104 protein-coding genes, 3 tRNA genes and 1 pseudogene (2 of these 108 only partly in view) are annotated in these 115,343 nt (G+C 57.3%); 33 read left to right on the top strand and 75 right to left on the bottom strand.

Annotated elements, in window-relative coordinates; genetic code table 11:
- On the bottom strand, positions 1-18 hold the 5' portion of the coding sequence (locus tag FYJ74_RS10325; protein ID WP_154529489.1) for a phosphatidate cytidylyltransferase. The gene continues 810 nt to the left of window position 1, outside the view; the window shows 18 of its 828 coding nt (coding positions 1-18); its start codon is at positions 16-18; its stop codon lies off the left edge, out of view.
- Positions 1-697 carry the 5' portion of a polyprenyl diphosphate synthase gene (gene uppS, locus FYJ74_RS10320; RefSeq protein ID WP_154529488.1) on the bottom strand. 5 nt of this gene lie to the left of the window's left edge, so the window shows 697 of its 702 coding nt (coding positions 1-697); its start codon is at positions 695-697; its stop codon lies off the left edge, out of view. Before uppS ends, FYJ74_RS10325 begins: the two co-directional genes overlap by 23 nt.
- A gap of 3 nt (positions 698-700) precedes the next feature.
- Positions 701-1,318 (bottom strand): uracil-DNA glycosylase, encoded by a 618-nt coding sequence (locus FYJ74_RS10315; protein ID WP_154529487.1) that lies wholly within the window; start codon positions 1,316-1,318, stop codon positions 701-703.
- Positions 1,311-2,156 (bottom strand): Asp23/Gls24 family envelope stress response protein, encoded by an 846-nt coding sequence (locus FYJ74_RS10310; RefSeq protein ID WP_320633504.1) that lies wholly within the window; start codon positions 2,154-2,156, stop codon positions 1,311-1,313. The genes FYJ74_RS10315 and FYJ74_RS10310 overlap by 8 nt, the downstream gene beginning before the upstream one ends.
- A 31-nt stretch (positions 2,157-2,187) precedes the next feature.
- Complete coding sequence (murA, locus tag FYJ74_RS10305; protein WP_154529486.1) at positions 2,188-3,480, bottom strand: UDP-N-acetylglucosamine 1-carboxyvinyltransferase; 1,293 nt, start codon at positions 3,478-3,480, stop codon at positions 2,188-2,190.
- A gap of 430 nt (positions 3,481-3,910) precedes the next feature.
- Between murA and FYJ74_RS10300 the strand changes: the two genes are divergently transcribed.
- Positions 3,911-6,235, top strand: coding sequence for a transglycosylase domain-containing protein (locus tag FYJ74_RS10300; protein ID WP_326830930.1), 2,325 nt, complete (start codon positions 3,911-3,913; stop codon positions 6,233-6,235).
- A 150-nt stretch (positions 6,236-6,385) separates the two neighbouring features.
- On the opposite strand, the gene groL is transcribed toward FYJ74_RS10300, so the two are convergent.
- The 12 genes from groL to FYJ74_RS10240 form a co-directional block, all read right to left on the bottom strand.
- Positions 6,386-8,023: a chaperonin GroEL gene (gene groL / locus FYJ74_RS10295; RefSeq protein WP_154529485.1), complete on the bottom strand. Its 1,638-nt coding sequence runs from the start codon at positions 8,021-8,023 to the stop codon at positions 6,386-6,388.
- 50 nt (positions 8,024-8,073) lie between these two features.
- A complete protein-coding gene (gene groES, locus FYJ74_RS10290; RefSeq protein ID WP_009164021.1) occupies positions 8,074-8,361 on the bottom strand; it encodes a co-chaperone GroES in 288 nt (95 codons plus the stop codon).
- 272 nt (positions 8,362-8,633) lie between these two features.
- Positions 8,634-10,382, bottom strand: coding sequence for a phosphoenolpyruvate--protein phosphotransferase (gene ptsP, locus FYJ74_RS10285; protein WP_326830929.1), 1,749 nt, complete (start codon positions 10,380-10,382; stop codon positions 8,634-8,636).
- 63 nt (positions 10,383-10,445) lie between these two features.
- On the bottom strand, positions 10,446-10,967 hold the full coding sequence (locus FYJ74_RS10280) for a cob(I)yrinic acid a,c-diamide adenosyltransferase (RefSeq protein WP_154529484.1): 522 nt from the start codon (positions 10,965-10,967) through the stop codon (positions 10,446-10,448).
- A 31-nt stretch (positions 10,968-10,998) separates the two neighbouring features.
- The gene (locus FYJ74_RS10275) at positions 10,999-11,694 is read right to left on the bottom strand and encodes a metal-dependent hydrolase (protein ID WP_154529483.1); all 696 of its coding nucleotides are present in this window, start codon (positions 11,692-11,694) and stop codon (positions 10,999-11,001) included.
- A 257-nt stretch (positions 11,695-11,951) separates the two neighbouring features.
- Positions 11,952-14,084, bottom strand: coding sequence for a glutamine synthetase III (locus FYJ74_RS10270; RefSeq protein ID WP_154529482.1), 2,133 nt, complete (start codon positions 14,082-14,084; stop codon positions 11,952-11,954).
- Positions 14,085-14,390: 306 nt separating this feature from the next.
- Positions 14,391-15,218 (bottom strand): AmmeMemoRadiSam system radical SAM enzyme, encoded by an 828-nt coding sequence (gene amrS / locus FYJ74_RS10265; RefSeq protein WP_154529481.1) that lies wholly within the window; start codon positions 15,216-15,218, stop codon positions 14,391-14,393.
- Positions 15,215-16,597 carry an AmmeMemoRadiSam system protein A gene (gene amrA / locus FYJ74_RS10260; protein ID WP_320634759.1) on the bottom strand — a complete coding sequence of 461 codons (1,383 nt, stop codon included), beginning with the start codon at positions 16,595-16,597 and terminating at the stop codon, positions 15,215-15,217. The genes amrS and amrA overlap by 4 nt, the downstream gene beginning before the upstream one ends.
- 41 nt (positions 16,598-16,638) lie before the next feature.
- A complete protein-coding gene (gene citG, locus FYJ74_RS10255) occupies positions 16,639-18,033 on the bottom strand; it encodes a triphosphoribosyl-dephospho-CoA synthase CitG (protein ID WP_195838889.1) in 1,395 nt (464 codons plus the stop codon).
- A 181-nt stretch (positions 18,034-18,214) separates the two neighbouring features.
- Positions 18,215-18,291: transfer RNA gene (locus FYJ74_RS10250), tRNA-Met, on the bottom strand.
- A gap of 7 nt (positions 18,292-18,298) precedes the next feature.
- Positions 18,299-18,375: transfer RNA gene (locus FYJ74_RS10245), tRNA-Met, on the bottom strand.
- 78 nt (positions 18,376-18,453) lie between these two features.
- The gene (locus FYJ74_RS10240) at positions 18,454-19,251 is read right to left on the bottom strand and encodes a L,D-transpeptidase (RefSeq protein ID WP_229769461.1); all 798 of its coding nucleotides are present in this window, start codon (positions 19,249-19,251) and stop codon (positions 18,454-18,456) included.
- Between the two features lie 118 nt (positions 19,252-19,369).
- On the opposite strand from FYJ74_RS10240, the gene deoC reads away from it, so the two are divergent.
- Positions 19,370-20,014, top strand: a complete 645-nt coding sequence (deoC, locus tag FYJ74_RS10235; protein WP_154529478.1) for a deoxyribose-phosphate aldolase — start codon at positions 19,370-19,372, stop codon at positions 20,012-20,014.
- Between the two features lie 55 nt (positions 20,015-20,069).
- Here the strand turns inward: deoC and FYJ74_RS10230 are convergent, their stop codons facing one another.
- The 3 genes from FYJ74_RS10230 to FYJ74_RS10220 all read right to left on the bottom strand — a co-directional run bounded on the left by FYJ74_RS10230 (position 20,070) and on the right by FYJ74_RS10220 (position 22,947).
- Entirely contained in the window at positions 20,070-21,101 is a 1,032-nt protein-coding gene (locus tag FYJ74_RS10230) for an asparaginase (RefSeq protein ID WP_154529477.1), read from the bottom strand.
- Between the two features lie 172 nt (positions 21,102-21,273).
- Positions 21,274-21,819 (bottom strand): phosphoribosyltransferase family protein, encoded by a 546-nt coding sequence (locus tag FYJ74_RS10225; protein WP_154529476.1) that lies wholly within the window; start codon positions 21,817-21,819, stop codon positions 21,274-21,276.
- 21 nt (positions 21,820-21,840) lie between these two features.
- Positions 21,841-22,947: an NCS2 family permease gene (locus FYJ74_RS10220; protein ID WP_326830928.1), complete on the bottom strand. Its 1,107-nt coding sequence runs from the start codon at positions 22,945-22,947 to the stop codon at positions 21,841-21,843.
- A 345-nt stretch (positions 22,948-23,292) separates the two neighbouring features.
- On the opposite strand from FYJ74_RS10220, the gene cls reads away from it, so the two are divergent.
- Together cls and FYJ74_RS10210 are read left to right on the top strand one after the other, a co-directional pair.
- Entirely contained in the window at positions 23,293-24,750 is a 1,458-nt protein-coding gene (cls, locus tag FYJ74_RS10215; RefSeq protein ID WP_154529475.1) for a cardiolipin synthase, read from the top strand.
- Positions 24,751-24,864: 114 nt separating this feature from the next.
- Complete coding sequence (locus tag FYJ74_RS10210; RefSeq protein ID WP_154529474.1) at positions 24,865-25,074, top strand: DUF1858 domain-containing protein; 210 nt, start codon at positions 24,865-24,867, stop codon at positions 25,072-25,074.
- A 64-nt stretch (positions 25,075-25,138) separates the two neighbouring features.
- Here FYJ74_RS10210 and wecB read toward each other — a convergent pair whose 3' ends face one another.
- The 5 genes from wecB to FYJ74_RS10185 form a co-directional block, all read right to left on the bottom strand.
- Positions 25,139-26,233, bottom strand: coding sequence for a non-hydrolyzing UDP-N-acetylglucosamine 2-epimerase (wecB, locus tag FYJ74_RS10205; RefSeq protein WP_154529473.1), 1,095 nt, complete (start codon positions 26,231-26,233; stop codon positions 25,139-25,141).
- A gap of 74 nt (positions 26,234-26,307) precedes the next feature.
- Positions 26,308-27,972 carry a dihydroxy-acid dehydratase gene (ilvD, locus tag FYJ74_RS10200; protein ID WP_154529472.1) on the bottom strand — a complete coding sequence of 555 codons (1,665 nt, stop codon included), beginning with the start codon at positions 27,970-27,972 and terminating at the stop codon, positions 26,308-26,310.
- 25 nt (positions 27,973-27,997) lie between these two features.
- Entirely contained in the window at positions 27,998-29,278 is a 1,281-nt protein-coding gene (locus tag FYJ74_RS10195; RefSeq protein ID WP_154529471.1) for a TRAP transporter large permease, read from the bottom strand.
- Entirely contained in the window at positions 29,278-29,796 is a 519-nt protein-coding gene (locus tag FYJ74_RS10190) for a TRAP transporter small permease (RefSeq protein WP_229769460.1), read from the bottom strand. Before FYJ74_RS10190 ends, FYJ74_RS10195 begins: the two co-directional genes overlap by 1 nt.
- 3 nt (positions 29,797-29,799) lie before the next feature.
- On the bottom strand, positions 29,800-30,774 hold the full coding sequence (locus FYJ74_RS10185; RefSeq protein WP_154529470.1) for a TRAP transporter substrate-binding protein: 975 nt from the start codon (positions 30,772-30,774) through the stop codon (positions 29,800-29,802).
- Positions 30,775-30,886: 112 nt separating this feature from the next.
- On the opposite strand from FYJ74_RS10185, the gene FYJ74_RS10180 reads away from it, so the two are divergent.
- Together FYJ74_RS10180 and FYJ74_RS10175 are read left to right on the top strand one after the other, a co-directional pair.
- Positions 30,887-31,618, top strand: coding sequence for a FadR/GntR family transcriptional regulator (locus FYJ74_RS10180; RefSeq protein ID WP_154529469.1), 732 nt, complete (start codon positions 30,887-30,889; stop codon positions 31,616-31,618).
- Positions 31,619-31,675: 57 nt separating this feature from the next.
- Positions 31,676-31,942, top strand: coding sequence for a hypothetical protein (locus FYJ74_RS10175; protein WP_229769459.1), 267 nt, complete (start codon positions 31,676-31,678; stop codon positions 31,940-31,942).
- 117 nt (positions 31,943-32,059) lie between these two features.
- Here FYJ74_RS10175 and FYJ74_RS10170 read toward each other — a convergent pair whose 3' ends face one another.
- The 17 genes from FYJ74_RS10170 to FYJ74_RS10090 all read right to left on the bottom strand — a co-directional run bounded on the left by FYJ74_RS10170 (position 32,060) and on the right by FYJ74_RS10090 (position 47,618).
- Positions 32,060-32,683, bottom strand: coding sequence for a V-type ATP synthase subunit D (locus FYJ74_RS10170; protein ID WP_154529468.1), 624 nt, complete (start codon positions 32,681-32,683; stop codon positions 32,060-32,062).
- Between the two features lie 15 nt (positions 32,684-32,698).
- Entirely contained in the window at positions 32,699-34,111 is a 1,413-nt protein-coding gene (locus FYJ74_RS10165; protein WP_154529467.1) for a V-type ATP synthase subunit B, read from the bottom strand.
- On the bottom strand, positions 34,112-35,896 hold the full coding sequence (locus FYJ74_RS10160; RefSeq protein WP_154529466.1) for a V-type ATP synthase subunit A: 1,785 nt from the start codon (positions 35,894-35,896) through the stop codon (positions 34,112-34,114).
- A gap of 24 nt (positions 35,897-35,920) precedes the next feature.
- On the bottom strand, positions 35,921-36,256 hold the full coding sequence (locus FYJ74_RS10155; RefSeq protein ID WP_154529465.1) for a V-type ATP synthase subunit F: 336 nt from the start codon (positions 36,254-36,256) through the stop codon (positions 35,921-35,923).
- Positions 36,246-37,259 (bottom strand): V-type ATPase subunit, encoded by a 1,014-nt coding sequence (locus FYJ74_RS10150; protein WP_154529464.1) that lies wholly within the window; start codon positions 37,257-37,259, stop codon positions 36,246-36,248. The genes FYJ74_RS10155 and FYJ74_RS10150 overlap by 11 nt, the downstream gene beginning before the upstream one ends.
- Before the next feature lie 12 nt (positions 37,260-37,271).
- Entirely contained in the window at positions 37,272-37,856 is a 585-nt protein-coding gene (locus FYJ74_RS10145; RefSeq protein WP_154529463.1) for a V-type ATP synthase subunit E, read from the bottom strand.
- Positions 37,857-37,870: 14 nt separating this feature from the next.
- Positions 37,871-38,347: a V-type ATP synthase subunit K gene (locus tag FYJ74_RS10140; protein ID WP_009165698.1), complete on the bottom strand. Its 477-nt coding sequence runs from the start codon at positions 38,345-38,347 to the stop codon at positions 37,871-37,873.
- Between the two features lie 50 nt (positions 38,348-38,397).
- Entirely contained in the window at positions 38,398-40,407 is a 2,010-nt protein-coding gene (locus tag FYJ74_RS10135; protein WP_154529462.1) for a V-type ATP synthase subunit I, read from the bottom strand.
- Positions 40,388-40,720 (bottom strand): cell envelope biogenesis protein TolA, encoded by a 333-nt coding sequence (locus tag FYJ74_RS10130; RefSeq protein WP_154529461.1) that lies wholly within the window; start codon positions 40,718-40,720, stop codon positions 40,388-40,390. Before FYJ74_RS10130 ends, FYJ74_RS10135 begins: the two co-directional genes overlap by 20 nt.
- 752 nt (positions 40,721-41,472) lie before the next feature.
- A tRNA-Gly gene (locus FYJ74_RS10125) sits at positions 41,473-41,548 on the bottom strand.
- An 87-nt stretch (positions 41,549-41,635) separates the two neighbouring features.
- Positions 41,636-42,760, bottom strand: coding sequence for an aldo/keto reductase (locus FYJ74_RS10120; protein WP_154529460.1), 1,125 nt, complete (start codon positions 42,758-42,760; stop codon positions 41,636-41,638).
- 182 nt (positions 42,761-42,942) lie between these two features.
- Entirely contained in the window at positions 42,943-43,089 is a 147-nt protein-coding gene (locus tag FYJ74_RS10115) for a hypothetical protein (protein ID WP_154529459.1), read from the bottom strand.
- A 42-nt stretch (positions 43,090-43,131) separates the two neighbouring features.
- A complete protein-coding gene (gene hcp / locus FYJ74_RS10110) occupies positions 43,132-44,766 on the bottom strand; it encodes a hydroxylamine reductase (protein WP_154529458.1) in 1,635 nt (544 codons plus the stop codon).
- Between the two features lie 2 nt (positions 44,767-44,768).
- Entirely contained in the window at positions 44,769-44,954 is a 186-nt protein-coding gene (locus FYJ74_RS11970; RefSeq protein ID WP_195838888.1) for a ferredoxin, read from the bottom strand.
- Positions 44,955-45,003: 49 nt separating this feature from the next.
- Complete coding sequence (locus tag FYJ74_RS10100; protein ID WP_326830927.1) at positions 45,004-46,209, bottom strand: oxygen-binding di-iron domain-containing protein; 1,206 nt, start codon at positions 46,207-46,209, stop codon at positions 45,004-45,006.
- A gap of 46 nt (positions 46,210-46,255) precedes the next feature.
- The gene (locus FYJ74_RS10095) at positions 46,256-46,939 is read right to left on the bottom strand and encodes a DUF2249 domain-containing protein (protein ID WP_154529456.1); all 684 of its coding nucleotides are present in this window, start codon (positions 46,937-46,939) and stop codon (positions 46,256-46,258) included.
- 25 nt (positions 46,940-46,964) lie between these two features.
- Positions 46,965-47,618 (bottom strand): cupin domain-containing protein, encoded by a 654-nt coding sequence (locus FYJ74_RS10090; protein WP_154529455.1) that lies wholly within the window; start codon positions 47,616-47,618, stop codon positions 46,965-46,967.
- Positions 47,619-47,903: 285 nt separating this feature from the next.
- Between FYJ74_RS10090 and FYJ74_RS10085 the strand changes: the two genes are divergently transcribed.
- A complete protein-coding gene (locus tag FYJ74_RS10085) occupies positions 47,904-48,416 on the top strand; it encodes a ferritin (protein ID WP_120371807.1) in 513 nt (170 codons plus the stop codon).
- A gap of 24 nt (positions 48,417-48,440) precedes the next feature.
- Positions 48,441-48,989, top strand: a complete 549-nt coding sequence (locus FYJ74_RS10080) for an NADPH-dependent FMN reductase (protein ID WP_154529454.1) — start codon at positions 48,441-48,443, stop codon at positions 48,987-48,989.
- A gap of 272 nt (positions 48,990-49,261) precedes the next feature.
- On the opposite strand, the gene FYJ74_RS10075 is transcribed toward FYJ74_RS10080, so the two are convergent.
- Positions 49,262-49,861, bottom strand: coding sequence for a DUF3298 domain-containing protein (locus FYJ74_RS10075; RefSeq protein WP_154529453.1), 600 nt, complete (start codon positions 49,859-49,861; stop codon positions 49,262-49,264).
- Positions 49,862-50,121: 260 nt separating this feature from the next.
- Between FYJ74_RS10075 and FYJ74_RS10070 the strand changes: the two genes are divergently transcribed.
- Together FYJ74_RS10070 and FYJ74_RS10065 are read left to right on the top strand one after the other, a co-directional pair.
- The gene (locus FYJ74_RS10070) at positions 50,122-50,382 is read left to right on the top strand and encodes a hypothetical protein (RefSeq protein ID WP_154529452.1); all 261 of its coding nucleotides are present in this window, start codon (positions 50,122-50,124) and stop codon (positions 50,380-50,382) included.
- 82 nt (positions 50,383-50,464) lie between these two features.
- On the top strand, positions 50,465-51,220 hold the full coding sequence (locus FYJ74_RS10065) for a glycosyltransferase family 2 protein (RefSeq protein ID WP_154529451.1): 756 nt from the start codon (positions 50,465-50,467) through the stop codon (positions 51,218-51,220).
- Between the two features lie 217 nt (positions 51,221-51,437).
- Here the strand turns inward: FYJ74_RS10065 and FYJ74_RS10060 are convergent, their stop codons facing one another.
- Together FYJ74_RS10060 and FYJ74_RS10055 are read right to left on the bottom strand one after the other, a co-directional pair.
- Positions 51,438-51,653, bottom strand: coding sequence for a DUF2922 domain-containing protein (locus tag FYJ74_RS10060; protein WP_154529450.1), 216 nt, complete (start codon positions 51,651-51,653; stop codon positions 51,438-51,440).
- A 39-nt stretch (positions 51,654-51,692) separates the two neighbouring features.
- Positions 51,693-51,917, bottom strand: coding sequence for a DUF1659 domain-containing protein (locus FYJ74_RS10055; protein WP_154529449.1), 225 nt, complete (start codon positions 51,915-51,917; stop codon positions 51,693-51,695).
- A gap of 439 nt (positions 51,918-52,356) precedes the next feature.
- On the opposite strand from FYJ74_RS10055, the gene FYJ74_RS10050 reads away from it, so the two are divergent.
- The 7 genes from FYJ74_RS10050 (at position 52,357) to FYJ74_RS10020 (ending at position 61,179) form a co-directional block, all read left to right on the top strand.
- Positions 52,357-53,124, top strand: coding sequence for an ABC transporter permease (locus FYJ74_RS10050; protein ID WP_154529448.1), 768 nt, complete (start codon positions 52,357-52,359; stop codon positions 53,122-53,124).
- A 120-nt stretch (positions 53,125-53,244) separates the two neighbouring features.
- On the top strand, positions 53,245-53,877 hold the full coding sequence (locus tag FYJ74_RS10045; RefSeq protein WP_326830926.1) for an ABC transporter ATP-binding protein: 633 nt from the start codon (positions 53,245-53,247) through the stop codon (positions 53,875-53,877).
- 41 nt (positions 53,878-53,918) lie between these two features.
- Entirely contained in the window at positions 53,919-55,130 is a 1,212-nt protein-coding gene (locus FYJ74_RS10040) for a CDP-glycerol glycerophosphotransferase family protein (RefSeq protein ID WP_154529446.1), read from the top strand.
- Positions 55,131-55,239: 109 nt separating this feature from the next.
- Positions 55,240-55,629: a glycerol-3-phosphate cytidylyltransferase gene (gene tagD / locus FYJ74_RS10035; protein WP_154529445.1), complete on the top strand. Its 390-nt coding sequence runs from the start codon at positions 55,240-55,242 to the stop codon at positions 55,627-55,629.
- 187 nt (positions 55,630-55,816) lie between these two features.
- Entirely contained in the window at positions 55,817-57,688 is a 1,872-nt protein-coding gene (locus FYJ74_RS10030; protein ID WP_154529444.1) for a DUF6020 family protein, read from the top strand.
- A gap of 12 nt (positions 57,689-57,700) precedes the next feature.
- Positions 57,701-58,627 (top strand): glycosyltransferase family 2 protein, encoded by a 927-nt coding sequence (locus FYJ74_RS10025; protein WP_154529443.1) that lies wholly within the window; start codon positions 57,701-57,703, stop codon positions 58,625-58,627.
- A 152-nt stretch (positions 58,628-58,779) separates the two neighbouring features.
- The gene (locus FYJ74_RS10020) at positions 58,780-61,179 is read left to right on the top strand and encodes a CDP-glycerol glycerophosphotransferase family protein (protein ID WP_154529442.1); all 2,400 of its coding nucleotides are present in this window, start codon (positions 58,780-58,782) and stop codon (positions 61,177-61,179) included.
- 75 nt (positions 61,180-61,254) lie between these two features.
- Here FYJ74_RS10020 and FYJ74_RS10015 read toward each other — a convergent pair whose 3' ends face one another.
- The 8 genes from FYJ74_RS10015 to FYJ74_RS09980 form a co-directional block, all read right to left on the bottom strand.
- Positions 61,255-62,388 (bottom strand): acyltransferase family protein, encoded by a 1,134-nt coding sequence (locus tag FYJ74_RS10015; protein WP_154529441.1) that lies wholly within the window; start codon positions 62,386-62,388, stop codon positions 61,255-61,257.
- A gap of 57 nt (positions 62,389-62,445) precedes the next feature.
- Positions 62,446-64,632 carry a glycosyltransferase family 2 protein gene (locus FYJ74_RS10010; RefSeq protein WP_154529440.1) on the bottom strand — a complete coding sequence of 729 codons (2,187 nt, stop codon included), beginning with the start codon at positions 64,630-64,632 and terminating at the stop codon, positions 62,446-62,448.
- Between the two features lie 471 nt (positions 64,633-65,103).
- Entirely contained in the window at positions 65,104-67,239 is a 2,136-nt protein-coding gene (locus tag FYJ74_RS10005) for a glycosyltransferase (protein WP_154529439.1), read from the bottom strand.
- 117 nt (positions 67,240-67,356) lie between these two features.
- Entirely contained in the window at positions 67,357-68,523 is a 1,167-nt protein-coding gene (locus FYJ74_RS10000; RefSeq protein WP_154529438.1) for a hypothetical protein, read from the bottom strand.
- A 28-nt stretch (positions 68,524-68,551) separates the two neighbouring features.
- Complete coding sequence (locus tag FYJ74_RS09995; RefSeq protein ID WP_154529437.1) at positions 68,552-69,802, bottom strand: nucleotide sugar dehydrogenase; 1,251 nt, start codon at positions 69,800-69,802, stop codon at positions 68,552-68,554.
- Between the two features lie 460 nt (positions 69,803-70,262).
- Entirely contained in the window at positions 70,263-70,538 is a 276-nt protein-coding gene (locus FYJ74_RS09990; protein WP_154529436.1) for a type II toxin-antitoxin system YafQ family toxin, read from the bottom strand.
- Positions 70,531-70,797: a type II toxin-antitoxin system RelB/DinJ family antitoxin gene (locus FYJ74_RS09985; RefSeq protein WP_154527881.1), complete on the bottom strand. Its 267-nt coding sequence runs from the start codon at positions 70,795-70,797 to the stop codon at positions 70,531-70,533. Before FYJ74_RS09985 ends, FYJ74_RS09990 begins: the two co-directional genes overlap by 8 nt.
- 63 nt (positions 70,798-70,860) lie before the next feature.
- On the bottom strand, positions 70,861-71,259 hold the full coding sequence (locus FYJ74_RS09980) for an AAA family ATPase (protein ID WP_154529435.1): 399 nt from the start codon (positions 71,257-71,259) through the stop codon (positions 70,861-70,863).
- A 182-nt stretch (positions 71,260-71,441) separates the two neighbouring features.
- Between FYJ74_RS09980 and galE the strand changes: the two genes are divergently transcribed.
- From galE to FYJ74_RS09965, 3 genes are all read left to right on the top strand, one after another.
- The gene (gene galE, locus FYJ74_RS09975) at positions 71,442-72,446 is read left to right on the top strand and encodes a UDP-glucose 4-epimerase GalE (protein ID WP_154529434.1); all 1,005 of its coding nucleotides are present in this window, start codon (positions 71,442-71,444) and stop codon (positions 72,444-72,446) included.
- 254 nt (positions 72,447-72,700) lie between these two features.
- Positions 72,701-73,459, top strand: a complete 759-nt coding sequence (locus tag FYJ74_RS09970) for a cyclase family protein (RefSeq protein ID WP_154529433.1) — start codon at positions 72,701-72,703, stop codon at positions 73,457-73,459.
- Between the two features lie 243 nt (positions 73,460-73,702).
- Positions 73,703-77,110 carry a hypothetical protein gene (locus tag FYJ74_RS09965; protein WP_154529432.1) on the top strand — a complete coding sequence of 1,136 codons (3,408 nt, stop codon included), beginning with the start codon at positions 73,703-73,705 and terminating at the stop codon, positions 77,108-77,110.
- Positions 77,111-77,190: 80 nt separating this feature from the next.
- Here FYJ74_RS09965 and FYJ74_RS09960 read toward each other — a convergent pair whose 3' ends face one another.
- The 4 genes from FYJ74_RS09960 to FYJ74_RS09945 form a co-directional block, all read right to left on the bottom strand.
- Positions 77,191-77,526, bottom strand: coding sequence for a type II toxin-antitoxin system PemK/MazF family toxin (locus tag FYJ74_RS09960; RefSeq protein ID WP_154529431.1), 336 nt, complete (start codon positions 77,524-77,526; stop codon positions 77,191-77,193).
- Between the two features lie 3 nt (positions 77,527-77,529).
- A complete protein-coding gene (locus FYJ74_RS09955) occupies positions 77,530-77,766 on the bottom strand; it encodes an antitoxin MazE-like protein (RefSeq protein ID WP_229769458.1) in 237 nt (78 codons plus the stop codon).
- 210 nt (positions 77,767-77,976) lie between these two features.
- Positions 77,977-78,483 carry a sigma-70 family RNA polymerase sigma factor gene (locus FYJ74_RS09950; RefSeq protein ID WP_154529430.1) on the bottom strand — a complete coding sequence of 169 codons (507 nt, stop codon included), beginning with the start codon at positions 78,481-78,483 and terminating at the stop codon, positions 77,977-77,979.
- Positions 78,484-78,734: 251 nt separating this feature from the next.
- A complete protein-coding gene (locus tag FYJ74_RS09945; RefSeq protein WP_154529429.1) occupies positions 78,735-79,508 on the bottom strand; it encodes a 4Fe-4S binding protein in 774 nt (257 codons plus the stop codon).
- Positions 79,509-79,637: 129 nt separating this feature from the next.
- Here FYJ74_RS09945 and FYJ74_RS09940 point away from each other — a divergent pair, with 129 nt between their 5' ends.
- On the top strand, positions 79,638-80,312 hold the full coding sequence (locus tag FYJ74_RS09940) for a Crp/Fnr family transcriptional regulator (RefSeq protein WP_154529428.1): 675 nt from the start codon (positions 79,638-79,640) through the stop codon (positions 80,310-80,312).
- A gap of 238 nt (positions 80,313-80,550) precedes the next feature.
- On the opposite strand, the gene FYJ74_RS09935 is transcribed toward FYJ74_RS09940, so the two are convergent.
- The 4 genes from FYJ74_RS09935 to ybaK form a co-directional block, all read right to left on the bottom strand.
- The gene (locus tag FYJ74_RS09935) at positions 80,551-81,279 is read right to left on the bottom strand and encodes a gamma-glutamyl-gamma-aminobutyrate hydrolase family protein (protein ID WP_154529427.1); all 729 of its coding nucleotides are present in this window, start codon (positions 81,277-81,279) and stop codon (positions 80,551-80,553) included.
- Positions 81,280-81,346: 67 nt separating this feature from the next.
- Positions 81,347-81,769: an acyl-CoA thioesterase gene (locus FYJ74_RS09930; protein WP_154529426.1), complete on the bottom strand. Its 423-nt coding sequence runs from the start codon at positions 81,767-81,769 to the stop codon at positions 81,347-81,349.
- Positions 81,770-81,778: 9 nt separating this feature from the next.
- The gene (locus FYJ74_RS09925) at positions 81,779-82,075 is read right to left on the bottom strand and encodes a DUF1294 domain-containing protein (RefSeq protein ID WP_154529425.1); all 297 of its coding nucleotides are present in this window, start codon (positions 82,073-82,075) and stop codon (positions 81,779-81,781) included.
- Positions 82,069-82,584 (bottom strand): Cys-tRNA(Pro) deacylase, encoded by a 516-nt coding sequence (ybaK, locus tag FYJ74_RS09920; RefSeq protein ID WP_154529424.1) that lies wholly within the window; start codon positions 82,582-82,584, stop codon positions 82,069-82,071. The genes FYJ74_RS09925 and ybaK overlap by 7 nt, the downstream gene beginning before the upstream one ends.
- A 395-nt stretch (positions 82,585-82,979) precedes the next feature.
- Here ybaK and FYJ74_RS09915 point away from each other — a divergent pair, with 395 nt between their 5' ends.
- The 9 genes from FYJ74_RS09915 (at position 82,980) to FYJ74_RS09880 (ending at position 94,533) form a co-directional block, all read left to right on the top strand.
- The gene (locus tag FYJ74_RS09915; protein ID WP_154529423.1) at positions 82,980-84,104 is read left to right on the top strand and encodes an efflux RND transporter periplasmic adaptor subunit; all 1,125 of its coding nucleotides are present in this window, start codon (positions 82,980-82,982) and stop codon (positions 84,102-84,104) included.
- Positions 84,105-84,285: 181 nt separating this feature from the next.
- On the top strand, positions 84,286-85,410 hold the full coding sequence (locus tag FYJ74_RS09910) for an NAD(P)H-dependent flavin oxidoreductase (RefSeq protein WP_154529422.1): 1,125 nt from the start codon (positions 84,286-84,288) through the stop codon (positions 85,408-85,410).
- 577 nt (positions 85,411-85,987) lie between these two features.
- Positions 85,988-87,646 carry a dipeptidase gene (locus FYJ74_RS09905; protein WP_154529421.1) on the top strand — a complete coding sequence of 553 codons (1,659 nt, stop codon included), beginning with the start codon at positions 85,988-85,990 and terminating at the stop codon, positions 87,644-87,646.
- Between the two features lie 133 nt (positions 87,647-87,779).
- The gene (locus FYJ74_RS09900; RefSeq protein ID WP_154529420.1) at positions 87,780-89,381 is read left to right on the top strand and encodes a dipeptidase; all 1,602 of its coding nucleotides are present in this window, start codon (positions 87,780-87,782) and stop codon (positions 89,379-89,381) included.
- Between the two features lie 99 nt (positions 89,382-89,480).
- Positions 89,481-90,041 carry a DUF6305 family protein gene (locus tag FYJ74_RS09895; RefSeq protein ID WP_154529419.1) on the top strand — a complete coding sequence of 187 codons (561 nt, stop codon included), beginning with the start codon at positions 89,481-89,483 and terminating at the stop codon, positions 90,039-90,041.
- A 97-nt stretch (positions 90,042-90,138) separates the two neighbouring features.
- Entirely contained in the window at positions 90,139-91,473 is a 1,335-nt protein-coding gene (locus tag FYJ74_RS09890; protein WP_154529418.1) for a C4-dicarboxylate ABC transporter, read from the top strand.
- Positions 91,474-91,480: 7 nt separating this feature from the next.
- Positions 91,481-91,645, top strand: coding sequence for a hypothetical protein (locus FYJ74_RS11655; RefSeq protein ID WP_009165844.1), 165 nt, complete (start codon positions 91,481-91,483; stop codon positions 91,643-91,645).
- A gap of 16 nt (positions 91,646-91,661) precedes the next feature.
- Positions 91,662-92,831: a succinylglutamate desuccinylase gene (locus tag FYJ74_RS09885; protein ID WP_154529417.1), complete on the top strand. Its 1,170-nt coding sequence runs from the start codon at positions 91,662-91,664 to the stop codon at positions 92,829-92,831.
- Between the two features lie 34 nt (positions 92,832-92,865).
- Positions 92,866-94,533: a dipeptidase gene (locus FYJ74_RS09880; protein WP_154529416.1), complete on the top strand. Its 1,668-nt coding sequence runs from the start codon at positions 92,866-92,868 to the stop codon at positions 94,531-94,533.
- 137 nt (positions 94,534-94,670) lie between these two features.
- Here the strand turns inward: FYJ74_RS09880 and FYJ74_RS09875 are convergent, their stop codons facing one another.
- From FYJ74_RS09875 to sufC, 7 genes are all read right to left on the bottom strand, one after another.
- Complete coding sequence (locus FYJ74_RS09875) at positions 94,671-96,083, bottom strand: aminopeptidase (protein WP_154529415.1); 1,413 nt, start codon at positions 96,081-96,083, stop codon at positions 94,671-94,673.
- 161 nt (positions 96,084-96,244) lie between these two features.
- Positions 96,245-97,330, bottom strand: coding sequence for a nucleoside hydrolase (locus FYJ74_RS09870; protein WP_154529414.1), 1,086 nt, complete (start codon positions 97,328-97,330; stop codon positions 96,245-96,247).
- Positions 97,331-97,508: 178 nt separating this feature from the next.
- Entirely contained in the window at positions 97,509-97,955 is a 447-nt protein-coding gene (gene sufU, locus FYJ74_RS09865; RefSeq protein WP_154529413.1) for a Fe-S cluster assembly sulfur transfer protein SufU, read from the bottom strand.
- Positions 97,945-99,186 (bottom strand): aminotransferase class V-fold PLP-dependent enzyme, encoded by a 1,242-nt coding sequence (locus tag FYJ74_RS09860; protein WP_154529412.1) that lies wholly within the window; start codon positions 99,184-99,186, stop codon positions 97,945-97,947. Before FYJ74_RS09860 ends, sufU begins: the two co-directional genes overlap by 11 nt.
- Positions 99,179-100,234, bottom strand: coding sequence for a SufB/SufD family protein (locus tag FYJ74_RS09855; RefSeq protein WP_154529411.1), 1,056 nt, complete (start codon positions 100,232-100,234; stop codon positions 99,179-99,181). The genes FYJ74_RS09860 and FYJ74_RS09855 overlap by 8 nt, the downstream gene beginning before the upstream one ends.
- Before the next feature lie 15 nt (positions 100,235-100,249).
- Positions 100,250-101,659, bottom strand: coding sequence for a Fe-S cluster assembly protein SufB (gene sufB, locus FYJ74_RS09850; RefSeq protein ID WP_154529410.1), 1,410 nt, complete (start codon positions 101,657-101,659; stop codon positions 100,250-100,252).
- Between the two features lie 5 nt (positions 101,660-101,664).
- Positions 101,665-102,411, bottom strand: a complete 747-nt coding sequence (gene sufC / locus FYJ74_RS09845; protein WP_154529409.1) for a Fe-S cluster assembly ATPase SufC — start codon at positions 102,409-102,411, stop codon at positions 101,665-101,667.
- 481 nt (positions 102,412-102,892) lie between these two features.
- Between sufC and FYJ74_RS09840 the strand changes: the two genes are divergently transcribed.
- From FYJ74_RS09840 to FYJ74_RS09830, 3 genes are read left to right on the top strand one after another with little or no spacing between them, the layout of a single operon-like run.
- On the top strand, positions 102,893-103,693 hold the full coding sequence (locus FYJ74_RS09840; RefSeq protein ID WP_154529408.1) for an amino acid ABC transporter ATP-binding protein: 801 nt from the start codon (positions 102,893-102,895) through the stop codon (positions 103,691-103,693).
- Positions 103,693-105,258, top strand: a complete 1,566-nt coding sequence (locus tag FYJ74_RS09835) for an ABC transporter substrate-binding protein/permease (RefSeq protein WP_154529407.1) — start codon at positions 103,693-103,695, stop codon at positions 105,256-105,258. Before FYJ74_RS09840 ends, FYJ74_RS09835 begins: the two co-directional genes overlap by 1 nt.
- Positions 105,259-105,307: 49 nt before the next feature.
- Positions 105,308-106,867 carry an ABC transporter substrate-binding protein/permease gene (locus tag FYJ74_RS09830; protein ID WP_154529406.1) on the top strand — a complete coding sequence of 520 codons (1,560 nt, stop codon included), beginning with the start codon at positions 105,308-105,310 and terminating at the stop codon, positions 106,865-106,867.
- Between the two features lie 218 nt (positions 106,868-107,085).
- Here FYJ74_RS09830 and FYJ74_RS09825 read toward each other — a convergent pair whose 3' ends face one another.
- From FYJ74_RS09825 to tnpA, 7 genes and pseudogenes are all read right to left on the bottom strand, one after another.
- Positions 107,086-108,384: a M20 metallopeptidase family protein gene (locus FYJ74_RS09825; protein WP_154529405.1), complete on the bottom strand. Its 1,299-nt coding sequence runs from the start codon at positions 108,382-108,384 to the stop codon at positions 107,086-107,088.
- Between the two features lie 27 nt (positions 108,385-108,411).
- Complete coding sequence (locus tag FYJ74_RS09820) at positions 108,412-109,788, bottom strand: YfcC family protein (RefSeq protein ID WP_154529404.1); 1,377 nt, start codon at positions 109,786-109,788, stop codon at positions 108,412-108,414.
- 78 nt (positions 109,789-109,866) lie between these two features.
- Complete coding sequence (locus tag FYJ74_RS09815) at positions 109,867-111,033, bottom strand: MalY/PatB family protein (protein ID WP_154529403.1); 1,167 nt, start codon at positions 111,031-111,033, stop codon at positions 109,867-109,869.
- A 261-nt stretch (positions 111,034-111,294) separates the two neighbouring features.
- Positions 111,295-111,891 carry a FumA C-terminus/TtdB family hydratase beta subunit gene (locus FYJ74_RS09810; protein ID WP_195838887.1) on the bottom strand — a complete coding sequence of 199 codons (597 nt, stop codon included), beginning with the start codon at positions 111,889-111,891 and terminating at the stop codon, positions 111,295-111,297.
- A 23-nt stretch (positions 111,892-111,914) separates the two neighbouring features.
- A complete protein-coding gene (locus tag FYJ74_RS09805) occupies positions 111,915-112,799 on the bottom strand; it encodes a fumarate hydratase (RefSeq protein ID WP_154529402.1) in 885 nt (294 codons plus the stop codon).
- On the bottom strand, positions 112,796-114,202 hold the full coding sequence (locus FYJ74_RS09800; protein WP_154529401.1) for an MmgE/PrpD family protein: 1,407 nt from the start codon (positions 114,200-114,202) through the stop codon (positions 112,796-112,798). Before FYJ74_RS09800 ends, FYJ74_RS09805 begins: the two co-directional genes overlap by 4 nt.
- A 513-nt stretch (positions 114,203-114,715) precedes the next feature.
- Positions 114,716-115,138: pseudogene (gene tnpA / locus FYJ74_RS09795) on the bottom strand (IS200/IS605 family transposase); the annotation flags it as partial.
- Positions 115,139-115,343 lie beyond the last annotated feature (205 nt).

Below are 115,343 nucleotides of genomic sequence, written 5' to 3'. Positions count from 1 at the left end.
ACTCTTCGACTCGTCCATAGCGGCGTTCCCTTCTGGCATAGGACTGCAATGCCTTTTTCAGTTCCGCGGTGCCGAAATCGGGCCAGAGCGTGTCCGTAAAATAATATTCGCTGTACGATCCCTGCCACAGCCAGAAATTGCTGACGCGAAGCTCTCCGCTGGTACGGATGATCAGATCGGGATCGGGGATGTCGGGAAGATAAAGATGTTTTCTTAAGTCTTCTTCGCCGGCGATCGTTTCGCCCTTGGACTGGGCGTCGGCGATGGCGTCCAGAATTTCCTGCCGTCCGCCGTAATTGAAACAGACGACCAGCGTCATGCGGCCGCATCGGGCCGTCTCCGTTTCGCTCCAGTCGATGATTCGCAGCACTTCGTCGGGCACGCCCCGGCGCGCCCCGCAAAAACGGACTCTGACGCCGTTTTTCACAAGGTCGGGAACTTTCTTGCGCGCGTAGTGCCGAAGCAGTTCCATCAATCCCGCCACTTCGAGCCGAGGACGATTCCAATTTTCCGTTGAAAAAGCGTAAACCGACAGGCAGCCAATGCCCATCTCGCCGGCCGCCCGCACCGTCCGCTCCAAAGCGGCGATCCCGGCCCGGTGTCCCAGCAGACGGGGCAGACCGCGTTTTTTGGCCCAGCGGCCGTTGCCGTCCATGATCAGGGCGACGTGTTTCGGTAAGTTCGCGCAACGCTCCATGCTTTATCCTCTCAGGCTTTCATAGCGCTGACGTATCTCTTGAATATCGCGCCACGTCAAATCCTTGGGGCCGCCGCGCTCACGGCTCTGGTTCCGCAGCAGATAGCTGGGATGGAACATCGGCATCAGCGCCGCGCCGCGCCACGTGAACCAGCGCCCGCGCATTTTGGTGATCCCCTCCGTGCCGTGCAGAAACCACTTCAGAGGCGTGTTCCCCAGACAGACGATGATCTGCGGCTGAAGCAGGGCGATCTGAGCCTCCAGCCAGCGCTGACAGTTCAGGACCTCTTCGATTTCGGGAACGCGGTTGTTAGGAGGACGGCATTTGACGATGTTGGTGATGTACACGTCGTCGCGTTTGAACCCGGCCGCTTCGAGGATGCGGGTCAGCAACTGCCCGGCCGGACCGACGAAGGGACGTCCCGAATTGTCCTCCACCTCGCCGGGGCCTTCGCCGACGAACATGATGCGCGAGGTCAGGCTGCCTTCGCCGACCACGACGTTCTTTCTGGAGCGGCAGAGCCCGCACTGTTCGCATCTGTTCGCCGCGTCCCGCAGCAATTGGTAGAGCGCCGTGCGCTCTTGCGGAGAGCGCTGCGCTTGATAGAGCATTTCAGTCATCAAAGGTTACCTCTGCTATGGTCACGTCGACTCTCGCGACTTCCATTCCCGTCAGCTGTTCGACGGCAACCCGGACGCGCAGCGCCGCCTGACCGGTCAGTTCCTTGAAGCTGAGCGCGCCGGTTCTCACCGTCAGGGAAAGAGAAATGACCAGACGGTCGTTCTCTTCTTTCACTTTGGGCTCCTTGACGGAAACCACCTGTACGGTGCCGCGAGCCACGTGTTCAGCGATCTGTTCGACGACGGCGGATTCGATCTTGAGCGCCCCGTAATAGCTGAACGGAGGACGCACAATGGTCTTTTCCGCCTCGTCCCGACTCGAGAAAAGATTTTTCAGACGGCCCACCAGTCGTCCCGTATAGTTTTTCTGGATCTGCGTCTGAGCGACGGGAATGACGTGACGCTTGTTCTGTTTCCGCTCGTAAAGCGCCTTTTCGATCTCGTCGTCGGAGGCGACCTGATCGATGCGCACGTATTCCGAAGGCGGCGGCAGTCCCAGCACTTCGCAGATCTCGTCACTCATGCCCCGCGACGTGGCGAGAATCATGATGCGGCTTCCCGGGTGGCGCGCCAGACAGCGCCGCACCTCGTCGCGGTGTTCGGGAAAATGGAACATGGCGCGCCGAATGGCCCGTACCATGTTGGGTTCCGTTTTGGCGCTTTTTCCGGCCAGAATTCGCCCGCGGGAAATCAGCAGTCCGTCGTCGATGATGATGTCGACGCTGCGTTTCGACGCGACCATCTGCGAGCGCATGCTTTTTCCCGTTCCCGCCGGCCCGTAAAAGGCCAGGACTTCATATTTCCCCGGAAGGAGGTCAGAAACCGTCTTCGTCTTCACGACCGCTCCCCCTTCTGGAAGGATAAACGCTTTAAAACGAGCCTTCGTCGTCTTCCGCGATAGAAACCTCGGCCCCCAGCCCCTGCAGGGCGCGATCGAAATTTTCGTATCCTCTCAGGATATGATGGAGACCGTAAACGCGAGTCTCGCCTTCAGCCGCCAGCCCAGCCAGCACCAAGGCGGCCCCGGCGCGAAGATCGGTTCCCTGCACGCTGGCGCCGTACAGAGCGGGCACGCCGTTGATGACCGCCGTGTTGCCCTGAATCTCGATCGCCGCGCCCATCTTGCGAAGTTCCGCCACGTGCTGGAAACGGGATTCGAAGATGCTTTCCTTGATCACGCTCGTGCCTTTGGCAAGGCACAGCGCGGCCATCAGCTGCGGCTGCACGTCGGTGGGAAAGCCGGGATAGGGCATGGTCTTGACCGACAGCTTCTTGAGCCTGCCGCGCGAGGGATAAACGGTGACGCTGTTTTCCTGTCGTTCATAAGACACGTCGGCCTCTTCCAGTTTGGCCAGGAGCGAATCGAAATGCTGAGGCTGCACGTCGGTCACGGTCACTTCGCCGTTCGTGATCACGCCGGCCAAAAGGTACGTGCATGAAGCGATACGGTCCGGAATAATCTGCACGCGGCCGGAAACCAACTCGGCCCGACCGTTGACCTGGATCACGCCGGCGTTGTCCTTTTTATAACAGACCTCAGCGCCCATCGCTTGAAGCGCCTGAACCAGATTCGTGATCTCCGGTTCGCGGGCGGCGTTTTCGATCGTCGTCTCGCCGTCCGCCAGCACCGCCGCCATGACAAGGTTCTCCGTCGCGCCCACCGAAGGGAAATCCAGATATATTCTGCAGCCGCGCAGTTTCCTGGCGCTGGCATAGACGGCCCCGTGGCTGAGTTCGATCGAAGCGCCCATTTTCGCCAGCCCCTTGAGATGCAGATCGATCGGCCGGGCGCCGATCGCACAGCCTCCCGGCAAAGGCATAACCGCTCTTCCCGTCTGGGCAAGCAGCGGTCCCAAAAGGATGGAAGAAGCGCGCATCTTTTGCACCAGCGAGGCGGGCATTTCACAGACAAGATCGCCCCGACGGGCCACCGTGGCCGTGCCGTCCTCGAACCGCACGTCCATTCCCAGCGCGCACAAAAGAGCGACCAGCGTCTCGGTATCGCGCAGAAGCGGCACATTGGTGCATGTCAGTTTTTCGCCGTCGCCGAGCAGAAGAGCCGCCGCCATCACTGGCAGCGCGGCGTTCTTGGATCCCTGGGTACGAACCTTCCCCTTGAGAGCCGCTCCGCCGGAAATCTTTAAAAACTGAGCATTACTCATAACTCCCACTCCTAAGGCACGTTTTATGATAGCCAAGATACAAATACTTTTACATTATACAACAACTACAAGAAAGCCGTCACCCTCAATCAGGGCGACGGCAGGGCAATCGCTTGCGAAACAAGCAAGCCCGCGGGCGCCAGACCCAAGACCTGCAGAGCCGCAGGGATGCCAAGCCCGCAGAGCTTGCGCTTGCGCCTCATGGGCCTCCTGGCAATTTTCTCGAGAGATTTTTCGTAAGCGATCGCTCTGCTGTCATCCCGATTCAATTGCAAAACATCGCTCCGATCCGCTCGAACACTGCTGTGCTTCGATTTTATCCTCGACTTTTCTCTCCCGCATTTCGCCCAGAGATTTGACTGACTTGTTTTTTCCGCTAGAATAGACGATGTCATGTTCATTGTTACTCTGAATTACTGAGGTGAATCCCGTGAACAGCAGCAATAACGTTAAAGGGGGGCGCGCCGCACCGCAGAGGCCGAAGACCTCAGCGAACGTACCCCAAAAGAGAAAAAAATCGTTTCTGAACAAACTTCTGATGTGGTTGGGGATGACGGTCCTCGCCTGCATCGCAGCGATTTCAGTAGGTCTGGCTTTATACATCAATAAGATTTCGGATACACTGCCAACTGACGACGAGATTCTTGCTTACCGAGCAAATGAAGCCAGTATCGTTTACGATCGCAAAGGCCGCGTGATCACGGAGCTGTACGTTGAGAACCGGAAACCCATGAAACTGGAACAGTTCTCAAAGTGGATGGTGATGTCGATTCTTGCGGCGGAAGATTCTCAGTTTTACTCTCATAAAGGGATTCGTCCGCTGGCAATTCTGCGTTCGCTTTTTAGCGGCGAAGGCGGACAGGGGGCCAGCACGATCACGCAGCAGCTGTCGAGGAATCTTTTTTTGTCGAGTGAAAAGAGTCTGGACCGCAAAGCCAAAGAAGCCATCATTTCTCTTCACATGGAAAGGCTCTATTCCAAAGATAAGCTGCTTGAGACGTATCTCAACGCCATCTATTTTGGTCATGGCGCCTGGGGCATCGACGCAGCGGCCCATAGTTACTTCAACAAAAGCGCCAGCGATCTGACGCTCGGCGAGGCTTCGATTTTGGCAGGTCTGGTTGCCGCTCCCGAAAAATATTCTCCGATCCGGAACATGAATCTGGCCAAAGCTCGCCAGAATTACGTGCTGAACCGTCTGGTCCATCTGGACTGGATCACCCGGGAAGAAGCGGACGCTGCCGCTCAAGAACAGCTGAAATTCAACGAACGGACCGAGAAAAACAAACTTGTTTTTAATAAAGCGCCCTATTTTGTGAGTCATATTCTCTTCAAAGAACTGATTCCGGTTTACGGCAGCGACAAGATCTACAAAGGCGGCATGAAGATCTACACGACCCTGGATCTCGACGTGCAGCAGGCAGCCGAGGAGTCCATGGCAAAGTTGAAAAGCGAAGGCGGGCTTGTCGCGCTCGATCCGGCAGACGGCTCCATTCTCGCGCTGGTCGGCGGCAAAGACTTCGAACAAAGCAAATTCAACCGGGTGACGCAGGCGTTCCGGCAGAGCGGCTCGGCTTTCAAGCCGATTGTTTATACGGCAGCGCTTGAAGCTGACTATCGCCCGATTGACCACATTATGGACGCGCCGATTTCACTGCGCGTTCCCAATTCATCGGGACCTGCCTGGACGCCGCACAATTTCAGCGAGACGTATGCAGGAGAAGAGACTCTGCTCAACGCTCTGGCTCATTCACACAACACTCCGGCCGTGCGCCTGACCTATATGCTGGGGCCAACGGCTGTCGTCGAGACAGCCCGGCGTATGGGAATCACCTCGCCGTATTTGACCCCCACGCTTTCTGTTGGTCTGGGAGTTGCCAGCGTCACGCCGCTGGAAATGGCGGTTGTTTATTCAGTGTTCGCCAATAACGGCAACCGCGTCGAGCCCTACTTCATTCGAGAGATCCGCAGCCGCGAAGGCAAAGTTCTTCAGCTGAATTCCCCGAAGATAACAGAAGCTCTTCAGCCTGGGACGGCAATGATAGCCCGTTCGATGCTCCAGGAAGTTATTCGCGCCGGCACCGGCAGCAAAGCGCGTCTCGCCGGATTCGAAATGTTCGGCAAGACCGGCACGACGAACGATTACACCGACGCATGGTTTGCCGGCGGCGTTCCCGGGCTGGTCGCCGTCGTTTATGCGGGAAACGATGACCTGAAGCCGCTCGGCGGCAAAAACGCCACGGGCAGTCAAATTGCCCTTCCCGTATGGTCCTCGTTCATCAGAAGCGCCGTTAAAATCCTCGAGGCGCCCCAAGTCTTTCCCAGAGAGCTTTCCGACGAGGAAAGCGGCGTCAGGGTCATGCGCGTATGCGTCGAAAGCGGCTTTCCAGCTTCGCCGGAATGTAAAAAAGTCACCAATATCTACATGCCTGCGGACAGGATCCCCACCGCCACTTGTCCGCTTCACGCCGAGAGCGCGGCAGAGGCGGAAGACCCCAACGCGCCGCAATTGCTGCTTTTGGATCAAGACAAGACAGATCTCGAAGCCGTCAAGAAGGATGAAGAACTCCTGGTCTCCCAAGATCAGCTTCCAATTTTCGGTCCCTCCCAGATTCCGCCGCCCATTCCTCCCGCCCCCGACCTCCCGCCGGCAGAGGGGAATAGTACTGGCAGTTGGCGCGATTACATCAAAAAGGACGATCGTTCCGTCGAAGAACGGTATCAGGAATTGCTCAAGAAATACAATATTCAATAACGAAAAGTCCGAAGGCCGGCTTCGCGCCATGCCTTCGGACTTTTTCGATCCATTGCGGTCGGTCATACGAGTTTTCGGTAAAGAGAAAGAAGAAGCCCGCAGCTGCGGGCTTCTTCTTTCTCTCGATTTGACTTTTAACAGCGCAACAGTCTAGTACATTCCGCCCATGCCGGGGCCCATGCCGCCGGCCGGATCGGCCTTCTTCTCCTCGGGCTTGTCAGCCACGAGGACTTCGGTGGTCAGGATCATCTTGGCAATGGAAGCGGCGTTCTCGAGAGCGCTGCGGGTAACCTTGACAGGGTCGATGATGCCCGCTTTGATCAGGTCAACATACTCGCCGTTGGAAGCGTCAAGGCCATGCCCTTCCTCAAGGGAAAGGACTTTCGCGACAACCACGTCGCCCTGCAGGCCGGCGTTGGTCGCGATCAGATGCAGAGGCGAGGACAGAGAGTTGAGCACGATGTTGGCGCCCGTGCGGACGTCGCCCTTCAGGCCCTGCTTCTCGATCTCCTTCTCAAGGTAATTGACGCAGTTGACGAGGGCTACGCCGCCGCCGGCCACGATGCCTTCTTCAACGGCCGCGCGGGTGGCGGAAAGCGCGTCGTCGATGCGCAGCTTCAGTTCCTTCTGCTCGGTCTCCGTAGCGGAACCGACCTGGATGACGGCCACTCCGCCGACCAGCTTGGCAAGGCGCTCCTTGAGCTTTTCCTTGTCGTAGTCGGACGTGGAGTTCTCGATCTCGGTACGGATCTGGGCGGCGCGGTTGCGGATGTCGTCCTTGTTGCCGCTGCCGTCGACGAGGGTGGTGTCTTCTTTGGTGATGCGGATCTTCTTGGCGCGGCCGAGCTTGGACAGCTCGACGTTCTCGAGCTTTTCGCCGAGATCGGAGGTGACCACTTCGCCGCCCGTGACCACGGCGATGTCCTGCAGCATGGCCTTGCGTCTCTCGCCGAAGCCGGGGGCCTTCACGGCCACGGCGGTCATCGTGCCGCGCAGTTTGTTGACGACAAGCGTCGCCAGGGCTTCGCCTTCCACGTCCTCGGCGATGATCAGCAGAGGCTTGCCGGTCTGCAGGACTTTTTCGAGGATCGGCAGCAGATCTTTGACGTTGCTGATCTTTCCGTCGTGAATCAGCACGTAGGCGTCTTCGAGCGAAGCTTCCATGCGCTCGGGGTCGGTGACCATGTAGGGGCTGATGTAGCCTTTGTCGAACTGAAGTCCGTCGACGGTCTCCAGCGTCGTGCCGGTGGTCTGGCTGTCCTCGACGGTGATGACGCCGTCGCGGCCGACCTTCTCCATGGCTTCGGCGATGATGGCGCCAATGGCCTTGTCGTTCGCGGAGATCGAAGCGACCTGGGTAATGTCGTCCTTGCCGTTGACCTGGTGAGCCATCGCTTTCAAATGCTCGGTCACGGCGTCTACGGCCACGGAAATGCCGTTGCGAAGATAAATGCCGTTGGCGCCGGCGGCCACGTTCTTCATGCCCTCGCTGATCATCTCGCGAGCCAGAACGGTCGCGGTGGTCGTACCGTCGCCGGCCACGTCGTTGGTCTTGGAGGCGACTTCTTTCAGAAGCTGAGCGCCCATGTTCTCGAAGGGATCTTCAAGCTCGATCTCCTTGGCGATGGTCACGCCGTCGTTGGTGATAGCGGGAGAGCCGAATTTCTTGTCCAGCACCACGTTGCGTCCCTTGGGGCCGAGGGTCACGCCGACAGTATCGGCAACTTTGTTGATGCCGCGCTCAAGCGCGCGGCGGGATTCTTCGCCAAAAGCAAGAATTTTAGCCATTTATGAATTCCTCCTGAAAATAATAATGTCTGTCGAAAACTAATCAATAACTAATCAATCACGGCAAGAACGTCGCGCTCGCTGAAAATCACGAGTTTTTCGCCGTCAAGCTTGATCTCCGTGCCGGAATACTTGCTGAAAACGATGTGGTCGCCGACTTTCACTTCAAGGGGAAGCTTCTGACCATTGTCGAGAATGCGCCCCGTTCCGACGGCGATGACTTCGCCCTCCTGGGGTTTTTCCTGCGCGGTATCCGGCAGATAAAGACCGCTCTTGGTCTTTTCTTCTCCGCTGACGACTTTGACGACGATACGATCCGCAAGGGGTTTCAACTGCATTATTTATTCCTCCTATAAAAATCTCCGAAGTGATTTTTATTAGCACTTAACCACTTCGAGTGCTAACAATGGCTATAATACAATTTTGGCGGTCAAATTCAAGAGCGATTACAGATAAATATTTTATTTTTTCCGATTTTCCTCGACGAAATTTCGTTTATTCGCTGTTTCCTACCGTATACTGCTCTTTCGCTTAGTCATGTAAAAACAATTGCGATGCGTCCTTGCCTACAAACAAAGAGAGCAACCACAGCGGATTGCTCTCTTAAAAATCATTGCTCCGGCAGGATATGATCCCCGGATACGAAGCGCGAGAAATGCTCCCGGCAGTAACGATGGATCTCCCCCGCTGTCGCCAAATTCAGCACTTCATCGGCGCAGGCGCGCATTTCCTCGGTTTTCAACAGCGAAAGAATCCACTGGGTGCGCAGCATCTCGGAAGGGTTGACGCTGAAAGAACGCAGCCCCATGCCGAAAAGGATTGGGCTCAGCAGAGGGTCTCCCGCCATTTCACCACACAAACTGACGGGCTTGCCCGCAGCCGCGCCATTTTTGATGGTGGTCTGCACAAGACGCAGGACCGAGGGCGAGAACGGCGAGTAAAGATAAGACAACGCCGCGGCCAGGCGGTCGACGGCCATGGTGTATTGGATCAGGTCGTTGCTGCCGATGCTGAGAAAGTCGCATTCGCACGCGATCAGATCGGAAATGACGGCGGCCGAAGGGGTCTCCACCACGACGCCGACTTTAGTGCGGGGATTGAAGGCCGTTCCTTCCCTGCGGAGTTCTTCCTTAACGTCATCGATCACGGCCTTTGCCGAACGCACCTCGTCAATGGCCGAAATCAGCGGCAGCAGAATGGAAACGTCCCCGTAGGCGCTGGCGCGCAGGATAGCTTTGATCTGACTGCGGAAAATGTCCACGCGCGACAATGAATAACGAATCGCTCGATGGCCGAGCGCCGGGTTTTTCTCCTCCGGCATGCTCAGATAAGAAGGGATCTTGTCGCCGCCGATGTCAAGCGTGCGGAAGACTACCGGACGCCCCTTCATGGCCAGCAGGGCTTTTTTGTATTCCCAGAATTGTTCGCCTTCCGCCGGCAGGTGCGCGCGGGTCAAATAAATGTATTCCGTCCGATAAAGTCCGACACCATGCCCGTCAACTTCCACGATCGACTTGATATCCGCATCGGAAGCCGCGTTGCCGTAAACTTTCAACAGCACCCCGTCGGCGCTGCAAGCCGGCCGTCCCGCAAAACTGCGCAACCGCGACAGAAACAGGCTCTCCCGTTTCTGTCGCGCGCGACATTCCTGAATCGTCTTCTCGTCCGGGTTGATAAAGACGTCGCCATTATTGCCGTCGACAATGATAAAGTCGCCGTGGTATACGTCGTCGGCAACTCCGCTCAGCCCCACCACGGCAGGCTTGTGCTGATTGCGGGCCATGATGGTGGCATGAGACCCGATCGTCCCCTCTTCACAGACCAGACCGACGATGTTATTCTTTTGGATCAGCGAGATCTCCGCCGTGCCCATGCTTTTGCAGACAAGGATCAGACCTTCCCGCTCATCCTTGAGCAGGTCACCGCCTTCGATATGCAGAAGCAGACGGCACACGCGCGCAGAAACGTCTTTGACGTCGTCAGCCCGTGCCTTCAGGCAGTCGTTGTCCATATTCTCGAAGACCTGAGCGAACTTTTCCGCCACGGTCTTCACAGCCCATTCGGCGTTGACGTTCTGAGCGACGATCATGTCTCGAATCTCACCGAGAAATTCCGGATCTCCGAGCATCACGCCATGAACGCGGTACAAATCGGGTCCCGCTTCGTCTTTGTCAACAACGGCGGTCTCGCCGGCATAAAGCTGCCGGATCTCTTCGCTGGCCGTAGCCACGGCCAGGTTCAGACGCTCCACTTCCCCTTCAGCGTCGTCGACATAGTCTTTTTCTATCTCGAATTGTTCCTTCCAGTCGACGTAAACGTGCCCCATGACAATTCCCGGAGATACGCCCAGCCCCTTCACGCAATTTCCTCCCTCGCCTCTGGACAGAATTTAAAGACAAGATGCCATAGACAAGCGCCAAGCTCAACGCTCAATTCCATCGCGAGCCATCACCCCGCTGTCGTAGTAGTGCTTGATCGGCTTCATTTCGGTCACGAGGTCGGCGCGTTCAATGAGCCATTGAGGCGCATAGCGCCCCGTCAAAAGCAGCTCCGTTTCTCCGGGACGTTCATCCAAAAAAGTTTTTACCGCTTCGTCGGAGAGTAACCCGAACCACAGCGTCACGTTGATCTCATCGAGCACAACCAGATCGTACCGCCCGGAGAGCATGGCCTGCCGGGAGATTTCCAATCCCCGCCGCGCCATTTCCCGGTCTTTCTCGGTGACTTCTTCACGGCGAAGGCAGCGGGGACCGCCGAACGTCTGCACGTCGATCTGCGGCAGCGCCGAGAGGGCGCGATGCTCGCCATAAAGCCGCCCTTTCATGAACTGCCCGAAGAAAACGCGCCCGCCGTTCCCGGCCATGCGGAGGGCGAGCCCCAGCGCCGCCGTGGTTTTGCCCTTGCCGTTGCCCGTATAGACTTGCACGAAGCCGCGTTCGAGCATGTTCAGGCTCCCATTTCCCAATCGCAGTCCGTTACAGCGTTTCCTTTTCGCTGGACTGGAGGACGACCACGGCCACGTCGGCGGTAACTTTTTTGGCAAAAGCCTGCGGATCCGCCGTAATGTTGGGAAACGTGTTGTAATGCATGGGGATGACTTCACGGGGATGGATCATTTCCGCCGCTCGAGCCGCTTCGTCGGCGTTCATCGTGCAGGTCCCGCCGATCGGCAGCAGCGCGATGTCGATCGCCATGGGACGCAGCTCTTTCATGCCCTCGAAGAGCATGGTGTCGCCCGCGTGATAAACCTTGTGCTTGTCGACCTCGATCACGTAGCCGCAGGGGTCGCCGTCAGGCAGCTCCTGCCCGTCGGCCTGAATCGACGATGTGTGGACTGCCGGCACAACGGTGACCTTCCCGAACAGAAAGTTTCGGCTCTCGCCGTTTTTCATCACCGTGATCGTTTCCGGATTCACGCCCTGTGATTTCAGATATTCGGCAACCTTATCGTTGCAAATCACGGCACATTCGGTTTGCCTGGCAATAGCCACCGCGTCCCGCAGATGATCGAAATGTCCGTGCGTCAGCAGCATCGCGTCAAGCGCGATAAAATCATCTACCGTGCAGCAGGCATAGGGGTTGCCCGTGAAAAACGGATCGATCACGAGCGAGCTGTAATCGCTCTGGATCTTAAAGCTGGCATGACCTAAAAACTGAAGCTGTGTCGCCATAGTGCACACCCTCCCTCAAAATTTAACGCAGATTCGCGATTTTTATTACAAATAAATATATTAGCATAAAAAGAGTCCACGTGCTCCTATTATACGATTAAATTTCATGCCGGCTCTCGCCTTGTTTTTTATACAAAGCTCATCCCGCCATTCGGCGATAAATTTCAAACCGACACGCTCCTCCATGCACAATGCGCCGTCCCTCGAAAGAGGGACGGCGCATTGTGCATGGAGAAAAACAGCGCCGATGTCCCGGCTCAGAGCTCGAAGTCTTCGATGCGGAACATATCCATGTACGTCGGATAAGGCCAAAGATCCTTGCCGATCAGCTGTTCGGCTTCGTCACTGTCAGCTCGGATCGACTCCATGAGCGACGCGCCTTCGCCAACAAGAACTTTCGCAGCGGCATGAGCGTCTCTGCTCTTGACCGAGCCCACCATTGCGTCTAATTTTTCCAGTTTCTCAAGAATGCCGCACTTGATTTCAACCAAGCGTTCTAGATTTTTTTCCCATGCCGAGAGTCGATCGAGCAGTTGCGACGGCACGCCGGACAGCGCTTGCGCTTCCCGCCCCAGCTGTTTGGAAATGGCCGGCAGCACGCCCTCGAACATCATCGCGCGCAGCACTCCGATCTCCGTCAGCATTGTTTCATTGTACTGTTCCAGGCGCACCTCATGATAAGCGACGATCTCGCGATCCGTCATGACCCCCAGATTCGCCAGCAGATCGCGGTGTTCCCTGATCAGATACTGGTCCAGCGCTTCGACCGTATTCCGGCAGACCGGCAGTCCGCGGCGCTTCGCCTCTTCGACCCAGGCCGCGTCGTAACCGTTGCCTTCGAAGCGCACGTTCGCCGATTCTTCCCAGGCGTCTTTGATCACGGCCAGCGCCGCGTCAGCCACGTCCGCCCCGCCGATGAGACGCGACTCCAGCGCCGTACAGAAGCGCTCGATTCCCTCGCTCCAGATGGCCAGCATCACCGTCAGCGGGCCGCCAAGCGCCTGCGGGGCGCCGACGCCGCGGAATTCCCATTTGTTGCCCGTGAAGGCGATCGGCGAGGTACGGTTACGGTCGCTGACGTCGCTGTTCAGCGTCGGCAGGCGGTCCATGCCGAGGTCGATGGAGCCCTTCGCCGTTATGTCTTCGTTGAGGCCTTGGGCCAGACCGTTCAAAGCCCGGTCGATCTGCGAGCCGACGTAAACGCTCATGATCGCGGGGGGCGCCTCATGCCCGCCGAGACGGTGACTGTTGCCCGCCGAAGCGATGGAAGCGCGCAGCAGCCCGCCGTGCCGGGCGACACCGAGCAGAAACGAGGCGATGAAAGAAAGGAACTGGATATTGCGCCGCGGGTTGCTGGTCGGTTTGAGCAAGTTGCGCCCTTCGCTGTCGCGCAGCGAAACGTTCAGGTGTTTGCCGCTGCCGTTGACGCTGGCGAACGGTTTTTCATGCAGCAGCAGCTGAAAGTGATGGCGGCGCGCCATCTTGCGCATCACTTCCATGAGCATCTGATTCTGATCGCAGCCCTGGTTGGCTTCCGACAGGACGGGCGCGAACTCAAACTGCCCGGGGGCCGCTTCGTTATGGCGGGTCATCAGCACTTGCCCGAGACGGTACATGTCGCGCTCGACGTCTTCCATAAAAGCCAGGACGCGGGGGTGGATCGCGCCCAGATAATGGGCTTCGACGGCTTGAGCCTTGGGCGACGGCGCGCCGATCAAGGTGCGGCGGCACAGTTCGATGTCCGGGCGGCGGCGCGCCTTTTCTTCGTCGACGAGAAAATATTCCTGCTCCGCGCCGATGGTCACGTCGACGGAACGCACGGTGCGGTTGCCGAAGAGCTTGAGCAGACGCATGGCCCGTTCCTGAATGGCGCCGATGCTCTTCAGCAGCGGCGTTTTCATGTCCAGCGGCGTGCCGTCGTAGGAAATAAACACCGAAGGGATGCAGAGCGTGCCGCCCTTATGGCTGAGGACGATGAAGGCCGGGCTGGAAGGATCCCAGGTGCAGTATCCACGGGCCTCAAAGGTGTTTCTCATGCCGCCGGAAGGAAAGGACGAGGCGTCGGGTTCGCTCTGGATCAGTTCCTTGCCGCTGAAGGTGTGGATCGGATGGCCCTCTGCGTCGAGATTGAGAAAGGCCATGTGCCGCTCCGCCGTGACTTCCGTCCGCGGCTGAAACCAGTGGGTATAATGCGTTGCGCCTTTGGAAAGGGCCCATTCCTTCATGGCTGCCGCCACGTAGTCGGCAATCGAACTGTCGAGTTTGCCGTCTCCCTCGACCGCCGTCATCAGACGCCGGTATACGTCCTCCGGCAAACGTTCCTTCATGGCCGATTTGTCGAAAACATGCATTCCAAAAATCTCCGCAGGACGGGCTACACCTTCATCCATTTGCTTCAACCTCCCCCAAATGTGTTTGCCGTGCTAAATTTTTTCAAGAAAAGACAAGGTCGAATTTTTTCGATTCATCTTTTCATGATGCAAGAGTATATCACATCCATCAGGATAAGAGCATGTAGATACACATAAAATACAAACTTTATGCAGATAGAAATTCATTTACATGCATGTCTTTTTGAAAAAAGACATGCACAGATAGAATTTTGACAACGCCTTTATTCCCGTCGTCGGTCTTTATGATGCCAAGGTCAAAAAAATGAGCCCGATACGGTTATTCAACCATACCAGGCTCTCTTTTCAGCAATTTCCTTCATAAACGTACGTCAGGTGCCGGCGGGCAAGTTCCGCCAGGCGGTAAATCCGTGCGACCGGCGTCGGCAGTCTATCCTGAACCTTATAACGCGGAAAAAATCGCGAGAGATGCAACGGCAGATTGCGATCCAGCGACGCCAGCCAGGCCGCCAGCCGCTCGATTTCATCGTCGCCGTCGTTCTTTCCGGGCACGACCAGCGTCGTCACCTCGACGTGACAGCCGAATTCAACGGCACGGCGGATGAAATTCTTCACCGTTTCCAGATCGCCGCCCAGCCAGCGGTAATATGCCTCGGTAAATCCCTTCAGATCCACGTTCATGGCGTCGATCAGCGGCAAAAGCCGCCGCAGCGGCTCGGAAAGCAGCGAACCGTTCGTGACCAGGACGTTTTTCATCTGCCGTTCATGGATCAGGCGCGCGCAATCGACGACAAAATCATAGCTGACCGTGGGCTCGTTGTAGGTATATGCCAAGCCGATGTTTCCGCGGACTCGCAGTTCCCCGGCCAATTCCGCCAGCCGAACGGGTTCGGCGCGCCGCGCGGTAAGGCCGCTTCCATCGGACATGGCAATGGAATCGTTCTGGCAAAAGGGACAGCGCAAGTTACAGCCGTAGCTTCCGACCGACAAGATAAAACTGCCGGGGTAAAAGCGCCGCAAAGGCTTTTTCTCGATCGGGTCCAGGGCCAGCGAGGTGATCCGACCGTAATTCTCCTCGACGATGCGCCCGCCGCGGCACACTCTGGCGCGGCAGATGCCCCGCTGGCCTTCCTCCAGCGCGCAGCGATGGAAACACAGCTGGCAGCGTTTCATCGATGACGCACGACCTCGAAGCGCTGAAGCGAATAACTTTCGCCGCGCTCGATGCCGGCCTTGCGAAGCGCGATGTCCAGCTGACGTTCAACGGTATCGACGCCGTCGAGGTCAGGCAGCAGCACACCTTTGCGGCCTCCGCTGCTGACGATCACGCCGTAGCGCCTGACGTCAAGATCATCCCTTGTCGCCGGCTCGGCCGGCGAAAGCACGTCCACGTCGTACACGAGCCGCGGCAGCTCCGCTTCGGTTACGGGCGCGAAGCGCGGGTCGCGCGTTCCCGCGGAGACCGCGTTGTGAAGGATCTCCTCGGCGACGGAACCTCTGACCGGTTCGATCGTCCCGATGCAGCCGCGCAGTTCGCCGGCGATCGTGACGGAGACGAAGACGCCGGCGCGGCGCTCCGTCAGCTCTTCCGGCAGACCGTCAGGGAGTTCGGCCACGCGGCCGCTCTTCACATAATGTTCCAGACTCAGCCGCGCCAGCTTTACATAGGCGTCTTCACGCGCGGCGGTCTGCCGCAGTTTTTCCCGTTCCCGCCGCAGGAACAATTGGCCGAAACGCCGCCTTTCATCGACGGCACAGGGAACGAAGCAGGCCACGCCATAGCCGACGCCAAACGGCCCCTCGTAACTCAGGACTTCGCTCTCGACGTCGCAGCCGTCGAAAGCGCCCGCCATGATGACAAAAGAACGCAGCCCACATTCCGCCGCTTTTTCGCAGAAGGCGGAATCGAACTCGAACATGGCGCCGAAGTCGGCCGACGAGAAAATCTCCATGATCCGCCGATCGAACTCGGGTCCTTCCGGCGCAAAGCCATAGGGGCCGTCGGCCTTCAGTTTGTGCGACAGGTCGCCGCTGGCAACGACGACGGCCCTGCGTCCCAAACGCTCCGCCGCGCGGGCGATCGCCTTGCCGAAGTTGTAATGTTCGAGCAACGGCAGTCCCGAAAGACCGATTCTGACCACGGGAATCGCGCCGCACGACTGACAAAAGAACCGCAATGGAATCATTGTGCCATGATCGAGTTCGGGACGGCGTTCGCCGTTTTTCCCGGCGGGGATCCCGGAGGCCGCCGCTTCAGACCCGATCGCTTCCGCCAGTGCGCCGTCGTAAGAAACGGCACAGGTCGCGTCGGGCCGGCCGAACGCCGCGAAGCTTCCGCGCGCCTGTTGCCCGGGAGAGATGTGAAAATAATCCCGATACATGACGGAATGAGGCGACAGGACGATCAGAACGTCGGGCTTCAGCGCCGCGGCCCGACGGGCCGCTTCACGATAGGCGTCGATGGTTGCCTGGATTCCCCTTTCCTCTCCGCGTCCGATTTCCGGAAGGATCAACGGCGGATGAGGCACTACAAAAGCTCCAAGAATTGACACGTGGATCGCTCCTTTCACACACAGACGTTGACCTGAGCAGCTTAGCTCTCACTCCGCCACGGCGCTTTTTCACTCTCGAAATCCCGCATGAAATGCAACAGCAGCGTCAGCGCCAGCAGATCGGCGCTGCCGCCGGGACTGAGGTTCTCCGTGATGAACTGACGGTCGAGCCGGGCGATGTCCGCAGTGGCCGGCACAGTTTCTTCATCGAGCAGACGGCCGATCTCGCTCTGCACCTCGCGAAAGCGGGACAGGCTGGAGCGTCGGATCATGTTCGTGTCGTCCGCGGCGCCGATCAGATGCAGCAGGGTCACCGCCGCGGCGTCGTTCAGCGGCAGTTTTTCCTCCAGCAGCCGCTCGAAAACGGGCAGCCCCCGTTCAAGCACCGTGGGGAAACCGGCCGCCGCCTCGCCGCGAATTCCCGTGACGCCGCTTTCGCGGAAAATCCTCTCGCCCGCGGACTGTCCCTGCGGAGAAAATTCATCTTTCAAGCCCACAAGCATCTTCCGCGCCACGCCGGCCAACCGCTCCGCCGCGGCGTTTTCCCCGCGCCCCCACAGCCGGCCGCGAGCCGCGCAGATCACGCCGACGGAGAAGATCGCGCCCTTATGGACATTGACGCCGCCGGTCGCTTCCAGCATGGCCCTTTCGGCCTCCATTCCCGGCAGCCGCAGCGCCTGAAAAAGCCGCTCCGGCTCCTGTTCGGCCGCTTCGGCCCCCAGCGCGGCGCAGCGGCGGAAATACGGCGCCAGCGCGCCGGCGCTGTCCATAAACGTGAAAAGGTCCATGTCGCGATGCGATCCCGAGTTGAAGCGGTCCACCAGCCCCGGCTTAGGCGAAACGCAGACCTCGTACAGCAGCGCCCGCTGAGCGGCGCTCGCGACCGTATCGGCAAAACGGCCGACGGCGTCGTCGTACATCAGCTTCACGGCGGCGCAGGCCAGCTCCCGAGCCGGATGGATTCGGCGCGGCGCGCAGTCCACCACGGCGCGCCCGCAGATCACGCATCGGCGCGGCGGCAAGCCCAAAGCTTCGCGGGAAATTTTCGTTCCGTCGGAGGCTAGCACGTCCATGTCGTAGAGCCGAGATGCAGGCGAACTGATCTCAAGCGCGACAGCCAGCCTTTTGACGTCTGCCGGCGCGCCGTCGGTCAAAAGCATGGCCTCGCTGCCCGCCGGCCCGAGGCGGCATTCCTTTTTGACGATCGAGATCCCGTTTCGCGCCAGATGCCGTTCCAACCGCTCCAGCCCGTGCCGAAAAAACGACCGCGCCAGAGGGAACTGCTTGATCTCGCCCGGCATGTTCAGCGTATAACTGATCAGACTTTTTCCGCCGCCGCGCAGCATCTCCCGCTGACGCGCCGCCCGCCGCTCGCGCGCCGCCAGCATTTGCGCAAGAGAAACGCCGTTTTCTCCAAGAATCCGCTCAACGTCCATGAAATCCTCTTCCATAAAATGCCCGCAGGCAGATTTATTTTCATTATCATACTGGTTCTCATTAAAAAGAGCAAAGCCTCTCTGCCTTTTTTGACGAAAACGAGCATAACCTAAGGCCGAGAGAACGCAGAACGCAAGAACAAAAATCCCCCTCGGTGATCCGAGGGGGAACATTTTTGGTTGGTGGCGGTAACTAGATTCGAACTAGTGACACTGCGGGTATGAACCGCATGCTCTAGCCAACTGAGCTATACCGCCGTTGAATTGGTTGCGGGGAGAGGATTCGAACCTCTGACCTTCGGGTTATGAGCCCGACGAGCTACCGGACTGCTCCACCCCGCGATAAAGCGCCGTTTCATGGCGACATCGGGTATATTAACAGACTCCCGGGAAAAATGCAAGGGCTTTCAGGCGGGAACTTTATTTCTTCTTCCCGTTCCCGCTTTTCGGGCTGCTTTTTTCCTTCACGGCTTTTTCGGGCGCGCTTTTTGTTTCTTCTTTCTTCTCTTGGGCGGCGTTGGAACCGATGACGACTTTCATCCCTTTCACGACCAGCGGCTTGAGTTCTTGCAGATCCTCGTTTTTCATGCGGATGCAGCCTTCGCTGGTCAGCGTACCGATCGATTCGGGATCGTGCGTACCGTGGATGCCGATGCCGCTCCATCCGGTCTTAAGGCGGATGAACCACGGGCCGTAAGCGTTTTTGATAACGCCCTTGCCGTCTTTGAAATCATGAGTCCAGCTGCGGGCGTCCTGGATTTGCTGCACGGAGAAACTTCCCTCGGGCGTGCGCATGTCGCCGGCTTTCTGCTTGTTGCCGGGCACCTTGCCCAGGGCGACGCCCCATGAGTCGATCACTTTGTTGCCCTCGGCAAGATACAGTCTGAAACCGGCCTTATCGATATAGATCCAGCGTCCTTTTTCACCGCTGCGGGCGATGGCGGCCGGTGCCGGCTCGTCCGCCGGACGGGGCGGTTCGCCATCATCTCTGAGGCCTTTATTGGCGCCGACGTTCTTCGCCATGACGCCGGTCACTTTTTCGCTTGCGAGGTCAGGCCCGACGATGGCCGGCTTCAACGCGCTGCCGACGATCTGCGGCTTGGGAGGTTCTTCCGAGCCGCCGCGCAGTTCCCACGCGCCGAGAGAAACCAGCCCTACAAAAAACGCTACCGCCAGACCGGACAGGACGAGAAAATTTCCTTGCGCTCTTCCGTACATCATCATACCTCCTTCTGTCTTTCGTTCTTTTTATTTTACACAATGGGACTTTTTTATGCCATAATGAATGCGGTGATTCGTCATTTTTCTAAAGATTTTTCTTGTCGGAGGTTTTTTCATGAACGATCTCGCGTCCTATATCGATCACACGCTTTTGAAGCCCGACGCCACAGAATCCCAGATCCGCGCGCTCTGCGCCGAAGCGCGGCGGTGGCGCTTCGCTTCGGTCTGCGTCAATCCCCGCTGGACGGCGACAGCGGCCGCAGAACTGCGCGGCAGCGATGTCAAAGTCTGCACGGTGATCGGGTTCCCGCTCGGCGCTTCGGTCAGCGCCGTCAAAGAGTTCGAAGCCCGCCAAGCCGTAGCGGACGGCGCCGACGAACTGGACATGGTCGTCTCCGTCGGCGACCTCAAAGCCGGCGGCGACGAATACGTGCGTTCGGATATCGCCGCGGTCGTCAGAGGCGCGCTGGGGCGCGCCGTCAAAGTCATCATCGAAGCCTGCCTGCTCACCGACGAGGAAAAGGCCCGCGCCTGCCGTCTGGCTGCCGCAGCGGGAGCGGATTTCGTCAAGACCTCGACGGGATTTTCCAAAGGCGGCGCGACCGCGCGCGACGTAGCGCTGATGCGCGCCGCGGCGGGGCCGGACGTCGGCGTCAAAGCCGCCGGCGGCATCCGTACGCGCAAAGAGGCGGAAGAAATGATCGCCGCCGGAGCGACGCGGATCGGAGCTTCGGCCGGCGTAGCGATCTGCCGGGAATAACGGTTCTCCGGCGCGTAACAAAAAACGGACAGCTTTCGCAGCTGTCCGTTTTTTGTTATGGCCGGCATTCCCGCAGATAGCGGTTCAACACCTTTTCCGGCGCGTCAAAAGACGCCGCCAGCGCGTAGCAGCACAGGCTGTGCACGAACTCGACGGAGCGGTCCATCTGGTTCCAGACGCGGAACCCCGCCTTCGCCAGACGGGCCATGCCGACGCGGTCGTAGCCGTCGGGGTGTTTGACGCCGCCTTCGGCCTGGCTGCACGCGATCACGTACGGCGTCGTTCCGTTATGCCGTTCGATGCCGTCCAGCACGGACGGAATCATGTTGCCGGCGCCGTAGCCGAGCAGGCACAGGAAGCGCTCGTCGCCCTGCCATTCAAAACGCGCTCCCGGCTGGGCGAAAAACCAGCGGATAGCAGCGCACCGTTCGCGCAGTTCGCCGGGCTCGAGACCTCTCATCTCCCGCGTTTCCTCCGGCAGCTGCCCCGCCGTAGCCGTGCGGAGAGCCGCCGGCGACGGATCCAGTCCCCAGTCGGGATTGAAGAACAGCGGCTGGCCGTTGACGGCGTTAAAGGCGTCCGGATGCATGGCGTGCGCCTTGTGCGCCCGGTCGCCGGGGATCAGCTTCCAGTTGAAATAAACCCATACGCCGCGCAGATCGGAGCAGCAGGCCATGGCCGCTCCGCGCAAGTTCGAGGTGACGTCCTCCGGCATGTAATCCAGCGTCAGCTGGCTGCCGGTAAGGATGACGGGAATGGGCAGACTGCCGAAACACAGGTTCATCCACGCGGCCGTGCTCGCCATGGTGTCGGTGCCGTGAAGGATCAGCACGCCCGAAAGCCCCCGCTCCAGCTCCGCGGCGATGCAGCGCGAGATCAGCAGCCAGTGCCCCGGATCCATCTCCGAACTGTCGATGCCGGGACTCCCGAGCGGCTCGCGAAAGAGCGCCTCCACGCCGCGCTCGGCAAAAAGCTCGGCAAGAGAATCTTTCAGACGCCGCGACGCGCCCGAAACCGGAGCCTTGCCCTGCCCCTCGAAACCGCTGGCGATCGTGCCGCCTGTAAAGACCACCAAAAGTCGTCCCATGGATAATCTCCTTCGCCATCATGAATTTCACGTCGAAAATCAGCGTCAATCACCGCCCCTATTCTAACCGAAGAGCGCCAAAATAAAAGCGCCGCGGCGAATTTTTTCTTCCGCCGCGGCGCGCGCCTCTATAAAAGAACGGCAAAAACAACGCCGCCACGATGCGATCGACTCAATCCGTGAAAACGGGATGACGCTGGATATATATCAGGTCCCTGCCGTCGTAGCCGCCTTCTTCGAGCAGCGGCGCCGCCTTGGCCACGACCGTGCAGGCCGTCTTGGCGAGGATGTTCTCCACGGCGCGCAGCGAGCCGCCCGTGGACACGACGTCGTCGATGATCGCCACCTTCTTGTGATAGATCTTCTGCACGTCAGCACTGTCCATGACAAGATGCTGCGGCGCCGCCGTCGTGATCGACATGACGTCGGCGATGAGAGGATTGTCCATGTAGGCCTTGACGGTCTTGCGGATGACGATGTAGTCGATGCCCAGACGCCGCGCGATGGCGTGCGTCAGCGGAATGGCCTTCGCCTCTGGGCAGACCAGGTAATCGATGCCCTCGGGCAGCCGCTTCGCCAGTTCTTCGGCGCAGGTTTCGACCAGCTCGGTGTCGCCCAGCATGACGAACGAGGCCACCGTCACATGATCGGCCACGCGGCGCAGCGGCAGCTGGCGGGTCAGTCCCAAAAGGCGCAGTTCGTACGTTTTTTCAGTCATCGCTCAGTTCTCCTTTTGCTCTTATAGATGGAAGATCATGCGGATCACCGTGCCGGCGACCAGCCCGACGAAGGGATTCCAACGCGCCGAGGCGAAGATCGTCGCGCCCACCACCATGCCCCAGGGCGCGAAGCCAAAGCCGTTCAGCGCCTCGGGCGGTACCGCGCTGATCGCCAGCGCCGCGTTGTTGATGAACGTCACGAACACGCCCAGCACGAGCAAAAAACCGGCGATGGACGAGCGGTGCACATAGCGCCCGATCGTCGGCAGCAGGCGGAAGATCAGCAGCGCCGCCATGATGCCCATCATCATCACCGAAGAGAGCACGGGGTGGGGCGCCGTCGCCGTGCCGGAAATGATCGATTCCACCGGCGAACCGCCGAACAGCGTGGAAACGATGTCGGCCGCGCTCGAGTAGATCGCCAGATGGTCGACGTTGGCGTTCACCTGCGCGATGGAGCCGGTGATCTTGCCGAAGGAGATGTTGGCGCCGATGTTGATGCAGGCCATGGCCAGCGCGCCGGAAAAGACGCGCCGGCTGCGCCAGAAACGCCATTCGATGTTGCCGAAACGGAACTTTTCGTTGCTGACGTCGGCGGACAGCCGATCGAGCTCCATGCGGCACACGCGCAGCAGATAGTTGTAAAGCAGCGTCGCCGCCGTCACGGAGACGATGATCGTCCAGGCCAGGTCGCGGGTCCAGAACCACACGGCCAGCGCCACGGCCACCGAGAGCGAGCCGGAATACTTTTCGGACTTGAGCATGTCCACCGAAACGTTGGCCAGCATCAGGCCGACGCCGGCCATCATCGAATCGACGATCGCCGGACCGATCCAGCTCACGATCGCCTCGTTCAGCCCCAGCAGCGAGGGGATCAGCAGGAACACCGCGCCCCAGAAGACCATGCTGAGACGCTCGCGGATATCCTTGCCCAGATTGCCGGCCAGCGCGATGGTCTCGGCCTGGAAGGAAATCGTCGCTACCGAGTTGAAATACAGCGAACCGCCCACGCCGGCCAGAAAAGCCAGCGCCGTCGGCAGCGCCGCAAAACCGTACATCAGCGCCAGCAGTCCCTGCGGGATGCCGTTGACGACAACGGCCAGCGCCGCCAAAAGATCCTTGACCACAATACCACACTCCTCCGTAAAGTATCGCGCGCTTCAGAGCGCCATTACTTTTTACTCCAGGCATCAGTTAAAGTCAAGAGATCTTCGGCGGCCGGTTTTGCTTTGAAAACTCTTTTTTCATCGGCCTCGAGAGATTTCATCGCCAAACCGCACCGATTCACACATGCCGGCCGGCAATCTGAAATTTAAGGGGAAACACCCGGACGGCGTTCCCCGTTCTGTGCAATACTTCCATTTCTCCGCGCGGCGCCTGCAGGCGTTTCATTTTATTAAAAAATCGCCGCCGTTTGTGTTATGATAAATGCGTTTTCCTCATATCCCTCTTTACATAAAGGACTGATTTTGATGACGTGGGGTCAGGGGCTCAGCATTTTCTTCCTCACCGGACTGGACATCGTATCGTTCGTCATCCGCCTCTCCGCGCTGGTGATCATCCCCCAGCGGCACAATCCTTCTACGGCCACGGCGTGGCTGCTGGTGATCCTGCTCTGGCCGTGGCCGGGCATGATCGCCTACTCCGTCCTCGGCACCAACGTGCTGCCGTCGCGCCGCATGGAACGGCACAACGCCATGCTCTCGTATTTTCACGATATCCAGCGCATGATGCACTCCGAACTGCCGGGGACTATCTCGCCGCAGCTGCCGCCGTCGTTGCAGGCCACCGCCAATCTGGCACAGAATCTGGGGTACCTGAGTGCCGTTCAGGGCAACACGGTGCAGTACGTCACCGAAACCGACGATTTCATCGATACTCTCGTCGACGAGATCGACGCCGCCGCCAGCGAGATCGACCTGCTCTACTACATCTTCGTCGACGATTCGCAGGGGCGCAAGGTGATCAACGCCTGCCGGCGGGCGGCCCGGCGCGGCGTTACCGTGCGGCTGCTCCTCGATTCCGTGGGCTCGCGCGAATTCCTGCGCAGTTCTTTGAGAGAAGACATCCAGCGCGACGGCGTCCAGGTGGAGGAAGCCCTTCCCGTGCGCATCTACCGCGCCAAAGCCGCCCGCTTCGACCTGCGCAACCATCGCAAGCTCGCCGTCTTCGACAGCCGCGTCGCCGTCACCGGCTCGCACAACGTCACAGAACCCAGCTACGGCCGCTTCGGCAAGCTGATCTGGAAAGACGTCAGCCTGCGCTTCTGCGGCCCGGTCGTGCGCCAGTTGGAGAGCGTCTTCATCGAAGACTGGTATGTGGAGACCGGCGAACGGCTCGATACCTCCCATCTGTTCTCCGCCGCCACGGATTTTTCCGGCCCTTCGTGCCTGCAGACTGTGCCGAGCGGCCCTTCCTACCAGACCGAGAACTATCAGAGGCTCATCATCGCGTCCATCATCGGCGCCCAGGAACAGGTGACGATCACCACGCCTTACCTGATCCCCGACGAGGGCATGCTCCAGGCCATCGAAGTCGCCCGTCTGCGCGGCGTCAAAGTCAGACTGGTGACGCCGGCCCGGTCGGACCAGATCATCGCCGGTTACGCCTCGCGCGCGTATTACGAGGACTTTCTCAGGCTCGGCGTCGAAGTGTACCTCTACAACAAGGGGCTGCTCCACGCCAAGACCGTCACTGTGGACGACAACCTCGGCTTCGTCGGGTCGAGCAACTTCGACATCCGTTCGTTCTCGCTCAATTTCGAGATCAACATGATCCTCTACGGCGTGCAGGAAAACTTCGGCATCCACCGCGTGCAGGGACTTTACATCTGCGACTCCCACCGCCTCACGCAGGACGAATGGGGAAAACGCGGTCACGTTTCCATGGCGCTCGAGTCCGTCACCAAGCTGCTGAGCCCGCTGCTGTGACCCGGCGCCCATACATAAGTATTACAATCAGAAATAGCTGTACATTTGCGATTCCTTCGGATATAATCTGACCGAACTCAATCTGCTGTTTAACGAAAAAGGAAGTGCATCGATATGATCACCAAAGATATGCTGATCGCCGACATCGTCGACAAGTATCCGCAGGTCGTCCAGCCCCTGATGCTGTCCGGCATGGGCTGCATCGGCTGCGCCATCTCCCACGCCGAAAGCCTCGAAGAGGGCGCCATGGCCCACGGCCTCGACCCGGACGATCTCGTCAGCGGCCTGAACGAAGTTCTCAAGGCCAACGGCATCGAAGACTGATCACGGACAAACACACAAAAAAACGCTTGGAGCCTGTGCTCCAAGCGTTTTTTTGTGTGACAAGTCAGGCCAGCCGGCGTTCCAGCGCCGCGGCGATCCGCTCCGAAGCGCGTCCGTCGCCGTAGGGATTTTTGACCGAAGCCATGCGGTCGAGGCGAGGTTCATCGTCCATCAGCGCCGCGAATTCCGTCATCGCCCTTTCAGGCTCGTTGCCGAGCAGCGTCACGATTCCCGCTTCCACGCCTTCCGGCCGCTCCGTGACGTTGCGCACCACCGCCACCGGCACGCCCAGCGACGCGCCTTCCTCCTGCAGACCGCCCGAGTCCGTCAGGATCAAACGGCTGCGCGCCAGCAGCGCCGCCATGCAGCCGTATTCCAGCGGCTCGACGAGCTTCACGTTCCCCACGCCCGACAGCGGCGGCACGACCGCCTCGCGCACGACGGGGTTGAGATGGACCGGGAACACGAACGTCCACTCCGCGCGGGCGCGCGCCACACCGGCCAGACGACGCGCCAGTTCGTTCAGCACGGGCCAGTTCTCGCGCCGGTGCAGCGTCACCGTCGCGACCGGGCCGCGCTCGGGCACGTCATCGGGCAAAACTCCTTTTTTCGAAGCGAAGAGGATCGCGTCGACCGCCGTCTGTCCCGTCACGAAAACGCGCGCCGGGGCGGCGCCGCTTTTCAGCAGATTGGCGCGCGCCCCTTCCGTCGGCGCGAAGAACGTGTCGCACAGCGCGTCGGTCAGCACGCGGTTGGCTTCTTCCGGAAACGGCTCGCTCATCGAGCCGCTGCGCAGCCCCGCCTCCACGTGCCCGACCGGGATGCGTTCCAGAAACGCCGCCCACGCCGAGACGAACGTCGTCAGCGTGTCGCCGTGCACCAGCACGTAATCGGCCTTCAGTCCGCGAAACGCCGCCGCCGCCTGCGGCAAGATCCGCGCCGCCAATTCCGGCAGCGTCTGCCGTTCGGTCATCACGTCCAGATTGCGCTCGTGCGGCACGCCGAAGATGGAAAGCGCCTGTTCGAGCTGCGTCCTGTGCTGACCGGTCAGCAAAATCACCGGCTCCAGCGCGCCGCTTCGCGCCAGCGCCAGATACACCGGCGCCATCTTGATCGCCTCCGGCCGCGTGCCGAACGCGAGAACGATCCGTTTTTTCATGAGCGAACACTCCCCTTCCGTGCTGCGTCAATTATACACAGAAAGGCGAGAAGCACACCAGATCGGAACGACGATCATCTTTTTCGAAGCACAGCCCCCTCCACGCCGGAAGTGACGAAGGCGCGGTAACGCTCGAGGAAGGCGCTTCCGCTGTCGAGCTTGGGGCATTCCCAGCTCGCGCGGCGACGGGCCAGCTCTTCGTCGGAGACCTTGAGCTCCAGCCTGCGGGCCGGTATGTCGATCTCGATGACGTCGCCCTCCTGCACCAAGGCGATGGGACCGCCGGAAGCCGCCTCAGGCGAGATATGGCCGATCGACGCGCCGCGGCTGGCGCCGGAGAAGCGCCCGTCCGTCAGCAGCGCCACGGTGCTTCCCTTGCCCATGCCGGCGATTGCCGACGTGGGAGACAGCATCTCTCTCATGCCGGGGCCGCCCTTGGGCCCTTCGTAGCGGATCACCACCACGTCGCCGTCGTTGATTCTGTTGCCGTAAATGGCTTCGCTGGCTGCCTCTTCGGAATCGAACACGCGAGCCGGTCCGCTGTGGCGCATCATCTCCGGAAGCACTGCCGTCTGCTTGACCACGGAGCCAAGAGGCGCCAGATTGCCCTTCAAAACGGCGATTCCGCCTTCCGGGTCCACGGGATTGGACAGAGGACGGATCACGTCGCAATCGAGGACTTTGGCGTTCTTCAGCTTCTCCCTCACCCTTTCGCCCGTACAGGTCATCGCGTCGCCATGGATCTTGCCGGCATCGTAAAGTTCCCTCATCACCGCGGAGATTCCGCCGGCGCGGTCGATGTCCTCGATGTGATAAATTCCGCCGGGGCTCATGCTGCAAAGGTGCGGCGTATTGCGGCTGATCTCGTCCATTTTCTCCAGACTCAGTTTCACGCCGGCGCAGTCTGCGATGGCAGGAAGGTGGAGCGTCGTGTTGGTAGAGCCGCCGAGGGCCATGTCCACCGCGACAGCGTTCTCGAAGGCCTCCTCGGTCAGGATGTCGCTCGGGCGGATGTTTTTCTCGATCATGAGCATGATCTGCCGCCCGGCATCCTTGGCAAGGCGCTCGCGGGCCGCCAGAACGGCGGGGATGGAGCCGTTGCCCGGCAGAGCCAGCCCGAGGACCTCCATCATGCAGTTCATGGTGTTGGCGGTGAACATACCGGAGCAGGAACCGCAGGTCGGGCAGACGGTGTTCTCGTAGTAGCGCAGTTCCTCGTCGCCCATCCTGCCGGCCGCCCGGGCTCCCACGGCTTCAAAAACGGAGTTCAGGTCGGAGGACCTGCCGTGGGTCAGGCCTGCGAGCATGGGACCACCGCTGATGACGATGGCGGGAATGTTCAGCTCCGCCGCGGCCATTGCCATGCCGGGAACGATCTTGTCGCAGTTGGGAATCAGCACCAGAGCGTCAAGGGCATGCCCCTTCACCATCACCTCGATGGAATCGCGGATCAGTTCCCGGCTGGGAAGGGAAAAACGCATCCCCTCGTGGTTCATGGCGATGCCGTCGCAGACCCCCACCACTGGAAATTCAAGAGGCAGACCGCCGAAGGCGTAGACGCCGCTCTTCACAGCTGCGGCAATGCGGTTCAGGTGGGTATGTCCCGGATTGATGGCGTTGTAAGCGTTGACGACGCCCACGAAGGGACGTTCGATCTCCCAGTCCGTGTAGCCTCCGGCTTTCAGGAGGGAACGATGGGGAGCTCGCAGGTACCCCTTTTTTATCTTGTCGCTGTTCATGATATTAATGTACCTCCGGTTTCGATTATTGGACGCCCATAAGACCGGGCAGGAAAAGAGTCAGAGACGGGAAATAAGTCATAACGAGCAAAACCACGATCAGGGTCAGGATCATCGGTACGATGGGCCTGCTGAGACGCTCCATCGGCAGCCCTGTGATGGCGCTGGCCACATAGAGGTTGATCGCCACGGGTGGAGTCGCCATGCCGATAGCCAGTCCGACGGTCACCAGGAGACCGAAGTGGATGACGTTTCCGCCCAGCCCGGCAACGGTGGGTAGGAAAATGGGCGTCAGCACGATCAGAGCCGAGGAGGTTTCCATGAACATGCCCGCGATCAGGATGATCACCATGATCATCAGATAGATCATGGCGCCGCTGCCGCCAGCCCATTTGAGCATGAGCTCCGCCACTTGCTCCGGCGCCTGGCAGAAGGCCAGTTCCCAGCCGAAAAGCGTGGACGTGCCGATGATGAACATGACCAGAGCGGAGGTGACGCCCGCGTCGACGACCAGTTTGTAGAATTTTCTCCAGTCCAGCTCGCGATAAACGACGAAAGCGACGACCAGCGAATAGTCCACGGCTATAGCCGCTGCTTCCGAAGGCGTGAACACCCCCGAGAAGATGCCGCCCAGAATGATCACCGGCGTCATCAGCCCCCAGAGCGCGTCCACGAGACGGCGGCGTTTTTCCCCGGGATCTATGGCGTCCGCGGCCGGATAATGCCGCCGATGAGCCACCCACAGGGCGATGGCGACGAGCGCCGCGCCCATGATCACGCCGGGGACGAAACCGGCGAGGAACAGCTTCGCCACGGATTCGCCCGCGATCGTGGCGAAGAGAACCATGGGAACGCTCGGAGGGATGACGACGCCGATCGTGCCGGCTGCCGCAATTAAAGAAGCGGAGAAATCCAAGTCGTAGCCCTTTTTCTCCAGCTGAGGCAAAAGAGCCGCTCCGACAGCCGCCGTCGTCGCAGCCCCGGAACCCGATATGGCCGCGATGAACATGGAGGCGACGACGGAGACAATCGAAAGCCCGCCACGCAAGCGCCCCAAGGAAGCCTCGGCAAAGGAGACAATTCTCTCGGAGATGCCGCCCTTGGCGAGAACGTCGCCGGCCAGGACAAAGAAAGGCACCGCTACGAGCACAAAGGAACTGCTGCCGGAAAACATCATCTGAGGCAGCATTTCAAAGGGCAGATCGCTCATGAAGAGCATGGCCAGGCTGGACATGCCGATGGACAGGCCAATCGGCATTCCCAGAAAAATAAGGACGAGAAACACGACTCCCATCATAAGCCCCATCAGCGCCTGCCCCCTCTCAAATAAATCTCCGCGGTGGCGAGGAGGTGGAGGATGACCACCGCGGAAAACAACGGAAACTGAGCGTAAAGAACACTCATGGAGATACCCAGTGCCGGCGTCGTCTGCAGAGCTTCCCGCTCCATCATGACATGGCCGTACCGCGCGAGCACCCCAAAGAACAGGACGCCCAGCGCCTGCATGACGAGAAAGACCAGCGTCTGCCCCCTCTTGGGCAGTTTCTCGATCACGAAGGTGACGGAAATATGGCTTCCGCGGTAAAAGGCCACGGCCGCGCCCACCAGGGAGGCGGCGACGAGAAGAAAGCGCGTAAGCTCTTCCGACCATGTCAGTGCCTGGGTCACCAATCTGCAAACAACCTGCGCCGTCGTGATCACGATCATGGCAATCATCAGCACAAACAGAAGAACTTCGCAAAGTCCATTGATCCGGGCACTCAAGGGAACGAGAGGCGAAAAACGCCTCTCGCCCGCATGGTTGTTCATCCTGCCGTCTTTCATGGTCTATTTCACGTCCAGGATCGCCTGCACCGTCTCAGCTCCGAATTTCTCCATGTACTTCTCGTAGAGCGGCTTGACCGCTTCGCGGAAAGCTTCGCCGTCAGGCTGGCTGACGATCATGCCCTGAGCCTTGAGAAATTCAAGCCACTCGGCCGCCTTCTGAATGTCAACGTCGCGGTTGGCCTTGGCTCCGGCTCTGGCGGCCTTCAGGATCAGCTCCTGATGATCGGGCTTCAGTCCCTTCCAGGCACGGTGGCTCATCATGACGACGTTGGGCGAATAGGTGTGGTGCGTCAGAGTCATGTATTTCTGGCTGTCGTAGAGCTTGAAGGCCACGATGACGTTCAGCGGGTTCTCCTGCCCGTCGATGGTTCCCTGCTGCAGCGCCGTCAGGGTCTCGGGCCAGGACATGGGCACGGCGTTGGCGCCAAGCGCGCGGAAGGTCTCCACGTAAATGGGATTCTCCATCAGGCGAATCTTGAGGCCGGCCATGTCGGAAGGTTTCACCACGGGACGCTTGGAGTTTGTCAGGTCGCGGAACCCACGCTCCCCGTAGGCAAGCCCCTTCCAGCCCATCTTGTCCATACGGTCAAGGATTCCCTGCCCCAGTTCGCCGTCAAGGACGCTGTAAGCGTGAGCTTCGTCACGAAACAGGAAGGGAAGATCGAAAATGCCGAATTCAGGCATAAAGTTGATGATTGGCCCCCCGGTGATAATTGCCATGTCGATGACGCCCATGCGGACATTCTCGAGAAGAGTCCTCTCGTCCCCCAGTTTGGCGTTTGGGAAGATATCAACCGTAAGCTCACCACCGCTTTCCGCTTCAACAACTTCCTTGATCTTTAGAGCGCAGACATGGAAAGAATCCTGCTCGTTCACCACGTGAGCCAACCTGAGCGCCTTCGGGGCGGCACAAGCGGAACCGCACAGAACTGCCAATACCAGTACCGCAATACAATAGTTACATTTGGACCTCATCTTCATTCCCCCTTCTGTTTTTTTGGCACTACCACTGTCACTACCATTGTAATTGTATTATAATACTTCTTAAAGAAGATGCAAGTTAAAAAATAAATTAGGAGGAAAAATTTTGCAGAATAAACGAAGTCAGGTGGTAGACAGCATTATCGGCGAGATTCGCCGCAGGAACCTGCGCAAAGGTGATCGCCTGCCGTCGGAACGGGAACTGGCCTCCATCACAGGAGTTAGCCGGAACCTCCTGCGGGAGGCGTTGGCGGTATTGGAGACACAGAACGTTCTTCAGACCAGGGAACGGGGAGGAATACAGCTCGTCAGGGATCCAGGAATGCTGGACTTCTCGCTCAACCTCCAAGAAATGATCCTCTGGCCCGACCAGTCGTTGAATCAGCTCATGGAAATTCGGAGAATCGCAGAAATTCCCGCCGCACGCCTCGCAGCAAAGCGCCGTACCGATGACGACATCGCCCATCTGAGGCGCTGCGTAGAAGAGCTACGGCTCATAGAGAAATCCGGCGAGAACCGTCCCAACGACGGAGCACAATGGGATGCCCTTTATCATTCGGCCATGGTCAAAGCAGCCGGAAACGACATACTCACGCGAATCTACGAGAGCATTCACGCCCTTCTGCTCAAGTACATTGGCAGCAACCGCGCTCGTTTCTACAGGGAGGCCCGCCCCGACATGTCCAAAAGAGCATTGAAAGAGCACATCGGCCTTCTGAACGCCATCGAAAACCAGGAGCCCGACGAGGCCGCCCGGATCATGGGGGAGCACCTTGATCTCTTTGAGAGCTGGATCATTCCCACAGAACACAGAGAAAACGCCGATACGAGTTCCTGACAAAATACAGAGTGACAAAATAAGCAATATCTCATGGCGCAGAGGAGCGAAGAAATTATGGGGAAAATCTTGGATGCTTTTAATGATGAATCGGGAAAATTGGTCACTAGCAACGGGAAGTACCGTGTTATGCAAATTGTTTTGCGAGAGAAGTTTGTCGGCAAAGGTTCAAAGAATTTCAAGGAAATCGAAGACTTGTGCAACCAGCAGTTTGCAGAAGGGTACAGACTTCACACATTCGCGCAGTCAACGGCTGGTTCTACCGGATTTTTTGGTGGAGATCGCACCGTATGCAACCTTGTTTTTGAACGCATAGCAGATTAATAATCGTAATGGACTCCACGTTTCATCACCATTATCATTCTTCGACTTATCTCCACACAAAAAGCCGCCTGTCGTTTGGACAGGCGGCTTTCTTCGTACGTATTCTATTTTCGCCGTTCAGTGTTCGCTGACGATTTCCTTGACTTTCATCAGCTGGCTGGTGGTCGAGCGGGCCTGTTCGTCCAGCTTCATCGAGATGTATTTGATCGTCTCGGCGTAGTTGGGGATCATGACGTGCTCGAGGGCATTGACGCGGCGGCGGGTGCGCTCGATTTCGGTCGACATCAGAGCGACGGCCTTTTCGTCGGCGGCGAGCTGGAGCAGCCCGGGAATGACTTTGGAAAAGTCTTCGAGGGCCACGTCGAGGCTGGCCGGCGTGGTCGCCATGCCGTAGTTGAAGGTGCTGCCCTCCTGATGGACTTCGTACTCGGGCACGATGACGCTCATGACGTTGCGCGTGGCGACGTCGAGGGTGCAGGTGCTGCCGGAGATCATCAGAGCCTGTTCAAGCATGGCCGGCAAGGTCTGGGCGCGGGCCATGAGGAAGCTGCGGTAACACGAGATGAGCTCGCTCTCGACTTTCTCGCGGGTGGCTTTGACCGCGCGGGCTTTTTCGAGGAAGGCCTTGATCAGGGCGTCCTGCTTGTCCTTGAGCAGCTTATGGCCGCGCTGGGCGACGGCGAGACGTTTCTTGAGCCGCGAAAGCTCCATTCGATTGGGGTTCACGTTCACGCGTGCCATTGCGATCCCCCTCCCTTACGCCTTTTCCTCTGAGTTTTCTTTTTCCTTCAGCGGCATCAGGTATTTCTGGATGTACTTGTCCTTGACGCGTTTCAGTTCCTTGACGGGAACCATGTTCAGGAGTTTCCAGCCCAGTTCGAGGGTCGTCTCGACGGCGCGGTTCTCGTATTCGCCCTGACGGACGTACTCGTCCTCGAAGCGCGAGGCGAACTTGGCGAACGCCTTGTCGTCGTCGCTCAGGGCGCCTTCGCCGAGGATGACGGCCAGTTCCTTGGCTTCCTTGCCGCGGGCGTAGGCAGCGAAGAGCTGGTTCATCAGGTCGGCGTGATCCTCGCGGGTCTTGCCTTCGCCGATGCCTTTGTCCTTCAGTCGCGACAGCGAGGGCATCACGTCCACGGGCGGATAGATGCCGGTGCGGTGCAGGTTGCGGCTGAGGATGATCTGCCCCTCGGTGATATAGCCGGTGAGGTCGGGGATGGGATGGGTCTTGTCGTCTTCGGGCATGGTGAGGATGGGCACCTGGGTGATGGAGCCGGTGCTGCCCTTGACGCGGCCGGCGCGCTCGTACATGGTGGCGAGGTCGGTATAGAGGTAGCCGGGATAGCCGCGGCGGCCGGGAACTTCCTTGCGGGCGGCGGAGATCTCGCGCAGGGCCTCGCAGTAGTTCGTCAAGTCGGTGAGAATGACCAGCACGTGCATGTTCTTCTCGAACGCCAGATACTCGGCGGCGGTCAGCGCCAGCTTGGGCGTGTAGATGCGCTCGACGGCGGGGTCGTTGGCGAGGTTGATGTACATGACGGTGCGGTCGAGGGCGCCGGTCTTGCGGAAGTCTTCCATGAAGAAAGCGGCTTCCTCGAAGGTAATGCCCATGGCGGCGAAAACGACGGCGAACTTTTCGCTGCCGCCGCCGATGACGTTGGCCTGGCGGGCCAGCTGGGCGGCCATGCGGTTGTGCGGCAGTCCGGAAGCGGAGAAAATGGGCAGCTTCTGGCCGCGGACCATGGGGTTCATGCCGTCGATGGTGCTGATGCCGGTCTGGATGAACTCGTCGGGATAGTCGCGCGAGTAGGGATTCATGGCCAGTCCGTTCACGTCGATGTTTTTCTCGGCGATGATGGGCGCGCCGCCGTCGATGGGATCGCCGCGGCCGTTGAAGACGCGGCCGAGCATGTCTTCGGAGACGGGCAGCTCCAGCGATTTGCCGAGGAAGGTGACGGAAGCCGTGTCGACGTCGAGGCCGTCGGTGCCCTCGAAAACCTGCACGACGGCGCGGCCGGAATCGGTCTCCAGCACTTTGCCGCGGCGGCGGGAGCCGTCGGGCAGCGCGACTTCCACCAGAGAATCGTAGGGAACTTCCTTGACGCTCTCGACGACCAGAAGGGGGCCCGCAAGGCTGCTTACGGTTCTGTATTCAACTGGCAGGTTCATTTATTTTTCGCCTCCTGACGCGAGAAGCTGAGCAATCTCGTCTCTCATTTCGCCTTCGAGCGCGTCGATCTTCTCGAGTTCCTGCTCGCCGACCAGCCCCATGCGGGCGATCTTCTCGCGCACGGGCAGGTTGAAGAGCTTGTTCATCTCGGCGCCGCTCTGCAGGGCTTCCAGCCCGGCGTGATGGAACTTGAGGATCGTCGAAAGCATTTTGAACTGTTTTTCCATGGACGTGTACGTGTCCACGTCGTTGAAGGCGTTCTGGTGCAGAAAGTCTTCGCGCAGCGACTTGGCCGTTTCCATAGTCATGCGCTCGTTGCGCGAAAGGGCGTCCATGCCGACCAGCTGCACAATTTCCTTCAGCGAGGATTCCTCTTCGAGCAGCGTCATGGCTTCGACGCGCGCGGGCGTCCACTCGGCGTCGAACTTGGCGTCCCAGTACTCGTCGAGCTTGTTGGTGTACAGCGAATAGCTGTTCAGCCAGTTGATGGCCGGAAAGTGGCGCTGGTAGGCCAGATTGGCGTCCAGCCCCCAGAAGACCTTGGTCACGCGCAGCGTGTTCTGCGTGACCGGCTCGGAAAGGTCGCCGCCGGGAGGCGAAACGGCCCCGATGACGGAAACCGATCCCTCGCGGCCGTCGCCGCCCAGGCAGATCGCCCGACCGGCGCGCTCGTAGAACGAAGCCAGACGCGTTCCCAGATAAGCGGGATAGCCTTCTTCGCCGGGCATTTCTTCCAGACGGCCGGACATCTCGCGCAGAGCTTCGGCCCATCGGCTGGTGGAGTCGGCCATCAGCGCCACGGAATAGCCCATGTCGCGGTAGTACTCGGCGATGGAAATTCCCGTGTAAACGCTGGCTTCGCGGGCCGCCACAGGCATGTTGGACGTGTTCGCGATCAGCACGGTACGCTTCATCAGCGGCTGGCCCGAACGGGGATCTTTCAGCTCGGGGAACTCGCGCAGAACGTCGGTCATCTCGTTGCCGCGCTCGCCGCAGCCGATGTAAACGACGATCTGGGCTTCGGCCCACTTGGCGAGCTGGTGCTGAATGACCGTCTTGCCCGAGCCGAACGGGCCGGGCACGCAGGCCGTGCCGCCCATGGCGATGGGGAAGAACGTATCGACGACGCGCTGGCCCGTCGTCAGCGGCGTGACGGGCGGCAGCTTCTTGGCGACGGGGCGGCCGCGGCGCACGGGCCAGCGGCGCAGCATGGAAACGCCGTGCTTCTCCTTGCCGTCGTCGATCACGGCGATCACGGCGTCGACGTTGAACTCGCCGGACTCGACGGAGACGACCTTGCCGCTGACCCCGTTGGGGACCATGATGCGGTGCTCCACAAGGACGGTTTCCTGCACGACGCCGAGGACGTCGCCCTCGCTCACTTCGTCGCCGACGGAAACTTTCGGCTCGAACTGCCAGAGTTTCTCGTGATCGAGAGCGGAAACGCTGATGCCTCTGGCGATGAAGACGCTCTTCGACGCTTCTTCGATCGCTTTCAGAGGACGCTGAATGCCGTCATAAAACTGTTCGATAAGACCAGGGCCCAGTTCGACGCTCAGGGGTTCGCCGGTGCCCACGACGGGCTCGCCGGGACGGAGACCGGAAGTCTCCTCGTAGACCTGGATCGAGGCAAGATCACCGTTGAGTTCGATGATTTCCCCGACCAGGCCGATGTCGCCGACGCGCGCCACTTCGTACATGCTCGCGCCGGTCATCCCCTTCGCGACGACCAGAGGTCCGGATATACGTTCGATCGTGCCCTTTACATTTTTATCCGTGGCCAAAACAATCGCCTCCAGGTGAATTCACTATTTCTCTGCGAAAATATCCATGCCGACCGCCCGCTCGACGCTGCTGCGCACCGCGCTCAGCCCCACGCCGATGGATCCGCGGATCCCGGGGATGGGAATGATGCTGGCCGCGTACTCCTGAACGAGCCGGTCGATCAGAGAAGCCTGAGCGACGAACTGCCGCTCTTCGACGAAGATCGCGCCGTAGTCTTCGCGGGCCAGACGGCTCACGATCTCGGCAATCTCTTCGTCGCTCTCGACGGGAAAGGGACGAACGCCGACAGCCTGAAAAGGAAGCACGGTGTCGTAGCTTCCTACGGCCGCCATTTTCTTTCTTCCGGCATCAGCGGACATCGCGCAGCAACCCCCTTATGGCGTCTTTCTCGACTCCGTTGGCGACGGAAACGAGCACCACCCGCAAGTTTTTGGCTTCGATTTCCTTGGTCCAGAGGTAACGGACCACGTTGCCCGGCTCGAACGCGCCGAAACGGCTCTTGGCGATCGCGCCGGTGATGAAGTTGTCCAGATCCTTCTCGTACTGCACGAGCAGGCTGTTGAAATTTTCTCCTTCCGAGAAAGGGGCCAACAGCGCGCCGATGTCGGCGAAAGCCAGCAGGCGCCCCCAGTTTTCCACCGGTTCGGTCACGAGCGGCGTCAGCCGGTTGACGGGAAGCAGGCCGCCTTCGTGAAGGAAAGACGCGGTCGTCCCATGGTCCATGTCGATGCGCGAAAGGCGCAGGAGCGTTTTCAGGTTTTCGCCGTCGATGCGGGCGCGAACCCATTTTTCCACCTGCTCCATGCCGAGCTTTGCGGCGACTTCCCGCAGCGCTTCGAAATACACGCCGTCGAGGATCTTCTCCACCGCAAGAGCGTTGTGCGTCTGCTCCCATGCCGCAAGGGCTTCGGGAACCGCCTGGTTGAATCCGTACGGAAGCTCCCAGTACTCCTCTCCTTCGACGGCCAGGATCAGCTTGTCCGTGTCGATGGTGCCGAGAGAGGTGAGCAGGTCGAGACGGCGTTTTTCTCCCCGAACCGTCAGGAACTGGCTTTTCAGCAGCGTCTTGACGTTGTGCACGTCGTAGACCAGACGCAGCAGACTGACCAGCTCACGGTCGGGAACGAACGCCTCGATTTCCGCATAGCTGTGGCGAAGTTCCGCCTCGATCGCCCGGTCGAATTCCAGCGGCGATTTCAGCTCCATCAGCCAGGCCGAATAGGGAGTTTCCCCGAGAACTTTTACAGCCCCCTCCAGCGTGTCGCAGTCGATCATCCTCTGGAGGATCGACTCGTCAAGCAGACGGTTCTCAAGCGCCCTCAGACGCGCTACAGCGTAACCATACCGCTCCTTCGGGGCCATGATCACACCACCTTACTCCGCGTCAAACAGCCGTTTGACGACGTCGGACTCCAGTTCGTCCTTGAGCCAGTGGATCAGGGTTTCCAAGGAGCAGTTCGTGCTGATCCTGCCCTTGCGAAGGACAAAGCCGCCTTTGATGTCCGCTTTTTCGGCGGAAAGCGTCAGCTTTTTGCCCCGGGAAGCGTTGTATTTGTCGAGCCAGGCCTGATCGATGCGCTTCTCGCCGGCAGCCACGAGCAGTTCCTCGTCGCCGCTGCTGACCGCCTGGTCGAGAAGCTTTTCCATGAACGCAAGATATTTGTCGCCGGCCAATTTGCAGAGGCGCGTCAGCGCGCCGTCGAAACTGCGCCCGATCAGCTCCTGCTTGGCGCCGAGACGGAGTTTTTTCACGTCCAGATTCGCGATGATCTGGGCGCGGCGGCGTACTTCGGGAGCTTCGGCAGCGTACAGGCCGTCGTAATATTTCTTGCTTTTGGAAATTTCGGCGTCGGCGTCCGCGTTCAGGACGCCGGCCTGCTTTCGGGCCTCGTCGAGCAGTTTCGCGGCCTCGCCGGCCGCGTCCTGTTCGATTTTCTTCCTGATGTCAGCGAGTGCCATGGTCCGGACCAGGCTTACAGGCTGATGCCGTTCATAAGAAGAATGCTGACGAGGAGGGCAAGCACCGCATACGTCTCGACCATGGCCGGCAGGATAACGGCCTTGCCGGCTTCGCCGGGCTGCTTGGCGATCATCTGGATGCAGGCGGCCGAAGTTTTTCCCTGCGAAATGGCCGAGATCCATCCGCCCAGGGCGATGGGCAGGCAGGCGAACATGACGGCCAGACCGTGCACCCAATCGCAGGGGACGGCCGAACCGCCGACCAGACCGACCTTCAGCATGGCGAAGAACGCGATCAGCAGGCCGTAAATACCCTGAGTTCCGGGCAGCGCCTGCAGCATCAGCACAAGGCCGAACTTGCCGGGATCTTCCGTCATTACGCCGGCGCCGACTTCACCGGCGATACCGACGCCAATAGCCGAACCGATGCCCGCCATACCGGCGGCCAGAGCCGCGCCAAGCACAACAAAAGCGATACCAAGATAATCCATAAAACGACACTCCCCTCAAAGGTTTGGGTAATTTTCAACCAACGCAGGGACTAAGCGTCCTTGCGGCCAGTCACGTTGACATAGTCCGATCTGTAGCAGAAGGGTTCGAACGCCGTCCCGCCGCTGCTGTAAAACTTGCCGAAAAATTCCACGTACTGCAGTCGCAGCGGGTGGACGAACGCGCCCAGGATGTTGATCACCATGCTGAAAACATGGCCGCCGAAGAAGATCAGCAGCGCCAGGATCCAGCCCACGTAAGCGGTGCCGCCGCAGAGCTTGGACATCAGGTTGATGATCATCGCCACGGCGCCGCCGACCAGCCCCAGGGCGAGCAGGCGGCTGTAGCTGAGCACGTCGCCCAGATAGCTGGTGACGTTGTACAGGCTCAGCACGCCGGAAACGAACTTGCCGACAATGCCCTTCTTTTCTCGCCCCTGCGTCAGGACCAAAACCAGGGCGCCGGCGATCGCCATGTTTTTACCCAACGGCTCGACCCGGGGCGCCGCAAAGGCGCCGACGCCGAAGATCAACAGCCCCGTCAGGAGCAGCAGCCAGCCGCCCTGGTCGGCGCAGGCGGCGAACCAGCGACGTTCCCTGACATTGGCGTAAGCGGCAAGCAGAATGCCGTAATAGATGTGGACGATGCCCAGCGCCAGCGAAATCCCCAGCAGCAGCATGGGATCCTTCATGGGTTCGAGCAGCGTCACCAGATTCTTCGCCGGGCGCAGGAAGCCCAGGAAGGGAAAGGCGTCGATCATGTCGCCCATCCAGCTGCCTGTAACGGCGCCATAGATGACTGTGGCAATACCGCAATATTTCACGAGGGTCAGGGCCCGCTTGATGCCGTCGGGCATTTTCCGATACTTTTTGAGGAAGTACACGGCGATGGCCGTGATCACAATGCCGTAGCCGGCGTCGGCATAGCACATGCCGAAGAACAGCAGGAAAAACGGCATCATCGGGAACGACGGATCGACCGAACCGTACACGGGCGCGCCGTACAGCATGGTCAGCATCTCGAACGGTTTCGCGCAGTTCCTGTTCTCCAGCACGATCGGCGGATCGTCGTCCTCCGCCGGATCCGAAAGCCGCAGATCCACGTCCTTTTCGTGCGGAGCGAGGATCTGTTTGAGTTCCGCGGCTTTGCTGTCGGGGACCCAGCCGCGAAGCAGGACGACCTGCTCGGTGCGCTCGCTCTCGTCCTCGGCGTCCTGGCGCGTCTTCATGATCGTCAGGTAATCGCCGAGGCGGCGGATCTCGTCCATATGCGCGTCGGCAAAGGACTGAAGCCAGTTGACGAAATACTTCTCTTCCTGCCCGAGAGCGGCCAGCCGGTCCGAAAGTTTTTTCTGCTCTTCGGCGACGGTCCCCGTCAGCGAAGAAGGCAGATCGATCTTCGCGACGCTGTGTTTCAGGCAAAGCTCCGAAAGTTTGTCCTCGAACGAGCGCAGGTAGAACACGCTGCCCCAGGCGGGATCGCGGCTTCCCTGGGAAGGAACCGAGACGAGGCACTCCGCGTCGGCGCCGAAAGCTTCCTCCACCGCGTCTTTCCATTCCAGCAGGTTCTCGGCGCGCCCGGCGCCCAAAAATCCGGCGACCAGCCGCGTGCCTTCCGTCACCATGGACAGAGGCGGCTTAAAGCTTTTCACCGCCGCCAAGGTCTGCTGCAAACTTTTGACCTGCTGTACGTCGGATCGAAGCTCCGTCAGGCGGCGTTCGCGCTTGCGGACTTCCGCCGCCAGATTGCCGGCGTCGACTTTTTCGGCCAATGCGGCCAGCTTTTCCACGCTGACGTCGTCGCGTTCGCCCAGTATCCGCCCCAGCGTCCCGACGGGATCTTTATAGTAAGGCGCAAGATAACGGACGAGGTAATTCACGTCGTTCAGGGCGGCCGCGTAATCCCCGCCGCTTCGCGCCGGACGGGCGGAAGGCTCTTCGGCAGCGTTCCTTTCAGCAGCGGCGATCTCAGTGATCCCACGCTCCTGAAGCACCGACAGCACTTCTTCGACGGCCGTGCGGTGCACGTACAGTTCGATTTTTTTAACGCGAGCAACGGCCATACTGAGACACCACCTCTTCGGCTAACCATTGAGCCGTTTTCTTTACCGCATCTTCGTGAGCCTCGACAAACTGCCGAGCCTCGGTCTTGCCCTGTTCCACCGTCCGAGCGGCGGTTTCGGCCGCTTCCGCTTCTACCTGAGCAAGGCGGGAGCGGTACTCGCGAAAATGGGCCTGCTTGGCCTCTTTAACACGAAGGGCCGCTGAGTTGCGAGTCTTGATAACCAGATCCTGAGCTTCCGCTTTGGCGCCGGCCACTTTTTGGGCCGCCGCCGCTTCGACGCTCCTGATCTCGTCGGTCAGATTGGTAGACATGCGTTCACCTCCTTCGTTTTTTCAGTCACGGAATACTGCGGAACATCGCAGTCATTGCCAAATTTAAATTTGCCGTTTTGCCTGAATAAAGCACGGCACCCTGCCAGAAAAAGATTATCGCCGTTGCATCCCCGCGCGGTACGGCAAGATACAGGGGCCTTGCGGTGCATTCACGCAGGCCCAAGTTCTTATAATTTTAGGTTTTCATGCATGATGTGTCAATAATCACAAATTTAGAATTGAAAGGTTTCCATATTCAATTTTCATGGAAAAAGTCGCAGTTTTATAGCCTTTGAGTAATAAGCAATGATTTGCTCAATTAGTTCATTCACCAATAATATAGATCTCAAAAACGATGATCATCATTTAAGATGATCATCATTTAAAATGGACTTTTATGTTCTTGCGCCATCCACAATTCATTCTCTTTCCTGATCGAAACGCTGAACAACAAGAACGTCCAGGGAGAACGCAAAGCGAGTCACGCAGATTGCGCAGCCGCCGAGAGAATCCTGAGCGCTGGACTCCTTCGGGGCGCTGAACGTTCACAGTCAAGCCGTTTTATTGAGAACCAGCATCAACTTTTCGAATGCCGCCGTCTTTCTTCGGCGGCCGGCCTCGCTTTTTCGAAATGCGGCGTCCACTTTTCAGGATACACGACGATTTCGACCGCAAGGTACACAAAAGAGAGCGAGGGCTCTTTTTCAAAAGCCCCTGCTCTCTTTTGTTCGTTCAGCCGTTCTCGTTAAAATTGGAGCGGGTGACGAGGCTCGAACCCGCGACCCTCAGCTTGGGAAGCTGATGCTCTACCAACTGAGCTACACCCGCAAAACGTGGCTATTATACGCTAAAGCGCTGACGTTCGCAAGATGGCGATTCTGAGCAATTTTTCCGCAGGCGACTCGCCCCCGTGCATCAGGCCATGTGAAAAGCTTCCACGACCTTCACGAGGTTGTCGCGGATTTTGATGTGCTGAGGGCAGACCTGCTCGCAGCTGCTGCACTGAATGCATTCGTTGGCGCGGGCTTTGCCGTGGCGTTCCACGAGCCATTTCTCCTGGCCTTCGGCGTAATTGTAGTTGCCGTAGATGTTCAATAGATTCAGCGCCGTGAAGGAACCGGAAATGCCGATGTTCTGCGGGCACACTTCCGCGCAGTAGTTGCAGCTCGTGCAGGGGATCATCGGCAAGGCGTCCAGCGTTTCCCGCGCTTTTGCGACGACGCGCCGCTCGGCCTCCGTCAGCGGCCTGAAATCCGTCATGTAGGAAAGGTTGTCCTTCATCTGCTCCACGCTGCTCATGCCGGACAGCACGGCGATCACTCCGTCCAGGCTGGCGGCGAAGCGGATGGCCCACGAAGCGCAGGAAGCCTGGGCATCGGCGTTTTTGAACACGCGCTCGACGGATTCCGGCGGGCTGGCCAAAAGACCGCCTTTGACGGGCTCCATGATGACGACGGGCTTCCCGTGTTTTCTGGCCGTCTCGTAACAGGCCCGCGACTGAATGCGAGGATTCTCCCAATCGGCGTAGTTGATCTGCAGCTGTACGAATTCCGCTTCGGGATGGGCTTTCAAAATAGCGTCCAGCTCCTCCGGCGTGGAATGGAAGGAGAAGCCGACGTGCCTGATTTTTCCTTCCGCTTTCTTCTCCTGCACGAAGCTCCACATGTCGAAGTCGTCGAAGAAATGGGTTCTGCCCTCGCCGAGGTTGTGGAGCAGATAAAAGTCAAAATAACCGGCGCCGGTCTGTTTCAGCGATGTCTCGAACTGGCCGACGGCGTCTTCCCGGCTTTGGCAGTTTATCCATGCGGCGTTTTTCGTGGCGAGCGTGAACTTTTCGCGCGGATAGCGTTCGACGAGCGCCTGACGGATCGCGTCTTCCGAGCCGGGATAAGCCCAGGCCGTGTCGAAATACGTAAAGCCGGCCGCCATGAAGAGGTCGACCATCTTTTTTACCTGTTCGACGTCGATCGCTTCGCCGTTTTTCGGCAGCCGCATCAGCCCAAATCCAAGTTTTTTCGCGCTCAGTTTGATTTCCGACATGTTGCCCCCTCCTTGTCGATCTTGTTTTTCCTCATTTTGAACTCCCCCGCCAATCCAAATGGCCCGCCTGGCCTCCCCTTGGCCGTGAACCGCACATGAAAGTCCATTGGGCGAACGCCCCGCGACATCTTTTTCCAAACAGAAAAACTCGTTCTGTTTATATTATTTTACTCTCTTCCCCTTCAAGAAGAAACTTCAAGCGCACTCGAACCGTCTTTCATTGAAAGCTGAAAGCAGCCATTTTCGGCAACTGGCGACAAAAAAGAAAAGCCGGCACGATCCTCATCTTGCTTTTCAGATGACTTTCGTGCCGACTTTTCACGGAACAAGGCCGTGCGTCCTGGGTTCGTCCTTACGCCGCTTTTCGCCTCTTAACCGAAAAACAGCTTCAGATCGTCGTCCACCGTGCCGATGCCTGCGATGCCGAAATTCTTGACCAGCACGCCGGCCACGTTCGGCGACAGGAACGCCGGGAGCGTCGGCCCCAGATGGATGTTCTTGACGCCCAAATACAGCAGCGCCAGCAGGACGATGACGGCTTTCTGCTCGTACCAGGCGATGTTGAACGCCAGCGGCAGGTCGTTGACGTCGTTCAGCCCGAAGATCTCCTTCAGCTTCAGGGCGATCAGCGCCAGCGAGTAGGAATCGTTGCACTGACCGGCGTCCAGAACTCTCGGGATGCCGCCGATGTCTCCCAGGTCCAGCTTGTTGTATTTGTACTTGGCGCATCCGGCGGTCAGGATCACCACGTCCTTGGGGAGTTTTTTGGCGAACTCCGTATAGTACTCTCTGGACTTCATCCGTCCGTCGCAGCCCGCCATGACCACAAACTTCCTGATCGCGCCGGATCTGACCGCGTCCACGACTTTATCGGCGAGCGCGAACACCTGTTCGTGCGCGAAGCCGCCGACGATGCGGCCCGTTTCGATCTCCTCGGGCGGAGGGCACTTTTTCGCCTGTTCGATGAGCGCCGAAAAGTCCTTGGTCTCGCCGTAGGCGCCGCCGATGTGTCTGCAGCCGGGAACGCCCGTGGCGCCGGTCGTCCAGAGGCGGTCTTTGTAGCTGTCCGCGGGCGGCACGACGCAGTTCGTCGTCATCAGAACGGGGCCGCGGAATTTCTCGAACTCCTCTTTCTGTTTCCACCAGGCGTTGCCGTAGTTGCCGGCAAAGTGCGGGTATTTCTTGAACGCGGGATAGTAATGGGCGGGAAGCATCTCGGAGTGCGTGTACACGTCCACGCCCGTCCCCGCCGTCTGTTCCAGCAGCATTTCGAGATCTCTCAGATCGTGGCCGGAGATCAGGATGCCGGGATTTTTCCGCACGCCGATGTCGACCGTCGTGATCTCCGGATGGCCGTAAGCCTCGGTGTTGGCCTTGTCGAGAAGCGCCATGCCGTCGACCCCGTACTTTCCGGTCTCGAGGGTCAGCGCCACAAGGTCGTTCACCGTCAGGCTGTCGTCCAGCGTCTTGGCCAGCGCGCGCTGGATGAAGGCGTCCACGTCTTCGTTGTCCTGCAGGAGCGCGTTCGCGTGCTTGGAATAGGCCGCCAGTCCCTTGAGGCCGTACGTGATCAGTTCCCGCAGGCTGCGGATGTCCTCGTCCTCGGTGGCGAGCACGCCGACTGCGGCGGCCTCAGCGTCGAATTCGCCGACGTCGCCGTTCCAGAGCGCCGCGTGAGGCAGTCCCGACACGTTTTCCGTCTGACTCAGGAGTTTCTGTTTCACGTCCAGCGTTTCCCGGATTCTTTCGATGATCGCCTGACGGTCGAAGTTCGCGTTCGTGATCGTCACGAAGAGGTTCATCGTCACGAGATGGTTCACCTCTTTGCCGACGCGCCGTCCCTCGCGGCGAAGCCGGTCCGCGACGCAGGAGAGCCCTTTCGTCACGGAGATCAGAAGGTCCTGCATGGCTGCCACGTCGGGTTTCTTCCCGCATACGCCGCAAACGGTGCAGCCCTTTCCCCCCGCGGTTTCCTGACACTGGTAGCAGAACATTTTACGCTCCATCGTCAGACCTCCTCGATCGCGCCGACCGGACAGTTTTCGCGCGCTTCCGCCGCGCTGCCGCGGTTCTCTTCCGCCACTTCTTCCGCGATCGCCGCGGCGACGCCCGCGTCGGTCATGGAAAAGACCTCGGGGCAGGTCGACGCGCACAGCCCGCAGCCGATACAATTCTCGTTCACAACGTACTTCATTTTCAAATCCCCCTTTTCGTTTTTTCCCCGTGATACTTCGAAATCCCTTTTACGCTTGTGCCGCCGGTCCCCCAAGAAGCTTTTCCGCCAGAGCGGGAACGGCGGCGAAATCTTCCTCTCCGGGATTCCAAAGAGAGCGCACGTTTTCATCGATCACGTCAAAGCCCGCGTCTTTCAGGCGCTCCCGCAGAACTTTGACGGACTCGCCGCTCCAGCCGTAGCATCCGAAAGCCGCGGCCTTCTTGTTCCTGAACTTCAGCTGTCTGAGAAATTCCAGCCAGCCCGCCACGCTCGAAAGGATGCCGCCCGACACCGTCGGAGAGCCGACGGCGATGGCTTTCGAGCGGAAGACTTCCGTCATGACCTCGTTCTTGTCCGCCTTCGCGATGTTGAAGACTTTCACCACGGTATCGGGACTCTGCCGGTGCACTTCGTCCGCGATCCTGTGGGCGATCTTCGCGGTGCCCTCCCACATGGTGTCGTATGCGACCGTGACCTGATCTTCCCGATACGCGCCCGCCCATTTCGCGTATTTTGCGACGATCTGCCGCGGATCCCGGCGCCAGACCGCGCCATGGGAAGGGGCGATCATCTCGATCGGGAGGTTCAGCGCGCCGATCTCTTCCAGCTTTTTGGCCAGGATTGCCGCAAAAGGATTGAGGATGTTGGCGAAGTACTTCATGGATTCCTTGTCCAGCAGACACTGATCCGCCTTGTCGTTGAACAGTTCCTCCACCGCATAATGCTGGCCGAACGCGTCGTTGGAAAAGAGGATGTTGTCGCCGGTCAGGTAGGTGGCCATGGAGTCCGGCCAATGGAGCATGCGCATCTCCACGAAGATCAGTTTCTTGCCGCTGCCGATATCGACGCTGTCGCCCGTCTTCACCACGCGGAAGTTCCAGCCGCGCGCGCCGTACTGCCCTTCGATGCTCTTGACCGCATTGGCCGTGCAGTAGATGGGCGTGTCCGGAATCTCATCCATCAGAGCCGTCAGCGAGCCTGAGTGATCGCACTCGCCGTGGTTGGCGACGATGAAATCGATCTTCTTCAGGTCAACTTCTTTTTTCAGATTCTCGACGAAATCGAAGCGGTGCGGCGTCCATACGGTATCGATCAGGACCGTCTTCTCCTCCTCGATCAGATAGGCATTCTGGCTGGAACCGTTCACGATGGAATAATCATCCCCGTGAAAGCGCTCCAGCTCCCAGTCGATGTGCCCCACCCAGCTTACGTTGTTTTTGACGTGTTTTCTCACGCGCGTCTCCTTTCCTTAAAAACGGGGTTCTGCCCGCAAACGGCGCTTACATGACGCCGATCTCGGGATTCTTTTCGCCGAACTTCTCTTTCAGCGCGCGGCATATCTCGCTTCGTTCCTTGCCCTGCCCTTCCTGCGTCTTGATCAGTTTGTAGGCCTGAAACAGCGGCGACGGCCCGATCTCGGAGCTGAAAAAGCCGATGCCCTGATTCCACGCCAGCAGCTCGAAGACGTCGTCCAGCGCTGCGGAGTCGAGGCCGTGCACATAGGCTTTGACCAGCTCGCGGGAGGCCTGCCGCATCCTCCCGGCGCCGACCGCGTTGGCGAGGGACAGGAGCAGCCGCGTCTCGTACGGCAGCGTCCGCCTGGGGCTCTGCCAGGTGGTCTCCCAGAAATCCACGGCGATCTTGCCGAGCTTCTCGTCGATCATCGGGTAATTCAGGAGCGCCAGCGGCCGAAACGGCGCTTCTTCGCCCTCCTTTTTCTCTGTGCGGCAGAAAAACACGTGGAACTCCGTCTCGGCGGTCTGTTCCGTGTGATGTTCAAAGCCGAGGTTCTCCAAAGCCGCGTACAGCGGATGGGGCTCGAACGTCTGCACGACCTCCAGCCCTTCGCCCACCTCGAGCCGGGCCGCCGCCTGGATCAGTCCGGCGGCGAAATTTCCCTGCAGATGCCGCACGTCCACTTTGCGGAAGCCGTTCGTCTTGTCCCGCCACGCTTCGTAGCTCATCTTCGTCCTCCTCCCGCGGCGCTTTTTACTTCAGGGTCAAAAGCAGCGCCATCTTGAACTTGCCGTTCGCCGTGACGCTGTGCAGGCCGCCTGCGGCGAAGCGGAAATTCTCGCCGGCCTCGATCGGGTGTTCCCGCCCCTCGTAGCCGATCACGGCTTTGCCTTCCAGCGCGAAGATCAGTGCGTCGCCCGGCGCGCGGTGCGGCGAAAGAGCGGTGCCCTCGTCGAAGGCCATGACCACGAACTTGAATCCTTCGTTGGAAACCACGTCGACGTTGACGATACTGCCCTTTTCATACGGCGCCAGATCCGCCAGTGCGAAAACTTCGCCCGCTTTGACCGCTTCGTTCATCTGCAATTCTCCTTTCGCAATCACTTCCGTGTAAACGAATCCTTCCCGCGCCGCGATCCCGCAGAGCGTGTCTTTGGGCACGACCAGCGCTTCGCCCTCGCCGAGTTCGACCTCTTTCCCGTCCGCCCCGGCGCCGAGCGCAAAACGCCCTGTGCCGCCGGCGCCGACGCAGAGCATCTCCGTCGGATAGCTCTCGGCGCTGACGTCGGTTCCCCTCCCCAGCGAAAAGTACGAAACTTTCGTCTCCGCCCGAAGGCCCGACACAGTGGAGATCGTCATGCCGTCCCTGGGCGGATGCTCTTCGGCGATAGAAAACGCTCGATTCATCGCGTTCAGCCTCCCCGCGGCCAAATTTTTTCCTGTCTGCCCGTAATGTATCACAGACGGCTTGGCATGTATGTTGTTATAACAACGAAAGATCCCCTCTCCGTCAAAAATCGCGGCGCCGGCAGGCGCGTCAATTTCCGTCGCAAACGACGAATCGTTCGGCCGGCTCGGCACGCCGCAGCGTCTCGCGGCGTTGCAAAATCCGACAGAGATGCTATACTTAATATGCTGCGGGGATCGCGGCGTTCTTTTGAATCGCTTCAAAATTTCAAGGGGGAAAATGTCATGTTGGATGCAAAAGTCAAAGAACTGATCAACACTCAGGTCAACAAAGAATTCTACTCGGCGTATCTGTATCTGGATTTTGCCAATTACTATTACGATCAGGGGCTCGACGGATTCGCTCACTGGTACGACGTGCAGGCGCAGGAAGAGCGCGACCACGCCATGCTGATGAGAACGTACCTGCAGAACAACGGCGAGCGCGTCACCTTCTCCGAGATCGCCAAGCCCGACAAGGTGTACAAGAACCTCGACGACCCGCTCAAGTTCGCTTTGGAGCACGAGCAGTACGTCACCAGCCTGATCAACGCGATCTACAAGGCCGCCAGCGACGTCGACGACTACCGCACGATGCAGTGCTTCGACTGGTTCGTCAAGGAACAGGGCGAAGAGGAAAAGAACGCCGACGACCTGATCAAAAAATTCTCGCTTTTCGGTTCCGACCCCAAGGGGCTGTACGCGCTGAACCAGGAGCTCCTCGCCCGCGTCTACTCGGCGCCGTCTCTGGTTCTGTAATCCGTCGGCCATAAGGAGGATCATATGCATAATATTTTGCTGATCATCGGTTCGCTGAGAAAAAACTCTTTCAACCGCCAGCTGGCTCAGGTCATCTCTTCCGAACTGGCGGGGAAAGCCAGCGTTTCCACGCTGCAGTTCGACGACATCCCCTACATGAATCAGGACGTCGAATGGCCCGCGCCCGAAGCGGTGCGCCGCGTCCGCGAGACCGTGGCCGCCGCCGACGGCGTGTGGATCGTCACGCCGGAATACAACTTCAATTTTCCCGGCCTGCTCAAGAACCTGCTCGACTGGCTTTCGCGCCCGACGGCGCAGGGCGATTACAAGAGCGCCGCGACGTACAAGAAAAAGGTCACGATCAGCGGCGCCGGCGGCAAGAACGCCACGGCCAATTCGCGCGCGCGTCTGACCGAGCTGCTCGAATTCATGCGCGCGGACGTGATGCCCGGCGGCGGCACGGGCATCGCCGTGAACATGGACGCCTTCAAGACCGACAAAGTCGTCTTCACCGAAGAACAGCTTCGTCTCCTGCACGAGCAGGTCGAGGCGTTCCTGGCGTTTTTGGGATAGTTTCCGCTGACGAATCTTCGCTGCAAAGGCCGTTCAATCGTCGGCAATGAACGCGAAAAGGGCTTCCCCGCTTGACGGGAAAGCCCTTTTTTTGTAAACGGAAAACCGCCGGCACGGCCGGCGGCGACGATTCGACGGCGCCGGCAAAAAGCGGCAATTTTTCCATTCCGCTTGCGCCGCCCGAATGCAAAAAAACCGCCGCGGGCGCGGTTCTGTGAAGAAACAGAACCGCGCCCGCGGCGGGGTTGCGCTATAGTTTTTTCGCGCCGTGATTAACGACGTTTCGAGATCACGCGCGTCGCGCCTTCGGAATAGGGAGCCAGATCGCCCTGCTGATAGATCACGGCCACTGTCTTGGCGTCGGCAAGATAAAACTCGTCGCTCAGCTTTTCGGGAACGAAGTCGGCGTTGAAAGCGATCGCCTTGCCTTCCTGATTGTAGAGCTTCCAAGCGCCCTTCTTCAGATTCTTCACGAGGGAGTTCGCGTTCTTGACGCGGACAAAAGCGCTCAGCGGCATACGCTTGCCCGTGACCTTGCTGTACACCACGCCGTGCTCAAAGTTCTCGGGATTGGCCGCGCCCCGCTCCATGACGGACGCGCTCATGACCAGGGAGACGTACTTCGCGTCCTCAAACTTCGCGGCGTAGCTCATGGAGACGTCGTTCTGAGCGTCGTACTTCGCTCTTATGCCGTCAACGTAAGCGGCGATGTCTTTGTTGATCATCTCCTGGGCTTTCGCGTTTTCCACGTGCACCGCGGGGTAGACCAGATTCAGTCCGAAACCGTCGGCCTGCACCGCGTCGACGACCTGAGCCTGAGCGGCGAAGGGGAGGGCAGCCGCAGCCAGAAGAGCCAAAATCGCTTTTTTCATTTCAAAAATTCCTCCGAATCTTGATTTGTGGTCTGTGAAACTTCTTCACACCGCTGTCAATTGTAGCAGATCCCCTCCCCTCACTTCAAGCCCCCCCCCGCGCGCAAGGTCACGGCAATCGCTTGCGAAAAGTCTCTCGAGAAAATTGCCAGGAGACCCATGAGGAAAAAACGGCAACTCAGAAGAGCACGTCCATCTCAAAAAAGCCTCCCTGCGGTAGAATAAAAGTGACACCAAGAACCCCGACAGGAGGCACGAGAATGAACCGGACATTTCCGGAACTGCCGGCGGAAACCGAAGACTTCCGCACAGGAAACGCGATCCACTCTCGATTCCAGGATATCCTTCTGATAAGCGTGCTGAGCGTGATCTGCAGCATGGACACCTCCGCGGAAACGGCCATGTTTGCCGATCATCAAAGAAATATCTGGCTCTGGTGCCTGCGGGTTTGCTCGTTTCGCAAGCGATTGCCCTGTGGGATCCTGAGCGCGAGTGGCATTTTCCCGGGACTTCCCGTATAATAATCGAATCTTAACGGATCGCTTTGATTTTTCATTCCCGTAAAAGTTATTTCCATAGCGTCTTCGCAAAGGACGGTTCAGCATGAATCCAGCGCTTTGCTCGATCATTATTCCCGCCTCGAAGGCGGAAAGTACGATCTCGCTCGCTCTCGACAGCCTCGTTGCCCAAACCTGCCACGACTGGCGCGCGTTCGTCATCGTCGACGGCCCGGAGGGCAACGACGCGACCTTAAAGATCGCCAACGACTACGCAGCGCGTGACAGCCGTTTTGAAGTCCTGCGCAACCGGCAAAATCTCGGCGCCGCCGACTCCCGCAACCGCGGCGTCCGCGCCGCCGCAACTCCCTGGATCGCGTTTCTCGACAGCGACGACGTTTTCCATCCCGACAAACTCGAACGGCAGCTTGCCTTGGCGGAGCAAAAAGGCGCTTCCTTCCTGTGCAGCGCCTACAACATGATTTCCTACCCGGCGCGGACGCTGTGCAAAGTGTCGCGGGTTCCCCCGCGGATCGCCCGCGGCGACCTGATCAGATGGAACTCCATCGGCTGCTCCACCGTCATGCTCCGCAGCGAACTGGCGCGAAAGTATCCCATGGACGCCCGTGCCATTCACGAAGATTACTGGTGCTGGCTCCAGTGCCTCCAAGAGTGCGATTGTTTTGCGTGCCAGGAACCGCTGACCGACACCCTGCTCCTTCCGGGCTCCCGCAACCACAGCAAGCTCCGCGCCGCCAGAGGCGTATGGGAAATTTATCGGCGGCATCTGGGATTGAACGCGCTCCGATCAATACAGTACATGTGCGGATACGCCGTACGGGGATTCCTGAAATACATCTGATCGGAACGTTTCCGAACGGCCATCGAGTTTTTTGCCCCCGGCTTGACCGGCGCTTTTTTTCGGACTTTCACGGCCGCCAATATAAAAAAACGCCCGAAGCGAGCGCATTGTGTACGTTCGCCTCGGGCGTTTGTCGTCGCGCGCGGCAAAGAAAGACTCTCCGCCGCCTCTATTTTCATGGCGGCGCTCCGCGGAACGCCGCTCTTGTTTTTTCAGTTTATTCGTTGTCCAGCAGCACCGTGGTAGTGCGCTCGGTCAGTTCCGCCTTGAGCGAGCTGGTCGGCGCGTCGTCGAACGCCGTGCCGGCGCCGACGATGGCGTTCATGCAGCCGGTCACCGTCTCCGCGTTCACGTCGTCCTTCACGTCGGACACCGAAATGGTGCGCTTGCCGCCGCTGGCCAGGCCGAATTTCATCGCAAGGGTCTTGGGCATCCCTGTCACCTCCTTTCGTTTTTCCCGTCACAAACCGCCTTATTCGGCGGAAACCACGTTCTCGTCAACGCGCAGCACTTCCAATACCGGATTGCTGATCACCGTGCCGATCGCGTCCGCCACGTCGAGCAGCGGCTGGCCTTCGGCCCCTTCCCGGATCCCGGTCAGGGAAATGCTCTTTACCTTGTCGGCGCCGTTCTCCAGCGCGCCGGCCTTGGTTTTGATGCGCAGTTTGCAGTTCGCAAGAACAATCTGTGCAACCATCGTTCTCACCTCCTTTCCTGTTACATCATCAAGAGTGCTTTTCCATCATCTAAAATACAACCAGTTTGTCTTTTTCGAGGAGAATCTCCCCTTCAGCGCCTCGCCGCTCCGCGCGGCAGTGCGCCCGTGAAACAAACCGACCGGCAGACGCCGCGCCAACGCCCCCGACAAAGCAGGATCCACTGCAAACTGGCATTTTTCCGGAACCTTGCGTATAATGAGCACGTCGCGTCGCTTGCCGATTTAAGTAAGCCGTTTTGAAGATTTTAAGTTTTTAAGTAAAGAGAACCGTTTGTACCTGATATACGGAGCCGCTATAAAAAGCGGCAGCAGGATCGCCGCATTCCGCGGCAGCGGCGCGCCGAGGAGAAACGCCGTTCCGTTCGAAAACGGATATCCCCATAACTGTTACATATCATGCCAAAGCAAGGAGCGTCTCATGCTTGAAAAATACAAAAAACACCAGTTTCTCTTTGAGGAACTGGTGAAGCGCGATTTCAAGAAAAAATACAAACGAACCGTTCTCGGAATGGGATGGAGCATTCTTTCGCCGCTGGCGATGCTGCTGGTCATGCGGCTTGTCTTCACCCACTTTTTCGGCCGCACCATGTTGCACTACACCACTTACCTGTTCTGCGGCAATCTTGTCTTCGCCTACTTCAACGAGTCCGCAACGCAAGGGATGACGTCGCTCCTCGGCAACGCCGCGATCTTTACCAAGGTCAACGTCCCCAAGTATCTGTTTCTCCTCTCCAAAAACTGTCAGACCCTCATCAATTTTGGCCTGACTCTTGTCGTCTTTTTCATTTTTTGTCTGATCGACCATATTACTTTCACGTGGAAGTTCATCTTTCTTCTCTATCCCGTAGCGCTGCTGATGCTGTTCAACATCGGCATGGGGCTGGTGCTGTCGGCCTTGTTCGTTTTTTTCCGCGACATTCAATATCTGTGGTCCATTTTTTCTCAGCTGCTTATGTACATGTCCGCCATTTTCTACAGCATCGACAGTTTCAGCACTACGGCGCAATATGCGTTTCTGATCAATCCAGTCTATCTTTTTATCCGCTATTTCAGAAAAATCGTCATTGAAGACACCGTTCCCACTGTCACCTTTCACCTGCTGATGGCCTTCGACGTGGCTGCTGTCCTTTTGCTGGGCTGCTGGATGTATCGAAAATACAACACCGAATTTCTTTACTACGTGTAACAGGTGAACGCCATGTCTGTCATTGAATTAAAGGATGTCTCAATCCGTTACAAAATCGGAGATTTCAAAGCTATCGGCCTCAAAGACTATGTCATCCAAAAAATAAAAGGAGACTACCACGTGCAGGAATTTTGGGCCGACCGCCACATCACTTTCTCCCTTGAAAAGGGCGACATGCTGGGCATCATCGGCACGAACGGTGCCGGCAAATCGACTTTGCTCAAAGCCATTTCCGGCATCATGAAACCCACCGAAGGCTGTGTGCGCTGCCTAGGAAACATCGCCGCCCTGCTGGAACTTGCCAGCGGCTTCGACAACGATCTGACGGTGCGGGAAAACACCTACCTGCGTGGTGCCATGCTGGGCTACACCCGCGGCTTTATGAACGACAAATACGACGAAATTATCGCTTTCGCCGAACTTGCGGAGTTTCAGGACCGCCCCTTCAGGCAGCTTTCTTCAGGCATGAAATCGCGCCTTGCCTTTTCCATCGCCTCGCTCGTCGATCCCGACATCCTCATCCTCGACGAAGTGCTGTCCGTGGGCGACGGCGCGTTCCGCAAGCGCAGCGAAGAAAAAATGCAGGAGATCATCCGCGGCGGCGCGACCACCATTTTGGTGTCCCATTCGCTTGAGCAAGTGCAAAACATGTGCAATAAAGTTCTCTGGCTCCATAAGGGCCGGCAGGTCGAATTCGGGGATCGGGTGGACGATGTCTGCGCCCGCTATGAGGCGTTTTTGGATGAGAGATAATTAAGAGATAATACAGTACATTTTATTCGAGGTTCGAGTGTATGAATATTTATTGCAAAATTGCCATAAAATACATACTTCGGTTCCTGTTGTTCCCGTTGAGACTTTTCCCTGTAAAAGCTGACAGGATCACACTTCTTAATGATTTGGGGAGTTATGCAGACAGTCCTGCTTCAATCTGCAACTACCTCCTGCAGCACGGTCATGTTCTCGATATCTGCTTCGCCTGCAATCCTCCGTTTCCGCAGATTGACGGCGTTTCTTTTTTTAACAAGCGCTCCCTTGCCTTCTTTATCAAGAGTTTGCATTCGCGAGTGTTCCTGACAAATAACGGTGGCGTCTCCTACATGCCTTTTTCGAGACACACCACTGTCGTGAACACATGGCACGGAGGAGGCCCCTGCAAGAGAATAACAGCACCGCAGCATCGTTGCCCCGCGATCCTTAAAGATAGGGACCTGGCCGCTTCGAAAACGCATATTTTTCTCTCAAGCTGCACAGTCTTCTCTCAAGGCGCAATAGAAGATCACCTCTCCACCAAGGAGTCTTTATGGGAAATTGGACTCCCCCGAAATGATGTCTTTTTTACTCCTCAAGCCCTCAATTCCATAGCGTTAAAAGTCAGGTCAGAGCTGGGACTCTCTGAAAATGACAAATTTGTTCTTTATGCTCCGACATTCCGTAAGGCACGACATTCCTCTCTCAACGCCCTCAATCCATTTTTAAATGAAACCCAAATAGAATTTATCAAAGGGACATTGAAAAAGGCAACACAAGAGAACTGGCAATTCGGGTATCGTTCACACCGCCTTACCTTTTCGCCTCGCACCGTTTGCAATGCCATTGATTTAAACCATTATCCTGATATGCAGCGCTTACTTTGTGCTGCTGACGCGCTTATCACCGACTACTCGTCCTCCGTCTGGGATTTTTCCCTGACGGGAAATCCTATTTTCATCTTTGCACCGGATCGCCTCTCCTATGAGCGCGAACGGGGATTCTATATGCCTATGGCGCAGTGGGGTTTTCCCATCGCTGAAAACATCCGTGAGTTAGCAAATAATATCCTTTCGTTTGACAGGCAAAAATATCTGAAGAGTCTGCAGCAGTATCATTGCAAGGCTGGCATCGCAGAAACCGGTCAGGCATCTGCCATCGTTGGAAGGAAAATTCTCTCGATTATCGATGGGGACAACTGGGATAAAGAAACCTCAAGCAAAAAAACGTTCTTGAATAAACCGCATCCGTTCTGACGCAAGACGAAACTTACAATTCCGTGCTTTGTTGTTTCTGCAGATTCTTAATAACCATTTTTCAGATGCCAGACATAGCCTTAAACCTCACCCTCGGGAGAACATGACGATGAAACGCGTTATCACTTACGGTACCTTTGATCTGCTTCATTATGGGCATATCAACCTGCTCAAGCGCGCTAGAGCGCTCGGCGATTACTTAATCGTGGCATTGTCTACCGACGAATTCAACTGGAACAGCAAAAACAAAAAATGCTATTTCGACTATCAGAAACGAAAAGAAATGCTCGAAGCCATACGATATGTCGATCTTGTTATTCCAGAAGAAAACTGGGAGCAGAAAAAGACCGACGTCACGAAATATGACGTCGGCATTTTTGTTATGGGAGACGATTGGATAGGGAAATTCGACTTTCTGAAAGAGCAGTGCGAAGTTGTCTATCTCCCTCGTACGCCCGAGATCTCAACGACCCAGATAAAAAAAGATCTCCGAGGATAAATACCTGCACAATAACAGTCGCAGAAAACAGGAAAACATCGAGGCAAAATGCGCCTTGATCGTCGTTTTTGCCTCTTCTTGTCTCTATACCGGAATCCTCGGTTATGTTCTACGATAGACTCGATTCCCAATAATGCCCCGTACAGAAATCAGATAAGAACAACAAAAAACGACAAGGAGTAAAAAAATGATTCCTCCTAAGCAAACTTTTTCACAGCCCCATACGCCTTTTGCCCTTCCTCTGTGCGCAGCTTTGATAACAACATTGGCTTTGTCCATGCGGATTCATGTCCCGCAGTGGCAAAACGTCAACAATCTTTTTCTTTCTGCTTTCAACATGCTTCCGCAAAATTTCAACGCTTATAACGTCACTTGGACGCTCTTAGCGCTCCTTTTAACTTTTACCTATAAAAAAATCTGGGAACGAGCGAGTCAATATCACTTTTTCCGTCCTTGGCTTGCGCTGCTGAGCATGTTTTTCGGCGTACTGCAGACCGTTGGTCTGAGTATGAACAGCCTTGACTCGATGGATTTTTTACTAGCCAATAAGTATCAACATTTCATCGCGGTCATCTGCATTATCGGATATGCCTTTCTCTTTTACTCTGTTTCGCTCTTTTTGTTCTGGTTGTTTGATTCAGCGAAACAGCCAGCTTCGATCTCACCGCAAAAATCCATCCCTTCGGCAAAATATTCAGGACTATGGCCGACGCTCTTCATCCTGCTCTGCTGGGCGCCATGGCTCGTCGTCTATTACCCGGGGTCAGCGGTATTCGATGGACTGCGGTCAGTTCTCGAATTCATTGGAGTTCGACCGCTTACCGACCATCATCCGATTTTAACAACATGGCTCATCGGCGGACTCTTCTCGTTGGGGAGACGTCTTGGGAATGATAATTTAGGAATCTTCCTATATGTTTTATTTCAAAGCGTTTTAAGTGCGATGATCTACGGACAAATTGTCAAAGCCTCATATCGAAGGACTCATTCAACGGCGCTTTCTGCAGGTATTCTAATATATTTTTCATTCATTTCATATTTTGGTGGTTACTCCCAAGCTTTTGTTAAAGATCCCATATTCAGCGGCATCTTCGCTCTTTTCGCTTTAACGACATCAACTCTTCTTAGACAGGGTCCTGTGTCCCCTAAGGATTTAACAGCCTATCTAACGGTTTCGCTTCTCGCATGCCTTCTTCGTCATAACGGGATCTACGCCGTGTTTCCCACGCTCATCTGCATTTCCTCGCTTATCTTCCGCAAATCACGGCAGAAGAAAACATTTTTGCTGTTCCTTACCGTCCCTATTCTCTACTTCGTTTTTCAAACATACAATTTCAAAATTCTTGGCTTAACTCCCGGAAGTTCGGCAGAAGCCTTGAGCATCCCCCTCCAGCAAATCGCCAGATACACTCGGGATCATCCTTCAGACATCACAGAGGACGAACGCGCTACCCTAGATAAAGTTCTCCCCCTTGATAAACTTCCCCAAATATATGATCCTAATCTATCCGACCCAGTGAAATCTTCTCTAAGAAACAACGCTACCAGTGAAAACAAAATAAACTGTGTCAAGGTATGGCTCCGCATGTTTCTGCGTCATCCCCGCAACCACTTCGAGGCGTTTTTTGCCAATTCGTACGGTTATTATGCCTTCACTCCGCCCATAAAAGTGAAAAAACCTGAGATCCATGCTTACCAGGCAGAGGCGTGGCTCCAATGGGGAAAACTCTCGGTCAAATATCATTTTCCTCAGTTTCTCAGAACAGCAATGATGAATTACCATACGCTCACTAAAAAGCTGCCCGTCGTGAACCTGTTTCTAAAACTGGCAACGTATACGTGGGGAATCACGCTTATTTGCTGTTATTTTTTAGCCAGCAGGAGATACAGAGACCTGATCGCAGCTTTACCGCTCCTGCTGATGGTTCTGACCTGCATCGCCTCTCCCGTCAACGGACATCCACGCTATTTTCTACCAGTTCTTGCAGCCTTTCCCATACTGTTTACGCTGGCAGCGTCATCAAAATATGACGGCCGCACGCACACTCTAACAGAATAAAGGAGCTGGAAAATGGAGATCATTGTCGCGATTCCCTGCTACAATGAAGAGTTGACCATACGGAAAGTCGTTTTGGACTTCAGGAAAGAATTACCCGAAGCAAGAATCGTGGTCATGAACAACCTCTCAACAGATAAGACTGCGTTTCTTGCCCATGAAGCGGGAGCAGAGGTCACTGACGTACCTCGCCAAGGCAAAGGTGCCGTCATCCGAGAGCTGTTCAGGTCTTATGAAGCCGATGTGTATGTCCTTGTCGACGGCGACGATACCTATCCTGCCGAAGCTGTACGTAAACTTATCTCCGCAGTTGTTGATGAACACATGGATATGGCAGTCGGAGACCGCCTGAGCAACGGGACTTACTACAAGGAAAACAAACGGGGCTTTCACGATTTCGGCAACAATCTGGTTCGCTGGCTTGTCAATTTCTGCTTTAAAAGCCATTTGACCGATATCATGACTGGATACCGCGCGTTCAGTCGTCGTTTTGTCAAGAACATGCCGCTGCTCTATGACGGCTTTCAGGTTGAAACAGAGCTTACCATTTCCGCCTTAGACCGAAAATTTTTTATCAAAGAAATTCCTATCGCGTACCGTGACCGACCGGCAGGCAGCTTCTCGAAACTCAACACGTTTCGCGACGGTTTTCGCGTCCTGAGAACAATCGTGACAACGCTCCGCGATTACCAGCCGCTTTTGTTCTTCGGCTCTTTCGCTCTCGTTCTTTTTCTGCTGGGGCTCGCCGCAGGACTCCCCGTACTGGTCGAATATGCCCGTACTGCGTTTGTATCGCATGTTCCTCTGGCAATTCTATCCGTTGCCCTGATGATCATTTCAGGACTGACGGCTGTCTGCGGGCTGATTCTCAACACCATGGTCACGCATAACCGTCAAAATAACGAACTGACAATCATACAGTCAAATGACAGGAGCAGGTGAACACTGCTCATCAGTTTTTACCAGCGCCGGTTTCATCAAGGCACGATCTTGCCCAGACCAATGCTCTGTGTATATCGTTAGCGTCAATATGCGCGTGCCCAATCTCACCTAAAGTCTTCTTTAGGAAAAAGCTGGCATTTGTGGAGGTCATTATGAACAGATTGAAAAAACTTGTCACGCGAGCCTTGAGAGAATTCAAATCAAGCGTTATCGAAAGCTGGTATGTTTTCTGCCGAGGCCATCTGCCTCTGAAGAACAAGGGCATTCTCCTCCAATCGCGTTACGGGGACGACTTCGGCGGCAACATTTTTTACCTGTTGAAGGAGCTCAGCAACAACTACCCGGGATACACCCTTTATCTTGCCTATATACCGAAAACCAAAAGCAAATACACAGCTCTGTTAAAGCATTACCATATCAACAACGTGCATTTGATTCGTCTGCACCGATTTACCTACTGGCGTCTGCTCGGGACCTGCAAATACCTTATCAACGACGTAACTTTTCATGCTTGCTTTATAAAACGTCGAGGGCAGCAGTATCTGAACACATGGCACGGCACACCGCTGAAAAAAATGGGATTGGACGAGGCAAAAACTGCATACAACTTCGGCAATATGCAGCGTAATTTTTTTGCGTCCGACTATCTACTTTGCCCCAGTGGGTACATGACAGAACTGATGGTCAAAGCTTATTCTCTCGATCATCTTTTCGAAGGGAAGATCCTGAATGAAGGCTACCCTCGCAACGCCGTTTTCTTTGACAAGGCTCGCGCCTTGGAAGTACGGCACGCGCTGGGACTTTCTGAAAAGCAGATCATCGTATACATGCCCACATGGCGGGGGAACTCAAATACAGACAAGTCGGAAACTTATACTGCTCAGCTTCAGTCATACTTGGATGAACTCGATGCAAAACTCAACGACAATCAGTTTTTCTTCGTCAAGCTGCATCCTCTCGCTACCGCAGAAGTCAGCATAGACCAATACAAACATATCAGGCACATGCCTGAAGAATATGAAACCTATGATTTTCTCAACGCTGCAGACTGTCTTGTTACAGACTACTCCAGCGTGATGTTTGATTTTGCCTGTTCAGGGAAAAACATCATTCTGTTCACATATGACGAAAACGAATATCTCCAGGATCGCGGACTTTATATTTCCATTGTCACACTGCCATTCGTACAGGCAAAAACCGTCGATCAACTGATTTCCGCAATAAACACGCGGCCTCATTACCTTGAAGACAATTTCATCCGAGGAATTGTTGAACATGAGAATTCTCAGTCCGTAAAGAGAGTCTGCGCTCAATTCCTCGGTTACGACTACGACTGCAAGACAGTGCAACTGCCCAGCAACGGCAAAACTAACGTCTTTATTTATCTGGAGCTGATCAAAAACGGGATCACGTCGGCTGCTTTTGATCTGCTCCACACGATAGATCTTGAAAAACGTAATTATTTTGCCGTCTACAAGTTAAGCCCCGCAACCTATGAAAACAGGGAAAAACTCAACGACCTCCCTTCCCATATGGGACTTCTTTCCATCGATACCCTAGAAAAAACCGTCATGGAATTGTTCGCCCTGTTTTTTTACTACAAATTCAACTGGAGCTTTTCCATTATCAACCACTTCGTCGCAAAAAGTTATCAACGGATGTTCATGAAATACTACGGGAATATTCCTCATGATATTTTCATTCAGTTCGTCGGCTACGGTCGGGATCCTCTGAATCTGTTTCTGCAAGCGCCGAAAAAGTTCGTCTTCGTTCATAACGACATGAAAAAAGAACTTTCCGAGAAAAAAGTGCAGCATAAAAACACGTTGCTTACGTGCTATCGGAAGTACGACAAAGTCGTTGGCGTTAGTTCCGCTTCGACAAACATTGCCGCAGAAATAGCCGGCCACGCACACGATTTTCGCACAGTACATAACTGCTTTGATTACAGAGGAACAACCAGCAGAGGAAATATGGATGTGGAACTCGACGTCACAACCGATTGTCAGACTATGAACGCCGACGGGATCAACGGCATCCTGCGTTCTTCAGGGAACAAGTTCATTTCAATAGGACGCTTCTCTCCCGAAAAGGAACATTTACGTCTGCTCGATGCTTTTAACATGTACTGGGCAGATCATCAGGATTCCCAGCTCATTATCATCGGCGGGTATGGAGACTCTTACCGCCACACTTTGAATTATGCCCGCAAACTTCCCTGCACCAGAAACGTCTGCCTTATTAAATCTATAAACAACCCTATCAGCATTTTGAAAAGATGCAATCTGTTCGTACTGTCCTCCAGTCATGAAGGATTGCCCGTGGTTTTCTTTGAAGCCGACTGTCTCGGCGTTCCTATTCTCAGCACAAATATAGACGGGCCACGAGAAATTCTGACCCAATATCAGGGCGGCCTGCTTGTCGAAGAAAGCGCTGAAGCGCTGTACCGGGGAATGCTGGAGTTTGACGCGGGCAATATCATGCCATTGAATATCAATATGCAGGAATATAATCAAAGATGCATCGATGAATTTGAAGCGCTTTTTGAATAAGTCATATAAATGCCGCTGACAGTGGAGCATCCCATTGCCCAGCGGCATTTATATATTCGCAGAGTACTGACGTTTTTATCCTATTTTCTCTTTTTTCGCCGCCATCGCTGCCGCTTTATTTCTCAGATTTCCAATCATGGCAGAATATCCCAAAATGTTCTTCAACCATTCGATACAAACAGAAAGCAGCGATGAAACTGCCAGCAGAACAATCACAATAAGCCAAGCGTACTTGAAGCTGTATGTAAACTTATAGTACCACACCACTCTGACAAAATTATGAATCAGGAAAACGTTCATTGAATGGATTCCCAGAAATTTAAGGGAATTCCCCAGCAACGGTATCGGATTTATAAACTCGAACATCAACGCGATGGTTAAAAACGACACCACACCGTCCCATATCGGCAACAAAGGCGTATATCTCGTAACCTGCCTCCAGTATAGAAATAACGTAATGAAGACAAGAATCAAAGTGGCCTTCAGCATCTTACCGATTCCACGTGCTCCTGCCGGTTTCCAGTCTCGGAACTGGCACAGCCAATTATGATCCGCGGTCGCGATTCCCAAGGCGACACAAAACGCATAGTGAGGGAGATAAGCAAAAGTACATTTTGAAGAGACAGGAAAAAAGACGGCACAGAGAACAGACATGCTCAGCAGAGAAACTGTCCCGAACCGCTTGTAGAAAGCGATCAGTATCGGCATCAGCGCAATAATCACCAAGGCAAGCGACAGGTACCAAAAAGTTGCCAGAAAGGTGGGCGTCCTGAACAGTTCCGCCAGTCCCAGAGAATCGATCAAAAAGTACAGCGCGCTCTTTATTCCATGGCCATAAATTTTAGCGTAGCGACCTCCTCTTATGATCAAGACAGAATACAACTGCACGAGGAAGAAGACAAAAACATACCCTCCCAAAAGAGTTGTCGTTCGCCGCGCCATCTCGGAATGAATATCTTTTACAGTCAAAAGAAGCATCTGACTTTTTTTCTTGTATGACATAAAAATGCCATAAGCGCTTAAAAATGTGAAAAGAGCGACGCATATTTTCATTGCCAAAGCAAAATAATTGACCAATTGTTCTGTGAAAGGATAAAAGATGACGGCCTGGCCTTTATACCTATCAGGAGCTAAAAAACAATGATGAATCAGCATAAGTATTATGGCCGATCCTTTTACTTTCAATGTATCGTCTTTCGTGAAATTCATCCGTTCCTCCACAATTCGAGTCTTATTTTATTCTCCCGATTATTATCATAAGACGTCTTACTGTTTCCCGAATCTCATGCTTTTACGGAGTATTGATTTCACGGTGCAAGCCAGACCATGCTGGCGCCATCGGCAAAGAGTGTCCTTAATTTTCCTCGGCACATACGTAACCGCGCGCCCCAGTCTATACGAGCGGCTGTTTTCCAAGCATGAAAGCCGCTTTTTCATCTTTGCCGCATCTTTCTGCATGCTTTCAAATCGGCCTACCCAAGCAAGATTTTCCTTCTTGATATTCTGCAGCTGTTTTTTGGCGGAACCAAGCTGTTGCGCCCTCCCGCACTCATCGGCCACCAGTGCCTTGAACAACAATCCCTGCGTCCGAGGCAATCCCCACCACGAACACCGCGCATCCCCCGACAGTTTTTGATAAAGATTTCTAGCCGCGCTTAAAAAGTCCTGAAGCACGCTCAGAGCGGCGGGAAGGTTGTCATCTTTCAGACCCACGTGTTGCACATATTGCCAACCTTTCATAAAAGCATAAAATTTTTCATAGACCTTCTCAAAAGGATCCGCTCTCACCATCTGCCTTTCAGCCGACTGCCGGTAGAAATCTCGGGGGAAATATCCCGTTCGCCCTGCCGCCAACATCGTGCAAAATGTAAAGAGATCGTTGCCATCGCTGGTTTCTTCAGCAAAACGTATTTCTGTTCTTCTCAAAAAATCCGTTTTAACAATCTGAGCAGATACTGAAGAACGGTACATTCGTTTCGATTTCAATTCACGCATTAAAGTCCGCCCATCACGACATTTGACGAGTCCAGCGAGAAACTCTGCCCTACTTTCGTTAACTTGTTCCGACTCAACATTGCCTTCATCAAAATATACGCCGTCCAAGCACAGTTCTTCCAACACGGCACACAGATGTTCCAGCGCGTACGGCGCCAGGACGCAACCAACGGGGAAAAACCAAAGGTATTTCCCCTTGGCATGCTCAATGCCAATATTCTTCGCAGCCGTCCGAGGTGAGAGTCCTTGCGAAAAAAGAGAGATTCGCTCATCACGACTGGCCAGGACTTTCAGCTCATTCAGATCTTCGCAGGCCGCGCCGTTCGCGATCAGCAAGATTTCAAAGTCCTCCCAAGACTGGCGTAGTATGCTCCCGATGCTTTCAACAACGCCCTCGGGAATGTTTTCTGTCTGAATAAGCACAGTTATCAGCGTTGCCGGCCTTGCAGATATTTTGATTACAGGAAAAGACTCGTGCCCACGGATTGAAAAACGGTTATGCCAGTCCAGCGCATGGAAAGCCCCGCGCGCGGCGTTGAGCGCCCCTTTATCGGGATAAAAGTCATCAGGATATGAAAAAACCCCCATTCTCGCAAAATGAGGCTTTCGCATCTCGCCAAAAACAGCAAATTTTTCATCATGATCCTGAAATGATTTCACTTGATAAGCAACGTTCTCGACCACAAACCTTACAAAACTTTTTTCCACCTCTTGGAATATTCCGCGTCGATGGAGGTCGTCATAAACCGCTTCGAACGCGACCATAAAATCACATGGCGAAATTTGCCTGGAACTTTGCAGATTACTGCTTTGTCCTTTGCGGTAATTCACCAGCGGCTCGTCAACGTAGGCGATCCGTTTCGCGACGCACATCGCCACTTCCGTCAGGAAGCAGTCATTGGTGTTGTGCAGCGGCTGAAACTCCAGCCCTTCCTCAAGGAGAAACTTCCTCCTGTAAAGCTTGTTCCAGCTTGCTGGCGAGGTGATATTCATAATTTCGTCGGGAATATCCCGCTTGGAAAAGACCTCCATTCCTTTGACGAGAAGACTCCTGAAACGATGAGGTGCCGGCGTAATTTTCCCGTTCACGGCATCATAATTCTGAGCGCCGCACACCGTAATATCGGCGTTATGAAAAACAGCCTGGGAATGCATCTTTTCAAGCATGGTGCAATCAAAAAAATCATCGGCGTCAAGAAAAATCACGTATTCCCCTCGAGCCGCCTTCAGTCCGGCATTGCGCGCCACGCCTGCATATTGGTTCTTTTGCTGCAGGAGAACGATTCTGTCGTCCTGTTCCGCAAAACGTTGCAGAATACCATATGAACGATCCGTCGAACCGTCGTCGACACAGATGATCTCGATCTCTTTCAGCGTTTGCGAAACAATGCTTCCCAAGCACTGCTCAAGATACGCATCCGCGTTATAAACAGGAATAACAACCGATACCTGAGGCAACACTCTGATCCCCTGCCTTTTCTAAAAACAGCGTGATGACATTTATTATACAAAAAAGAGTCGGATATTTCCGGCTCTTTTGGTGAATAATCAGGCAAGTGCAACGAATTCGAGTATCTATCCTCGCACCTATTTAAGCTAAAATTCCCGTTGCGGGACCGGACTTTTCGGCGGCAAAGTACACATATTACCCATTAAATAGCCAACTTCAGGCGGAGTGATCTTTTCAATGCCCGTTGTAGTTAGCGCCCCAGCATTTATTACAAGATTTCTTTTCTTAGCTTGAGATCTCTAGAATGTTTCTACGTAAACATCGATTTTATTTAGCTCATTATTCCAAAAAAGAGTATACCCCAGAGCTTTGTAAAAAAACATAGAACTTTCAAGTATTGAATATCCGCCCGAGAACGTTTGACTTGGATACGCGGTTCTCCTCTTCACCTGCAGCAACACAGAAATCACCCCAGGGAATCACAGCAGTTTTCCTTTTGATTGCTTGAAGTGCCGTCGTACAAACCACACAAGCCTTGCTAAGTACTCCGCCAGCTTATAGCGCTTTGACTTTTTAATCTTCTGCAGTTCATTCTGCGTTTTTTGGTAGTTAGAGACAAGCGCGACATTTTCTTTCCGCAGTCTCCGGCACACATCTTTTAGTTCTTTTTCTGCTGTGAGAGCTCTCTGCAATCTATTGTTAAGTACGCGCCGTTCATTTTTTTCTCTGCAGCGCTCTGCGCGGAACATTTTACATATGGCCGAGACGCCCAACAATTGTACGCTATCCTCCATCTGCGGTGGCAACGTTAATTTCCTGACAAAATATCCATCTCCTAACTTTCTGTCAACCCAGTCGGTAATCTTCCTAAGCTGGACGTCATTCTGACACATTGTCATGTTGTCATGAGCAAGCGCTTCTTCCTGTGAGTCTGGCACATACTGCAAGCTTTTGTACTTATGCGCGACAACTACGGGAACATTTTCGCACAACTGCATCGCTTTCAGCCACAGGTCGTCTGCATTGAGGCACGTATCTTTGATAGCGTCGCTGTTGTAAAGCTCATTTTTTCTCATAATACCAGGAGGGAAAAGAGTGCCCGCACCATTAGTTGAGAGCAACTGCATACAAGGGCGATAGCGGCAATGATCCGTCTCAAGAATCCAGTTGTTATACGGCTCAATCTCCAGAGCCTCATTAATCACTATCAGATGAGCTCTCATGGCGCTGACGGCGCGAGGATAAATCAGATAGCTCACAAACAGCGAATCGATCATATCCGAAGGATAAATCAGATCGTCGTCGATCGTTATGACAATGTCGTCAGGATACGAGGGCAGCGCCCAGAAATACTTTTTATGCGGGCGCAAATCTTCGGCAATCCAGCGAACGGTCATCTTTCGCTGATCAACAAGTTTCCGTAAATTATCCGGCAGATCGTTTTCTTTCTTGGGAAATTGCTCTTCTGCAAGCCAAAGTACAATTTCGTCTGCTTTTCGACTCTGTCGGAAGATTGTTTCCAAAACGCCGGCAACATCTTTAATCCGTTTCGGATATGAAGTCAGAGAAATGACGATTTTGTGCCCAGCCAGCTTCAGGTAGTCTTCGTACGAGTTTTTACGTATAGCTCGAAACTTCTGCACGAGGAGTTCATTCTTTACGGTGTCGATGCTAACATTTGAAAACATCTCTCCGGCAAAAATGCTGCGTACCCGATTATAGTACTCTCCGAAAGACACGCTTTTATAATCTCCGTCAAAATAATTGATCCCAAAAATGCAGTTTTCAATTATGAAACGGCACAGTGAATCAACAATTTCCTCAAAATAAGGAAGCCGCTTTATCTGCTTCTCTGCACTTTGAACTGCTGTGATAATATTTGCCCAATTTTTCTTTTTTCTGGAGGTAATTGTCTGTGAATGCCCGACACGATATCTAAAGAGGGAATCCTTCAGAAAGGTCACGCGCGATGCCACAGCCATGCTGACAGCACAGAAGGTAATGTCATTAGTGGTTGAAATCTCTTCAAATCTAAGTTGATTTTTCTGTATGAAATCAGCGCGATATAGCTTGTTCCAAGGGGTCGGATTGACAACGCTCATGATCAGTTCCGGACAGTCACGCCAGCTGAAAACCTTACAACCTTTAGGGAGCCAATCGTCATGAATTCCCATGCGCTGCTCCTCATTCCCATTAGGGTAAAAACGCGAAAAGTTAAAAGCAACAATATCGGCCTCTTGAGCTTCGGCAGCATTTACGCATTTTTCGAGCAAATCCGGGGCGCACAGGTCGTCCGCATCAAAAAAGTAGACGTAACGTCCGCTCCCCTGCGAAAAACCCAAATTCCGTGCAGCACCTGCGCCTTTGTTCGACTGCGATAAGATAACCACACGGGGGTCATGTCGTCTGTACTCTTCGAGAATTTTCAGAGAATTATCACTAGAACCGTCGTTCACGCAGATAACTTCAATATCTTTCAATGTTTGATTCAAAAGACAATCAAGACTTGCGGCAAGATATTCTTGTGCGTTATAAACCGGCATCACAACAGAGACAATGATTTTACCCAATATCTTTTCATCAGATTCTCCGCTCAAAGTTTTTATACGCTCCATCTCCTACGCTCCTATCTTATCGTCCACATTCTATGGAAACACTTATAATTTGACAGCTTTTTATTCCAAGCGTGCTGTATTGATCGAGACTGCAGAAGTGTCAACGTTTCTAAATTCTTACATGCTACAGACGAAGCCTAGTGATCTTGAGCTCATGATCCGGCAGTCTTTGACACCGCCATAGGCGCCTTCGCTGTATGCGACGCCGGCAGCACTGAGGACACGTTTTATTTCTTCCCACGTATGATTCTCGCCGGGACGCTCGCAGTCGTCCAACATGATCACAAAATCCTCGGCCAGGCAGTCGGGAAGTAATTGCAGCACGTCGATCCGGGCGTACTGTTTCATATCCCCGCCCAAGGGCGCGTCGATGGAAATGAAATCGAAGTGCTGCCCGGCAAAGGTCTTCGAGAAGTCTTTAAAGACTCGGACGGCTTCCGCTTCTTTGTACGGAACCAATTCTCGATCCAGGGTGACGATGCTGCTGCACGGCGGCAACTTGAAAGACCTTGCGAAAAATTCGATCCACTCCGGGTCGTGTTCGACGATCTGATGTCTGGCTTTACAGCAGGCGGCATATTGAGCGATCATGCGCGTCGACTGTCCGAGCCCCAGTTCAAGGATATTACGGGGATGGACTTCGTTCAAAACCCTATACATGACGTAGAGATAGGGATATCCTACGGCCCAGCGCCCCGGCGAAAAGGCGGTATCGGTCAGCCATTCGCTGCCCGTAATGGTGTTATTGAAGATTTCCGCCCAGACGGCCTCGGAAGCGTTGCGCGAGCTGATGACGCTCTGGCGGTTGACTTGGTTAATGAGCGTGTTCTGCTCAGACAGCTTGGCTTCATAAAGCGAAAATTGTTTCTGGAGTTCGGAGCAGATTTTTTCGCCATTGTGCAGCAGCTTTTGCAGTTCAGAGGCAAGGGCTTGGGTTTGCCGCTTGAATTGATTCTGCAGTTCAGCGGTTCGCTCGTCCATTTCGGCAATGATTCTCTGCTCTTGCTGATCAAGTTGCTTTTGAAGCTCAGTCAGTGCATTCGTTTGCTGTGCTCTTTGCTTGTGCAGCTCTGCCGTCAGCGTCTCCGCTGTCTGCGTTTGCTCTTTTGTGATATCCTGTAGGCGCTGAGCAACAGAATCCGAAAGATCTGTCACTTTTGCAGAAATTTTTTCGTCCGCTTCGGCAACAGCACTGCTTAGTTTATGGATTTCCCTGTTAAAAACGTCTACAGGTAGGGGATAAAAGCGCTTCAGTACTTTTTTCGCCCTTTGCAGTATTGTCATCTAAAGGACTCTCCTCTGAAGTTTCGCATCAATCTCTCATAAAGATATCGCGAGTGTAAACTTTGTCTTTCACGTCATCAAGCACGGGGTCATAGCGGTTGGCGATAATAACACGGCTCTGGCGTTTAAACTGCTCGAAATCGTTGACGACGACACTGCCGAAAAACGTCTCGCCGTCCTTGAGGGTCGGCTCGTAGATTATGACGGTAACCCCCTCGGCCCGAAGGCGCTTCATGACGCCTTGGATTGAGCTCTGACGGAAATTGTCGGAGTCCGCTTTCATGGTCAGGCGGTACACGCCGATAGTTATTGATTCTTCGCCGCGACTGCCGCATTCTGAACTTTCTTTGAAGTAACCGGCTTTTCGCAACACGCGTTCGGCGATAAAATCCTTGCGGGTCCTATTGGATTGAACGATCGCCTCGATCAGATTTTCGGGCACGTCCCGATAATTGGCGAGGAGCTGCTTCGTGTCCTTGGGCAGGCAGTAGCCGCCGTAGCCGAAAGACGGGTTGTTGTAATGGGAACCGATTCTGGGGTCAAGGGAAATGCCGTCGATGATCTGTTTTGTGTTCAAGCCTTTCATTTCCGCATAGGTGTCGAGTTCGTTGAAAAAGCTGACGCGCAGGGCCAGGTAGGTATTGGCGAAGAGTTTGACGGCTTCCGCCTCGGTAAAACCCATGATCAGGGTCTGTACGTCTTTTTTGAGGGCGCCTTCCCGCAGCAGTTCCGCAAACGCACGCGCCGCCTCGACGAGCCGCGGATCGTCAAGGTCTGTGCCGACGATGATCCGCGAAGGATAAAGGTTGTCGTAGAGGGCGCGGCTCTCGCGCAGAAATTCGGGGCTGAAGATAATGTTCCGGCTGCCGATCCTTTCGCGAATTGAACGCGTATATCCTACGGGAACCGTGGATTTGATAACCATAATCGCGTTGGGGTTATGTTTCATCACCAGTTCGATAACAGTTTCCACGGCGGAGGTATCGAAGAAGTTCTTGGCGCTGTCGTAGTTCGTCGGCGCGGCGATCACGACGTAATCCGCCTTTTTATACGCGTCCGCGGCGTCCAGCGTGGCGATGAGGTCTAATTTTCCCGCCGCCAGATATTGTTCGATTTCTTTATCCGCAAATGGTGATTTTCCACTATTGATCAAGTTGACTTTTTCAGGAACGATGTCAACAGCGTAGACTCTATGGTGCTGAGCCAGAAGAGTTGCTATGCTGAGTCCAACATATCCTGTCCCGGCGACGGCAACGGTAAGTCTATCTTTATTTTTCATTATGAACTCTTCTTTCATTATAGTAATCCCAAACGGATTCATTAGGTTTAGCCTAACGTACCTGTAATATTTCCGCAATAACATATATCCTAGCTAGAGTCTGTTTAAAAACGCTCAGTTTTTACTGTAGATTTCAGGCGACAGGATGTAGGCTCTCCCTAGGTTTGTTCCATTCAGCGCAGAACCGTATATATAAAGAATGTTAGGCTGCGTTGATGGCGAAGGAACAACTTTACGCCGTGTCTATACGCGGGTACGGTACATTTACAAAAAGAGACCGTCTCAAAAGTCAATCGAGACGGCTTTTCGCTGTCCTTTGGTAATTTTTGTCCGGTACGAGAAACATAACATGTGCGCAGAACAAAGGAGCCGTTAATTATTTCCCACGAACGAAAACGGAAAGTTGACTTTCAAATGAATGATTTGATAGCTATGCGACTTAATCAGCGGCTCCTTGTGATTATCCGAACAGATCGCTGTGCGAACCGGTACGGCTGAGGATCAAGACCAAATCGTTATGGTCAATAGCGTAGACGAGCAACCAGTCCGGCTCGATATGGCACTCGCGAAACCCTGACCAATTGCCGCCCAAATCGTGGTCGCGGCACTCTTTGGGGAGAGGCAGCTCTTTTGCGAGCGTTTCGATGACGTCTTCCAGCCGCCGAATATCGTACCCACGCTTGCGGATACGCTTGTAGTCGCTCTTGAAGGCCGACTGATATCTGAGGTTAAGCATCGAGATCGGCCATCAAGTCTTTTACGGACGAGAAAGTCTTGCTCAGGCCGCGGCGCGCGCGGGTGTCTTCCATGGCCGCGCGCGTCGCAGCGTTGGGGCGGTCGCGCGCGATGGCGAACGGGATCCGCCGCTCGTACACGACCTGGCGCGCAAAGATGTTAATGGCCACCGACGTATTCAGCCCGAAGTCGGCGAGCATTTCTTCGAAATCGGCTTTCAGGTTTTCGTCCATTCTTACGGTGACGTTGGTTGTCGCCATGATCATCAGCTCCTTTCTGTCTTAAATTGTAGTGTGATAAATGTGCGTTGTCAATACAACGCACTATTCAGTTTCAACTTCTTTGAAGATGTATCTCAACGTTGGGGAACGAAGAAGCGTTGCGTCGTTGAGCGGCTCATACTGCGTTTGTGCAACAACCCATTCTACTGGACGATAATCAGGATCGAAGAAACATTGTCCAACGGAACGGAGACGCTTCTTTTGGCCGCTGGGCAGCGTCACATTTTGCAAGAGGTGTTCGACGCCCTTTGTCGTTTCAAAGAACTGTTTGTATTCTTCGTTCCCGTCAAAATTGAAGTAAGCGGCGTTTTCATAATATCGTGCGCCAAATTCTTTGAGGAGCCGTGTCTTGCCTACTTGGCGAACGCCTTTTAAGATCAAAGGTTTACGGTAAGACGAGCGTTTCCATTCCCGCAATCGTTTCAGAACCAATCGTTCCATATACAGCACGCCTCACATTATTATTGGGATTTACGTGTGCCGCCATCACATAATTATTGCATTCTGTTCAACGGAAAAAAGCAACAGCCATCGCATAATTGTTTCAGTGTATAATTCTATGGCAGAGGCCGGAATTTGCGTGATGCGCGGCGGCTGACAATCTTTTATTGGAGGAAACGACCATGAACGTTTTGCTTACCGGCGGGGCCGGTTTTATCGGGTCGCATACGGCGGTCGAGCTGATCGCGGCGGGGCACGGCGTGGTGATCGCCGACAATCTGAGCAATAGTTCGGCTTCGGTGATCGAGCGGCTGGAGCGGATCACGGGCGTGCGCGTGCCGTTTTACCAAATCGACGTGGCCGACACGGCGGCGCTGGAGCGCCTCTTCGCGGAGCGTCATATCGACGCGGTGATCCATTTCGCGGGGCTGAAGGCGGTGGGCGAATCGGTGGCCAAGCCGCTGCTCTACTACCGCAACAATCTGGACACGACGCTGGCGCTGCTGGAAACGATGGCGGCGCACGGCTGCAAGCGCTTCATCTTCAGCTCGTCGGCCACGGTCTACGGCATGACGAACGCCGTTCCGTTCACCGAAGACATGCCGGCCGGCGGCTGCACGAATCCCTACGGCTGGACGAAGTTCATGATCGAGCAGATCCTGCGCGACGCGGCTGCCGCGGACGCGGAGCTGTCGGCGGCGCTGCTGCGCTATTTCAACCCGATCGGCGCGCACGAGTCGGGGCTGATCGGCGAGCAGCCGCAGGGCGTCCCCAACAATCTGATGCCGTATCTGTGCCAGGTGGCGGCGGGCAAGCTGCCGCAGCTGCGCGTTTTCGGCGACGACTACCCCACGCCCGACGGCACGGGGGTGCGCGATTACATCCACGTGGTCGATCTCGCCAAGGGGCACGCGGCGGCGCTGACTTACGCCGCGTCGCACACCGGCGCCGAGGCGTTCAACCTGGGCACGGGGCGCGGCAGCAGCGTGCTTGATCTGATCCGTTCGTTCGAACGGGTCAACAGCATTAAAATCCCTTACGCGATCGCGCCGCGCCGCGCCGGCGACATCGCCGCATGCTGGGCCGATGCAGGCAAGGCCGAGCGCCTGCTGGGCTGGAAAGCGCAGAAATCGCTCGACGACATGTGCCGCGATTCTTGGAACTGGACGAAGAAGTCGCTGCGATAAAAATATCGAAGGGACTCATAAAAAACGACGTCGCCGCGCCTGCCGCGGCGCCCGAAGCTCCCGCATCAATTTTGGCCTGATCGTTTATATTTTGCAAGTCCCTTATGCCCGACGTATCCCTGTCCAAGCGCGGCATCCCGGCCATGCGCCGAGAAAAAATCCGCGCAGAAGACACTTGTTTTTTGAACAGAGGCAAAATATAATTGAATAAGTTAGCGAACAACGAATATTATTACTGAAAGGATGGATCTTCTATGTATAAGCTTTGGAACGAGCTTCAGGAACTGAAAAAGCTGCGCTGGATAGACCTTTCGCATCCTCTCGATAATACAAGCCCCTATTGGAGCGGCATACCGGATGGATCCGTCGAACTCTGCAAAACTGTGTTCGACTGGGGCAATCCGATGCTTGAATGTCTCATTCAGACTTTTAAATTTCCCGGGCAGTTCGGAACGCACATAGATTTCCCAGGGCATTTCGTCAAAGGCGCACCGCTGTCGGAAGCCTTCGGCGTGAAAGACTGCGTGTTCCCGCTCTGCGTTGTCGACATTTCGGAAAAGGTAAAAGCCGATCCCTGCTACGCCGTGACGATAGACGACATCAAGGAATACGAAGCGAAATACGGAGCCATACCCGACGGTGCGTTTGTGGCTCTTTATACGGGTTGGAGCAAGAATTGGCCCGACATGGATGCCCTCTCCGGAACGAAAATAAAAGAGGACGGCTCTGAAAACTTCCCGGGGTGGTCGCTGCCTGCGCTCAAATATATCTACGAGTTCCGCTCCGCGGCTGCGAACGGGCACGAGGCCCTTGACACCGATGCGTCGGCCGAAGCGGCGAAGGCTGGCGACCTGGCCTGCGAGAGATATGTCCTTCAGCAGGGCAAACTTCAGATAGAAGTGCTTTGCAATCTTGATATGTTGCCGCCCGCCGGCGCGCTCCTTTTCGCGGGGTATCCCAACATCAAGGGAGCGACGGGACTTCCTGTCCGTGTTTTCGCTATCTGCGAGTAAAACTCGCGTCCGCCATTTGGCGTAAACGGCAAGGCGCCGCCGCGGATATTGCGGCGGCGCCTTGCCGTTTCGTTTACTCGTGCGCGAGCTGTTCTCAAGATTTCGGACATATTCCGATACTGATACTATTTCTTGATTGAAAAGCCAAACTCAAAGACGTTGCGAGCCATATCGATATTTTCTGTCGGGAATCAGTATAAATAACCGTTCCGCAACGTTACATTCAACCGGGAGATTATGTTTATGTCGTTCATAAAAAATCATGCGCGCTTTTTCAAGGGCGCGGCGCTGACCGCCGTCTTCGCTCTCGCGGCTGCTGGAATAGCGGCTCTGGCGCTGGTGCGCCGGGTCTGGGGGCGGGTGTCGATGGAGCAGATCCTGTTCCATCTGAACGTGCCGCTGACGGGCGGCGTCGACGCCAACCTGCGCCGCCTCATTTTCGCCGCGGCCGCGGGCGCGGCGGCAGTCACGGCACTGTACGGACTGTTCTGCGGCTTCTGCCTGCGGCGCGGACGGCGCGGGGCGGGGCTGCTGGCGGCGCTGGCGCTGGCGGGGTTCGCGCTGTATGCGGAACAGAGCGTCGGCGTGGCTGAGTTCGTTCTGCGCCAGTTCCAAACCACGGCGCTGTTCGACGCCGTGCCCGAGCCGCAGGACGTGCGCTGGTCGTTCCCCGGCGCCAAGCGCAATCTGCTGGTGATCCACATGGAATCCATGGAAGACACGTTCAACGACGCGGCGGTCATGGGCGCGCCGCTGCTGCCGGAGCTGGCGCGGCTGCAAAAGGACCACCTCCATTTCAAAGGCTTCCGCCAGGTGCGCGGCACGACCTGGACGACGGCGGGCGTGACGGCCTCGGATTTCGGGCTGCCGCTGCTGCTGCCGATCGGGCACAACAACTACGGCGACTACGAGTCGTTCCTGCCCGGCGCGCTGAGCATCTTCGAGGTGCTGGAGCGCAGCGGCTACGCGCTGGAATTCATGTTTTCCAGCGACTGTTCGTTCGGCGGCATCGAAAACCTGATCCGCACGCACGCGGAGCGCCCCGTCGTCAAGGATCTGCGCTGGTTCAGCCAGTACCGCTCCGACGTGGAACAGAACCGCGGCAACGGCTGGGGACTGCGCGACCGCTATCTCTACGAGCGGCTCAAGGAGGATCTGGCGCTGCGCGCCGCTTCGGGCGCGCCGTATGCCTTTTTCGTCGAGACGCTCGACACGCACGGGCCGGACACGTATTACTTCCTCGACCCCGACGTCCGCGCGGAAACGCGCTGGCACGACTTTCGCGACGTGATCCGCGCCGGCAGCCTGATGATGGGCGAGTTCATCGACTGGGTACAGGCGCAGCCGTTCGCCCGCGACCTGACGATCGTCGTTCTCGGCGACCACCTCTGGATGGGCGACACGATCGCCGGGCGCCCGCTGGGGAACGGACGCGCCGTGTTCAACCTGTTCATCAACGCGATCCCGCGCCCGGAGCGCGGGATCGAGCGGCTTTTCAGCGCGCCGGATTTCGCGCCGACGATTCTCGAAGCCATCGGCGCGTCCCTGCCCGAGCGCCGCTTCGGCATCGGCACGTCGCTGTTCAGCGCGCGCCCGACGATGATCGAGGAACTGGGCGAAAAAGCTTACGTCGCCGAGCTGGGCAAGACATCGGCACGTTACAACCGCTTCTTCAAGCGCCCTAAAGGCGCGTCCGCCCGGCCTGCGCCGCTGAAGACGAACGACTTTTCCGCGGGCGCGCCGCGCCTCGTCTTTTCCGAGCCGGAGCTGTTCATGAGGACCGGCGGCAGCGGCGCTTTTCAGTGCGCGGTCTTCAATTCGAGCGACAGCCTGCTTTCGGGAACGGGCGATACGCCGCTGCGGATCCGCGCGTCGCTCTGCGCCGCGGACGGTCACGCCATGCCGGAATATACGCGCGCGTTCCCGCTGCCGCGCGACCTGCCGCCGCAGGACGCCGAATACCTGCAGGCGTCGATTCCCGTGCCGCCGGAAGGCGCGTACCGCCTGCGGCTGGAATTCGTTGACGAAAAAGACCAACCCGTCGCCGCCGCCTGCGAGACGCCGCTGCGGACGTCGGCGCAGTGGCGGTACGCCGCAGGGGACGGCGGCGCGCCGCAGGACGAGCGTACCGTGCTGGACGGCGGCGCGCCCTGCGTCGCCTTTGCGGGCGCGCTGGAAGTCTATTGCCATCGGGACACGCTCTTCTGCAAGATGCTGGACAGCCGATTGTCCGCAGAAGATCTAATTTTGCGCGCCCGCCGCGGCGGGCAGACCGTCAGGCTGACGCCGCGCGAGCTGTGCCGCGCTTCCGACCAAAAATTCCGCTGGGCCGCCGCGCCGCTGGACGGAGCCGGTCTCGAATATCTGGAAGCGGGCTGGCGGCGCGGCGGCGCGGAAAACATGCGCCCGTTCAGCCTCCTTCCCGCGGCGAAAAGCGCGCCGCTGCGCGAAGAGCAGGATCTCGCCGCCTATGTGCAAAAGCTGGCGCGGTCGGAGGCGCTGATCCTCGCCGCCGTCAACGCCCCGGGGCAGAAACCCGGCCTTTTGGCCGTGCGGGACGGGCGGATTCTCACGCTTCAGCACGGCGAGCCCGGTACGGCGCTGCACTTCGACGGCGAGGAAGGCGGCGTTTACCTCGACCTCAACACGTACGACGAGGCCACCACCGCCCAGTCGCGCACGCGCGCGCGGCTGTCGCTGCGCGTGAACGGCCTTGAATACGCCTGTGCGCAACAGGGCGCGAACTTCGTCGTCTTCGATCCCGCCTGCGGCGAAGTGCTCGACCGCGCCGCCTGCGCCGCGTCGATATCGCTGGACGAACTGGCGCCGCTGCTCGCGGGCGCGCAGCCCGGGAAGGCGCGGCGGGGCGTTGGCGAAACTTCCAAACTGCTCCATTGCCCCGTCGATCACCGCGTCCCCGTCGAAAAGGGCGCGTTTCTCGCCTCGTGGCCCGGCGGGCCATACGTCGCGCGCTCCGGCGATCGCCTTTACTTCCAGACGGCATGGGAACAGGTTTTCAAAATCAGACTGCTCGGCGCTTCAGAAAGCGCGGGCGCCGCGCCGCTGGACTGCGCCGTGTCGGCCGGATTCGACGGCGTGATCTCCGCCCTGCCGGCGCAAGGTCCGTCCGCCGACGTCGGCTTTATCGACGCGCAGGGGCAGAAACACGCGCAGTCCGTCGACCTGACGCCGCTCTTTCTGGAAACGGACTTCTGCCGCTATCTGCGGCGGCTGGCCGATCCCGATTACGTCGTGCTGATCTCCGTGCTCGACGAGGGCGCGCGCCGCCTCACGGAGACGCACCGCAAACTCTTTGCGCCGCTGGGGCTCGACCTGGCGCTGTCCGGCAAGCGGCGCTGGAGCTACGCGGCCGTCAGCGACGGCGGCAAAAAGGTCTGCGAGGAATGCACGCCCGGCCGCATCGACACGGCCGTCGACGCCGCGGGGCTGAAGATCAAACTCATCAGCACGGGCATGGAAGCCGGCTCCGAGTCGTCGATCCGGATCGACGGCGTCGAGTATTCCGCGCAGTCGCTGGGCATGAACATCGTCGTCTACGACAAAAAACGACGACGCGTCGTCGACAGCGTCGCCTTCAACACTTACGCCGACCTGTCCGCCTCGCGCAAAAACCCCGCGTTCAAACGGTAAACGAAAAGCGGCGAACCTCGAATGAAGCGAGGTTCGCCGCTTTTCGTTTACAAAAAACGCCTCCTGCGAGGCGCGCGGCATTAGGTTCCAAGCTCTCCGATCCCGATAAACAGAGCCAGCCGACTTGTAATTTGCTTCATTTCCTTGCCTGAAAGACGCCCAATGACTTTCCCGACCTTTTTTTTGGGCAGAGTCATGATTTTGTCGATCATGACCTGAGAGATTTTTGCAAGTCCGTTTTCTTTATCGGGCAGGATCGTGCAGCGAAGAAGCGGGGCCTCCACAAGAAAAGAAGTCAATGGCAGAAATGTTATAGAAGTGTGATCGATGAAAACGTCGGCTTGAATCACCACAGCCGGCCTCGGTTTCCCGTAATTTCCCTGTACAGCGACCGTTACCAAATCCCCTCGCCGCATCGATCAGTATTCCCACTCCGTAATATCCGCGGCGGCAGCTTCCAGCATCGAATGGTATTCCCGCTCGCGCGGATCGTCGCGAATCGCTTCCAAATCTCGCAGACAGGCACTACGAACCTCCAGATTCCGAAGATCCGGCACCCAAAGCTGAACGGGACGGTAACCATCCGATCTGAGGGCATTGCGGCGTCTCGCGACAGATAAGCGTTTCTTTTCGTTTCTTTCCGCCATATCGACCATCAAACCCCTCCATTTCTACATGTAATTCTACATGTAGAATATCATCAAAATTTACAAACGTCAAATCGGGGCGCACCTGACGAGAAAGAAGCAGGAACAAAGATGTCGGCGAGCAAAGGCGTGAAAACGGGGCACAATTTGGACGGCAAGCAAAAACGCCCCGCTTGAGCTCACTTTTGCTCTCAAGCGGGGCGTTCCGTCTCTTCATTTTCAGCTTGCCAGAGTGCGCCGCACTTTGTCGCGCAGGCGGCGCACGCGCTTGCTCATGGCTTGCTGGCTGACGGCGCAGCGGCGGGCCAGTTCCTTCTGCGTCAGGCCGGAAGCCAGATCGCGCGCCAGCTCGCGCTCGGGGGGCGGCAGGCTTTCGAGCAGATCGAAGACGGCGTAGCCGCCCTCTTCGCAGGGGACGTCGAAACCGTCGTCCTCGAACTTTTGTTCCAGCGAATCGTGGGCGCCGTCTCGGCGCAGCCGCGCGGCCGCGTCGCGCACCCGGCCGCGCAGACGATACCAGACGAACAGGCTCAGGCGCTGGGCCGGACGTTCCTCGTCGTAGCGCCGCACAAGTTCGAAAAGCGCGATCATGCCCTCCTGCACCAGATCTTCGTATTCGGCGCCGCGCCCTGTATACTTCCAGGCAATTTTTTTCGCCAACGGCAAAAAGCGCAGAGCGATTTCGTTCAGCTGCTCTTTGCTCGCAGCGCATCGTTCGCATTCCACTGACCGTTGTCCTTTCTCCTCTTGTGAGGTCTTAAACGCCGGAAGAAGGAACTTCTTCCGACTTTATCACAAAGAGTGCTTAATCAGTGATAAATATACAACCAGACTTCACAAAAGTCAAAAAAGAATAGTTTACTTATCGTCATCACAAAGCGACCGTACGATAAAAAACGACGGCAGAGGCGCGCCGACTCGTTCAGGCGCCTCTGCCGTCGTCGCTTTGCGGCGATAAATTTTTTTCGGCGAAAAAGCTATTCGACCACGCGCCCGTCCACGCCGATGGTGACGACCTGCCAGGGGATGAATTTGCCGCTGTCCATCAGCGCGGCGCGGGCGGCTTTTTCGAGGCCGCCGCAGCAGGGCACTTCCATGCGCACGATCGTCACGCTTTTGATCTCGTTGTTTTTGATGATCTCGGTCAGCTTCTCGCGGTAATCGCCCTCGTCGAGCTTGGGGCAGCCGATCAGCACGACGCGGTTTTTGATGAAATCGCGGTGAAAGGCGCCGTAAGCGTAAGCCGTGCAGTCGGCGGCGACCAGCAGCGAGGCGTCCTTGAAAAAAGGCGCGCTGACGGGCGCCAGCTTGATCTGCACGGGCCACTGGCTGAGGCGGCTGCGCAGATCAGCCGGCGCGCCCGCCGTTTCGGGCGCTTCCGCCGCATCGTGCCGAACGGCGCGCGCCATCGGGCCGGGACACATGCGCGGGGCACCGCCGGGCAGCGGCCGAAAAATGGCGCGTGCGGCCGAGCCGGGACAGCCGCTCGCGGGTGCGGCGTTTTTTGCGGCCAGCTCTTCCTGAGCGGCCTTGACTGCGGCCTCGTCGAAGGGAACGGCCTCGCGCTCTTCGATGGCGATCGCTCCCGTCGGGCAATGCGGCAGACAGTTCCCCAGCCCGTCGCAATAATCTTCGCGGACCACCGCCGCCTTGCCGCCGCTCATCTGGATGGCGCCCTCCTGGCAGGCTGCGGCGCAGGCACCGCAGCCGTTGCACTTGTCGCGGTCGATTTTGACGATTTTTCTCCTCATGAAAATCCCCCCGGAATCCATTTGCCGCGCGCCGTCCGAAAACGGGCGCTCGTTTTTTGACATCGTGCGCTCAGTGTACTATGATGAGGCGGCGATGTCTGTTGTTTTTACAACAAAGAGGTGACGAAGATGAGCTACGAAGCTCTCGCCCAGTGTCCGCTGTTCGCCGGGATCGCCGCGGACCGTCTGGAACGCGCCGTGGCGGCTCTGTCGCCGCGTCAGGCGGAATACGAAAGGGATCAGCCCATCCTGCTTCAGGGGGAAGCGCCGCGCGGGCTCGGCATTCTGCTGTCGGGAGCCGCTCTGATCGTGAAGGAAGACTATTGGGGCGCGCGCATCGTGGTCACAACGCTGGCCCCCGGCGATCTTTTCGCCGAAGCGTTCTTCTGCGCCGGCGTCGCGGAAATGCCCGTCGGCGTCGTCGCCGCGGAAAAATCCCGCGCGCTCTTCGGCGATCCGGCCAAATTGCTGGCAGAAGGCAATCCCGACCGCGAAGGCCGGCAGATCCTCGACAATCTCATGCACATTCTGGCGCGGAAAAATCTGCTGCTGCTGCGGCGCCTCGCCGTGATCTCGCGGCGCACGCTCCGCGACAAGATCCTGACCTACCTGTCGTACTGCGCGCAGGAAGCGGAAGCGCGAAGTTTTCGCATCCCGCTCGACCGGCAGGGGCTGGCCGACTATCTGGCGGCGGACCGCAGCGCGCTCTCGGCGGAGCTGTCGAGGATGCGGAAGGAGGGCCTGATCGCCTTCCGCAAAAATTTCTTCGAACTCAAGAAACGTTTCGAGATCGCGGAAGAGTGACAAACAGGAGCGAAGCACAAGCCGCCGCAGAGCCCCGGAAACGCAAAGAAAAGCGGGGAAAATGCTTCGCGATGCCAATTCTCAGGGGAACGCTCTCTGCAAGATGAGAGATCGCACGAGATATTCAACGGCCGTAAATGTTCCACGTGGAACATTGAAAGCGGCCGGAAGCCGATGAGTCAGTTTTCATCGGCTTCCGGCCGCTTTTTATTTCCGATTCGTTTCCGTTTCAATTCTCTCAGCTCCGGCCGGCGCGGTATCTGGACGCCTCCTCCACGAAGCGCCGGAAGAGATTCAGGTCGGCGGGGAAATCGTGGATCATGCGCTCGGGGTGCCACTGCACGCCCATGCAGAACGAGCCGTCTTCCGCCTCGAACGCTTCGATCACGCCGTCGGGCGCCCAGGCGGTGGCCCTGAATCCCGGCGCGAGAGCGTCCAGAGCCTGATGATGGAAGCTGTTGACGGAAAATTTTTCGCCGAAAAGAGCGCCAATCAGCGAATCTTTTTCGGCCGTCGCCTCGTGGCTGGGCCATCGGCCGGGCATGTTCTGCTGGTGGTCGAATCTGACCGGGTCGTTGCCGAGGTGCTGGATCAGCGTGCCGCCGAAAGCCACGTTCATGGCCTGGATGCCGCGGCACACGCCGAAAATCGGCATCCGCCGCGCGCGGGCCAGTTTGATCAGCGCGATCTGATAAAGGTCCAGCCCGGGATCGAGCCGCCCCAGCCTGGCGTCCGGCCCCTGACCGTACAGCATCGGCCAGACGTCGATGCCTCCGGGCACGAAAAGCCCCCCGGCCATGTCGAGATACTGCGAAAGCAGCGCCTCGTCCGCCGAGTCCGGCACGATGAACGGCGCGCCGCCCGCCTCCGTCAGCGCTCCCGTGTAGGAATTGTACACGCCGACGATGGGCGTCGTTCCCGGACAATCGAGATTGCACGCCACCGCAATGAGCGTTCTTTCCGCCACTTCTGATTCCTCCTGTTGTGTCTGTCGTCTTACAGCATATAAATTTTTGCGCGCAGCTTTTCGACCCTCAGGCGGAAAAGATCGCGCTCTTCAGCCGCTCGATGAACTCGTTCCCGCCGCGGATCAGCCTGCCCTCGGCATCGGCGAAGGCGTGCTTCGTCCAGCCCTCGGCGGCCAGTTTTCCGTCGGCGTGGCGCAGATGATAGCCGAAGGTCATGGCTGCGGCGCCGCACTCGACGGGAAAAACTTCCAGCGTCGCCAGCTCGTCGTAGCGCAGCGGCGATTTGTAGCGGCAGCGCGCCTCGACGACCGGCAGAAAAACGCCGTGCCGCTCCCATTCGGGATAGGGCACGCCGAGGTCGCGGCAGTAATCGGAGCGCCCCGCTTCGAACCAGACGAAATAGTTGCTGTGATGGGCGATGCCCATCTGATCGGTCTCGGCATAACGCACGCGGAACGCGTAAGAGCGTTTTTCACCTTTGGCTTCCATGGCGGCTTCCTAGAATTTCCAGGCCAGCCACGCGCCCAACGCCAGCTGAGCGAACAGGATCGCGGGCACGCCCCAGACGAAGTACCAGTGTCTGGTCTTGTGCCGCCAGACTTTCATGCCCAGCAGCGCGCCCAGCGCGCCGCCGCACAGCGCCCACAGGAACAGCGCCTTTTCGCTGATGCGGCTCGCGTCCACGTCGTCGTCGCGCAGGCCGTTGCGCTGGGCGATCTTCTTGTCGATGCCGTAGGCCGCGAACGCGCCCAGGTTCATGACGGCCAGGAACGCCAATACAACCCATTTCACCATGTTTTCTCCTCTTCTTTCGCCGCTTCGCGCGAAATCGCGCCGACGGTCGCGCCGGCGGCTTTCTGCAAATCGCGGGGATCCAGTTCCATCTGCAGGCCACGCCGTCCCGCGCTGACGGCGATGCGTTCGTGCCGCAGCGCCGACTCGTCGAGGAACGTGGGCAGCTTTTTCTTCATGCCCAGCGGCGAACAGCCGCCGCGGACATAGCCCGTCAGCTCGAAAAGTTCCTTCATACGGATCATTTCCACTTTATCGTATCCCGACAACGCCGCCAGTTTTTTCAGATCCAGCTCCATCGCACCGGGGATCACGGCCACGAGCAGCTCTTTGGCGCGCCCGTCGCCCCGCAGCACCAGCGTCTTGTAGATGCGTTCCAGCGGCACGCCGCAGCCGGCCGCGGCGTGGGCGGCGCTGAGGTCGCTCTCGTCCGCTTCGTATTCGATCACGCGCACTGGGATGCGCAGACGCTCCGCCTCGCGGACGGCGTTCGTCTTCGGATTTTTCGCCATTTCGATCACCTCGCGCCCAATCATACACCGCTTCGCGCCGAACGGGAACTCCCCCGCAGTATCAACAAAGCTTCTATATTATTTATTACTTTTTTCTCATTCCCTTCGGAATTTTCAAGTCCAAGAGGCGACTTTTGCAACCCGGCGCGTCGTTCCAACCGTCCGTTCGTGCCCCGCAGGCACGCCGGCGGCGGATTTTCGTCGTTACGAGTCAGACCGCTCTTTCTCTTTCAGCCACGGCATAATGGTATTGCAAGGGCAAAGCTTTGTCAAAAGGGCGCGTTCTTCGCACCGCGCGCGTTCCGTCCCAAGCGGCCGCCGGCCCTTCACAAGCGTTGCCGGTCGTGCTAGACTTAGCCGTATCAACATTTCCACAGAACAGGAGTTTCTTCGCCATGAAAACGAGAACGTCCTTTATAAAAACGTTTGCGGCGCTCGCCGCGTTGAGCCTCCTTGCCGCCCCGACCGCCGCCGAAGAGCCGCCGATCCCCGTGAAGACGCTGTTTCTCGGCTCGGCCCGGTCGCATCCTCAGCGCCATTATTACGGCACCGTTCAGGGGTCGCAGCGCGTGAACCTGTCGTTCCGCGTGCCGGGGCCGCTGGTGGAATTCCCCGTCGAGATGGGCTCGCGCGTCGCGAAGGGCGATCTGATCGGCCGCGTCGACCCGCGCGATTTCCGCACGCGCCTCAGCGACGCCCAAAGCCGGCTTTCTCAGGCGCGGGCGCGCTACGGCGAAGCGCTGAACAACTTCAGGCGCTACGATGAACTTTACAAAAAACAGTCCGTCTCTCAGGCGCAGTACGACCGCTACAAGACGGCGCTCGACGTGGCGCGCTCGGCGCTGAAGACGGCGGAAGCGAGCGTCGCCGCCGCGCAGGACGCGCTCGCCGACACGGAGCTGCGCGCGCCGTTCGGCGGCGTGATCGTGGCCCGTATGGCGGAAAACTTTCAGGACGTGCAGGCCAAACAGCCCGTCGCCAGCCTGCAGAACCTTGACTCCGTCGAAATCGTGATCCGCGTCCCCGAAGAAGACATCGCCAACGTCGCCGTCGCCGACGAAAAAAACAGAATGTTCCGCCTTTCCGAAAAAGTCAGCCTCGATCTGGAAGCGACGCTCGACGAACTGCCCGGGCAGTCGTTCCGCGTCACGTTCAAGGAAGTGGGGGCGCAGTCCGACCCGCGCACGCAGACCTATCCGGTCACCGTCGCCATGCCGCAGCCGAAGAGCGCCCGCATTCTGCCCGGCATGGCGGTGAACGTCACGGCCAGCCTGATCGGCGGGGAAACGGGCGATCCGAACTTCTACGTCCCGCTCGAAGCGGTCGTGGGCGACGTTTCGGGACGCACGTGGGTCTGGCGCTGCGGGCGCGGCGGCGGCATCGTCCGCGTCCCCGTGACGCTGGGCGATTTTCGCGGCAGCCGCGTCCAGATCGTCGGCGAACTCGCGCCCGGCGATCAGATCGTCACCGTCGGCGCGCGCGGCCTGCGCGAAGGGCAAAAAGTCCGCGTCGTCGACTGAGCGGCCGTCCACGGAACGTTTTTCTTTCCCCGCGCCGCGCGAGGGCGCTTTTTTCTCCGCCACGGCGGGAAACGACACGAAAGAGCTTGCACAATCTGCCAAAAGGCCCTATATTTATGAAACCGTCTCGTACGGCATATGGAACTCCGCGCGCACCTTTTCGCGGAGAAAGGAGAAAAGCATGATTCTTGACAAACTGCCAACTTTGAAGATCGGCCGGTACACGCCGCACTTCCCCGTCATCCAGGGCGGCATGGGCGTCCTCATTTCGGGCCCCAGTCTCAGCGGCGCCGTCGCGGCCGAAGGCGGCATCGGCACGTTGGCCACCGTCGGTATCGGCATGGCGACCATGACCTGCAACGTGGACAACTTCTTCAAAAAGAACGTGGAGGCCCTCAAGGATTTCGTCGCCAAGGCCCGCGAAAAGGCGAAAGGCGGCATCCTCGCCGCCAACTGCATGTGCGCGCTTCAGGATTACGAGCAGCAGGTGCGCGCCGTCTGCGAAGCCGGCATCGACATCATCATCTCCGGCGCCGGGCTGCCCCTCAAGCTGCCCGAGCTGACCAAGGATTTTCCCAACGTGGCGCTCGTGCCCATCGTCAGCAGCCTCAAGGCCGCCTCGATCATCGTGCGCCGCTGGATGAAGAATTACGGGCGCTCGCCCGACGCCTTCGTCGTGGAAACGCCCAACGCCGCGGGCGGACATCTGGGCGCCGCCAAGATCGAACAGGTGGACGACAAGGAGCTCTCGCTCGAGACGGTAATCCCGCAGCTCGTGAACTGGCTGAAAGAGATCAAGCTCAACATTCCCGTCATCGCCGCGGGCGGCATATTCGACCGCGCCGAGATGCTGCACGCGTTTGAGCTGGGCGCCAGCGGCGTGCAGATGGGCACGCGCTTCGCCGCCAGCGCCGAGGGCGACGCCTCCGACGTCTTCAAACAAGCCTACGTCGACGCCACGCCCGAGGACGTGGTGCTGATCAACAGCCCCTGCGGCCTTCCCGGCCGGGCGCTGCGCAGCCCCATGGTGGAGCGCTATCTCCGCCACGAGGACCGCCAGGACCCCTGCATCGCCAACTGCCTGGCGCATTGCGTCTACCGCGCCACGCACAAGACGTTCTGCATCGCCCGCGCCCTGATCCAGGCGCTTCAGGGCAACTGGGAGGAAGGGCTTTTCTTCTGCGGCACCAACGTGTGGCGCGTCAACAAGATCCAGACCGTAAAAGAGATCTTCAACGATCTCTTCGGCAGCGCCGATAAGCCGGAAAACAAAAGCCGCCGCCAGGACGCTGATTCCGATTCTTGATCGAACGACTTACCCGTGAGCGCCCGGCCTTTTATCAAGAAATAGTATTCAGAGAGATATCTCCAGCGGAAAGAGCGCGAACGACCACGTGAGATTCGGTCGTTCGCGCTCTTTTATTTCGTTCCTACCGGTCCGTTTCAGCGAGCAGTGCCCCGGCACACCGCGTCGGTTATTCGGCGATCGTGATCCGGCCGCTGCCGAGCGTTTCAAATTGCGATGCCGAGTGAAAGAGAGAAAGATCCGCTTCCCTGCAACAAAGAACATTCAATAATTTTCAGACAACAACACACGTAAAGAACAAAACGACGGAATCATTTCCTAAATCTTTATCTCGCTGGGGAAAACTGTTACACTTTCAATGATCTGGACGTTTCTTTAATCGAGAATTTGCGTCAACTCTTTCATGTGGATGACAAAAGAAATTTTGTTCAGGGCGTCATCTTCGGTGGGGCGAATTTTTGCCAGATCTTCCTTCTTTAAATTCCTTATCGTGCAGTACCGGGCTGTCCATGGGGACGGCACGGAGTTCTCTTAGATTCCTGCGAACGGCAGGCAATTTTCAAGGAGGTCATTAGGAATGGAAATGAAACGTTTCTCGGCAGCGGCCTTCGTCAGCGCCGCCCTGCTCTTCTCGGCGGCGGCAGCGATGGCCTGCACGCCCATGGGCGTGGGGGCCAAAGCGTCGGCGGACGGCTCCGTCATGGTCAGCCACACCTGCGACGGCTGGTACGACAACCGCATCAAGATCATTCCCGGCGGCGACCACAAAAAAGGCGAAATGGTCGACATCTACAACGTCATGTGCGTCGACACCCGCCCCAACAAGCCGCTGCGCAAAGTCGGCCAGATCCCGCAGGTGGCGCACACCTACACCTACTTCCAGATCGGCTACCCCTTCATGAACGATCAACAGCTGATGATGGGCGAGTTCACCTGGAGCGGCCGCGACGAATTGGCTTCCACCGAAGGCCTGATGTACATCGAGAACCTCGAAGCGCTCGGACTGGCCCGCGCCAAGACGGCCCGCGAAGCCATCAAGGTCATGGGCGCTCTGGCCGAAAAGTACGGCTATGCCGACGGCGGCGAGACGCTGATCATCGGCGATCCCAAGGAATGCTGGGTCTTCGAGATCTGCGGCGGCGGCCTGTGGAATAAGGATTCCGGCAATCCCGGCGCCCACTGGGCGGCCAAGCGCCTCCCCGACGACGAAGTGTTCGTCGGCGCCAACCGTTCGCGCCTCGGCGTCATCGATCTGAACGACACCGAGAACACCATGCACTCCACCGACATCACCAAGCTGCCCGAGGCCATGGGCTGGTGGAAGCAGGGCGAGCCCTTCGACTTCTCCACGATCTTCAATCCCGAGCCCTACGGCTACCCCTACTACGCCGCCCGCCGCGAGTGGAGAGCGCTCAACCTGGTCGCGCCTTCACAGAAGTTCCCCGTGCTGGCCAAGTGGGAAATGTACCCCTTCTCCGTCAAGCCCGACAAGAAACTTTCCGTCAAGGACATCATGGACGTGTACAGCGATCACCTCGAAGGCACCGACTACGACCTCACCAAGGGTCTGGCCGCCGGCCCCTTCGGCTGCCCCAGCCGCTGGCAGACGCCCAAGGACGTTCGTCCCGAAGGTCGCAAGGGCGACGATTGGGAGCGTCCCATCGCGCTGTTCCGCTGCTCCTACAGTTTCGTGTCCCAGAGCCGCGCCGACATGCCCGACGCCGTGGGCGGCGTGCTGTGGTTCGGCGAGGATTCGCCCGACACCACCGTGTACGTTCCCATCTACTGCGGCGTGACCTCCGTGCCCAAGGCCTGGAGCGAGACCAAGCGCCACGTGTTCGACCGCGACAGCGCCTGGTGGGCGTTCAACCTCGTCAACAACTGGGCGACGATCCGCTGGGACGCCATTTATCCCGAGATCCGCGCCAAGAAGGCCAGCTACGAAGATAAATTCTTCGCCGACCAGAAAACGATCGAAGCCCACGCCGTCGAGCTGTACAAGAAGGATCCCCAGAAGGCAGTCGAGTACCTGACGGCCTACACCAACAAGGCCATGAACGAAGTCAACGACGGCTGGTGGAACTTCGCCTTCGAGCTGATCGGCAAGTACTGCGACGGCGGCGTCATGCAGCCCGACGGATCGCAGAAGACCCCCGGCTATCCCACGGAATGGCTCAAGGCGGTCGACTTCGGCGGCATGACCGAGCGCGACCTGAAAGCCACCAACAGCAAGTAGTTTCCCGTTTTCGTTCCAGTGTCAAAAAAGCCGGCGGGAGGGTTTGCCCGCTGCGACGCGAAAATCCTCCGCCGGCTTTTCGTTCGATGAACAGAGAGTTGGAGTGTCAAAATCCCGAAGGAGGTAATGGAACATGCAAGCAAAGCACACGATCGTTTCCAGCGTACTTGGCGTCATGCTTCTCGCCGGAGCGGCTTCGGCCTGCACCGACGTCGTCGTCGGAGCGAAAGCTTCGGCGGACGGTTCCGTCATCACTTCCCACACCGCGGACGGCGCGTTTTACGACGCGCAGGTGCGCTTCATCCCCGGCGGCAAGCACGCCGACGGCGAGATGGCGCCCGTTTTCTGGAACATCACCAACGACGAATCCGCCGAAATCACGAAGATCGGCGAGATCCCCCAGGCCCCGGAGACATACGGTTATTTCCACGTCGGCTATCCCTTCATGAACGAATACGGTCTGGCGATCGGCGAAAGCACCTTCGCCCAGAAGGTGGAAATGAAGACCTTCCGTCCGGACGCTCGCGCCATTCTGACGATCGAGCAGCTCGAGATCTTCGCGCTGCAGCGCACCAAGACCGCCCGCGAAGCGATCGCCCTGATCGGCTCCCTGGCGGAAAAATACGGATTCCTCGGTTCCTGCGATTTCGAGGGCGAAAGCCTGACGATCGCCGACGGCAAGGAAGCCTGGCTGTTCGAGATCCGCTCCGCCGGCATGATGTGGACGCCCGAGAGCGGCAAGCCCGGCGCGTACTGGGTCGCCCAGCGCGTCCCCGACGACATGGTGCTGATCACCTGCAACGTCGCCCGCATCCAGGAAGTCCATCCCGAAGACACGGATAACTTCATGGCCTCCAAGGACTACCGTCAGTTCGCCATCGACATGGGCTGGTGGAATCCCGCAAGCGGCGCACCCTTCAACTGGGCGAAGGCCTACGCGCCTTACACGGGCGGCTGGGCCCTCTCGTCCGACTGGGTCCGCAACCGCCTCTACTCGTTGTACCGCCGTCTCGATCCCGACCGCGAATGGGATCCGCTGGCGGAAGCGACGTCCTATCCCTTCGCCGTCAAGCCCGGCAAAAAGCTTTCCGTGCAGGAAGTGCAGGCGATGCTGCGCAGCCATCACGACGGCACTCAGTTCGACATGTACGACGCCGACGAATGGTTCATCCGCAAGGACGGCAAGCTCGTCAAAAGCCCTCTGGCCTCGCCGTTCCCCACCCGCGACATGCGCGCGCTGCTGAAGATGAACTACAGCCGCCCGGTCTCGGTGATCAACTGCGCCTACAGTTTCGTGGCCCAGGCCCGCGACGGCATGCCCAAGCCCCTGAGCACCATCCTGTGGTTCGGCTTCGACGCGCCCCACACCACCTGTTACGTCCCCATCTACTGCGGCGCGACCGACACGAAGGCCAGCTGGCGCCAGTTCGACCGCGACAGTTACACGCCCGAATCGGCCCAGTGGACGTTCATGCTCGCCGACGACCTCGTTCTGAAACGCTACGCCGAAGCCATGGCCGATCTCGAAGCCGTGCGGGCGCCTCTCGAAAAGAGCTTCTTCGACGAAACGGCCCGCATCGACAAGGAAGGCGCCGAACTTTACAAAAGGGATCCCGCCGCCGCGACGCAGATGGTCACCAGCTTTACCCTGGACTGCATGGATAAGGCCGAAAAGGCGTGGCACCAGCTGAACAGGACCCTGATCACCAAGTACATCAACAACAAGAAGAGCTAAACGCACGGAAACGCCTGAGCGATTCGGCCGCTTCCATCGAGGCGCGGCTGAATCGTTCAGTTCTTCACAATCACTATTTCTCAATTCAGGAGGTTTTCCATGAAAAAGTTATCCGCCGTTTTCGTCGCTCTGCTCGCCGCCTGCGTGCTGAGCAGCTTCGCGTTCGCCGTGGAAGTGCCCAAGCTGAACGCGCCCTTTATCGTTACCACCTGCGGCCAGAGCCCCGGCGCCGTCATGGTGCACATGTCGGCCATGCAGTCCAAGATCGCGGCCAACCACGACAACAAACTCACCGCCGACAAGCTGGCCGCCGCCAACGCCAAGACGTTGATCGTCACTTCCGGCACCAGCATGAAGGGCATGGGCGCCGCCGGCACCAACGTTGAAAGCGAGATCGCCCGCTGCACCGAACTGATCGCCGAAGCCAAGAAGCTCGGCATGACTGTGATCGGCGCTCACATCGAAGGCATGGCCCGCCGCACCGACAACTCCGACGCCGCTTCCATCGAAGCCGTGATGAAGGACGCCGATGTGATCCTCGCCGTCACCGACAGCGACAGCGACGGGTTCTTCACCAAGTACGCCCAGGAACACAACAAACCTCTGATCGTCGTCAAAGACGCTCTGGCCATCGGCCCCGCGCTGAAGGCCGCCGAATAAGGCAAAGGCGTTCCCGCAGCCTGTTCGCCGCTGGAACGCCTTATTTTTCCGCACTCTTTTTCATTTAAATTTCTCCGTTGAAAGGACGTATTTGTCAATGACTATGTTTGTCCATTCTTCGCTGGTGCTGGCTGCGGTCGTCGTCGCTTTCGCCATCGGCAAGAAAATGAAGATAAGCACGGAGCTGTCCATGTTCCTCTCGGCCCTGGTCGGGCTGGCGGTGCATGCACTGCTTCCGAAGGGCGTCGACCCCCGTTCGCCCCTTCCCTTTGTGGAAATGATCCGTCACGTGATCGAAGGCTCCTTCACCTACTTCGACGTGTGCCTGACCTTTCTCACCGCCACGTTTTTCATGATGCTCTACAAGGAGTCGGGCGGCGTGGCCTACATCGTGCGCTGCATCGTGCGCAGCTTTCACGCGCACCGTTTCGTCTGCCTGCTCTTCCTTACGGTCCTGATGCTGGTTCCCGGCGCCATCACCGGCTCGGGAGCGACAACGGTGCTGACGGTCGGCTCTCTGGTCGGTTCCGTGCTGATGACCATGGGCGTGCCTGAAGACCGCCGCGTGGCGCTGATTTTCCTGCTCGCGGCCATGAGCGCCGCCTGTCCGCCCATCAACCTGTGGGCCATGATGGCGGCCGCCGGCGCGAACATGCCCTATGTCGGCTTCGGCGCACCGCTGGCGCTGATGTCGATCGTCGGCGCGTTGTTCTCCACCTTCTGGCTGGCCGGCCGCGGCAAAGCCATCGACGTGGAGCAGGCGCTCAAGGAACTGCCCGAAGCTCCGGCCGGCTGGAACTGGCAGCGGGCCGTCATCCCCTTCGTCGTGCTGATCGGCCTGATCCTCGCCGGACGCGCGTTCCCCTTCAGCTTCCCGATCCTCGGCCTGCCGCTGGTGTTCATGATCTCGGCATTTTCTGTCATCGTCTTAAGCCCCATTCACCTGCGCATCTTCGCGGTCGCCCGTCAGACGGTCGAGAACCTGCTCGGCCTGGTCGGCGCGATGGTCGTCGTCGGCACGCTGATCCAGGTGCTGGCGCTGAGCGGCGCCCGCGGGTTGCTGTCGCTGATGGTGGTGACGCTGCCGCTGACGGTGCTGTTCGCCACGCTGTGGATCATCCTGCCGCTTTCCGAAGGCGTGCTTCAGTACGCCGTCGCGCCGCTGTTCGGCGTGCCGCTGATCATGCTGTTCAACATGCTCGGGCTCGATCCAATCGTTTCGCTTTCCACCTGGTCGGTGATGTGGCCTGTCGGCGACTGTCTGCCTCCCACCGCGGTGGTCGGACGCGCAGCGGTCATGGAGCTTGATTACAAGGGAAATTACTGGGACGGCTTCGTCAAGGCCGCGCTGATCCCCATGCTCTTCATCCTCGCCGTCTGCACGGCCTGCATGGTGTACAGCAAAGAGCTCGCCGCTGTGATTGGAGGTTAAGTTGGTCATGATCATGCTGAACAATATCGTTATGTGGCTGTATTACGGAATCGCCGCGTTTTTCCTGCTGGCGGTGGTCATGAACTTCGTCAAGACGAAAGATCCGCAGAAAGCTGTGCTTTACAGCATCATCATGATGCCCTTCGTACTGCGCCTTCTGCGCCTCAAGTAAAAGGAGGGCGCGCGCAATGAATCTGAAAGCCGTAAAATGCCTTGCTCTCGTCGTCGCCGGAGCGGCGGCGGCCACCGCGGGCGTGCTCTTCAAGGAGCACCGCGAGTTCAAGGAGCCGGTCGTGCCCAGCGCGGCTCTGACTCAGGTCAAGAAACTGAGCGAATACTTCCCCGACGGCGGGCTCAAAGGGACCGTCAACGACGCCAACGTTTACTTCTTCGACAGCGGCGTGCCCGGCGGTACGATCCTGATCATCGGCGGAACTCACCCCGAAGAGCCGGTCGCCAACATGGCAGCTCAGGCCTTCACGGAAAACGTGAAAGTCACGCAGGGACGGGTGATCGTCATCGATCGACTGAACACCAGCGGCTCGACGCTCACGCGTCTGGGCGAAGCCTATCCCCGCTTCACCCACGTTAAGACGGACTGGGGCGTCAAACGCTGGCGCTTCGGCGACCGCGCCAGCAATCCTCTCGACTCGTGGCCCGATCCCGAAGTGTACATCCACTACCCCAGCGGGCAGAACCTGGCCTACATGGACATCCGCAACGCCAACCGCGCCTGGCCGGGGCGCGCCAACGGGCTGCTCACGGAGCGCACGAATTACGCCGCCATGCAGCTGATCCGCCAGGAAGGCGTCGACATGACCATGGACTTCCACGAGGCCGAGCTGGAATACCCCGTCGAGAACACGATGGTCGTGCATGAAAAGGGACAGGACGTCGGCGCGATGACGTCGATGACGCTGACCTCGACGATGTTCGACATTCCCATCGGCATGGAATTCTCGCCCAAGGCCCTGCACGGCCTGTCGCACCGCGAGATCGGCGACCACTCCGAGGCCACGTCCTATCTGTGCGAAGTGGCCGAGCCGATGCTCGACCGCATCCGCGGCATCACCGACGAAGAACTGGCGATGTCGGGCAAGGACCGTTTCGTCATGAAGGCCGGCGAGCACCACCTGCTTTATTCGCCCATCGACGAGAACGGCTGGCCGGCGGAAAAGCGCGTCGCGCGTCACGTGCAGACCGTGCTGACGCTGATCGAAGTCAACAACATGATCCATCCCGACAAGACCATCCTGATCGAGGGAGTCCCCGGCTACGGCGAAATCATGGAGAAAGGGCTGGGATTCCTGTTCCACAACCCCGCCGAAGCTCCCAAGGACCGCCTGTACTACGACTAAGCCCCAAGCCAATTCTCATAAGGAGGAAAAGGACATGAAACGTATTTCCACAACGCTTTTCGCCGGCGCGGCGCTGCTGGCCGCCGCTTCGGCGTCGGTCGCCTGCACGCCCATGGGCGTCGGCCCGAAGGCCACCGCCGACGGTTCGATCCTCGTCGCCCACACCTGCGACAGCTGGTACGACGCCCGCGTGCGCGTGGTGCCCGGCGGCGAACACCAGCCCGGCGAAATGGTCGACGTCAAGATCGTCTCCTGCATGGACAGCCGCCCCGGCCGTTCGCTGACGGTCGCCGGCCAGATTCCTCAGGTCGAGCGCACCTACACGTACTTCCACATCGGTTATCCGTTCCTCAACGAGCATCAGGTCATGATCGGCGAACACACCTGGACCGGACGCGACGAAGTGCAGAGCGCCAGCGGCCTGTTCTACATCGAGAACCTCGAGGCCCTCGGCCTGCAGCGCGGCAAGACCGCCCGCGAAGTGATCAAGGTCATGGGCGAACTGGCCGAGAAATACGGCTACGGCGACGGCGGCGAAGGTTTGGTCATCAGCGACGGCAAGGAACTGTGGGTCTTCGAGATCTGCGGCGCCGGTCTGCTGTGGACGAAGGACAGCGGCAAACCGGGCGCCATCTGGGCGGCCCGCCGCGTGCCCGACGACGAGTTCTTCGTCGGCGCCAACCGCTCCCGCCTCGGCGTGATCGACTTCAACGACAAGGACAACTACATGTACTCCGCCAACATTACCGCCCTGGCCGAGGAAATGGGCTGGTGGAAAAAGGGCGACCCCTTCAACTTCTCGCACATCTTCGACAACGGCAGTTACGGCGAAGCGGCCAAGAACAGCTTCGGCAGCTCGCGCCGCGAGTGGCGCGCTTTCGACATCGTCGCGCCTTCGCTGAAACTGACGCCCGGCTCGGGCCTTCAGGATTATCCGTTCTCGGTCAAACCCGACCACAAGCTGACCGTTCAGGATCTGGAAAAGATCTACAGCGACCACCTCGAAGGCACGCCCTACGACATGACCAAGGGTCTGGCGGCCGGCCCTTTCGGCTCTCCCGCCCGCTTCCGCCCGCAGAAACCCAAACATGACATGGAAGACCGCAAGGCCTGGGCTTCCTGGGAACGCGCCATCGCCGTGCCGCAGTGTTCGTACAGCTTCATCGGGCAGACCCGCGCCGACCTGCCCGCGGCGATCGGCGGCGTGCTGTGGTTCGGCCTCGCCGCTCCCGACACGACCGTTTACACGCCCATTTACGCCGGCGTCACCGAGCTGCCGAAGAACTGGGGCGACAACGACCGCGTCAACTTCAACACGGAGAATCCCTGGTGGGCGTTCAACTTCGTGCAGCAGTGGGCGCAGCACCGCTGGGACATGATGTACCCCGAGATCCGCGCCAAAAAGGCCGCGATCGAGCAGCGCACCTTCGACGCGCAGCCCGGCATCGAAAAACTGGCCCTCGACCTCTACGCCAAGGATCCCGCCGCGGCCAAGGCGTTCCTGACCAACTACTGCGCCACGAACATGAAGGCGCTGGAAAAAGATTGGTGGGGCTTCGCCGCATATCTGGTCTCCAAGTACGGACAAATGCCCTTCTACATCGAAGACAACAAAATCAAGCAGCCCGGCTACAATCCCGAGTGGCTCAAGGCCGTCGATTTCGGCAACACGATGGCCGACGACGTGAAGAACGGGCGCTAGAATTATCCGAAAAAAACGGCCTGACCGTTCCGCGTGGAACGATCAAAGCGGCCGGAAACCGACGAATTTTTTCTCGCCGGCTTCCGGCCGCTTTTTATCGACGGGTTATCAAAAACAAGGCGTGTGCCGCACACTCGTCAGCGCAGGTAGTTTTTCATCTCGGCGGCGCTGTTCAGGAAGGCTTCGTAGGCGCGGACCGTTTCGTAGACGTCGGCTTTGCTGGCCAGTTCGAAGGGGGCGTGCATACTCAGCAGGGCCACGCCGCAGTCGAGCACGTGCATGCCGTAGCGCGAGGCGAAGGGCGCGATCGTGCCGCCGCCGCCCAAATCGATGCGTCCCATGGTGCTGATCTGCCACGTCACGCCGGCGTCGTCGAAGACGTCGCGAACCATGGCGACGAATTCGGCGTTGGCGTCGTTGCATCCGCTCTTGCCCTTGGAGCCGGCGTACTTGACGATGGCGGGGCCGCTGCCGAGGCGCGCGGTGTTGTTCACCTCGAACGCGTCGGCGAAGTTGGGGTCGTAACCGACGGTGACGTCGGCGGACAGCAGTCTGGAGTTTTCCAGCGCCAGATTCAGGTCCAGCGCGTCGCCGCCGCTCAGGCGCACGAGGCGGGCGGCGAGGTTCTCCATATAATGGGAGTTCATGCCGGCGTTGCCGTTGCTGCCGACTTCTTCCTTGTCGACGAACATCACGCCGGCGGTATAGACGGGACGCTCCACGCGCAGCATGGCCTGCAGGGCGGTGTAGACGCAGACGCGGTCGTCGTGCGCGTAGGAGGCGATCATCGAGGCGTCGAGGCCGACGTCGCGGGCGCGTCCGGCGGGGACCGCTTCGAACTCGGCGCTGACGAAATCCTTCTCGCCGATGCCGTAACGCTCTTCCAGCAGCGCGAGGATTTGTTTCTTGACGGCGTCGCCCTCGCCTCCGGCCAGCGGCACGGAGCCGACGACGAGGTTCAGTTCCTCGCCTTTGAGCCCCTCTTCGAGGGATCGCTTCATCTGCTCGGCGGAAAGGTGCTTGGGCAGATCGCTGACGTACACAACAGGGTCGGACTCGTTCTCGCCGACGACGACGTCGACGCGCTCGCCGCCTTTTTTGACGACGACGCCATGCAGGCTGAGCGGCAGCGCCGCCCACTGGTACTTTTTGATGCCGCCGTAATAATGGGTCTTCATCAGCGCGTAGCCGTCCTTCTCGTAAAGCGGGTTGGCGCGCAGGTCGAGGCGCGGCGCGTCGGCGTGGGCGCAGATCAGGTTCATGCCGTCGGTCAGCGGTCTTTGGCCGATCACGAAGAGCGCGGCGGCCTTGTTTTGGCGCAGCGCGTATACTTTGTCGCCGGCTTTCAGTCCGCGGTGCTCCGCGCACAGCTCGTCGAGATTCCCGTAGCCCGCCGCTTCCGCCTGGCGGATCACTTCGGCCGCGGTCTCGCGTTCGGTCTTGCACGTATCGAGAAAGGCCTTGTAGCCTTCGGCGAACTCCATGATCGCGCTCTGTTTGTCCTGCTTCCAGACCGACGGATAAAGACGGGTGAAACTGTTCTGACTCATTGCAACGCCTCCGTAAAATTATTTGAATTGAAATGGAAGAATCCGTTCTCTCGTTTCAGATTATACCGGAAATGTCGTGAAAGAATCGTTTGTGGAATTCTTTTGACCACACTGCGACAGGGCCCGGAACTCCGCGGAGTTCCGGGCCCTGTCGCGTTCGCTTAAAGCTCGTCGCAGAGCTTATAGATCATTTCCCACAGCCGTCCCTCGTCGACTGTCAGGATAATACGGGCGCTCCGAGCGCCGGCAGGAGCTTTCCCCTTGAAAGCGTAAACTTTGCCGTAGCTCAGGCCGAACTGGTCGTCCACGTCCACGGGATACGAGACTTCCTCGGCGATCAGCGACGGATCCACAAAGATCGCCGCCGCGATCACGTCCCAGACGTAAATCACGTAATCGGGATTATCGGCGAAGAAAAGGTCGTACTTGCGCTGCAGCATCGGCGCGATCATCTCGTTCTTTACGTGCCCCATCACGTCGAGCAGGCGGGGGCCGTCGAAACGGATCTTCTCGCAAGTGTCGAGCGGGACGATGATCTGCTCTTTGAAGGGCGTGCGCAGACAACTGCGGGCCGCTTCGGGATCGAACCACCAGTTGAACTCCGCGGCCGGCGTGACGTTGCCTTCCTGAAAGACCGCTCCGCCCATGTAGATCACGCGCTTGATCAGCGGCACGATCTCCGGCGCCCGGCGCACGGCCGCGGCGAGATTGCCGCAGGTGCCGATCTCGACGATCGTCACTTCGCCGGGATTGCGTTTGACGCAGTTGATCATGAAATCGACCGCGTGTTCCTTCACGGGGGCGCATTTGGGCTTGACGCCGTACATCGCCGTGTAGGCGGCCTGCCACGATTCGGGACGAGAATGGGAGTAGGCGCCCATCCAGTCGTCGTGACCTTCGCCGAAAAGACGCCGCTCTTCCCCAAGTCCTTCGGCGCGGCCGCGGCGCGTGGCCTCGGCAAATCCCATCGCCACGGGCACCTTCCATTCGAGCTTGACGGCTTCAAGCTGGCGCAGGGCATAGGCCGTTCCCTCTTCAACCCAGGTGTTGCCGACGACCGTCGTCACTCCGAGCAGCTCGACCTGCGGCGCTCGGGCCAGCATGAGCATGGCAATGCCGTCGTCAAAAGCCTCCACCATGTCGGTGTCGAGAAGAACCTTCTCGGCGGCGGGCGCTCCGGAACACGCCACCGTCACCGCCGTCAGGGCCAAAATCGCCCGCAACCGTCTTAAAGCAAAGAACTTCATCGACTGTCACCCCTTTTTATGATCGGGACAAAGAAAATCAGCGTGCCCGCTCTTTATCCCGTTATTGTCATTTTTTTGATTTTATCTATTTTATCATAAACCGATAACTCTGTCCGCTTGGAGCACCCATAAAAAAATTCCCCCGGGCGCTCGGGGAAATTTTTTCGTTCAAGCGGCGTCAGCGCTGCCCGACGGCTTTATCGGGGTTCCTCAGGATCTCGTCCAGGGTGTGCCATCCCAGCACGGCGCACTTGACGCGCGCCGGCATGTGAGAGACGTCGCGCAGCGCGCCGGCCTCTTCGAGCTCTTCGATCTCCGCCTCGGAGGCCGCGCCCTGGATCATGCGCCGGAAGAGGTCCGACAGGCGCAGGGCTTCATCTTTCGTGCGGCCGATGACGAGATCGAGCATGATGTCCGCGGAAGCCTGCGAGATCGCGCAGCCGTCGCCCTCGAAGGCGCCGTCGACGATGACGCCGTCTTCGACCCTGAGGCTGAGCGTGATGTCGTCGCCGCAGGACGGGTTGACCCCTTCCAGCGAGAAACACTCGCCTTCCAGCGCGCGCTTGTGCGCGGGGCGCACGTTGTGTTCGGTGAGAACTTCGTTGTAAAATGTTCTACTTTCCATCGTAACCCATCTTCTTTCGGATGCCCGCCAGGCAGGCGATAAAACGGCGGATGTCTCCCTCCGTGTTGTAAAAGGCGACGCTGGCGCGCGCCGTCGAGCGGCAGCCGAGATGTTCGAGCAGAGGCTGGGCGCAGTGATGTCCGGCCCGCACGCAGATACGCGCTTCGTCGCAGATCGCCGCGATGTCGTGCGGATGCACGCCGTCGATCGTGAAGGACAGGATGCCGTGATGGTCGAGCGGGTCGTCGCTGCCGAGCACATGCACGTGCGGAATCTTTTTCATCTCGTTCAGGGCCAGCGCGCAGAGGTCGTTTTCGCGGCGCTGGATCGTTTCGAAGCCGACGGACCGGATGTATTCGATCGCCGCCGCCAGCCCCGCCGCGCCGCCGGCGTTGACGGTGCCGGCCTCGAACTTGTGCGGCGCGGCGGCGTAGGTGGCGCCGTCGCGGCGGACGGACTCGATCATCTCGCCGCCGTAGAGGAACGGCGGCATTTTGTCGAGCAGCTCGCGCCGTCCGTACAGCACGCCGATGCCCATCGGCGCCAGCATTTTGTGCCCGGAAAAGGCGAGAAAATCGACGCCGAGCTCCCGCACGTCCACGGGCAGGTGCGGCACGCTCTGCGCGCCGTCGGCGACGAGGATCGTGCCGTTGCGGCGGCACAGTCCGGCAAAAGTTTTCAGGTCGTTTCTCACGCCCAGCACGTTGGAAACGTGCGTCACTGCCGCCAGCCGCGTGCGCGGCGTCAGCGCCGCGGCGAACGCTTCCGCCGTCAGCGAGCCGTCCGGCGCGCAGTCGACGAACTTCAGCGCCGCGCCGGTCGCGCGGGCGACGTTCTGCCAGGGCAGCAGGTTGCTGTGGTGCTCCATGACGCTGACGAGGATCTCGTCGCCGGGCTTCAAAAAGTTCATGCCGTAGCTGTAGGCCACGAGGTTCAGGCTTTCGGTGGCGTTGCGCGTGAAGACGATCTCCTCGGGCGCGGCGGCGTTGATGAACTTCCGCACGGCCGCGCGCGCGTTTTCGTAGACTTCCGTCGCCGCCACGCTCAGCCCGTAAAGGCCGCGCAGCGGGTTGGCGTTGTTTTTCTCGTAATAATCGAGCACCGCGTCCAGCACGCGCTTTGGCTTCTGCGTCGTCGCCGAGCTGTCGAGGTAGACCAGCTCCTTATCGGCGAAAATCGGAAAGTCGCCGCGCAGGCGTTCGTCCTCCCGTTTCAGTTCCGCCTCAGACATCGTCCGCACCTCCGTTCAGCCAGCGCTCCACGTCGCGCCGCGCCGTTTCGTCGGGGATCTTCGCGGCCACCGCGGCGACGCGCGCGCGGGCCATCATTTCATACACGCCATCGCGGGGCAGCCCGCGCGACTCAAGATAAAACAGCAGCCGGTCGTCGAGGCGTCCGATCGTGGCGCCGTGATTGCCCTCCACGTCGTCCTCGCCGCAGAGGATCAGCGGGATCGTCTGGTTGACGACGCCGTCGTCCAGCAGCAGCACGTCTTCTCTTTCGCTGCCCGACGCCTGCGCGGCGCCGCGGCGAAAGTCGATCGTGCCGCGAAACAGTTTGAAAGCCTTCTCCCGCAGCACGCCGGAGGCGTTGATCTCGCTTTGCGTGCGGCGCCCTTCGTGCAGCGCGGTATAGTTCATGTCGAGCCGTTCGGTCCCGCGCAGCAGATAGCCGACGTCGGCCTTCAGCGCGCTGCTTCGCCCTTCGAGGGCACACTGCGCGCCCATGAAGACGTTCCCGCCGCCCAGCGCCAGCTGGATCAGTTCCACGCGCGCGCCGTCGGCGCAGCGCGCGCCCACGTCGTTGAAAAACGTCAGCCCGCCGAGCCGCTGGATCTGCACCAGCCGCAGCAGCGAGTTCCGCCCCAGCTCCATCTTCGTCTGCGCGCCGGCGAACCCCGCCGCGCCGGGGGACGAACGGAAGTCCATGACGACCGTCAGCTCGCCGCCTTCGCCCGTCTCCAGCTCCACGGCATTGAACGCCGCCGCGCCGTCCGCGTAATCAAAGCCGAAACGCAGCGCTTCCTCCGTTTTTCCCGCGGCCGTATACTTGCGGACCGGCAGCGCCGCTTCCTCCGCCAGACGGCCGACGTCCGGCCCCATGCCGCACGCGCAGCGCAGCGACGGCGCGGGCAGCGTTTCGCCCGTGACGCCCGCGGGGATCTCGACGCCGAACGTTCCTTCGCCGCCGACCCGCGCGGCCGTTTCCGTCCCGTTCATGCGCAGCCAGTTCCACGTCGGCGCGGGCAGGCGATTGACCTTCATCTCCATCGAATCCATGAAAGTTTTCCTCCTCTAGCCGATGCTGCCCTTCATTTCCAGGCGGATCAGATTGTTCATTTCCAGCGCGTATTCCAGCGGCAGCTCCTTGGAGACGTTGTCGGCGAAACCGCTGACGATCATGGCGCGCGCCTCGTCCTCGGGAATGCCGCGCGACATCAGGTAGAACACCGACTCGTCGCTGATGCGGCCGATCTTGGCCTCGTGGCCGACGTCGGCGTCCGGCGTGCGGATGTCCATGGCGGGAATCGTGTCGCTGCGGCTGAGCGCGTCGAGCATCAGCGACTGGCACGAGACCGACGACTTGGCGCGTTGCCCCTTGGCGGTCACGACCACGGCGCTGCGGAACGTGCTGACGCCGCCGTCTTTGGAGATCGAGCGCGTGGAGACGTACGACGAGGTCGAAGGCGCAACGTGCACGACCTTCATGCCCGTGTCGAGATTCTGCCCGCGCCCGGCGAAGGTGACGCCGGTGAACTCCACGCGCGCGCCGTCTCCGTTCAGGATCGTCATCGGATAGAGATACGAGACGTGCGAGCCGAACGACCCCGATACCCATTCCATGACGCCGCCCTCCTCGACGACGGCACGCTTGGTGTTGAGGTTGTACATGTTCTTCGACCAGTTCTCGATCGTGGAATAGCGCAAGCGCGCGTTTTTGCCCACGAACAGCTCCACGCAGCCGGCGTGCAGGTTGGCCACGTTGTACTTGGGCGCCGAGCAGCCTTCGATGAAATGCAAATCGGCGCCCTCGCCGAGGATGATCAGCGTGTGCTCGAACTGCCCCGCGCCGGGCGCGTTGAGGCGGAAATACGACTGCAGCGGGATCTCCACCTTCACGCGCGGCGGCACGTAAACGAACGAGCCGCCCGACCAGACCGCGCCGTGCAGCGCCGCGAACTTGTGGTCGCGCGGCGGCACCAGCTTCATGAAATGCTCTTCGATCATGCGCGCGTACGGGCCGCGCAGCGCGCTTTCCAGATCGGTGTAAACCACGCCCTGGGATGCCACCTCGGCTTTGACGTTGTGATAGACCAGCTCGGAATCGTACTGCGCGCCCACGCCGGCCAGCGACTTGCGCTCCGCCTGCGGGATGCCGAGACGCTCGAACGTGTCCTTGATGTCCGCCGGCACGTCGTCCCAGTTCGCGTGCATACGCTCCGTATCGGGGCGCACGTAGGTAACGATGTTTTCCATGTTCAGCCCGTCGAGCGACGGCCCCCAGTCGGGGCACGGCAGCTCGCCGTAGATTTTCAGCGCGTTCAGGCGGAACTCGCGCATCCACTCCGGATCGTTCTTCTCCGCGGAGATCCGGGCGACGATTTCCGCCGTCAGCCCTTCTTCGACTTTGTAGGCGCTTTTTTCGTCGAAGCGGAAGTCGTAGCGGCTGCGATCCAAGTCTTCGACGTACGTCTTTTCTTTCATGGCGTTCACCTGCCGAGAAAGCCTTCGAAACCGCGCGCGCCGATCTCGCCGACCAGCTCCGCGCCGCCGGAAGCGACGAGCCGCCCCTGCACGAGCACGTGCGCGGCGTCGACGCGCAGCGATTCGAGGATGCGCGCGTTGTGCGTGATGATCATCAGCGCCGCGTTTTCGTTCTTCTGATACTCGCGGATGCCGGCGGAAACGACGTGCACCGCATCGACATCGAGCCCCGAGTCCGTCTCGTCAAGGATGGCGAAAGACGGTTTGAGCATGAGCAGTTGAAGGATTTCCGACTTTTTCTTCTCGCCGCCGGAAAAGCCGACGTTCAGGTCGCGGTCAGCGTAGGACGGATCCATCTGCAGAACTTCCATCGCCTTCGCCAGCTCCTTGCGGAAAGCCCCGAACTTGACGCGCCCGCCCGTGCGCTGTTCCAGCGCCGTGCGGAGAAAACCGCTCAGCGTCAGGCCGGGCACTTCCAGCGGCGCCTGAAACGACAGGAACATCCCCGCCTTGGCGCGCTGCGCCGCGGATGCTTCGGTCACGTCCCGGCCGTCGAAGAAAATTTTTCCCGCGCCGACCGTATAGCGCGGGTCGCCCATCAGAGCGTACCCCAAGGTCGACTTGCCGGCGCCGTTCGGCCCCATGAGGACGTGCGTCTCGCCGGCGTTCACCGTCAGATCGACGCCGCGAAGGATCTCCCGGTCCTCCACGCGCACGGTCAGGCCATCGACTTTCAACAGTTCTTTTAACATGAAACTCCCCCATCGATCTCGGATTGTTGAGATAAACCTATTATATCAATATGTTTTTACGCCGCAAGGATAAATTCCTATAGAAAAACTCGGCAATGATTTTTACGGGGCGAAATTCCGCCGCAGAAATTTTTCGTCGCCTGTTTCCGCAAAGTCGTACGGGATTAAACGAACGATATCACAAAGTCCTTTGCGCGTTTTTGACAAAATGACGCGAAGCTTCCGACGAATTTTGCCTGACAAATCGACCGGCTCGAGAAAATTCAGGTCTTGTCAAAGGGAGAAATCACCCTATAATTATTATGACCTCGTCCTCATGACGAGAGACTCCACTGCCGGCCGTTCCAAGGCTGCGCAGCTGGAATACGAAGGGGCGAAAACTTTTACACAAAAAAATGCCGGACCCTGTGGGAGCGAACCGGCACAGGCTATAGGGAGGACGACAGCTTCATGCCCGACCTGTAACAGGAGGATGAGACTTTTGACCAACGCGGCTGTACCGTTGATCCAGGTGAAAAACCTGCGTAAGGGTTACGAAGACGGAGCGACCATTTTAAAGGGCGTATCCATCGACATTGAAGAAGGGGACCTCGTTTCCATCATCGGCCCCTCGGGCTGTGGCAAATCCACCTTTCTCAGGTGTTTGAACTGCCTCGAATACATCGATTCCGGCACGATTTCCATAGCCGGCGTAACGGTCAGCCGTTCCGTTGAGGACGAAGAGAAAGATCGTGATTTCGACAAGAAGTTCCTCGACGCCTGCCACAAGATGCGTCAGGAAGTCGGAATGGTTTTTCAGAGTTTCAATCTGTTCCCGCACAAAACTGTTCTTGAAAACATCATGCTGGCTCCGATGGTGGTCAAGCATGTCAAAGAAGAGGACGCTAAAAAGCAGGGCCTCGAACTGCTCGAAAAAGTCGGTTTGTCCGATTTTGCCGACAAGTACCCCGTGACCATGTCGGGCGGGCAGACGCAACGCGCCGCGATCGCCCGAGCGCTGGCCATGCAGCCCAAGGTGATGTTGTACGACGAGCCGACTTCGGCGCTCGATCCGGAGCTGGTCGGCGAAGTCCTTCAAGTCATGAAAGACTTGGACCGCGACGGCATGACCCAGGTCGTGGTCACCCATCAGATGAACTTCGCCCGCGACGCCTCGGACTACATTGTCTTCATGCACGACGGCGAAATCGTCGAGAAAGAAGACGGCGACGTCCTCTTCACGCAGCCCAAGGATCCCCGCACGCAGAACTTTCTGCGCCACCTTAACGGAGTGAGCTACTGATGAAACGGTTGCGCACTCTTCTCTGCGTCCTGCCGGCGCTGCTGGCCATCGCCTCTCCGGCCGTGACGGCGGATAAGCCGACCCTGAGGTGGGGCGGCGATTCCGAGGGCAACGTGCCGTACATGTTCATGGATCCCCGCGACGACAAGATCATGATCGGCTTCGAGATCGACATCGTCGATGCCCTGGCCGAACGCATGGGGATGACGCCGAAATTCGTCCACAACGGCTGGGACAATCTAATCCCCGGTCTCAACCTCGGGCTGTACGATATCGCCTTGAGCGGCCTGGAGATCACGCCGGAACATAAGGAAGAAGTCGACTTTTCGCTGCCTTATTACAAGACGTTCCTGCAGCTGGTGGTTCAGAGGGGCAATCCCGCCAATATCAAGTCGCTGCAGGACTGCGTGGGCAAACGCGTCGGCACGCTGAAACAATCCTACGCTTTCTTCACGCTGGCCGACGCCGGCGTGGACGAAATCCGCACTTACGACAACGAGATCAACGCCTATCAGGACATGGCCCATGACCGTCTCGACGCGGTGTTGATGGACTCGCCGATCGCCATTTTCTACGCCGGTTTCAACACGGATCTGGAATTTGTCGGCGAGCCGATCGGCGAGATCAGCTACGGCATTCCCGTGCGCAAGGGCGAGACCGAGCTGCTGAACAAGCTGAACGCGGCGCTGGTATCGATCCGCGACGACGGCACGCTGCGCGGCATTTACGACCGCTGGAACATGTGGACGCCCGTCATGGCAAAATTCTTCAACGACGATTCGCCGGCCCGCTTCGGCCCCGACAAGTTCAACGCCTGGGCGGAGTATCAGCGGCAAGGCATGACGCTGAAACAGCGCTTCGAACGCTACGTGGGCTTTCTGCCCACGTTCGGCAAGGCCGCCGTCGTCACGCTGGAAGTTTCGGTTTGCGCCATGAGCCTGGCCATCGTGCTGGGGCTGCTGCTGGCGATCACGCGCCTTTTCGCGCCCAAGCTCATCTCCCGCCTGGCGACGGCCTACATCGAGATCGTTCGCGGCACGCCGGTGCTGATCCAGCTGTTTTTCATCTTCTACGGCCTGCCCAACATCGGCATCAAACTGTCGCCGTTCATGGCCGGCGTGATCGGTCTGGGCATGAACTACGCCGCCTACGAGGCCGAGAACTACCGCGCCGGATTGATGGCGGTACCGCGCGCCCAAATGGAAGGAGCCCTCGCCCTGGGCATGGACAAACGCCAGGCGCTGCGTTACGTGGTCATTCCCCAGGCCGTGCGTGTCTCGCTGCCGCCGGTGACTAACGATTTCATCTCGCTGCTCAAAGACTCGTCGCTGGTCTCCATGATCACGCTGATCGACCTGACCAAGGCTTATGGTCAATTGGCGAACACTTATTACGATTATTTCGGCATCGGCATCATGGTCGCCCTGATCTACTTCCTGCTGGGGCTGCCCTTTGTGCGTCTGGCCCGCTACACCGAACGCCGCCTTGCCGTGGCCATCCGCGGCAACCGCTCTGGAAAGCATGGCCGCGATGCGACACTGCGCCCCGCGAGCTATCACAATTAGTCTTATTCACGTACAGCCATCTTCCAGAATGCGAGGTTGATACTACTTCATGAGAATCAAGCCGAAGATAGGCGTCATCGTGTTTGCAACGTTGCTTTCCGCTTCATGCTCGTTCGCCGCCGAGTTCATGCCCGACAAAGTGTTGAGATGGGGCGGCAACTCCGAGGGCGGAGTGCCCTTTATCCTGTACGACCCTTCCGAGCCCGAGAAACTGACGGGCTTCGAAACCGAAATCGCCGAGGCGCTGGCAGCTGAAATGGGATTGAAGCCCCAGTTCGTGCAGAACGTCTGGGACATCCTCATCCCCGGCATGCAGCGCGGTCTTTACGACATCGCCATCAACGGCATCGAGGTGACGCCGGAGCGGCAGGAGACGATCAACTTCTCCATCCCCTACTACGTCACCTACCTGCAGATGGTCGTGCCCAAGGGCAATCCCGCCGGCGTCAGCAACCTCGAAAACGCGCGCGGGCACACGATCGGCACGCTGCGTGGCTCCTATGCCTACGAGACGCTGGCCAAGGCCGGCATCGCCGACATCCGCAGCTACGAAAATGAGGCCACGGCTTACCAAGACATGCAGAACGGCCGCCTTGACGCTGTCGTCATGGACGCGCCCATGTCGATTTATTATTCGCAATTCAACCCCATGTTCGAGTTTGTGGGCGAACCGATCGGCCGCATGGAGTACGCCATGACGATCCGCAAAGGCGAAGAGGCGTTTTTGAAGCGCGTCAACGAAGCGATCGTGACGCTGCGCGACGACGGCACGCTGCGCCGCATCTACGACCGCTGGAATCTATGGAACCCGCTCATGGCGGAATACTTCAACGACGACCGGCCAGCGCTTGAGAAACCGATCATGTACGAGCATTGGGCGGACATCCAGCGCGGCGCGCGCAGCTGGCCGGAGCGAATCAAACGCTACGTCGGCTTTCTGCCGTCGTTCGGACGCGCCGCCGTCGTGACGCTGGAAGTTTCTGTCGCCTCGATGGCCCTAGCGCTGATCGTCGGCCTGTTCATCGCCGTCTGCCGCCTCTTCGGCCCGCTGCCGCTGCGGGCGTTCGCCGCCTGCTACACCGAGTTCATCCGCGGCACGCCGGTGATGATCCAGCTGTTCTTCATCTTTTACGGACTGCCCAACGTGGGCGTACAGCTCTCGCCCTTCGTGGCCGGAACGTTGGCGCTGGGACTGAACTACGCCGCCTACGAGTCGGAGAACTACCGTGCCGGGCTGGAGGCAGTGCCGCGCGCCCAGATGGAAGGCGCGCTGGCACTCGGCATGACCAAGCGCGAAGCGCTGCGCCACGTAATCCTGCCTCAGGCGATCCGCGTCTCTCTGCTGCCGATGACCAACGACTTCATCGCCCTGCTCAAGGACTCGTCGCTGGTCTCCATCATCACGCTCGTCGATTTGACCCGCACCTACGGGCAGCTGGCCACGGTCAACTACGATTACTTCGGCACGGGCCTCATCGTCGCAGTGATTTATCTGCTGATCGGCACGCCTTTCGTGCGTATCGCGCGCAAGCTGGAAAAGAAGCTCAACGTCTCCCTGCGCGGCCGCCGCGTCTTCGCCGTCCACCGCGCGGCGAATTACAACGAGTAAATTTTTTCGCAAAATCTTTTCAACAACAAAACGAGCAGACCGAAGAAAAATTTCCTCAGTCTGCTCGTTTTGTTACGACGCTTCATCTCGCAGTGTCGGAAAAGCGGCGACTCTCAATGCGCTTCGCCCTGCATTCGACGAGAAACAGTTTTTCCTCTGAAAAGTCATACTGAGTTTTCGGCGCGCCCTAAATGCCGCACGTTTTATGCGGCGACGCATCACATAGTATCATAGCGTTTTGGAACAGGGCGATTCGTCAGCTTCAGCACGGCATCAACGTCTCCGGCAAATCCTTCGAACGGAATCGCACGATCCGCAACGCTCATATATTTCATTACATACGCTAAATGCGCCGAGATCCCATAAGGAATGGCATCCTCGTCCAAGTCGAAATGAGAACTGTGCAATCCGGCCGTCATTCCTCTTTCTTCGTTCCGCACGCCCAGACGAATCATAACGCTCGGATAGTAGTTCGACAGCATTGCGAAACTTTCAGAGCCAAGGCTTATCGGCAAATCTTTCAGGCAACCGTTGCCATACATCTCTGTCACGGCATCAGCGGCAATCCGAGCCGCTTCCCGGTTGTTGACGACCGACAGCCCAGGGCCAGAAAAGACGCGATATTCGACGACGCAATCATAAAAATCGGCGCACTTATCCACAATATCGCGCAACTTCTTTTTGAATATTCCGCCTGCCTCCACATTGTAAAATCTGGCGGTCCCGCTGAATTCAAGCATATCCGGAACAATGTTGCGTCTTGTGCCACAGTGCACGGAGCCGATGTTGTAGGTAATCAAATCATTGGGAGCAATGTATTTGTATCTGACGTCCTTCAACTGGTTCAGCACAGCGACAAAACAATCCAGTGGATTATTTGCAAGATCCGGGCGCGAACCGTGCCCGCCTTTTCCATAGAGGCGAATCTCAAAATTCACGTTCCCAGCGTTCGCGGGACCTTCCCTGATCCAAAAAGTTCCGACGGGAAGATCCGGTTCCACGTGCAACGCAAAACAACTATCAATCCTGAGCTTATGCAGCTGAATGTATTTCATTACGTAATAGATACAGTTCCCCCCCTCCTCCCCCCTTTCGAACAGAAGATACACTTTTCCCCGTATTGAATTTGGAGGCATCTTGGCAAGAATTCTAGCCGCGCCGAGAAGTATCGCGGTATGCGAATCATGCCCGCACATATGCGCGGCGTTAGGATTGGAACTTATGCAGATTTTCTTCCCAGCGGCATTATCCGGGGCTTCGGTCATCTCCAGAGCGTCGCAATCCGCGCGCAGCAAGATACTCGAATGACTGGAACCGTCTCCGTCTATTTCAGCCAACACGCCGCCGTCCGGAATGTTCACGTACTTTAGCCCTATTTTTTCAAGCTCGCATCGAATAAATCTTACCGTTTCGAATTCGCGAGAAGTCGGTTCTGCATGGACATGAAGATACCGGCGAACGTCGACGGCATAGCCCGACATTTCCCGCGAGAGTCTTACCAAATCAACGCCTTTCATCTTTCGACATCCTGTCCCAATGAAATCCTACATCCCTGTCCAGCCAATTTCGGTCAAATAAAAGAGGAATACTGAAGTTGCTGCCGATAGAATGATAAGAAACGGCAGAACAAACTTCAGCCACTTTTTAAGCGGGACATTGGCAATCGCCAGTGCCCCCAACAAAGAGGCGCTAGTCGGGAAAAGCATATTTGTAAACGCGTCGCCATATACAAAAGCGCTAACCGCAACCTGACGATTAATGGAAAGCGCGTCGGCGACAGGATTCATGATCGGCATAACGACAGCCGCCTGACCGGATCCAGAAATAATAAAGAAATTGAAGAACCAGTTAAACCAAAACATGGCAACCGTGCCAAGCCCTTTGCTGACGTTCATCAACGGCGCCGCGACGGCGTTAACCATAGTATGCAGAATGTTTCCCTGAGTCATAGTAATGGCAATCGCGCTTCCCAATCCAATAATGAAAGCGACAAATCCCATTGAACGGCATCCTTCGGCAAAGTCGTCGCAGATTTTGATAACCGACTCTCTGCGGATAAGTCCGCAGAGAGTTGAAGCGACCATGAGCACGGCCACCTGCTGAGGATAGTTCCAGCCTTTCAGAACTCCCATAACCGCGCTGAGAACAAACGAACCCGCGGTAACAATAATCACGACGAGAGAAGAAAGATTGAACCGAACCTCTTCGATCGCAACAGAGCTCTTACTGTCAAGCCATTCTGTATCGCCCATATAACTTTTGCTCGGATCCCGTTTTATTTTCATGCAATAATGTAACGAATACAAAACCGCAATTGCCGTCATAACGAATAACCAAATGGTTCGACAGCCAGCGCCGGAATAAAGAGGCACATCTGCGAGTCCTTGAGCCACAAGAGTCCGTCCTTTCAAAGCTCCGCCGAATCCGACGGCCGTGGCAAAATAAGTCATGGAGATTCCGGCAATTGGATCCAACCCCATTCGTGCGGCTACAGCGACGCCAATAACGGTAAAAGTAAAGAAAGAGTCGTTGCCGCCGTATGCAGATAAAAGCGAAAACAGAATAACCATCATGGGCACAATCACGGCGACGCCTCTTTTTTGTAGCCGGTAAATGGCCCAGTTCAAGAACTCTTCAACCGCCCCTGTATTGATGATTACCTTTAAGGCACCGCCCATAAAAATTACAATACTCATAACTTTAGCCGACTTGACCATTCCATTGAAAATATTGCACAAAGCTTGCCAAAGACTGACCGGCGTCTGCGCTACATAATGGAAAGTCCCAGGAATGAGTTGTTTTGTCGCTTTGTCGATATCGAATACTCCTGCAGGAATAAGATAGGTTAACACACATGAAAAAATCAGAATGCCCAAAATAAACGCTAACATATTGATCTTGAGACCTTTTTCTTTACGCATGATCGCCTACTCCTCTCCATTGCAACAAAATGAATTTCAGTTTTTCAGGTATATGATACAAACGATAAAAATCGCCTGTTACAGACTCATCACCGCCGCTTCGATGCGGTCCAGAGCTTTCGTCAAAGTCGCCCTTGGGCACGCGATGTTCATACGCAGGAAGCCCTCGCATTCAGGGCCGAACGTCGTGCCACTGTTTAAGCCGACTTTGACCCGATCCACAAAGAATCGGTCAAGCTCTTTCTGAGACATTTCCAGTCCGCGGCAATCCAGCCACATCAGATACGTTCCTTCAAGGCGGCTGGGGATAACCCCTTTGATCTTTCCCAAACGTTCTTCCGCATAATCCCGATTGCTCTGCAAATACGCGACGAGCTGATCGGCGTAGTACCCGCACTCTTCGTAAGCGGCGCACAGAGCGATCGTTCCGCAAATATTTTCCCCGATTGCTTTGTTATCGACGATAATTTGGTGAACAGCTTCTTTCAAAATCGGATTCTTCGCAATAAAGACCGCTGTTCTGAATCCTGGAACATTGAACGTTTTGCTCGGGTTCATAAACGAGATGCAGTTCTGTGCGAACTCCGTAGACAAACTCGCAAAGGGGATGTGTTTTCTCTTGTCGAAGACAATATCCGCATGAATTTCATCCGCCAGCACGATGATATGGTGCCTAAGGCAAAGCTCCCCTAGACGAATCAGTTCTTCCCGTGTGTACACGCGCCCTGAAGGATTCTGCGGATTGCAGAGAATGAACAATTTTGTCCGCGAATCTGCAATTTTCGCCTCGAAATCTTCAAAATCAATCTCAAAACGGTCGTTTTTCCTTACGAGCCGATTCCTCAGGAGATGACGGCCATTATGATCGGCAAGATCGCTGAACGGAGGATAGCACGGAGACTGCACGACGATATTGTCGCCCGGCTGGCTAAACGCCCGCACGGCGCTGATGACGCCGGCAATAACGCCGGGAATATACTCCACCGCCGCCGGGTCAACATCCCAGCCGAAGCGGAGTTTCTGCCAACGGGCCGCCGCAATTTTCAGACGTTCACTGGTCGGCGTATAACCGTATATGCCCGCCTGCATTCGTTTGACAAGCGCTTCGACGACCGGCTGCGGAGATTTAAAATCAGTATCCGCAATCCACATGGGAATGACGTCTTCAGGATAGAGGGAGTATTTTTTCGAATCGCTGCCCCTCCTGTCGACAACCTCGTCAAAATCATGAACGATTTCCAGCATAAGACCGCCTCCTGCAACATCAAAATCACGTACACGACAAAAGTTTTCGATGGCACAAACAATTACTTAAAAATATTTTAACGAGTCGCCTGGTAAAATATTTTTACGATTCGCTGTCCAACGAGCAAATTCTTCTCGCAGATTGCCTTCACTTGATAATCGTTCAGCGCACTTATTCACCAACGGACATCTCGCTTCTCAATCGCCAGAGCATCGTGCAGTACACGTGAAACTCATCTGAAACTTGTCTTCGGTAGAGCTTTACTTTTCCGGATAAAGGACGTCCAGCTTTTTCAAAGCCTCAGTCTTCAATATCTTGTAGATGCTGTTACCTTGGGAATCCATACCGACCACGAGCGGGCCGAACTCGGCGGCTTCAAGATCCCATAACGCCTCAGGCATCCCCATTTCAAACCAGTCGACACTATGCACGGTTTTAATTCCCTGAGCCAGTTGAGCCGCGCAGCCGGGAGCGGCCTGGAAATAAACGTAACCGTATTTCGCGCAGGCATCCAACGTTTCCTGCTCCATGCCGCCTTTGCCGATGATCGCCTTCACTCCCAGACGGCCTACCATATCGGCGTAAGGTTCCATGCGAATACTGGTCGTGGGGCCGATGACGTTGAGCCTCCAACTGCCGTCCGAGTTTTTCAAGCAGACGGGCCCCGCATGAAAAATCGCCGCCCCGTCGAAGTTTTTAGGCAGGGGTTTGCCTTCGGCCAAGAGCTGTTTTATGCGAAGATGTCCCATATCGCGAGCCGTATAGATTGTGCCGGCAAGATAAACGACGTCGCCGATCTTAAGCCGACGCATCTCTTCCTCTTTTAGGGGAGTGCCGAGAATTTTTTTATCCATCATATTTTCCTTTCCGACAGCTGTCTTTACAGGAGCTTTTCGATGCGTCCGCCGTCGTAAACGCGAATGCCCGCGCGACGCGCGACCCAGCAATGGAAATTGACGCAGACCGGAGCGATAGCAGTATGAGTAGCGGCGGTATCGATCTTGACGGCGAGACACACTGTGTCTCCGCCGGTCCCGGCGGCACCCAACCCAAGCGAGTTGACGTTGTCGCGCAGTTCGTTTTCCAGATGGGCGAGAAGGGGATCCTCGGCTGTGTCGTCCCACCGGCGGGCGCTGATCGCGCTGCGGCTCAGTCTGGCAGCCACATCCATCTGGCCACCAATGCCAATGCCGATGCCGAACGGAGGGCACGGCTTCCCTCCCGCGTTAATTGCGGCCTCCAAAACAAATCGCCTCAGCCCTGCGTAATCCTTGTCAAGCCTTAATTGGGCGGTTGTAAAAATCTTCATGGCATTGCCAAGTTCTGCACCGCACCCCTTGAAGCTGATAATAAAATCGACGTACGGCTGCCCCGGCTTATAGATATACTCGATATTTGGGACGCCTTTTCCCGTGTTGTCGCCGGGATTGCAGCGGGTAAGGGGGTCGACGATGCTGGGGCGCAAATACCCTTTTTTCGTGGCTTCGGCAAGCGATTTACCGATTTCATCGGCAGCGCAGGCAGGAAAGTTGCCGTCTCCAAAGCTGATCCACGTCGTAGGATAGCCGGGCGATTGACAAATGGCCTTGTCCTGGCTTTTGGCGATCTCCAGATTCTCAAGCATGGAAGCAAGCATGCTCTGAGCCGTGCGATTCATCTCCCGCGCCAGAGCGTCCCGCATAAGTTTTTTGACGTCGGCGGAGATTTCCGTTACCGCTCTGATACATGCGTCATGGACGGCTGTTCTGAAAAGTTCCTCGTTCATACGTGCATTGCCCCCTCATTGTTTTGAAACAAAGAATTCACGTCCTCAATTTGTTCAAAGATGTGCAGTTTACTCAAGAGCGCTTCAGCGCCGCCGCTGCCAAGTAGATCGCCTGTAAGTTGACGAAATTTGCGGTCTTCAACTTGCCAAGAAAAGGAGTTCTTGGGGTCGCCGGGAGGAAAATCGACGCGTTCGCGGATAACGCGGCCGTCTTTGAGGATAACAGTAACGCTATGAGGCCACCGAGCCGGTTCTTTATGAAACTCTTCATCAATCCGAGGCTCAACTTTCACGGTGATCCGCCCCATCAAGCGACGGACCTGCGGATTATCAATATTCTCGGGGGAGAAGATACGGTCACTGAGTTCATGAAAGATAAGCATTGCCGCAATGCAAAACTGGAGACTGAACTTGGCGCCATAGGCATTTTCCGGATTGGCATCATCAGCAGTTTCCGCTGCGGCGCCATAGGTCTCATCAACCAAAGAGACGATGTCGTCGGGGACGATTTGATTATCGGCAATAATCTTCTCAATGCAGTAAATGGCAGAATGAGTATGTCGACAGCACGCGTAGGGCTTGAAAGAATTTTGGCAGATACGCAATTCTCCGCCATAACCGGCCGTAAGGCTAGACAGGTTGAACCGCGACGCCAAAGCGCGTATAAGACCGCGCTCGCCTTCAAGAATAGTAGGCGCTCCCGTAAAACCCAAACGCGCCAGTTCAGCAGCGCGCAGTCCGCAAAGGTTGGCATTGGCTACATGCAGAACCTTGCTCATCGACGCGCTGGAAAGGAACTCCCAAAAACCGGCAGCCTGAGTTCCGGCAGAACCAATACAGTTCAGCGTTTCCTCCTCGCTCAGATTGAGCACTTTTGCCGCCGCAGTTCCAGCGGCCAACGCGCCGACCACCCCAGTCGTATGCCAGCGTTTATATGACGAAGGATTAATGCTTTCTCCAACACGAGCTCCCATCTCATACCCGGAGACGATCGCTTCGATTACATCACGACCGCTTTTATGGAGTTTCTGCGCCAAAGCTACAGCTACCGGGACAGTAATCACGCCAAGATGGGTAATGGAAGCATTATGTACGTCGTCCATATCCATAACATGTCCGAAAACCGCATTGAGAGCCGCGGCCTGTTCTACAGAAACACGCCGGAAGCCCGGCTGAAACATGGAAGCCTGTTGTTCTGCCGCTTTGTTTTTATAGTACGCTTTCCAAATCTGCGCCTCTGTTTTTGCAGAGCCGGCAATTGCCACGCCGATAAAATCTTCGATACATTTCTTAGCCGTATCCACCGCCTGCGAACTGAGCGACGAGTAGTCGATGCTATACAGATACGACGCCAGTTTGCGAGTTTCTCCCATTAACGCATAACCCCTTTCAGAAAACGGCATCTATTTCCCAAACTTCTGTCTCTTAACTACCGCCCCTCAAGCGGGGAGGTATGCCTTGATATACAATGGTATACCACAAATCCATTGCTATAATACCACGCATAACAAATAAATAAAATACTTTTATATTTTTCAAGTCTGTGCTATTATATTTTTTTGTGATTGAGATCATTTTATACAAGAGTTTCTTATCGTAATGAGCGCATGGCTCATATTATTGAGAAACCGCTTGGCAGCACAAAATAAGACGTTTTCATTTTCACTATTCATGGGGCGGCTATTCGTCGGAGCAATTGGAATGCAGCGCCCGAACTATATGAAAGCAATTTTTCAGGGCGTATATTATCAAGATATCAAACGAGCGGAACAAATAGCCTAAACCATAAGTCAGGACCACCGGCTAAGCCGGTGGCTTGCTCTGGCCCTATAAGGGCCTCTTACCGGCCACCCTCTCGGGCTCTGAAAAGGCTGACAAGCGCACCTCTATCACAGGCAAGCCACTAAAGTGGCTCTTTACTTGCCTCTTCTCACCGACTCACCCGTAAACGGGTCTTCTAGTTCTTTCAGGGTGAGCTGATCTGTCAGCTTGTCCTCCTGAAGTTGATTGTGAATATATTCTGTTATCTTCTTTTCATTGCGCCCTACTGTATCCACATAATAGCCTCGGCTCCAGAATTTTCGGTTCCCATACCTGTATTTCAGGTTCGCAAATCTATTGAATATCATCAGTGAACTTTTGCCTTTCAGAAATCCAATGACTTCCGATACGCTGTATTTAGGCGGTATTTGCAACAGTATGTGGATATGATCGGGACACGCGTTTGCCTCTAATATTTCTACTCCCTTGCGTTCACACAGCGTTCTCAGTATTTTCCTAATTTCTGCTCTGAGCTTGCCATATATGAGACGACGTCTGAATTTAGGGGCAAAGACAACAGGGCAATCGCTTACGAAAAACCTCTCGAGAAAATTGCCAGTAAGCTCATGAGAAGAAGAAAGCCGCAACGCAGAAAAGTAAGTTCATCCCAAGAAAGCCTTCCCTGCGGTAGAATACAAAGAAACACCGAAAACGCCCCAAAACCCCGACAGGAGGTACGAGAATGAACCAGACATTTCTGGAACTGCTGGCGGAGATTGAGGA

Source organism: Pyramidobacter porci (genome assembly GCF_009695745.1).
Taxonomy (GTDB): Bacteria; Synergistota; Synergistia; order Synergistales; family Dethiosulfovibrionaceae; genus Pyramidobacter; species Pyramidobacter porci.
Note: the sequence above shows the minus strand (reverse complement) of the source record. Positions and strands in the feature narration are given on the sequence as shown.

Coding starts and splice junctions, on each gene's coding strand:
- FYJ74_RS10315 (WP_154529487.1), bottom strand. CDS start 1,318: ATGACTGAAATGCTCTATCAAGCGCAGCGCTCTCCGCAAGAGCGCACG.
- murA (WP_154529486.1), bottom strand. CDS start 3,480: ATGAGTAATGCTCAGTTTTTAAAGATTTCCGGCGGAGCGGCTCTCAAG.
- groL (WP_154529485.1), bottom strand. CDS start 8,023: ATGGCTAAAATTCTTGCTTTTGGCGAAGAATCCCGCCGCGCGCTTGAG.
- groES (WP_009164021.1), bottom strand. CDS start 8,361: ATGCAGTTGAAACCCCTTGCGGATCGTATCGTCGTCAAAGTCGTCAGC.
- FYJ74_RS10280 (WP_154529484.1), bottom strand. CDS start 10,967: ATGCTCGAACGCGGCTTCGTGCAAGTCTATACGGGCAACGGCAAGGGC.
- FYJ74_RS10275 (WP_154529483.1), bottom strand. CDS start 11,694: ATGGCGACACAGCTTCAGTTTTTAGGTCATGCCAGCTTTAAGATCCAG.
- FYJ74_RS10270 (WP_154529482.1), bottom strand. CDS start 14,084: ATGGATGAAGGTGTAGCCCGTCCTGCGGAGATTTTTGGAATGCATGTT.
- amrS (WP_154529481.1), bottom strand. CDS start 15,218: ATGAAACGCTGCCAGCTGTGTTTCCATCGCTGCGCGCTGGAGGAAGGC.
- citG (WP_195838889.1), bottom strand. CDS start 18,033: ATGGACGTTGAGCGGATTCTTGGAGAAAACGGCGTTTCTCTTGCGCAA.
- FYJ74_RS10240 (WP_229769461.1), bottom strand. CDS start 19,251: ATGTACGGAAGAGCGCAAGGAAATTTTCTCGTCCTGTCCGGTCTGGCG.
- deoC (WP_154529478.1), top strand. CDS start 19,370: ATGAACGATCTCGCGTCCTATATCGATCACACGCTTTTGAAGCCCGAC.
- FYJ74_RS10230 (WP_154529477.1), bottom strand. CDS start 21,101: ATGGGACGACTTTTGGTGGTCTTTACAGGCGGCACGATCGCCAGCGGT.
- FYJ74_RS10225 (WP_154529476.1), bottom strand. CDS start 21,819: ATGACTGAAAAAACGTACGAACTGCGCCTTTTGGGACTGACCCGCCAG.
- cls (WP_154529475.1), top strand. CDS start 23,293: ATGACGTGGGGTCAGGGGCTCAGCATTTTCTTCCTCACCGGACTGGAC.
- FYJ74_RS10210 (WP_154529474.1), top strand. CDS start 24,865: ATGATCACCAAAGATATGCTGATCGCCGACATCGTCGACAAGTATCCG.
- wecB (WP_154529473.1), bottom strand. CDS start 26,233: ATGAAAAAACGGATCGTTCTCGCGTTCGGCACGCGGCCGGAGGCGATC.
- ilvD (WP_154529472.1), bottom strand. CDS start 27,972: ATGAACAGCGACAAGATAAAAAAGGGGTACCTGCGAGCTCCCCATCGT.
- FYJ74_RS10195 (WP_154529471.1), bottom strand. CDS start 29,278: ATGGGGCTTATGATGGGAGTCGTGTTTCTCGTCCTTATTTTTCTGGGA.
- FYJ74_RS10190 (WP_229769460.1), bottom strand. CDS start 29,796: ATGAAAGACGGCAGGATGAACAACCATGCGGGCGAGAGGCGTTTTTCG.
- FYJ74_RS10185 (WP_154529470.1), bottom strand. CDS start 30,774: ATGAGGTCCAAATGTAACTATTGTATTGCGGTACTGGTATTGGCAGTT.
- FYJ74_RS10175 (WP_229769459.1), top strand. CDS start 31,676: ATGGGGAAAATCTTGGATGCTTTTAATGATGAATCGGGAAAATTGGTC.
- FYJ74_RS10170 (WP_154529468.1), bottom strand. CDS start 32,683: ATGGCACGCGTGAACGTGAACCCCAATCGAATGGAGCTTTCGCGGCTC.
- FYJ74_RS10165 (WP_154529467.1), bottom strand. CDS start 34,111: ATGAACCTGCCAGTTGAATACAGAACCGTAAGCAGCCTTGCGGGCCCC.
- FYJ74_RS10155 (WP_154529465.1), bottom strand. CDS start 36,256: ATGTCCGCTGATGCCGGAAGAAAGAAAATGGCGGCCGTAGGAAGCTAC.
- FYJ74_RS10150 (WP_154529464.1), bottom strand. CDS start 37,259: ATGGCCCCGAAGGAGCGGTATGGTTACGCTGTAGCGCGTCTGAGGGCG.
- FYJ74_RS10145 (WP_154529463.1), bottom strand. CDS start 37,856: ATGGCACTCGCTGACATCAGGAAGAAAATCGAACAGGACGCGGCCGGC.
- FYJ74_RS10140 (WP_009165698.1), bottom strand. CDS start 38,347: ATGGATTATCTTGGTATCGCTTTTGTTGTGCTTGGCGCGGCTCTGGCC.
- FYJ74_RS10135 (WP_154529462.1), bottom strand. CDS start 40,407: ATGGCCGTTGCTCGCGTTAAAAAAATCGAACTGTACGTGCACCGCACG.
- FYJ74_RS10130 (WP_154529461.1), bottom strand. CDS start 40,720: ATGTCTACCAATCTGACCGACGAGATCAGGAGCGTCGAAGCGGCGGCG.
- FYJ74_RS10120 (WP_154529460.1), bottom strand. CDS start 42,760: ATGTCGGAAATCAAACTGAGCGCGAAAAAACTTGGATTTGGGCTGATG.
- hcp (WP_154529458.1), bottom strand. CDS start 44,766: ATGGAGCGTAAAATGTTCTGCTACCAGTGTCAGGAAACCGCGGGGGGA.
- FYJ74_RS11970 (WP_195838888.1), bottom strand. CDS start 44,954: ATGAAGTACGTTGTGAACGAGAATTGTATCGGCTGCGGGCTGTGCGCG.
- FYJ74_RS10095 (WP_154529456.1), bottom strand. CDS start 46,939: ATGAGCTACGAAGCGTGGCGGGACAAGACGAACGGCTTCCGCAAAGTG.
- FYJ74_RS10090 (WP_154529455.1), bottom strand. CDS start 47,618: ATGAATCGAGCGTTTTCTATCGCCGAAGAGCATCCGCCCAGGGACGGC.
- FYJ74_RS10085 (WP_120371807.1), top strand. CDS start 47,904: ATGTTGGATGCAAAAGTCAAAGAACTGATCAACACTCAGGTCAACAAA.
- FYJ74_RS10080 (WP_154529454.1), top strand. CDS start 48,441: ATGCATAATATTTTGCTGATCATCGGTTCGCTGAGAAAAAACTCTTTC.
- FYJ74_RS10075 (WP_154529453.1), bottom strand. CDS start 49,861: ATGAAAAAAGCGATTTTGGCTCTTCTGGCTGCGGCTGCCCTCCCCTTC.
- FYJ74_RS10070 (WP_154529452.1), top strand. CDS start 50,122: ATGAACCGGACATTTCCGGAACTGCCGGCGGAAACCGAAGACTTCCGC.
- FYJ74_RS10065 (WP_154529451.1), top strand. CDS start 50,465: ATGAATCCAGCGCTTTGCTCGATCATTATTCCCGCCTCGAAGGCGGAA.
- FYJ74_RS10060 (WP_154529450.1), bottom strand. CDS start 51,653: ATGCCCAAGACCCTTGCGATGAAATTCGGCCTGGCCAGCGGCGGCAAG.
- FYJ74_RS10055 (WP_154529449.1), bottom strand. CDS start 51,917: ATGGTTGCACAGATTGTTCTTGCGAACTGCAAACTGCGCATCAAAACC.
- FYJ74_RS10050 (WP_154529448.1), top strand. CDS start 52,357: ATGCTTGAAAAATACAAAAAACACCAGTTTCTCTTTGAGGAACTGGTG.
- FYJ74_RS10040 (WP_154529446.1), top strand. CDS start 53,919: ATGAATATTTATTGCAAAATTGCCATAAAATACATACTTCGGTTCCTG.
- tagD (WP_154529445.1), top strand. CDS start 55,240: ATGAAACGCGTTATCACTTACGGTACCTTTGATCTGCTTCATTATGGG.
- FYJ74_RS10030 (WP_154529444.1), top strand. CDS start 55,817: ATGATTCCTCCTAAGCAAACTTTTTCACAGCCCCATACGCCTTTTGCC.
- FYJ74_RS10025 (WP_154529443.1), top strand. CDS start 57,701: ATGGAGATCATTGTCGCGATTCCCTGCTACAATGAAGAGTTGACCATA.
- FYJ74_RS10020 (WP_154529442.1), top strand. CDS start 58,780: ATGAACAGATTGAAAAAACTTGTCACGCGAGCCTTGAGAGAATTCAAA.
- FYJ74_RS10015 (WP_154529441.1), bottom strand. CDS start 62,388: ATGAATTTCACGAAAGACGATACATTGAAAGTAAAAGGATCGGCCATA.
- FYJ74_RS10005 (WP_154529439.1), bottom strand. CDS start 67,239: ATGGAGCGTATAAAAACTTTGAGCGGAGAATCTGATGAAAAGATATTG.
- FYJ74_RS10000 (WP_154529438.1), bottom strand. CDS start 68,523: ATGACAATACTGCAAAGGGCGAAAAAAGTACTGAAGCGCTTTTATCCC.
- FYJ74_RS09995 (WP_154529437.1), bottom strand. CDS start 69,802: ATGAAAAATAAAGATAGACTTACCGTTGCCGTCGCCGGGACAGGATAT.
- FYJ74_RS09990 (WP_154529436.1), bottom strand. CDS start 70,538: ATGCTTAACCTCAGATATCAGTCGGCCTTCAAGAGCGACTACAAGCGT.
- FYJ74_RS09985 (WP_154527881.1), bottom strand. CDS start 70,797: ATGGCGACAACCAACGTCACCGTAAGAATGGACGAAAACCTGAAAGCC.
- FYJ74_RS09980 (WP_154529435.1), bottom strand. CDS start 71,259: ATGGAACGATTGGTTCTGAAACGATTGCGGGAATGGAAACGCTCGTCT.
- galE (WP_154529434.1), top strand. CDS start 71,442: ATGAACGTTTTGCTTACCGGCGGGGCCGGTTTTATCGGGTCGCATACG.
- FYJ74_RS09970 (WP_154529433.1), top strand. CDS start 72,701: ATGTATAAGCTTTGGAACGAGCTTCAGGAACTGAAAAAGCTGCGCTGG.
- FYJ74_RS09965 (WP_154529432.1), top strand. CDS start 73,703: ATGTCGTTCATAAAAAATCATGCGCGCTTTTTCAAGGGCGCGGCGCTG.
- FYJ74_RS09960 (WP_154529431.1), bottom strand. CDS start 77,526: ATGCGGCGAGGGGATTTGGTAACGGTCGCTGTACAGGGAAATTACGGG.
- FYJ74_RS09955 (WP_229769458.1), bottom strand. CDS start 77,766: ATGGTCGATATGGCGGAAAGAAACGAAAAGAAACGCTTATCTGTCGCG.
- FYJ74_RS09945 (WP_154529429.1), bottom strand. CDS start 79,508: ATGAGGAGAAAAATCGTCAAAATCGACCGCGACAAGTGCAACGGCTGC.
- FYJ74_RS09940 (WP_154529428.1), top strand. CDS start 79,638: ATGAGCTACGAAGCTCTCGCCCAGTGTCCGCTGTTCGCCGGGATCGCC.
- FYJ74_RS09930 (WP_154529426.1), bottom strand. CDS start 81,769: ATGGAAGCCAAAGGTGAAAAACGCTCTTACGCGTTCCGCGTGCGTTAT.
- FYJ74_RS09925 (WP_154529425.1), bottom strand. CDS start 82,075: ATGGTGAAATGGGTTGTATTGGCGTTCCTGGCCGTCATGAACCTGGGC.
- ybaK (WP_154529424.1), bottom strand. CDS start 82,584: ATGGCGAAAAATCCGAAGACGAACGCCGTCCGCGAGGCGGAGCGTCTG.
- FYJ74_RS09915 (WP_154529423.1), top strand. CDS start 82,980: ATGAAAACGAGAACGTCCTTTATAAAAACGTTTGCGGCGCTCGCCGCG.
- FYJ74_RS09910 (WP_154529422.1), top strand. CDS start 84,286: ATGATTCTTGACAAACTGCCAACTTTGAAGATCGGCCGGTACACGCCG.
- FYJ74_RS09905 (WP_154529421.1), top strand. CDS start 85,988: ATGGAAATGAAACGTTTCTCGGCAGCGGCCTTCGTCAGCGCCGCCCTG.
- FYJ74_RS09900 (WP_154529420.1), top strand. CDS start 87,780: ATGCAAGCAAAGCACACGATCGTTTCCAGCGTACTTGGCGTCATGCTT.
- FYJ74_RS09895 (WP_154529419.1), top strand. CDS start 89,481: ATGAAAAAGTTATCCGCCGTTTTCGTCGCTCTGCTCGCCGCCTGCGTG.
- FYJ74_RS09890 (WP_154529418.1), top strand. CDS start 90,139: ATGACTATGTTTGTCCATTCTTCGCTGGTGCTGGCTGCGGTCGTCGTC.
- FYJ74_RS11655 (WP_009165844.1), top strand. CDS start 91,481: ATGATCATGCTGAACAATATCGTTATGTGGCTGTATTACGGAATCGCC.
- FYJ74_RS09885 (WP_154529417.1), top strand. CDS start 91,662: ATGAATCTGAAAGCCGTAAAATGCCTTGCTCTCGTCGTCGCCGGAGCG.
- FYJ74_RS09880 (WP_154529416.1), top strand. CDS start 92,866: ATGAAACGTATTTCCACAACGCTTTTCGCCGGCGCGGCGCTGCTGGCC.
- FYJ74_RS09875 (WP_154529415.1), bottom strand. CDS start 96,083: ATGAGTCAGAACAGTTTCACCCGTCTTTATCCGTCGGTCTGGAAGCAG.
- FYJ74_RS09870 (WP_154529414.1), bottom strand. CDS start 97,330: ATGAAGTTCTTTGCTTTAAGACGGTTGCGGGCGATTTTGGCCCTGACG.
- sufU (WP_154529413.1), bottom strand. CDS start 97,955: ATGGAAAGTAGAACATTTTACAACGAAGTTCTCACCGAACACAACGTG.
- FYJ74_RS09860 (WP_154529412.1), bottom strand. CDS start 99,186: ATGTCTGAGGCGGAACTGAAACGGGAGGACGAACGCCTGCGCGGCGAC.
- FYJ74_RS09855 (WP_154529411.1), bottom strand. CDS start 100,234: ATGGATTCGATGGAGATGAAGGTCAATCGCCTGCCCGCGCCGACGTGG.
- sufB (WP_154529410.1), bottom strand. CDS start 101,659: ATGAAAGAAAAGACGTACGTCGAAGACTTGGATCGCAGCCGCTACGAC.
- sufC (WP_154529409.1), bottom strand. CDS start 102,411: ATGTTAAAAGAACTGTTGAAAGTCGATGGCCTGACCGTGCGCGTGGAG.
- FYJ74_RS09835 (WP_154529407.1), top strand. CDS start 103,693: ATGAAACGGTTGCGCACTCTTCTCTGCGTCCTGCCGGCGCTGCTGGCC.
- FYJ74_RS09830 (WP_154529406.1), top strand. CDS start 105,308: ATGAGAATCAAGCCGAAGATAGGCGTCATCGTGTTTGCAACGTTGCTT.
- FYJ74_RS09825 (WP_154529405.1), bottom strand. CDS start 108,384: ATGAAAGGCGTTGATTTGGTAAGACTCTCGCGGGAAATGTCGGGCTAT.
- FYJ74_RS09820 (WP_154529404.1), bottom strand. CDS start 109,788: ATGCGTAAAGAAAAAGGTCTCAAGATCAATATGTTAGCGTTTATTTTG.
- FYJ74_RS09815 (WP_154529403.1), bottom strand. CDS start 111,033: ATGCTGGAAATCGTTCATGATTTTGACGAGGTTGTCGACAGGAGGGGC.
- FYJ74_RS09810 (WP_195838887.1), bottom strand. CDS start 111,891: ATGATGGATAAAAAAATTCTCGGCACTCCCCTAAAAGAGGAAGAGATG.
- FYJ74_RS09805 (WP_154529402.1), bottom strand. CDS start 112,799: ATGAACGAGGAACTTTTCAGAACAGCCGTCCATGACGCATGTATCAGA.
- FYJ74_RS09800 (WP_154529401.1), bottom strand. CDS start 114,202: ATGCCGTTTTCTGAAAGGGGTTATGCGTTAATGGGAGAAACTCGCAAA.